We start from the raw sequence: 115,343 nt of genomic DNA on the forward strand, positions 1-115,343 counted from the left end.
ATCCTGAATCCAAAGATGGAAAACATTTACTAGCACATGAACTTACACATACCATACAGCAAAAAGGTATGATACAAAAAAAAGTGATGAAAAAAGATTTGAAATCGCATCGCTTTAATGGAAACAAAACAATTGAAAAAGTTTTAAATGGAAAGTTATTAATAAAGAAAGGAAGTAAAGGATCACATGTACGTATTGTCCAACAAGCTTTATTAGACGCTGGTTTTAAACTTCCAAAACACGGTGTTGATGGAGTTTTTGGTAATGAAACAAAAAAAGCAGTAAAAGACTTTCAAACAGCAAGTAAACTTCCAAAAAAAGAACAAGATGGTATTGTTGGAAAAATAACAATGTCAAAACTAGATAGTAAATACACTGGATATAAAACAGAACACGATCAATTTGCAGGAGTTTCTGATACTGATGTACTAAAAAACGCAAGAGCGATTACTAAAGGCGAAAAGAAAGATGTTGAAGAAGCCATGTCTACAGAAGTAAAAGCAAACCCTAAAACAGGTAAGCTCCCCGTGTTTGATCCTAAAAATGAAGCCGCTTATAAAAAGGAGCTCAAAGCTAAAACAGAAAAAATTGCACTAAAACAATATGATGCCCTCGGAAAAGGGAAAAAAGCAAAAAGAAAAGACAAGAAAAACCTACATAGCCCAAGTAGTATTAATGATCTCGCTAAAGTTTCAAAAACAGAAACAGATAAAGTATTTGGTAATATAAAAAAGGGGAATCCTTTAAAATTTGGGAAAAACATTTTTGATGGCTGGAGTAAAAAAGAAAATAGCCTTAAAGGAAAATCTAAAGTAGATCAAGCCGCTATTCAAACTGCATGGGCAGAGTGGAGAATTCAAAAAATTGTTGAAGGTCCAAGAATGACATCAATAAATGAAAAATGGGATGCCGTACAAAGTAGAACTCTTGAAAAAAAGGTTGTAAATGAAATTATAAAAGAACTATCTACAACATATAGAAAAGAAATGATACTAACACATTTAGGATGGCCTGGATTTGCTTCTGATGGAAAAATTTTCTTACAACGTTTTAAGACAAAAGGGAATGAAGGAAACCGTCAATATATGTGGGAAAATTTTGGAACGATCATTCATGAGTATATACATACCCTAGAAGCAAAAAGATCAAAAACCTACAGCAATAGTTTAGGAGAAAAACAAGGTGGTAAAGTATTAAGAGAAGGTGTTGCAGATTACTTTACTAAGATCGTTTATGAAAATATTAATTTTAAAGATCTCGCTTTACGTAAAAAGATTGAAGGAGATTTTTATAATAGTAAAAAAACCGATGAACCATCTAATAGTTACTATGCAGAAGCTAAGAATGCAGAACGCATTGCAGGGATCATTGGTATTAATAATTTAATGGCGTCATTTTTTCTAGGAAAAATAGAATATCTTAAAGGGACATGAAAAATACAATAATATACATCTTCTTATTAACTGTTAGTTGTAATAACACTCAAAACACCATGAAACATATCATAGATTGTAAAGATTTTATAACAATAGAACATGATTATTTTTTAAATGATTTAAACATTGAAAAGTGTCAAGAAATGTTACTAAAACAAATAGCTATAGATAATAAAGAACAAATAGACGGAACTCTTGGCATATCATTAATAGACTCATATTACTATAGGTATACCATAAATGATGATCAAGGCATATATACCACTATCTGGTTACAAAAAAATCAAATAGCCAAAATTGAGGTTCATAAATCTTGGACAATAAATCCTCAAATAAAACAAACAATAGATTCCTTGGGAGAGCCCTCTCTAAAACTAGATTATTATATAGATGTCGTCGAAATGAAAAATAAAGTTTGGGTATATCCCCAAAAAGGGATAGCTCTCTTTTTAGGGTTTAATGAAAACTCAATATATAGAGTAGAGTATTATAACCCTACTACACCTGAAGAATACAAATCCTCCCTTTACAATTTAGGGCGTCCAAGAGAATTTTAGATCTAAGAAATATCACACTATACTATAAAAACCATATTACTCATGAGAACACTAAAAATTTACTTCATCGTATTATGCGCTGTCACAACGATCACAAGTTGTACAAGCACAAGCTCTTTGTATGATCATTACACCTATACAGAAACCATAGAGATTAAACTACAGACTTTAAGTCTTATGGATAAATCTGATGATGCTTTCTCGTCACATGAAAATGAGGTGATTGATTTAAAAAATCAGTTAGAAAAAATGCTCACGTATGAAAGAGGAAAAAATCAAAATGTAATCACCACAAAAATGTGGGAAGTCCTGAATAATGACAACAAACTTGTAAAAAGCTATCTAACATTATGGGAACAAAAAGGGACTCTTAATAGCGCATTTATAGAAGAGGCAAAACCGCAAATTGAAAAAGCATTTAATATCCTAATTCAATATGAAGAAAAAAAGGACACAACCAGTGAAAATGCAGTCACAAGCTTTATAAGTAACCTATAAAAAATAACATTATGAATTTTGAAGAACTATTTAACGATCTAAAAGAAGAGATCATTACAGAGGCCAAAGAAAAATTTGGAGAGCAAGGAAAAGATATCATTGCAGATATGGAAGAATATTTAGCCCACTCTAAAGAAAAACTTAAGAAATGGACCATCTTATTTACTGAAGGTAACATAGATAAAGAAGAACTCGCCTGGTTATTACAAAGTCAAAAAGACCTATTAATTCTTAAAACACTTCAAGATGCAGGGATAAGTAAGATCAGCATAGGGCACTTCAAAAACAAAATTATAGATAGTGTATTCTCAAAAGTTTTGACATTAGCTCTCTCATAAAATTAACATATAGTATCCATGAATAATACTTGTATTCTGGATACTATATACGCTTTCGCGAAAGCGTATACAATCATAACAAATGCTTTAAAGACACATTAAATAATACATGTTTGTTGCAAAAAATAATTCATCTGCTTCTACTCTATCTTCGTCTATAACGAATAAAAACACTGATACCTTTATTCAACCTAAGTTAGACAATGGAAAATCAAGAGATAACCAAGAAGTAGAAACAGATAAAACAGCAGACCAAGCAACAGCAAAAACAGAGAAATCATCATCTTCATTTTTTCAAGCCTCTCCAGCATCTCAAAAACAATCTGAAGAAGAAGTTCAAACACAAGAAAATCAAGATCAAGAAACGCAGCAAACTGTAACTCCAGAGGTAGAAACTAGTGATCCTTCTTCAAAAAATACGACATCAAAAAATACTAGAGAAAACAATACTTCTCTTAAAGAAGAAGGAGAAGGCAAGCAGGATCAACAAAAAAGTGAAGGAAATGAATCAGTTTCTGATACTAAGGATACATCCTCAAAACCCGCTGGTGAGGGGCAAGCAAATACAACCACTGCCGATGCAACTGCAACGCAAACTACAGCATCACAATCGGCTTCTAATTCGGTAGAAAAAACAGAGGAATCTAAAGAAGAAGAAAAAGAAGATGTTGAACAGGAAAAGGTCAAAGAAGCCGCTATCCCAAAAGCCCCTACCCGTCCAGAAGATGATCCTGCCTTTAAAACTCAGATTAAAAAAACAGAAGATGCAAAAACAGAAAAATCGCAGCATCCAGATCCTACAAACAAAGTAGGAGAACAAAAAGCAGCAGGTCATGCTTCACCCGCTTCACAAACTAAGAAAGGCAATCAAGAAGCACATGCCGAATCATTAAATGCAGTTTCAGAAAAGAAAAGAGAACCTTTTACTCCTAAAGGATTTAAAGATATGCTTAAATCAAATCTTAATGATTTAGAGAATAAGCTACCTAAAAACTCAGATGAAGCTAAGGAGTTTAGAGATGACAAACCTATTGATGGAATAAAAGAAAACATCTCAGGACAAGTAACTGGTGAAAGTGATAAGCTTGCTGGGCCTATGAAGCAAGAAGCAAAAAAACCAGCTCCTGACGTTGGTTCGCCTGTTGTAGAAGCAACTCCCTTACCTCCTGCTGATCCAGGGACAACTCCTAAGCCTTTAGATGCCAAAGCATCTGTACCAAAGCCTAAAACATCTCAGGAAATCTCTATGGAAAAAGAGAGTCAGTCTTTGGATAGTTATATGGCTGATAATGAAATTAAGGATGAGCAACTAGCAAAATCCAATGAACCAAAATTTACAGGGGCTCTTGAGGAAAAGAATACGGCGCAAAAAGAAGCTAAGCTTGCTCCTATTAAATATCGCAAAAAAGAAAAAGCACAATTATCCAAAGCGCAAAAAACTGCAACCGCAGATAGTACACAAGGTCTAGATCAAATGCAAGCAGCCAAAGTATTATCTGAAGGTAATGTATTACAAAATCAAACAACAAATAAAGACAGCGATAAAACGGAGAAAGAAAAGATCTATGGAGAATTTGAAAAGATCTATAACGATACCAAGAAAACAGTAACAGATAGTCTTGAGAAACTATCTGATGATGTAGATAAGAAATTTAGTTCTGAAGCAGAGAGTGCTCAAAAATCTTTTGAAAAAAATGTAGAAGACGGACTTGGAGATATCTATGGGTGGACTGTTGTAGATGATTGGTTATTTGGAGAAGATACAGAAGCAATAGAACGATTATTCAGAAAAGAAAAGAGCAAATTTATTTCTAAAATGGATACCGTTCTTGATGATATTTCTGTCATTATTTCTGATGGTTTAAATGCAGCATTGGACGCAATAGCAGAAGGAAAAAGGTTGTCCAAAGAAAAATTTGATAGCCTAGATGAATCTCAAAAGAAATTGGCTGAAGATGCTTTTACCGACTTTAACGATCAATATTCAGATCTGGAAGATACCGTTTATGAAAAACAAGAAGAGTTAGCAAAGGGATTAGCTAAATCCTATAAAGAAAATGTTGATTCACTTCGTGGGAAGTTTGATGAAATAAAAGAAAAAGTAAGTGCAGGTTGGATCGGAGGGGCTTTAAAAGCCTTAGAAGCGGTAGTGAAGGCCATTATGAAGATAAAAGACCTATTACTAGGACTATTATCTGCAGTTGTTAGTGCTATTGGGGCCATCATTTCAGACCCAATAGGATTCTTGAGTAATTTAATTAGTGGCGTTAAGCAAGGATTTGAAAACTTTGGTAAAAACATCAAGAAGAACATCATTCAAGGATTAATAGAATGGTTAACAGGTTCTTTAGGAAATGTAGGAATTCAAATTCCAGATAACCTGTTTAGTCTTTCAGGTATTTTTAGTTTGGTGACACAAATGCTAGGACTGACTTGGGATTATTTTAGAAGTTTAGCCGTTAAAATGTTGGGAGAAACAGTGGTGGCTGGTATGGAAAAAGCTGTTGAGATTTTCACCATTGTTAAAGATAAGGGAGTTGAAGGGCTATGGGATTACATTAAAGAACAATTCTCTAACCTGAAAGAAATGGTCATGGATGCCATTCGGGATATGGTCATTACCAAAGTGATTGAAGCTGGGATCAAATGGGTTCTTGGACTCATGAGCCCTGCAGGTGCTTTTGTAAAAGCAGCGATGATGATTATTGATATTGTGAAGTTCTTTGTGGAGAGAGCTGCCCAAATATTTGAACTAGTCCAAGCCTTTATGGATAGTATTAAAGCCTTGGCTGCTGGAAATGTTTCTGCAGTTGCTAAAGGTATTGAAAAAGCCTTGACCAAAGCCATTCCTGTCTTAATAGGATTCTTAGCATCATTGGTAGGAATTACGGGTCTTACTGGTAAAGTTCAGAAGATCATCAAAAAAGTTCGTAAGAAGATCGATAAGGCGATGAAGAAGATTATTCTGAAGGCGAAGAAACTTTTCAAGAGAAAAGGAGGAAAGAAAGTCACTAAAAAAGATGTAAAGGATAAGAAAAACACAAAAGAACACGATAAAAAAGTAGAAAAGGGACTAAAATATTTGGATAAAATTTCCAAAGTTAAAGACGCAGATAAGAATAAAAAGATAACGAAAGAAGATGCTAAAGAAATTGCAGCAGATACGAAAAAGAAACATCCTATTTTCAAATCAATTACTCCTAAAAAGAAAGGAAAAAAATGGATATATGATTGGAGAGCTAGTAAAGGCACACATGTAACTACTTATGAAGTAGATGAGACTGATCCTATTCAAGTACGAGTTCAAGAAGCGCATAGTAAAGCTGTATTTCAATCTAATTTTGATACACAGGATTGGAAAAAGAGTTTTGGTATAAGTGTACGTGTTGCAAGAGATGATATCCAATGGGGTAGAAAAAATGGAAGAATATTCCCCAATATGTCAGTCAACTTGGTTGGTCAAAAAGGGAAGCTATATTCTCTTAAAACACTTAGCCCTGCACAGATTGTAGTACTTGCGGTCAAAGAAGTATCCAGTAAAGGGCATAATCATTCAGCATTGAAGGATGACATAACTTGGACAGATATAAGAGACTTTAATGCGAGTGCAAAAGCTAGTAAAATTCCTAATGATCCTACTATTTATACTCAAGATATCTGTAATCAAATAATGGGTAAATTAAAAGAAGATGGGGTTTTTGAACAGGACACTCGTAATCCAAGTATTTATCGTTTTACAGCACTACCACCTCATCCTGATAATGATGTAGAGGTTGTAGGGGGGCAGTATAAATTGAAAGCAGCTATAATTAAAAAGCATGAGGATAGAAGCAGAGCATTAAGAAAGCGATATTATGGTACTAGTTATAATTCTGATATTCAGGAAAGGCTTAGACAAATGCTTTCAACTCCAAAAGGCAAACCAACAAAAAAAGGAAATATTGGACTAATGAACCCAAAAAATCCAAATAAATATTGGTATAAAAATAAATACTGGGATAAAAATGTAAAAAACCAAGAACCTACTATGGAGCATGATCCGAAAGTCTCTGCACATTGGAATTCCGATGGAGTGAAAGGAGTCAAACAAGATAGAAAAGGGTTTTACAATTTTGCAGGTAAAGAAAATGACTTAATCGTAATGCCTGCCAAGGTAAATAAAGGAGAAGGAAATAAAGACAAAGCAAAATATACTTATTTTGTTAAAATAACTTTTAAAAGTACATAAAATTATGGCCATTTATCTAGCAAGTCCCTTAGTAGATATAGAAAACAGAACAACTTTAGACATCTTATTTTTTTCAGAATGGGAAAGGGATTATAAAGGTACTCCTGCTTTTTTTAAAACTATTTTAAAGGATATTGATTGTCCCGTTCGAGCAAAAGAAGGTAACATAAGGTTCTGTAGGTCAGATTACTTTTGTGAATATCCAGAAGATGAAGATTTTAGAGGTACCTGGCGTGCTTTGTGGGATATTAAATTACAATTAAAGAAACCATTAAAAGAGTCTGTTTTATTAGAAGATGTATTTATTGAGAGTGAGGCTTTTGATGAAAGTTCGAAATTCATGGGAACAACACCTGATGACCTAACTTTTTGCGTAACAATTGCGGATTTTTCAAATATGGAAGATCTTCTTGAAGCACAAAAGCAAATAGATCTCAAAAATAATTTGGATATGAATCTATCTATCGAAATGCGAACTACAGTGATATTTGAAGGAATATTTCAATTGATTATAAACATAGGAATTGTAGAAAAATCATTTTATGAAGAAGGAGCTTTAGAGGCGCGAATTATTCAAAAAATCTGTAAAGAACATGGAGGAACTTGTCATTATACAGATAGGTTTTAAAAATTAAACTTATTAAAACAATCACTTATAATAATCATTTAAAAAAAATATAATGAATATTAAAACTAAGCATTAGATATACGCTTTCGCGAAAGCGCAAAAAAATTAACAACTAAGCATTTATATATTGACAACCTCCCCTGTATTTCAACATAAAGTGATAGAACCATGTTCTCAGCTGCACATAAAAATAGTACACCATCTCAAAATTCAAGCTTATTTAGCTCTGGATCGAGTCCTGCTTTTATCCAGCCAAAACTGGATGTAGGAAAACCCGGAGACAAATATGAAGTAGAAGCAGATAAAGCTGCCGACCAAATCGTAGCAAAAAGTAACGACTCCACTACTCCATTCTTTCCAGCAGTACCTTCTATTCAAAAAAACTCAGAAGAAGAAGTACAAAAACAAGAATCTCAAGAAACAGAAATACAACAACAACCTGTCGTAGATACTATTGTTCCTGGAGTACAACTTAAAGAAATTCCTCCTTTACAAAAAGTAGAGGACGAAGAGGTTCAAAAAACTGAAGAGAGCGCACCTAAAGAAAGTGAACTTCAAATGAGCGTTGACCAAGAGCAATCTCAAGAATCATCCACCGAGAATACAGTACAAACTAAAGAAGCTTCTCCTGACATAACCCCTACTCTTTCTATTGTACAACACATGTCTAACGAAGATGTGCAAGCTAAAGAGGAAGAGGAAGTTCAAGAAAAAGAGGATGAGGAAGTTCAGACGTTACAAAAACAAGCTTCTGGAGACGATGGCACTGTAAGTCCTTCTATAGAAAGTACATTACAAAGTTCAAAAGGTGGGGGAAGTCCACTAGATAACAACACTAAAGGAGAAATGGAATCTGGCTTTGGAGCAGATTTTAGTAATGTACGTGTGCATAATGATAGTGCTGCCGTGCAAATGAATCAGCAATTAGGATCGCAAGCTTTTGCCAATGGAAGCGATATTTACTTTAATGAAGGAAACTACAATCCTGGAAGTGATTCTGGGAAGCATTTACTAGCACACGAGTTAACACACACGGTACAACAAGGAGGTGCCGATATTCAACAGAAACCATTACAAATATCATCTGTCCCAGAGATGGTTCAAGGTTTTGCTATTAGTGATTTACCCAGCATTGCTGTAAATGAGATTAGAGACATTGCTAGACGTATTCCTGGATATACCTTATTTACGGTTATTATAGAGTACAATCCAATTACAAGCCAAAGAGTAGATAGAACTGCCATTAATCTTGTACAAGGACTCTTAGAGTTAATTCCTGTGGCTGGACCTGCCATTTTTGATAAACTTCAAGAATATGGCATTTTAGAAAGAGCCTTTGACTGGGTGCGCGGACAACTCAATGAGCTTGGTTTAAGTTCGACAGCAATACTCGATTTGATAGGAGAAGCATGGGAAAGATTAGAATTTCCATATACAAATGCGCTTGATGTTCTAACAGATAAATTTGACACCTTATTAAATAGAGTCATACGATTTATCTCTTCCCTTACTGACCAATTACTCACATGGATAAAAGAAGCACTTATTGATGTTGCAGAGCCTTATCTAGAAGAAAATCAAGCATGGTCACTTCTTAAGAAAGTAATTAGTTATGACCCTTTACGTGATGAAGAAGTAGATGCAGAAACAGTAGAAATATTAGCAGATTTCCTCATCCTGATCGGGAAAGAAACCGAGTTGGAGCAGATGAGAGAAAGAGGAACGCTTCAAGAAACTGCAGACTGGTTAGATACTCAAATGGGAGCATTTACGTCTTTATTAGGGCAGTTAACGAGCCTAATTGATGCTGCTTGGGATGCTATTCAACCAGAGAATTTACCTAATATTCTAGACAGTCTTACATCACTAGCGACACAAGCAGGTACATTTTTAGAAGGATTATGGGACTTTGCTTCTACCGTTGCTATAGAGGTTCTTAAACTTATAAAAGATGCTTTATTAGGATGGCTTAGTACGGTTGCCGCAGAGATTCCTGGATTCACACTTCTTACCGTGATTATCCAAGAAAACCCACTCACTGGCGAAGTAGTTCTCAGGTCTGTTCAAAACATCATTCGAGGTTTTATGGGACTAGTTCCTGGTGGTGAAGCAAAGTATCAAGAATTAAGTGAATCGGGTGTAATTCCTAGAGCTGCGGGACAAATAGAAGCATTAATTGCTCAGTTAGGCATGACACCAGCCTATATCATCCAACTCTTTACAGATGTATGGAACTCATTTACCATAGATGATCTAGTAGATCCTCTCCCCGCTTTTGAACGAATCACAGCACAATTTGGAGAACCTATAGTCAAACTATTCACTTTTATAGTAAAAGTCGTTAAAATTCTGATTGAGTTGATTCTAGAAATCATGGGGATTCCACCCGATATGATTGCAAATATCATCGCAAATGCCATGTCTGCTTTTGAAGACATCAAAAATGATCCGGTCGCTTTCTTAATGAACTTGATGGATGCACTTAAAAATGGTTTCATCCAATTCCTTACTAATATAGGCACACACTTATTAAGTGGACTACAAACTTGGTTATTTGGGACACTCGCCGATGCAGGTGTAGAGATTCCATCTGATTTAAGTATTCGATCCTTACTCGGCATGGCGATGGATGTACTCGGAATTACATTGGACAATATACTAGAACGCTTAGCCATAAGAATTGGACCAGAACGTGTAGAGCAAATACGATCAGTACTAGATACACTTACAGGCATATGGACATTTGTACGAGATGTGATAGAACGTGGACCTATTGCTATTTGGGAATATATACAAGGACAGATAAGCAATTTATGGAATGTCATAAAAGAGGGCATTATGGGCTTCATCCAAGAAAGAGTAATTCAACAAGCTATGGGATGGCTTCTATCATTCTTAGATGTTACAGGAATTATGCCTGTAATCAGAGGAGTACAAACAGCATTTAATGCTATTGTATCTTTTATAGAAAAAATAAGAGAAATCTTAGAGATTGTCAACTCGTTTGTAGCGGGTATTGCCGATATAGCACGCGGAAACATACAATCGGCTGCCAATTTCTTAGAGACCGCTCTTTCCGATGGAATCCCTGTAGCTATATCCTTCTTAGCAAAACAACTAGGATTAGGGGATATCAGTGAGAAAATTGCTGAGATGATTGAAAGTACTCGGGCAATGATTAATGAAGGTATTGATTGGTTAATAGATCGAGCCATGGCAGCTGGGACAGCATTTTTAAGTGCACTTGGACTAGGTGGAAATGGAGATCCTGTTGAAGGAGAAAACGAAAATAGTTTAGAACTAAATTCTATAGAATCTACATTTAGAGATGAAGATGAGGAAGATCATCGATTGTATATTACTATGCAGGGTAATAATGCCACCATTATGATGGCTAGTAATAATCCTGATGATGTACATAACAAAATTGAAAACGAGCAAGCAAATGATGATACTGATACTCCTGAGCAAGAATCACAGCTTTCACGTGCAGATCAACTCAGAGCTCAACTTGTTATATTTATTGAATCTCACTTATCAAGTAGTGACGAACAGGGTGTAGAAAGTATACAATCAGAAATACAAACAAAACTAGATGAAATAAGGAATGCTGTAGTTGCTGGAGGCATTGATAGTGGTAATGAACTTCCTGAGACAGAAGTAACCCATGGTGCGCAAGGAGGAAAAGCAAAATTTGTTAAAGCTTACCCGTTAACAAATGTGCCTGGAAATACCACAGGTTCAGATCCAAGCCAAGATCCAATGGGGTGGGCACATGTGAGATCTTTTGATCTTGGTATTGACAGGAGTGGAACAATTAGAGTAATGAATTGGGTTAGATTTCATTTATTACATAATTTAAGTATGCATGGACCTGGAGTTACTTGGAATTTAGTCCCCGCTGATGGCTCAGATAATGGAAGATTTTATAGCGCTATTGAAAGTAGAATGGTAAGTGAATTAACAACGAATGAAAATGGAATTTATGCATTTGAAGTAACTGTAAATAAATATAGAGACGAGGAACCTGGAACAGATTATATGGGAGATTTTCCAGAGTCATTAACAATACAGGCAGAAGAACTTCAAAAAGAAGCAGATAATAGTTATACGACAAAAAGAGCCATTTTTAATAATGTCAATTTTGATTTTAATATAAAGCCAAAACCTTCAAGAGCTCCTGGTGATGCTCCTTCAGTAATTATTTCTGAAACAGGAAGAGAAAACCTAACTCGATTTACTTCACTTGGAGAAGGAGGAGCAAGATTACTTGCAGCTATTAGTGCTTCTTCTGCAACATCGTTAGCAGAACAAATTATTGAGCCTGCATCAGACAGGGCTAATTATTTGATTAGAATAGGGTATTTAAGTAGTATTAGAGAGAGTATCGGTAATTTTACTAATAGTGATGGAGACGTTGAAGCAAGAGTATTCTTATTTTCTGAAAATGATTCTGCATCTGTAAAATCTGCATTAACAAGAAAAATAAACCAGTATCAAAGTATAGCCGATAGTAATAATGCAGCTACTTTAAGTGTAGAGTATAATAGAGTTAAACAAACACAATCGGCAAGAGAAATTAAAGAAGATGTAACTGCCCGATTTGGTATTTCAACAAGAACTTTTGAAAGATATGTAAGTGGAAACATTCAGCCTAACCCTATACTAATAAAGGATATAATCAACCATTTAAAAACACTCTAGATATATAAATATGAACGATATAGATAAATTTTGGATTGAGAATAGTGACAAAAAAATACAATTAACTATTCATCAGTATTTTTTTACAACCTATAAATACGAAATTCCTGAAGTACATAAAATAACTTCAAATTTCTTAAGGTATTTGTATTATGCTACAATTGGCATAGAAGAGTTAATAGATAATACTTGGGAGCAATTTAAAAATACTCCTTTTAATACTATTGATTTCTTTGAAGCTATTGATTTTTTTAATTCAAAATTCTCTTCTGAAATAAAAAAAAGAATAGAAAACGCTGCGATTTACGATGAGAACGACCAGATAACAGAATATGCTATTGAACATAAAGAGCTATTAAACGAAGACATTGCAGAAGCATTGAGATATAGAAGAAAAGAAATAGAACATATTGTACCTGATATGGTTAAGTCTGCTAAAAAAAACAGAGAAAAAATGGAGAAAATTAAAATGGAGAAATGGAGAAAAATTGATACGTAATAAGATGTTTAAACAACTAATGTTTTCTTCTTAAAACGATCATATTTTTTTAAAACGCATTATCAAAATCAACACACCATGAAAAAAACAGATTATAAAAAAGAATTGATCATCAAAGGAACACAGAAAAGAAAAGGTTCTAATAACCGAAATGATGTACGCAAAATACAATCTTGGCTGTCTCTATATGCAATTAATCATCCTAATGCTGGTACAGCAACGGGCATAGATGGTGATTATGGCCCTGCAACAGAACGCGCCGTAAAGAACTATCAAAAAGCAATAGATATTATCCCTTCTGGTATGGTAACACAAGCACTCTTTGATCAATTATGTCGCCCTATGAGAGATGCTTTTGAAAAACCATTACAGAGTTCAGATCTTCGGAGTTTAGTTCTTGAAGTTGCAGAAAATCATGTCAAATCTCACCCACGAGAACTCATCATAAAAGGACAATCTAATAGTGGTCCTTGGGTGCGTAGTTATATGGATGGTCATGATGGTTCTATTTGGTTTTGGTGTATGGGCTTTGTACAAATGATTATAGATCAAGCCGCCTCTGCACAAGGTAAAAAATTTACATCCTTAATGCCGCAAACAGTAAGCTGCGATATCGTAGGGAATGCTGGCCTTGAAAAAAGAATTTTGCATCGTAATAGCCAGATAAATAATAACCCTTCCCTTGTTAAGCCTGGAGATATCTTTTTAATTAAAAAATCAAGATTAGACTGGACACATACAGGAATTGTAATAGATATAGATGGAACAACGATAGAAACCATCGAAGGAAATACCAATCATGAAGGATCTAGAAATGGGATTGCTGCGATGAAACGCACACGTAATTTCAAAAAATCAAACATAGATATTTTCTCTATAGATCCATTAATTTAAAATAGTAAAACGTATAGTGATATGGCTTTTTACGCTTTCGCGAAAGCGTACTAAAAAACATAACAACATAAAATAATAATAGATGATACATAACGCATTAACCATAGAAAACGTTCACTCTTTAAGACCTATAGTATTATATCTAGAAAAATATATTACTTATAGACTCTCTTTAGAGTTAAAACAAGAAATACTAGACATTCCAGAACTTGATATCACACATAGTGAATCACATTTGGCTGTATTCTTAAAAGAAGAAGAACTTTCCTTTGACGAAATTATATGCTTAAGTCTCGCATTGATCCCTCATATAGCACCTGATTTTCTAAGTGCTATAATTTCTAATTTTTTACCTAATGGAGGTGAGTTTCCAGAATTTGGAGGGATTAAAGGTAAAAACCATAGAGGCATATTACCTACGGTAGAGACAGCTGTATATATTCTAGCAGGAAATGATATTGACAAGCGTTTAAAAGTCATTACCTCCATACAATCTAATAATAAACTACTTCAAGATAAGATACTCTATATAGAATCAGTTCCAAGAGGAGAACCTACATTAAGCGGAAAACTTATTATTAATGATGAGTACCTCATAAAGCTTACAACGGGTCTAGAGATAAAACCTCAATTAAGTCAAGAATTCCCAGCGAGTTTAGTAACAACAGATCTTACTTGGGATGACTTAATTCTTAATGACAAAACCATTACCGAAGTTCAGGAGATACAAACTTGGTTACAATACAATGAGATTTTACTCAACGATTGGAACATGAAAAATAAAATCAAACCTGGATATCGTGTGATGTTTTATGGTCCTCCAGGAACTGGAAAAACATTAACCGCAGGATTACTTGGGAAATACACAAATAAAGATGTGTATAGGATTGATCTCTCTATGGTTGTATCAAAATATATTGGAGAAACAGAAAAAAATCTATCGAGCTTATTTGATCGAGCCATAAATAAAGATTGGATTTTATTTTTTGATGAGGCCGATGCCATTTTTGGAAAAAGAACCAATGTAAGAGATGCGCATGACAAATATGCAAACCAAGAAGTATCTTATTTATTACAACGCATAGAAGCACATCCAGGCTTGGTCATTCTCGCATCCAATTTTAAAAATAATATTGATACTGCTTTTACACGCCGTTTTCAATCCATAATAGAGTTTGAAACCCCTACACATAAAGAACGTTTGCGATTATGGGACAATAATTTACCAGAAGGAATTACGCTAGAAGAGAATATCTCATTAGAAGAAATCTCTAGACAATTTGCTATTACAGGTGCAAATATTGTAAACATTGTACAATATGCCTGTTTAAAAACAATTGCGGGAGGTACTACAACCATTACCTATAATGCCATTCTTGAGGGAGTCAAAAAAGAATATCTAAAAGAAGGAAAAACATTAAATATATAGTAGTGCAAATCAAACATTTCAATAAAAATTAGAGTGATATTTTTCAAAACCCAATAATTTATAACATATTTGTAGTGTAAATGATACGAAGAATACAACATACAGCACCGAAATCACTGTTAAGTCAGTGGTGCGATTACCGTGGGATAAATGAATTTATCGTCATGGATAAGGACGCTTGTATGTATTTTAAAGATTTTACACAATGATAGTATAATTAAGAAAAATCAAACATATATAAAGCAAGCGTCCGAGAAATTGGGCGCTTTTTTTATGCCTAAAACCGAAAATTATAAACCATTTGAAAATTAAACAACATTTTTATAAAAATAAATTTCATCTATTGAAAAAATTATAACCACATAACAAAAGATCCATTTGGAAGCTAAGCAACAGAGAGACAGTCTACTGCAAAAAAGTCCAATATCTGTCATCAGACGGACAAGGAGATCTATGCTTAATTTTAAATGTAACTACTTGATTATCAATAAAATAAATTTAATTTTTAGTTGGATAATTCAAAAATAGTTCGATCTTTGCATCGCAATCAGAAACAATGATATGTTGTTTCTAAATAGAATTAAAACGTAACACATGAAAACACAAAATATGATACCGAGTTTTAGACTACATCGAGGATGTCGCGTCGAACAAAGAGCGCTCGGCTTATATATTGACTCAGATAGACATGTCTTTTTTATAGAACAAAAACAGAAACGCATATAGGCATATATCGATTTCTCACACTATAAAAAAGACGCCCAGACAAGGCGTCTTTTTTTATGCACAACGATCATTGACATATTGAAAAACCAACGTATATGTGTTAGAAAGTAATGGCCCATTAAATAATTATAAGTCATTATTATATAACAAATATACACACTGACACGTAGCTCAACTGGTAGAGCCCCCGGTTTTTAACCGGGAGGTTATGAGTTCAATCCTCATCGTGTCAACTTATGGAAGGGCAAGCCAACTGGCGGTGGTCGCTGTCTTGAAAACAGTTAGGAGTTAACGACTCGTGTGGGTTCGACTCCCACTCCTTCCGCTATGGAGAATAGACAAATACTGGTTTGTTGCGCTCGACTGCTAATCGAGTCTGTGTTACAGCAGTGAAGGTTCGATCCCTTTGTTCTCCGCATACGATACTGTAGCTTAACTGGTAGAGCTGGGAGCTGTTAACTCTCAAAGTATAGGTTCAAATCCTATCAGTATCGCAAAAGACAAGATGGCTGAATGGTTAAGGCAGCGGATTGCAAACCCGTTATTTATGAGTTCGAATCTCGTTCTTGTCTCTATAATACCAATTCAATTTTAAAATGATATAATTTGGAAGTATTGAGCAATTGGTTGGCTCGCCTGACTGTAAATCAGGTCTTTTTGAAGCTTGTAGGTTCGAGTCCTACTACTTCCACCAAAATGATTATCAAGTTTATGATAAAATATCCGTCTCGTTAATAAAATATATTATAAAGACGAGAAGTTTATCCTGAGCTTGTCGAAGGAAGTCCTACTACTTCCACACAAGCAGTTATGGTGTTAATGGCAGCATAATAGACTTCCACTCTTTGGGTCTGAGTTCGAATCTCAGTAACTGCTCAACATGGTCTTATTCATAGACCAATATATATCTATGGTGTAACGGAAGCACAAGGGATTTCTAATCCCTAAGTCTAAGTTCGAATCTTAGTAGGTATTCATATAGTATCGTAGCACAACGGCTAGTGCGCCCGACTGTCTCTCGGAAGGTTGTGGGTTCGAATCCCATCGGTACTGCTCAATACCAAATAAAGTCTAGAAGGGACTTTCATCTAGAGTTTGTGATCGCAATATGCAAGCTCTAGATATCTAAAAGAGGCTGTCTAAAAAGGTATAATTTCCGTCAAACTGAACTTGTTTCAGTTTCTCATTACATTGATAACTAATGCGGTAAGATTCTGAAACAAGTTCAGAATGACGTATTAAGTTACTTTTTAGACAGTCTTAATTTCTGGGAGGATAACGACGGATAGTTTACCCGCCTTGGACGCGGGAGGTTGCAGGTTCGAATCCTGCCTCTCAGACGAAAGAATCATATCAAGATTACTTGAATTTGATTCTCAATGAGTAGCAGCAGGAAAGACAACGTCAATCCTGTCTCTCAGACAATAATGCTCCATTAGCATAGTGGTTAGTGCACTCGGCTTTAACTCTTGATACATATTTGAGAAATAAGTTTTGTTGAATTCACAAGCTCATTTCTACCGGACGACAAGGGTTCGATTCCCTTATGGAGTACAATATTGAGGTATAGCGCAATGGGTTAGCGCACCGAGCTGATGCCTCGGCGGTTTTAGAGCCTGTGCTGAACTTGTTTCAGTATTCGAATCCTAATACCTCAACAAATGTATAGTTCTAAAAGCACGCTCAAGTCTGAGCGCTACCCTTATATGGTAGAAGGTTCAGACTCGTGTTTTATGTTGCATACTACACTAATGCATACAATATCAACTTGGGGTATGACGCAATTGGCTAGCGTGCCGGTCTCATTAACCGGAGGTTTTAGAGCCTGTGCTGAACTTGTTTCAGTATTCGAGTCCTAATGCCCCAACACATTAATTTGGAGTATAACTCAGCGGTAGAGTGCTACCCTTACATGGTAGAGGTCTCAGGTTCGAATCCTGATACTCCAACATATTATTCCGTTGGTCAAATGGTGAAGACGCCACACTTTCTATGTGGAATTAGGGGTTCGATTCCCCTACGGAATACTACAAATTGCAGGAATGGCGGAATGGTATACGCGCTTGATTTAGAATCAAGATCTTGAGAGTTCGAGTCTCTCTTCCTGTACTACTAGGTATTTATAATAAATACATAATGCTCCGCTGGCCAAACTGGAAAAGGCATCAGGTTTAAGCCCTGCGATCTCTTGGTTCGAATCCAAGGTGGAGCACAATAACGATTACCTATCACTATGTGGTAGATAAGGGCGGCTTATCGTCCTTAGATAAACTTGGTAACAAGGATAAATCTTTTTGCTGACACAGCAAATGGAGACTTTTTATTTTTAAAAAAGAGTACACGTAAGCAAGCAATAAACATATTTCTATGAAAATTCAGGGGCGACCGCTGAGAAGATTTAGGGAGATATAGCCGACTTAAAAATAGGCTTGAGATGGAGACATCAATAGGAAAAGTTGTAATTATCGGTGACATACTAACTATCCATTAGGGTGGCGCTGATAGTAGTATTGAGAGTTACCAAGCAGGAAACTGCCCGGCGACTTTATATACCGTAAGCTGAGAAGCTTACAAGGAGAAGGTTGGTATTTTGTGGGCAAAAATCCATGAAGCCATCTCTGAAGCCCTTCTTCTAGGTCAACCTATGCCTGGGTTCAAGTCCCAGAGAGACATACCCTGTCTTTTAGCTCAGTTGGTAGAGCACTAGATTTTTAATCTGGAGGAAAGCAGTTCAATCTGCACCAATCGCAAAAGACTTCAGGCGTTGTAACAGTTAGTAGTTGCCTAAACCCATTGCAATATATGGGATGGTGAAGGTCGCAAGCCTTTATCATGTGGTAAACATTCTTTCAAGCCGCCCTAGGAAGGGACGCTTGTTAAAGGTGGGGGAGCCAACCCCTGTAGTTGCAAAGTGCGGACAATATAGAACCGCTATGCAAGCCTAGTCTAAGTTGCCGAACGGTTACAATGTATACAGGCATCAGATATGTACGTACTTCCCAATGCGAAAAGGAAAAGCGTGGAAAACGAGAGAAAGCTTTGGCTATAATCCTCGGAAAGCATGTCTAAAACGACGGTATTCTCAAATCGTTTTTATTAAAATTTACAAGACGTCATATATGATTTTTGATGAGTACGCTTTCGCGAAAGCGTATTTAAGAATCATTGTAACGCATATAATAAGCCTAACAAAAACTTTAGTTGGAGGTACGCTGCTAGCCTCATTTGGAATATACTGAGCGCATAGCTCTTTTAACTTCTTATTTCCAATGCTATGTAGCGTACAATATAGATCTATGGTGTAATGGATAGCACACAAGGCTACGAACCTTGGAGTAAGGGTTCAAATCCTTTTAGATCTGCAATATTAACCTGTGATGTAACGGCAGCATACTAGACTTTGACTCTGGCAGTATAGGTTCAAATCCTATCAGGTTATCTTAAAAAGCTCATTTCTATGAGCACAAATGGTGTTTTTAACTTATGTGGTAAAGTACTAGACTGTGAATCTAGATAACAGGGTTCGACTCCCGAAAACACCCCTACTACGATCTTATGAGTATATAAACAAGAAGAAGATCATCATTGACTTGCAATGACATATTGCATTATTTCTATTGTTTAACATTTAAAAAAATACTCATGTTTAAAAAATATAACACGATTGAAAACACCTATCGAGAAAAGGTGATTGAACAAATACACCTTCACGGATATGGAAAAGATACTTTTGTAGTACAAGAAAAAGTACATGGCGCAAATTTCTCATTTATCTGTGATGGGAAAAACATATACGTTGCTAAGAGAACTACTATCATCGAAGAAGGTGAACAATTTTGCAATTACTTATTTGTGGTAGACACCTATAAAGAACGTATTCTTAGATTATTTTCTTTACTTAAAAATGATATCCCCGAAGTACAAACTATTCATGTATACGGAGAACTATTTGGAGGTTCTTATGAGCATCCAGAAGTAAAAAAAAATCCTATTATGGTAAAAGTGCAAAAAGGAATTAGTTATTCCCCAAAGAATGACTTTTATGCTTTTGACATATGTATAAACCAAGAATATTATCTTGATGTGCATCAGGCCAACACTTATTTTGAGACATTAAATATATTTTATGCAAAAACACTTTTTGAAGGAAACCTTCAGGACTGTCTAGAATATCCTAATGTCTTTAATACTCATATCCCGTTATGGTTAGGTTTCCCAGAAATGGAAAACAATTTTTGTGAAGGTGTGGTGATACGTCCTACTAAAAATAGAATCTTCCGTAATGGATCTCGTGTTATTTTAAAAAATAAAAATGAGAAATGGTCTGAAAAATCTAAAGTAAAAAAAGTAGTAAAACCTATTGAATTTACAGAAGAAGAAACCACCTTATGGAATATTTTAAACAGTTATCTCACAGACAATCGTCTTGTAAATGTACAAAGCAAGTTAGGTGATTTTCAAATAAAGACCATTGGAAAAACCATTGGTTTATTTGCAAAAGATGCTTTAATAGATTTTACAAAAGAGCATAATGATTTATGGGATATTATAGAAAAAGATAGACGCAAAGTAATCACTAAGCGGCTTAATATAGCAGCTGCTACATTAGTAAAAGCTATGTATCTATAAACACTAATTGTATAAATCAATAAGACCTCCATAAAAATGGAGGTCTTATTTTAAGTAACGTTTAGTTATAGCCTACCTATACATAAACTTACTGCTTTATAAATCTTCTTGTAATAATTGTATCACCAGAAGTAATTCTGACAAAATAGGTTCCTGTTTTATAGTTTGACACATCAATACTACGGACTCCTGAATCATCAGTCTCACTTACTAACATACCTAACATAGAGAATACTTTGATATTATCTACTCTATGATCTTGTACATCAATATGAAGTATCGTTTTGGCTGGATTAGGATATATTTTAAACATATCATTATCCTGTCCTGCAAGTGGTTGTGTTCTCAATGCAGGAGACTTAGTATCATCTACACAAAAAGCAGTGACATCAGAAGCTCCAAAATCACCTCCAGATGCAATAACGCCTTCAGAACTTTCTAGTGTATATGATCCATTTCCAAATCCACAGCAAATACCATCACCAAAAGCATCTGTGATTGTAAATGTATAATCTCCTGAACTTAGACCGTTTATATTTTCTACTACTGTAGAACCATCAGGATTTGCTGTAGAGTAACTATTACTAGCTACTGTCGCGCCTCCAGAGTTTTGTAATGTCCAAGCTGTTTCTTCTGGATAATTATCAAGATTGATCGTAAGTGTTAATGCATCGGCAGCACAATTATTACCAGTTCCTCCATCTGTAGTAAGAGATAGGTCATCTATAGCAACATCTGCTTGCCAAGTACCACCTGTAACTCTATTAAATCGTAACTGAAGACCTCCACCAACATATGCAGCAAGATCAAGTGTTACTGTATTCCATTGATTTCCTTGATTTCCTGTTTGACTCCAAATAGACGTCCAAGTATTACCATCATCGTTACTAGCTTCTAAATCAATACTTCCTGCATCTGTAGATCCAAACATATGGTATTGGAAAGAGAAGGTCGCTTGAGAAGCACTATTTAAATCAAAACAAGGTGAATTTAAAATGGCTTGTTTATTTGGGAAACCTGTTCCGTTACCAGAAGCTTCAACATAAATATAAAATGTTCCATCTGCTCCGCTAGCAGGACCTGTATTATTAGAAGGTGTTCCTCCTGAATCACGTGACCAATTTAGATCATCTCCAGTTGCTTGTGACCAAGCTCCGAACGAACTTTCAAAACTCTCAGAATATGGGAATGAAGAAACTCCTCCAGTACATCCAGAACCTCCTGCACCATTTGTTGTCACTGAAGCTGTATTACTAGCTCCTGATTGATTCCCTGCTGCATCATTTGCAACTACTGTAAAATCATAGGTTGTAGAAGCTGTTAATCCTGTAACATTAAAAGAGGTATTTGCAGTATTTCCAATCACTGCTCCATCTTGTAAAACATCATAACTAGTTACTCCTACATTATCTGTAGATGCGTTCCAATTTAAATCTGTCGTCGTCATTGTCGTATTTGAAGCTGTTAAGCTTGTAGGATTACTTGGAGCTTCTGTATCTGCACCTCCTGAAGTAGAAAGTCCTAAATCATCTATAGCAACATCTGACTGCCAGGTTCCTCCTGTCACTCTGTTAAAACGTAATTGAACGCCGCTTCCTACATAAGCTGCAAGATCTATATCAATAGTATTCCATTGATTACCTTGGTTTCCTGTTTGACTCCAGATAGATGTCCATGAGTTTCCATCATCATTACTCGCTTCTAAATCAAAAGTTCCTCCATCTGTAGATCCAAACATATGATATTGGAAAGAGAACGTTGCTTGCGTAGCTCCACTTAAATTAAAACATGGAGAATTTAAAATTGCACTTTTATTTGGGAAACCTGTTCCGTTACCAGAAGCTTCAACATATAAATACCATGTTCCGTCAGCACCGCTAGAAGGTCCTGTATTATTAGACGGTGTTCCTCCAGAATCACGTGTCCAATCTAGATCATCTCCAGTTGCCTGTGTCCAATCACCTATAGAGCTTTCAAAACTCTCCGAATATGGAGCAGAAATACCACCACTACAAGCTGTCACATCAGTTGTCGTTACATTTACAGTATTACTCTGACCAGATTGATTTCCAGCACCATCTTTTGCAATAACAAAAAAGGCATAACTCGTTGATGGAGTTAATCCTGTTACTGTAAAAGAATTGCTTGAAGCCGTTCCTACGACAACACCATCTTGATATACATCGTACCCAGTTACTGCTATATTATCTGTAGAAGCATTCCATGATAGATCAGTGCTCGTTGCACCTGTATTTGATGCTACTAAGCTTGTAGGTGTTGATGGAGGGTCCGAATCTGGTACTGCAGAACCAATTTGGAATGCAGCCACATGACTTTTTCTAACGGTAGATGCTCCACCATTCATATACTCACCGATATGCCAGAAAGTTAAATCATCTGTTGGATCTACAGTAAGTTGTGCATAATCTCCATAACGTCCATCAGATCGATTGTTTTGTGCATTTCCATTTACAATAGTTTGCTCTGCCACAGTCATTGTTCCTAAAGGATCTGATGCTAATCTTCCTGTATAACGCAGCGAAGTAAATACAGAACTACTTACTATCGTATATGCTAGACCTATATTTCCTTGAAAATCCATTCCTATACTTGCACAAAATGTACTATGATTAGGTTGCGAGTAGGTTCCTTCTTGGTGAATTGTCCAAGGTTGGTTATCTCCACTTTGGCGTAATTCATACCATCGTATTCCAGCTTTAGTATCGTTTCCGCTTACATCAACTACAAAGTTCATCACGGCAGAATTATGAGTTCCAAAACGTCTATAATTTGTCATATACATCATGGTTGCTTGGATGGCATCAATATTAGGGCCATTTCCAGGCTCATCTAGGTTATTAAATGATCCACCATTAAACACGGCATCAAAAGCAGCTGTATTAATTTGTTGTGGTGCAGAGATAGAAGAACTTGTTGGGTTATTCCAATTTACACTCACATTCCAAATATCTAAGTGATCTTGTGATACGCCACTCCATCCATCATCTTGCATATATACAATAGGGTGTGGTACTCCTACTGGTGGTAATGTAGGTCCTGTAGCATTAAATCCTCCAGGGCTATAAAAGCCATTGTTAGATGCTCCTGGTAATGGGAATCCTATTAATTGTGCATTAGGATTTCCTACTAGCATTTCATCTCTCTCAACAGCAAATACTACTTCACTAGAAGTAATAGATCCTTGATCTTTATTTGCTGTGATGTAATATCCATCAGCCCAGATAGATAATTTTTCATAATCTGGAAAACTACCTGTATTAAAACGATATGTAAACCATCCGTCATTTACTGGATCTGGTCCTTGTCCTACAGCAATTAAGAATCCATTTGGAGTATCACTAAATTCCATGATAATAAAACGATCTGCATAACGGTCATAAACAACCACTGGATCTCCAAGATCTTCTCCAGGAAATAATGTTGCTAAGGATGCTTCTGGAACCAATACGTTTCCAGAACGATCTAAAATTCCAAATCCAGAATTAAAAGCATATACATAATGATTAGGGCCAATGGCTCCAGTAGGATCATTAAGCACGGTACCTTGATGTGCTCCAAAAGAAGTTATAGGAGCTCTTCCAGGAACTGCCTGTGTATTTATTTGTTTTTGTATTAACGGATCAGGTCCTGCAGGTAACCCTTTACCTGGTACATACGTATTTGAGCCTCTTCTTTTGGGAGGTGCTACATGTTCAAGCCCTTTGGCGGCAATGATATTATCCATAGAAGATAATGCAGGTATTTCTCGCATATATGCAGCAGTATCAAACGAGGTTGCTTGCATCGAGTTGTCTTGCGCATAAAATGTAAATGCACAAAATAGACACAGAAAAATTGTAGTAATTCTTTTCATTTTGATTGGTATAAGGTGTTAAAAAACTGTTAGTTGTTTGTTAAATTAAGAAAAATATAAGCACTATCAGGAGCTATTATTCACAAAAAGCTACGGAACCTTAAAATCTGCGGATAACCCATAAAACACCACTGGGAAACATACATGAAAAAGAAGATTTTTTTATAAAAAACAAGAAAATAAGTACTGCGCAAAAACACTGCGCAATAACGTTTCATATTTGCAGTGTTATTATAACAATATGAATCTAATCGTTTGGAATCAGTTAGGTTATTAAGTAAGAAGTGTCCCGTCATAACAAAGGGGTATGACGGGATTATATTTTCCAAACGATTTTATTATTAAAAAACAAAGGAGCGCTCTCTGAATAAAGTGGGTTAGAGCAGCACATAACAGCATTGCTATGTGTTGAGTAAACGTGTTAACTAGTATAGGAGTTAGCACATTACGGCGCTCTCAATAATATACTGCCAATGTTATCGGTAGTAGAGTGTCTGTAGTGTAATGGCTAGCACAGCGGGTATATCCTGTAAGTCCGAAGTTCGATTCTCGGGAGGCACGTACATCAATGTCATGTATTGATGTACATATGAAACAGTAGCTTATGTGGTATAAGCGTCAGATTGAAGCTCTGAAGATATATGTTCGACTCATATCTGTTTCACACTATGCAAGTCTTGTTGGGTGTTTCTATATAGCACTATTGTATACAGTATTACAGTTTTTGTATGATGTCTGTATATCCAACTTGACATAGAGGTTTGATTGTTGACCAAATAATAATCACACACTGTAGGTCGTGGGTTCAACTCCCACTCTCGAAAGAGGTAGTTCAGCGGTTAGAACAACAGTAGGACGTAGATGTTATGGGTTCGAGTCCCATCAATTCTAAAAGAGGATTGTAACTCAATAGGCAGAGTACTACAATGGACTGAAAATCCATTTCTAGGGAAGTTTTGGGAAGGACTTCTATAAAAAACCCTCCCACCACCAAGCCGATCATCTTATAAAACTGATCAACAGACTGTTAATCTGTAGTATTTTGAACAATGCAACGTCTATCGGTTAGACTTCTACACAGGAGTACTGACAGGTCTTGTATATGCTTTGAATCATTGCTATTATATAACACAAAACAGTTCCTTTTTTAGGCTATCTGTTTCGGCAAAGAATTGTTTTTATATATGATTCTTTCTCGTTCAAGATCTTTAAAAAACCGATTGCAGGTTGTTATGTAACATCACTTATTCCGCGTGTAAAAGATGATAGGTTTTGTATTGTTTTTTGTAAGAGTGCGCTTTCGCGAAAGCTATTTTAAGACGAATAGAAGTAGCGAAATCAATATAAAAAACAAGATTTCTGTGTATACCGGTCATAGAAGTTTTGCTAGGGTAATATGCCCGAAACCGAAGTTTAATTACATCCAAGTTATGTATTTGGATAAAACAAAAGACCCAATATGGGCATTTACAACATGAAAAAAATACGTATCAATGCCGGTAAAGTCGGCTTAGTATTCAAGAATGGGGATTACAAACGTGTATTAATAGAAGGAGTACACTGGGTAGGCTTTCGCGAAAGCGTAAACATACACAATACCGCCTTATCTTTTTCATCAAACACCGTAAGCTTAGAAGTATTTCTAAGAGATGAAGCACTTGCCAGATTATGGGATGTGATTGATGTATCAGATACCGAGATTGTGATTGTTTATAAAAACGGAAAATACAACCAAACCCTTACTTCAGGACGTTATGTCTTCTGGAAAGGTCTTGTAGAATACAACTTTACACGTGCCGATCTGAGCAAGATTTATATTACTGAAAACATAGACAAAACAGCATTTTCGCAATATGATTTGAATAAACATATTCGTGTTTTTGAAGTGGCAGCTTATGAAAAAGCGGTGATGCTTGTAAATGATCTGTATGTAAAAACTCTAACAGGAGGCACATACCGTTTCTGGCGTAATGACACAACAATAAAAATTGCAAAAGCAGATATGCGTCAATTGCAATTAGAAATCGCTGGGCAAGAATTATTGACCAAGGATAAAGCTACTGTTCGTTTGAACTTTTATGCACAATACAAGGTCTCCAATATTGAAAAAGCATTGCTGGAAACAAAAGATTTTGAAAAGCAATTATATATCGCTTTGCAACTTGCTTTACGTGCATATGTAGGTACATATACACTAGATGAATTATTAGAGAGCAAAGAAGCGCTTGCACAAACGGTTTTTGAAAACAGTAAAAAGGCAACTCAAAATCTAGGAGTTACTGTTTCTAGTTGTGGTGTACGTGATGTGATTCTTACGGGGGAAATGAAAGAAATCATGAACCGTGTATTGGTCGCACAAAAAACAGCGCAAGCAAATGTGATTACGCGTCGTGAAGAAACGGCAAGTACGCGTAGTTTACTTAATACGGCAAAGCTTATGGAAGATAATGAGATGCTTTACAAACTCAAAGAGATGGAGTATGTAGAAAAAATCGCTGATAAAGTAGGCGAGATTACTCTCTCTGGAAATAGTGGGATGGTAAAGCAACTTAAGGAACTATTTACAACAAAGTAAATACCCTATACACATAGACGTCAAGAGAAACCTCTTGGCGTTTTTTTGTTTTATATAGTACTCAATATCTACATATTACCATTAAATACGAGTTCGTTGTTAAAAAAAATAATTTTTTTATTGGTTACAAATCAATTCATTAGCTATAATTCATACATTTACAATAACTATCAAAAGTGAAGTATTGACTATTTTATAGCATTTCTTTATTTTAAAAAACCAACATCTATGCGTATACTATTACTTTTCTTATTTATTTGTCTAAGTACTTTACAAATAAATGCACAACAATCTATAGCTCGAGAATGGAATGAAGAACTCTTAGAAGCTGTTCGTAATGACTTTGCTCGTCCCACAGTACATGCTCGTAATCTTTTTCATACGTCGGTGGTTATGTATGATGCTTGGTCTATTTTTGATGACACATCAGTTCCTTTATTTTTAGGAAAATCTTTTGGAGGTTTCCAAGTTCCTTTTGACGGAATTACCATTCCTGATGATCAAAACGATCTCGAAGAGGCAAGAGATGAAGTTATAAGTTATGCTGTTTATAGATTATTAACGCATCGTTTTGCAGAATCTCCCGGCATGGATGAAACCATCCCTGCTTTAGAAACAAAATTTTCAGACTTAGGGTATGATGACGCTTTTACGAGTATCGATTATTCATCAGATTCTTATGCCGCATTAGGGAATTATATAGCAGCACAAATGATTGCTTTTGGTTTACAAGATGGATCTAATGAAGCCAATGAGTATGCAAATACATTCTATGTTCCTTCTAATACACCTATGATTTTAGAAGTGTATGAAGAGACTAATGATATCAATCCAGACAGATGGCAACCTTTGGCATTTGAATTTTTTATAGATCAAGGGGGAAATCCTATTCCAGAAAATGTACCTGCTTTTTTAAGTCCAGAATGGGGACAAGTAACTCCATTTGCATTAAGTGAGGATGATCTAGAGATTTACCCGATAAATGGTTTTGATTACTATGTATATAATGATCCAGGAGACCCATCGTATATTCAGAATTCTGATGGAGATGCCTTAGACGATCCCTATAAATGGGGATTTTCATTAGTTACTTCTTGGTCACAACATCTAGACCCATCAGACGGAGTGATGATTGACATCTCGCCAGCGAGTATTGGAAATATCCAGAGTTACCCAACAACATTTGAAGAGTATAAAGACTTTTATGATTTTGAAAACGGAGGAGATGCGAGTATCGGTCATGATGTAAATCCAGTGACGGGACAGCCCTACCCTACTCAGATGGTTCCTAGAGCAGATTATGCACGTGTACTTGCAGAGTTTTGGGCAGATGGCCCAGATTCTGAGACACCACCAGGACACTGGTTTACGATTCTTAATTATGTAAATGACAACCCACTTACTGTAAAAAAATTAGGCGGAGAAGGTGAGACATTAAGTGATCTTGAATGGGATATAAAACTATATTTCTTACTCGGTGCTGCCATGCATGATAGTGCGGTAAACACATGGGGATTAAAAGGATATTATGATTATGTACGCCCTATCTCTGCATTGCGATATATGGCAGGAAAAGGGCAAAGTAGTGATAACACATTAGGCAGTTATGACCCGCACGGGCTTCCGCTTATAGATGGGCTTATTGAGGTGATTGAAGCAGGAGATCCGCTCGCAGGTGATGCTGATGAATTTGTTGGAAAAATTAAAGTAAATGCTTGGAAAGGTCCTGATTATATCAATGATCCAGAAACAGATGTTGCTGGTGTAGATTGGATTTATGCAAACAGATGGTGGCCGTACCAACGACCTACCTTTGTAACCCCTCCATTTGCTGGATATATTTCTGGACACTCTACATTTTCTAGTGCAGCTGCAGAAATTCTTACACAAGCTACGGGAGATCCATTCTTTCCTGGTGGGGTTGGTGTTTTTGATATTACTCAAAATGATTTTCTTGTTTTTGAACAAGGACCTTCGGTAGATATGACATTACAATGGGCAACCTATAAAGATGCTTCAGATCAAACGAGTTTATCTAGAATTTGGGGAGGGATACATCCTCCTATAGATGATATACCAGGACGTATTCTTGGGGAGCAAATTGGAGGAGATGTATATGATAGAGGGCTTGCTTATTTTTCTGGAGCTGCCTTAAGCACAGATTCATTTTCTGAAATAACGCCAGTTACCTTATTTCCAAATCCCGTAAATGCAACGCTTAACATCTCTATGGCATATCAAGGAGATATTACATGTACAGTCTATAGTATAGATGGTAAAAAAGTGCTTTTTGAAACCAAAACAGTTGTTGGTAATACCACAAGTTTAGATTTAGAAAGACTCAACACTGGGATTTACTTTTTATCTATTGTAGATAACCAGAACACATCACAAACCTTAAAAATAATCAAGCAGTAAAGTACATCCTGCTTTTAAAATACACCCTTTATTCTGCTTATGCTAGAGCAGAATAAAGGGTTTTACATTAGGTTTTCTTCTTCCCTTTTTCCTTCTTTTTCTTTTTTGTAGTGTCTTCAGAAAGAGTTTCTAGTGTATCTTTTAAAAAAGAATTCCTTAAAAGATTAGTGAGTGCTCTAAAAGGGTTTACACCGTAAATCTTATTAAAGTTTTCCAGTATCGATTTAATCTCTGCAATAGCTATAAAGCCTGCAATAATTTTTAAAAAGGGGATTTCATCTAGAATGTGTATTTCTAGAAAGTAGGCAGCTAGAATCACTAGATTATAAATAAAGAATTTAGATACGGTTTGCATGATACGGTAGGTACGTATCGGAATTCCATTTTTACAGGCCGCGTATACTCCGGTAATAAAGTCGACGATGATTAAGAATACCATGGTCACCATCATTCCTTGTAAAGGGGCAAGAATGGCTGTAGCCCAAAAAATGAATTTTGTCCATTTATCTATTTCCATAAGCGTTTGATTTTTTAAAGTTCAACATATGTTTTGGGGCATTCCTAGCGCATATATATCTTCTTGATACCACGTACATATGCGAGTTATACAGGTTCTTTTTATGTAGGTTTTATACCCAGACGATGATTCAGAAAATCTATTACGTTTTGAAACTACTGCAAGCCCTAACGCTTTGCTTTGCCTTTTTATTTAACCATAGCGATACTATGCTTAAATCAAGAAAACAATAGGGTTTATTCTAGTTTCAATCCTCATTACGAAGTTCTGAGTCATCATCTGAGTGAAAGACACCTATATAGCCTTTTGCTATCGTATGAAATACCAAATCAACCATAGAATTACACTAATAATCAGCTTATTTTTCTACTATTTTTACGTTGTAAAATTTAAAAATAGTAGAACCTATTCTGAAATTTTACGCCTCAAACTAGCGAAAACTAATTCAAATTATTTTAGCATAATTCTATAGTCGATTTGGTATGTTAGTCGGAAAATCTTTTACAAATATACACATATTACAAATAATATACAAACATATGTGTGTTTTATTAATGAAGTCATTGTAATTTGTTTGATTTTTTATGTAGGTATATAAGAGTTCGCTTTCGCGAAAGCAAAAAAAAGACCGTCATTGCTAACGATCTTTTTTATCATCATATATAAAATGACTTATTACTCATCTGTAAAACCATACTCCTCTATAGCTTCCATACCTGTTTCTCTCGCTACAGAATTATAGAATTCTTTTGGATACACCCATCCTTCTTCTAATAATTCTCCTTCTTCAGTATACTCTCTATATACAACAGATGTAGCGCCATACATTAAGGTTTCTATTTCTATTTTACCATTTTCATAATACAACACTTCCCAACCCATAGTCTGTCCATCTACATATTCCTGTTCTGATTGTATATTCCCATTATCATGATAATCTATAACCACAAAACCTGCAAATGGTTTTCCTTCATACCAATACTCTTCAGCTATATATTTACCAGTACCTATATAGGTCAAATCATCCTCTGCAACTCGTATAAGTTCTGGTCTTTTAAATTCGTTATTCATCTTTTTATATTTCACAAACTCAAAAATACGCTTTCGCGAAAAAACAAAAAGCTATGATATTAGGTCATAGCTTTTCTTTATTGTTTTGATTCTCTTACCACCGGGATTAAAGCTTAATAAGAATTAATCTTTATTAATCCAAATTATATGTTTTCACATAATGTTCGTAACGTTCTGATGATACCAAAGGCCTACTTGGATTAGTAATATTACCTTCATCATCATACTTAATACAATCAATAGGGGTAGCTCCTACCATTAACGTTTCAGAATTCAATTGTCCATTTTCATAATAGAGGTTATCCCATCCTACATGTTCTCCTTCTTTATACTCTTCTTCAAACATAACAAATCCATTAGGGTGATAATCCATTACCATATACCCAGAAAAAGGTTTACCATTATATTCATAAAAATCATACCCTCCGTGGGATTGTTGTATATTCTCAAGGTCATCTTCTGCAACCCTCATTTTATTTGATTGTTTTAATATCTGTTCCATTATTTCTTTTAATTTTAATTTAAGCTTATCATTTTTATATCATTCAAAATACAAAAAGCTATGACGTATGATCATAGCTTTTATACATTGTTATTGTACTGACCACTCTTATCGTCACCAGTTACAAACTGGCGGGAGCGGGGGAGTCAGGGGTATTTTTATTTTTGAAATTTATATTCGATTATTTTACAGTTCTCTAGATGGTCGGTTATCTGAAAGCAATCCATATTCACTTTTTTCCATAAAATTTTTAAAATCCATAAGAAATTGATAAATCTCTGAATTAGAATAATCTAATTTACGTGAAGTAGGAGCATTATCCATAATACCATTATAATCATATTCAGTTTTTGACTCAGCCCACTCTAAAACTTTATATATTAATTTTCTTGAATCTAAATCATACCCGTCTTTTAGAGTCTCACTAAGAACTTCATCGTACGTTATATCTTCTAAAGACTCCGTATTGTACAATAACCAAATAGGTATCATTAATAAATTGTTATTTTCCATATCATTGATCTTTTATTATTCCCCCCCCCCGCTAGCGCTCGTCTGTGACGAGTGTTTTTACAATTATTTTATAGAATCAATCTCAAATACACTATCAGAATCTTCAGTATTATTTCTAACGTTAATGTTTTGGAATATATATCCTATTCATTAGTATTTAAAAATACAAAAAGCCATACAAAAACATGTATGGCTTTTTATTCTAATATAACAACCCTCACCCAATATGGCACTCGTCACAGACGAGCGCTAGCGGGGAGAAATATTCTTAGATAGAATTATCTTTCTTTTAGTTTTACAGAAAAGAATAATCTATATTCATAGAATAATTTGGTTCATACCACTCATCATTTAACATTAAAATAAGAGCTTCTACTATTTTAATAACTTCTGATGTTTTTATGGGCTTAGGCCATTTAGAAGCCATTTCCTTTTTCTTCACTTCATATTTATTTAATTCTTCTACTAAAATATATTCCCCCTTGTCTAATAATAGGTTTTTTGCATTATTCAAAACTAAATCTATTTCGTTTAATTGTTCTTCATTTTTTAAAAAACTATACCATGTTAGTGTCAGCATTCCTCTAGCCAAACCATTAATGTTAAACTCAATATCTTCTATTAATTCTTCTCTTATACTCAAATCGTCTTCTATACTATTTAAAGCTTGAAGTACATATTCATATGTTAATTCCATATATATTTCTGCTACCCAGAAGCCTATATCCTCTCTATAATCTATAAATGTTTTTGCCATAAATTTTCACTTGTTAATTCTAAAATACAAAAAGCTATGACGTATCATCATAGCTTTTTGCACATTGTTGTTTTCTGATCACTCTTACCGCCACCAGTTACAAACTGGCGGGAGCGGGGAGCACTCTAATATTCTTGAACCCATATCTTTTTTTCTGGATGCCACTCAAAAGTATTAGAATAATCTTCCATAATTACTTTTTCAATACCTTCCTTAAAATCATTGGAAACTAAGCACGGATAATCACCTGACATATATATATTACCCTCTAAATCACATTCTAAAGTTGTAACGTCTAAATGATAATCTGCGATAGGAAATGTTATCATATTTCCATAATACCTAGGATTATCAAGGTAATTATTTATTTTATAAATACCCGTGTTTATAGCTTTTAGGTTTAAATGTGCAGTTACATCTTCTTCAGAATATTTATACGTTTCGACTTCTAGGTTGCCATATTCGTATAAAAACTCTTTTAGAAATTCAGGAAACTCATTAAATCTAGGAATACTATCGAAAACAGATTTTACATTTCTATCTTCATGCCAACCAGCTTTTTCAAAAAGCTCTTGTACTTCTTGTCTAAATTTCATTACTCTTATTTATATTTAAATACATAAGAAGCAAAATCCACTTCTTTTCCTTTTATATCAAACCATTTTCCATTAGTAGTATCTGGTTGATCTGTGCTTAATTGAGATCCAAAATCAATTCTTATTATTGCCTCTACTCCTTGATAAATATTACTACTAATACAATAACAATATTCACCTAAAAAATAAACAGCACCATTTTCATCTACTGCAATGTCAAAGTTTTCAGGAGAGTATAATCCTATAACATATAACTCTCTATCTAAGTCTGATGCCCAATCTTTAGCTACAGAATCTGCATTCATACCATCCGAATCTAAAGGGTTTAATGATATTTTATTAATAACGTTTTGTTTATATTTTTCATCTATTAACTCTGTTATTAATAAACCTCCATATTCTCTTATGAATTCTCTTATAGATTCAGGATAATTGTGTTGTTCCATAAAGGCATCAAACTGTTCCTTTTTTCTACCTTTTTCCCATCCCATTTCTTTTAAATGGTTTTGTAATTCTTCTGTAAACATCTTTGTTGTTTTTTTAATTCTGTTAAATCTTGTATAATTTCAAAATGTCTTAACATAGGATTACAACTTTTGCATGCCTCTTTAGATCCCCCGCTAGCGCTCGTCTGTGACGAGTGAAGTATTGAGTACTCATCCATTTAACATCACAAAAAAAATCTTCTATATATCTTAAAATACAAAAAGCCACACATCTCTATGTATGGCTTTTTATTCTAATATGACAACCCTCACTCAGTATGGCACTTGTCACAGACGAGCGCTAGCGGGGAGTAAATAGTTAATCTTTGATTTTATCTTGTGTTATATAAACACTATCTACTTTAAGTTCTGTAATATCTGTAATGTATTGTTTAATCTCTTGTACCTGTTCTTCTGACAACTCTTCTTTATAATAAAGAAATTCTCCTTTAATTTCAAAAACCTGCCTAAAAGGAGCACAATTTTCTACAAATAGAACCATCTTCTTCATAAAGGTTTTTTTAGGATCTATTCCTTCTGTTGTCAATGGTAATTTTTTAGGATCTTCTTTTAAAACAGATTGAATCTTAAGGTTATTCCAATTTAGTATACCAAATATTAATGTTACTAAATTAGAGTACCCTTTTAAAACCTTTTCTGCTTGTTGTAAATGATGTACTGTTATGTCTTTTTGATCAGCATACGCATTCATTTCATCTAATAATTCTTTAATAATTGGCTCCATCTCAATATCTATCTTTTATAAATTCAATTAATTCTTTTATAGTTTTATATTCTGGTTCTAATCCTGCTGCTAATTCAAACTCACGTTCAAATATCCTTGCTCTAAATTCAAATACTTGATCTGCATTAAGGCTTTTAATAAACTTAGACATTTTCTCGCCCTCATGAATAATTTCCCCTGTCTCGTCAACTAATTTAGTTATATTATCTCTTAATTTTATTTTATTATCCAATATATGTGTTCCTTCATGAACTATCTCTTTTAAAAAAGTTTCTACAGAACTTGACTCTCTAATATAAAGGGTTTTCTGAAAAGCAAAAGCAGACACACTGGTAACATCAACTTTCCCACCCAATACTTCAACATAATAGGATTGAAAAATTGGCGACTCGAACACTCTTTTTATAATATCATTATTTTGTAAACCATCTGCCACTTTAGAACTTTGATTTGTAACACCTCGTAAAACAGTTATAATTTCTGATGTAAAAATAAGTCTTAATGAATCTTTTGAACGTTTAAACTTTCTAATAAAAGAATTCATCTTAACATTTACTCCTATAATGTCATTTAAATGATCAATCACTTGATCTAATTCTTCTACTTCTTTAGCGTTTTTTGCTTTTCCTGCTGCAGCTTCTACCACTCCTACAGTTTCTCTTGCTTTCTTTTTTAATAAACGATTAATTACAACATCACCACTTAAACTTAAAAGGTCTAGTATAAACAAATACTCATGCATATGCTGGCATAGTGATTTATCTTCTCCTGCTTTTGCCGGGGCGCAGCCATCTGTTAAATTTAACATAGCACTTAAAGTACCAGAAGTAATTTCAATTGCAGAGATACCAATTTTAATAATAGCAAGCTTACTAATTGCTTTCCCTCCTTTTACAGCAAGGTTTAATAAACGTCTAAACTTTAAAATATTTCCTACCCCTGTTGCAATAGTCAAAATATCAACAGCAAGCCAAACACCTTTTTCAAAATTTTCCCAAGCACCTTTATCATCAAAAGCTTTGAGATAAAAAGCAGGAATAAGGGTATTTTCTATTACAAACCCTTTCTTTCCTTCTTCTGGAATCTCAGACATACGTAACGGCTGGAAAGGGTGGTAACTTGTACTCGTTACATGAAAACCTCCTACACCATCTTTTATAGACCCCCCTACACGTTGCTTTCTTGTTGCTTTTACAGCTAGAAGATTATTTATATCTTCTTCTAATCGTTCAAACTCAAAATTGTACTCATTATTATTAAACCCTAATACCCGTGTGTTTGTATACGCAATACTCTCAGGTCCTGTAGTATCATCATTAGCATGTCTACTTTGTTTTGCCCAACTACTACGCAGCCATAGTTTGTACAAAAACTGCATGAGTTTGGTAAAGTTATTTTCTCCAAAACCAGTATCATTCATTTTTTCATACATACGCTCAAACAGCGTAATGCCTTTTACTTTCCTTCTAATTAACATATTGAGTAAAACGTCCGTTTCCTTCGTTAGAAAATCATCAGGTTCTCCTTCTAATAAATAAAGTATAAAAAGCCCTTCTAGAATACGCATCACTACCCGCTCTTCATCAACTCCTATCTGGTCTACAAGTCCTTCAAGAATCAATGTAAGGTCAGTAATTAATTGTTTCTTTCCTCTTTCTTGTATGATAAAATTAGGGGCTGCTGCGTAGAGCCAATCCAGTTGATTCCTATCATTTCCTGCCTTTTGAAATGCATCTGCAAACGTGCTTTTTATTTTTTCAGAGAGGTCAATGCTTACTCCATTAGTAATAATTCCTGTTGCCTCAAGATCAACCCCTACTTCTCTTAAAATAGTTTCAAAATGTTCATAATGAAATGTAGTAAACACAACAGCATAATTACGTAATGGAATCTTTTTTCTCCCATCTTTATTATAGGCAAATGCAATTATTAAACGTATTGTTTCTGATTTAAAGTCCGCTACGATTGCAATATCTGGCACTGTATTTATGGTATCAATACATTTATTAAGAGTTCTTTTAGGACGCAGGCTTACATCTTCTCCTGTTTCAGTTTGTGTTTCATAAGGAATTGTATAAGCCACCACCCTATCTGGAGAAGACACTCCAACCCCAATAGATGTAAATGTACTTCCGCCTTTTACTACTCTAGTTTCAATAAAGTTTTTATAATCAAATGGCTCTGTAATTCCATTTTTTGCAACACCTTGTTTTAAGAATGTAAATAGCTTTTTAAAGTTTATCGCTCCTGTATAATGACCACTTCTTTTCACATCTCCCTCAAACTCAATTGGCGGACTAAATCCTAATCTTTCTGCAAATTTAAATCTGCTCATTGTTTTTATTTTTTTTTAATTATACATAGCACTCGTGATACGAGTACGTATTATATCTTTATCCTCACCCACACACGATCTGTAGTGCGTGGGCGGCTATTTACTTTCGCGCCTTCCATTCGGCAGGCAAGTAAGCGTTACCACTAAAGCTTACATGAAAAGGATAAAGTCTTTTTTAAAAACGAGTTCTTAAAAAGTAGCTGGCGGTATAATCTCACCCCCTTCTGTTGCTTGCTGTGCTTGTCCTATGAGCTTTGCATCACTACGCGTAATGGTACTATCCTCTTCTTTGTCTTCACAAAAACAAGGAAGTCCGCCTTCTATTAGGGATGCAGATTCTGCTTGTAAAATAGTAAGAGAGGTAGGTACACGGGTTTCCCATTCTCTTTCTACTTCCCCATCTACGGTTTGCATCTCTTCTGAGATAGAAACATATAGATCACTATCCTCTGCAATGACAAGACCTTGTCCTTCCCATAATTCTCCTGTCTCCATATACCAGTTTACCGCGTCTTCAAATCCTGGACGTACTGGAACTACCGCACGTGCCATTCCTGACTGTAAAAAGGCCTGGAAAATAGGATCTGCAGCTTCTGTTTCCTGGAATAAGGATTTCCAATTCTCCTCCTCTGCATAAAAATAAGGGTAGAATAAATACGCCATAATCTCCCAGTCAAAGGCTTGTTCAAAGAACTTCACCGTGTTTACATGAGTATTAAAAGTGCTGTTTTTTGTTACTGTAGAAACTCCTGTAAGGTCATTTTTAGAACCATAATTATTCTGAGCCGTGGTTTGACCTAACTGTTCTGCTAATAACTCAATAGCGATACGCTTGATCTCCTTTTTCTCAATGCTACGGTTAAACAATGGATTAAACGACACCTTTTTTGGATCTACTTCTACTGGTGTTATAATAGCTGCTAATGCATCCCTATACGCTTGAAGTTGTTCTTCATAAGCATCCATAATCGCATTAAATGTCTCTAATTGCCATTGTTGCAGTGCTTGTGTAGTAGGCACACAGTTTACCGATGCTGAGATATCTCCACTTACATGATTTCCTAAGGTATAGGATACAGGAATTTCTCCCTCATAAGGATTTACAGATCCTGTAAGTGTTAATGTTCTATTATGAAACCCTGCTGTATATTTTACCGTTTTATTCCCTATCGTAAGAGATAAAATATTTCCTTGACTATCATTATCACTGGAAGCATTAAACACACCGTAAACAGAAACTGCCTTATACCCTTCTGGAATATTTATTTTACCATTCCCAGAATTTGATTCTGTATGGTCTAATACAGCACCTCCTGTAATATTAATATTAAAAGATTCTCCTACTGAAATATTTGAATTAGGGACTGCATTAACTTCTGCATTGTATGGTGCTGCCCATCCTCTATAATTCCCTGCGCTAATGACAGTTGCTGCAGTCATTCCATGATCTCTAGGGTGTTGTGGCTCTTCTGGTAAAACAGCCGTATCTGTGTTTACATCCCCAGAATTTAATCTATCAAAAATTGCTTCTTTAAAGAATTTTGAAGGTTCAGGAATCGCAAATTCATACATCAATCGTTTTCCGTAATTAATTAACTGATTGTTATAAATCTTATCTACCCAACGATATATACCTGTCACATGTTCGCCACCTTGAGTATTATCAAATCCGTGCTTGTTGTTTTCTTCATATTCCTTAAGGATACGAGATGTACGCTTACGTGTTACTTTCTCAACCACTCGCTCTAAAGCTCTTTCTGTCACTTCTTCTGCATAGGTTTGTGCTTCAGAATTTGAGTTTGAACTAGAACTAGACGACGATGTATTAAAGAAAGCACTTGCACTATAATTACCTCCTGGATAACTACCATTTACGCCTGCATTTGCACCAGCATCTTGTGCACTATCTTCATTAATGATAGAAGATGTTTCACTTTGAAGTTCAAAACGTTCTGTTGTCGAGGTATCTTTTAAGTTTTCTACTTCTCGTTCTGTGGTTTCTTCTGTCGTGGTCTCAACACTTGTTAAGCTACGTGTCGCTCGCTCTTTATATTCTCTTGCAAGAATATTCTCAATATGAGAGACTTCTCCTGCTACATAGCAACACACTTCTTGTTCTACACGTCTAAAATCTGCAATCCCAAGTTTTGTAACTCCGTATACTTGCTTATCTGACGTATCTACAGTCCCATTTCCTGTTGCCTCTTCAAAATCTCCTAGATTTAAACGTGTACCTACTACTTCTTGTTCAAAATTTAGTACTCGACTATCGTCTAGTGTAATTTCTCCTGTAAGCGTATATGTAGCTGATGGGAAAACAACAAGATTAGGAAACAATTTTAACAAGGTTCCAGATGATGTCTCTGTAACAGTAAAATCTGTTCCGTCTAATGAAGTTCCATTACTAAACTCAGCTTCATAGGATGTCGATACAATTTGCGCCCCATTGATCTGACGATATATTTGCATATTGATATCTCGCTCTCCAGATGGGTTTATTTCATGTAATGGAGATACATTATAATCGGCTGTAGGAACATTTATTCTATTAGCAAGTCTAACGATAGACCCTCCTATCTTTACTCGCTTTGCTTTTTGAGAATACGTTGTTACCAAAAATCCATTTTCTCTAGCAATAGTCTCTACCAACGTCTGTTTTACTTGCGCAATAGAATTATGTATTAACAGTCCTTCGGCTCTTAGTAAGTCAAAAGCGTTTTTAGAAATCTCTTTTGATAGAATCGTCTCATCTGTCTCCGTTTTTGCTTCAAAAGAGAATTCTGGAATAACTAAGTCTGGATATGTCGTTCTAGATTCTGTTTTTCCTGTTACTGGGTTTACTTCTTCTACAACGACTGCTTTTGCATTTTTAATAAGTGAATCTACATGTGCGTTATATGAATCTAAAGCAGTATCGTAGGCTTCTTGATTTTCTTTCTGGACAACGATTTCTGCGGTATTAAGTTCTTTCATCAGTTCTTCATAAGACGTAATACGCTCTTTTGCTAAAATCACTTTCATCTCATTTTCTACTGCATCTCGAACACGTTTTGAAACATATTTGTTTTTGTTAGCTGTTTTCCCTTCTGTATTAAACATACTTTTAGAGATCACCACACTCGCATGTGCTCTACGTATAAATTCTTTTTCCTGATCTTCTGTAAACACAAGATCATCTGGCATATCTTTAGAAAATTCTACAAAGGCTTTTACAAACTTATTTGTAATCAGCATTTGAATTAGCGCTTCTCTTACATATACTGATGTACGTTCAATGGTTTGATATACTAGATTATCCCAGAGTTTCAACTCTTTTTCGTCAGTCAAAGCAGCAACTCCTGCAATATTATTTTTTATCTCAACATACGTAAGTGCATTCTTGTTACGCATTAGCCAAGAAGAAAAACGATAGAGGTTTACGTTTTGATTGCGAACAGCTCTCTTTGTTAATAGCGGAGGATTACTTGCAACCTCTGCTTGGACTATTGTTTTTTGATCTTCATTACTAGCTCCGTCAAGGTCATCTATAAACTTACTATTGATCGTAGTTGGAAAAAAGACAAAGCCATGGTCTCTACTCTCTTCTGCAATTAATTGCGGATTTCTTAAGGTTACAAATCTGAATAAATTTGCTTTTGAAGGTTTCTTCTTCATGTTCTAAATATTTATTTATTGTTAAAATTTGGACATAGGTGTCCTCTTTGAGATTAGAATCTCATTTTTATAGTGGTGCTTGGAAAAGTGATCAATATTCTTAGGTATAAGAATATCGTAAGGTCAAGTGGCTTTTAAGAAAAAAGCCTTCGGTACATAAACTAGTATGACGTATTAAAATCGTTATGACAGTCTAACATAGTCTTCCTATGTATCGTGTTTTTACACCTACATGTGGGCATAGGAATCCCATGCCAACATGTACAACATGTCATTTTTATACATTCATAAACTTCATAACGAAGTTTTAATACATCACTAGATTTTCTATTTTTCTACAAGATCGTTTCTTAAAAAGCATAGGTATAACATATGTTATAAACACATATAATAGTGGTCTTTTAAAAAAGATTTTAGAAAAAGGTGCAGTCCTTATTAGGGTAGACTGTTACGGTTTAAGTTATTACAACGCGCCTTGCGTGTTGTCCCCAAAATGATCTAAAAAAATATAATTGGATTTTTCAAACTTTAAAAATTAAAAAATTAATATTCATCCTTATTAAAAGGACATTTACTACTCTTTTCTTAAAGTGGTGCATGAAAAGATGATTGATATTCTCAAAATTGTAAGAATATGACGCTACAACTTTTACGTTATTGTTGTAGTCTATTTATTGTAAAATGCCAAATATATTGTACAAATGTTTAATTATTCAGCAATTTTTTGTAAGTTAGCGCTTAACTACAGTACAAATATAAAACATTTTGCAGCTAAAACCAAACATTTGAGTTAATTTTATCACAAAAAGCAAGATAAAAAACATCCTTCCCTATGGAAACTATAAATGATAAGATAAAAAACATTATCAGGCATTTTGGATTCAATAATTTTTCGTTTTCAAAACAAATTGGAGTTACAGGCACCACGATAGACAGTATTATTAACGGAAGGCCACAGCCAGACGGAACTCGAAAGAAAACCAAACCCGGTTATGATGTCTTAAAATCTATCATAGAAACCTTCAAAATTAACCCCGATTATCTCTTTGGACAGAGCGATGTCATGCTTAAAACGGATGTTCCACAGAGTCAAACATATTCTGGAATGCCACAAGTGGTTGCTGTAAATCAAACCGGAGAAGAAAATGTAATATATGTCCCTATAAAAGCAAGAGCAGGATATCTCGATGGGTATGGAGATACAGAATATATAGAAACGCTTCCTTCGTTTCATATGCCACATCTTACCAATGGGACGTATCGTTGTTTTGAGGTACACGGCAATTCTATGGTACGTACTTTTTTTGATGGTGATTTGGTCTTTGGTAAATATGTAGAAGACCTAGGCGATATAAAAGATGGACGTGTGTATATTATTGTGAGTAAAAATGATGGGATCGTATTAAAGCGTACTATTAATAGAATTTCAGAACGCGGAAAACTTATTTTAAAGAGTGATAATACAGACGGAAATTATCCAACTTATACAATGAATGTAGAAGACATTATGGAAGTATGGTATGTGACGATGTATGCATCAAAACAAATGCCTGAACCTGTAGATATTTATCATCGTTTACACGAATTGGAAAGTAAAGTGGTAGATCTAGAAGAAAATTTACAACACAAGCTTTTAAATTAAGTTTCTATGTAACTATTGGCTTCTGACCATTAAAAATAAAAAAGCCCATTTTCTAAGAAAATGGGCTTTTTTATTTTTAATATTTAATCTATTTCTAGCTATTCTTTCCTGCTAGTTTTGCTTCTTCATTACGTTCTATCGTATAATTTGGTCGTGACCATTTTGGTTTTTCACCAAGTGATTCATATTGCGAATCTGCCGCTTCTACCGTTTCTGGTTGTGCCTTTTTTACAAATGGTTTCTGAGGGTTTAATCCTAGTAATTCAAACATTTTCATGTCTTCTCCTACATCTGGATTAGGTGTCGTTAATAGCTTATCTCCTGCAAAAATAGAATTGGCTCCCGCAAAGAAACACATGGCTTGTCCTTCTCTACTCATCTCTGTTCTTCCTGCCGAAAGTCTCACTTGGGTCTGTGGCATGATGATACGCGTAGTCGCGACCATTCGGATCATTTCCCATATAGAAATAGGTTCTATATCTTCCATAGGAGTTCCTGGTACAGCAACAAGTGCATTAATAGGAACAGACTCTGGTTGTGGATCTAGTGTTGCTAGTGCAACAAGCATACTTGCACGATCTTCTACCGCTTCTCCCATTCCTATAATTCCTCCGCTACATACAGTAACATTGGTTTTACGCACATTTGAAATCGTATCCAGACGGTCTTCAAACGCACGTGTAGAAATGACATCTTTATAATAATCTTCTGACGTATCAAGGTTGTGATTATATGCATACAATCCAGCTTCTGCAAGGCGTTGTGCTTGGTTTTCTGTTACCATTCCTAGCGTACAACACACTTCCATATCTAGTTTATTAATCGTACGTACCATTTCTAGCACGTCGTCAAATTCTGGTCCATCTTTTACATTACGCCAAGCAGCTCCCATACAAACTCTAGAACTTCCAGAAGCTTTTGCACGTAAAGCTTGCGCTTTTACGTGTTGCACAGACATTAAGTCATTCCCTTCTATATCGGTATGATATCGTGCTGCTTGCGGACAATACCCACAATCTTCTGGACAGCCTCCTGTCTTAATAGAAAGCAGTGTAGATACTTGTACCGTATTAGGGTCATGATGTAAACGATGTACTGTTGCTGCATCATACAGTAATTCCATCATTGGTTTATTGTAAATAGAAAGTATTTCTTCTTTGGTCCAGTTGTGTCTTATACTACTCACTTGGTCTTTATATTTTTAATTTTTAATCTCAAAAAATTCATTAAATATCTTAAAGAATTTTTCTGGTTCTTCAAGATACGGATTATGTGCACTGTTTTCAAACATTTCAAAACGTGCTTTTGGCATAAATGTTTTATACTGCACTGCAAATTCTGGAGTAGAAACTCCATCATATCTTCCTGCTATAATTAATGTTTGTGCAGGAACATCTTTTAATTTTCTTCTATAATCTTGTTTAATCATACTCCCACTTACATCAAAATCTCCATCGGGTCCTATGATCTGAGCATAGACATCGCCAGCCCATCCTCTATAGTTTCCAGAGGGTGCATTCTGCTTTAAACTCGTGTTATGATAATAAATATATTTTGTAGGAAAATCTCCGTACACTTCTTGCAAAGGTGTATCTGTAGAGAGATATCCTAATGCTCGTAAAGAGTCTACTTTTTTCCAACGTTCTGGAAAATGTGTTTTTGCATAATGATTATAACTATCGCAGTTTGCTTGCCACATTGCACCACTATGAAAACCATTTATAAGTACCATACGCTGTACACGATCTGGATAGGCTATTGCATATCCTTGTGCTGGAACAGTACCGTATGAATGCCCAACTACCGATATTTTTTCTAATCCTAAATGCTTCCGTATTTTCTCTATCATCTCGACATCTGCTTCGACAGAGTATTCAGAAACGTCTTTTGCATCGTCTGATTTTCCTCTTCCTAGCCAATCAAAAAACACCACTTTATGTGTCTTATAATACTGCCCAAAATTACCTTGCATATAATCATGAGAATTCCCAGGACCTCCAGGTAAGAAAAAAATGGCATCGCCTTCTCCCTTTACTTCTAGATGTATATTATACCCATCTATCTCGATAGTTTGCTCTGTAAATTTTCCATAAATATTTGGGTCTACTTGTGCCTGAGTGCATCCAGAAAAAAAGATTACAACAAAAAAATATAGTATGTTTTTCATGGGCTTTGTGGGTGTTGTTGTATACGCTTTCGCGAAAGCGTAAAAAGGCTACACTAGCATTCATTTACATATGGTTCAAAAGTAAAAAAAAATCCGCTGTATCAGCGGATTTTATTCTTAAACTCTATTTGAATCTATAGACTATTCTTCATCTTCTTTTACTTCTTCGGCATCTTCTATAGCATCGGTCGTTTTTGAGATATCTTTTCCTTTTAAATATTCAGGAAGATCCATCCCAGCCATATTGAACATTTCTTGTAATGGTGGCACGGCACCGTACATTCCAGAAATAAAGTTTGAGGTCGATGTTTTTCCATCTTTTCCTCCTCCTCCGTTTTCCCAAACGGTTACTTTATCAATCTTAATATTCTTAATCGCTTCTGCTTGTGTAGCAACTAACTCAGGAAGTTTATCTGCAATTAATAATAATACTGCATCCTTAGAGTTATTACCCGCTGCTTTTACGATCTGATCAAGACCTGCTGCTTGTTTGGTTAATACTTCATAGAGTCCTTGTGCTTCGGCTTGTGCTTTAAAAAGGATCGCATCTGCCTCTCCTTTTGCACGACGTCTTATTCTTTCTGCTTCGGCCTCGGCATCTATTTCTACTTTACGTTTATCAATTTCGGCAGGGACAATGATATCTGCTTCTTGAGAAGAACGTTCTCTCTCTGCACGGGCAAGCTCGGCATCTTTCTCTGCTGCATATGATTCTTCCAATGCTTTTGCACTTTGTACTTTCTCTGATGCGATTGCCACACGTTCTGCTTCTGCTTCACGCTGACGACGTAAGGAATCTGAATTTGCTACAGCGATTTTTGCTTCATTTTCTCCCTCTACGGCTTGTGCATTTGCGGCAGCTACTTGTGAACGTTCATCTTGTACTGCATTTGCTTCTCCAATAGATCCATCACGTGTTTTTTCTGCTACAGATTTACGTGCCGCATTAATAGCATGTGCTGCTGCTTCTTTTCCTAATGCTTCTATATATCCAGATTCATCAACAATATCTGTAATATTTACGTTGATTAATTTAAGTCCTACTTTCTTTAATTCCCCTTCTACACTCTGTGAGATATTTGTCAAGAATTTATCACGATCTGAGTTAATCTCTTCGATATCCATAGAAGCAACTACAAGACGTAACTGCCCAAAAATGATCTCCATTGCAAGTTCTTTTACATCTTCCATACGTAATCCTAACAAACGCTCTGCAGCGTTTTGCATCACACCTGGCTCTGTAGAGATTCCTATTGTAAATCGAGAAGGAACATTCACACGAATATTTTGTTTACTTAAGGCATTGATAAGATTTACCTCAATAGACATGGGAGTTAAGTCAAGAAATTGATAATCTTGAATTACTGGGTAAATAAAGGCTGCTCCTCCATGAATACACTTGGCAGACTTCCCACCTCCTACTTTCCCATACACCACAAGGATGCGATCTGAAGGACATCTTTTATATCGTTTTATAATAAAAATAAGGATGATAAAGACGAATAGAATGGCTGCTCCAATAGCTGCAACTCCTGCTATACCATCTGTTTGTAATAGCAATAACTTTGACATAGGTTTTTAATTATTTAGTTTGTGATACGATTAGAATTCCGTTTGATGTAATTTCTTTTACTGTAATAACTGTATGGGTAGACAGATCTGCATCTTCATCTGTAAGTGCATCGAGTTCTCGTAAAGTTCCTTGTACTGTAATTTGCACTTTCCCCATACGAGATCGATTTGCACCTATAGTAAGGTATACTTCTCCTATTTGTCCTATTGCATTTTTCATTTTGAGTGTTCCGCTACTTGTCATTTTATGCATTTGGTACACTAAAAATGCCATCACAAACATCATCGCTAGACCACAGACTGCAGCAAGAAGCACCACAATTCCTTTTGACATGCCCGCCTCTAGAAATGATATTCCGCTCCATCCAAAAATGGTAAAAAAGGCTACAATATTTTTAAAACTAAAAAATTGAAAACCGATTCCTGTATCCCCTTCAACATCTGCGTCTACATCTCCATCTATACCATCTGTATCACCTCCTATAAGGGTGGTTACCAGAACAAAGACAAAAAACACAGAAGCGATCAAAGCGATACTCCAAAAGACTTGCTCAAAACTAGAGAGCGCACTATACCATTCTTGCATAAGAAACATTTAAAAGATTACTAAAAATTACTTTGAGAAGATAACGACTTTATTTGCGACAGCAAAGCACTATTTTGAGACCAAAACGCTTACTGCATTACCGCCAAAACCAACGGCATTTACGAGAATATTATGGAGCTTTTGGGGTCTTGTTTTCTCTTCCAGATATGGAATGCCTACGTATGTTTGATGTTGTAACATTTGTACAGCAAGTTTGAGACTTAACAGCCCACTAGCACCAAAAGTGTGACCTATCTTCCACTTGTTTGTAGTCAATAAAGGTGTTTTGTTACAAAAAATCGTATTAATCGCTTCGATTTCTGATTGATCTCCCTTTACTGTTCCCGGTGCATGCATCACAATAGCATCAATTTCTGAAGGATCCAGATCTCCTATTGCCATACGCATGGATTTCTGAAAACAAGTCCCATTTGCCGAAAGTGATACGGCATGTGTAAGCCGTTCTGTTGCATATCCTACTCCTGAGATATAGGCCAATGCATGTTCTTTTCTTCCTAATTCTAGACAGGCGACTCCTGATCCTTCTCCAAGGACCATGCTATTTGATCTCTTGCTAAGATCTAACGCCTTACAGAAGTATGGGTTTTCTTTTGAGTGGATTCCCACTTTCGTGGGAACAAGTTTCATCGCTTTCATTTGCGCAATTGTAAAAGGAGTAAGCGCTGCCTCACTACCTCCTACCAAAAACTTGGTTGTCATTCCCGATTGTAACCAAGCAACTCCATTAAGCAATGCATGTAATGCTGTACTACAGGTAATAGAGTGTGATATTTCAGGTCCTGTACTTTGTATATCTTGTGCTACCCAAGAGGCTATATTTCCTAATGTTGTAGATGGAGATGCATGGGTTGATGTTGTTTTTGTTTTCGCGAAAGCGTCATAATACGATTCAAATAATTGAGTAGCTCCTCTTGATGAACCAATATTAATTCCAAAATCACCATCCTTCCATCCTGATTGTATAATAGCTTCCCTCGCTGCTGCAATAGCATATAACACCGAATTATCCAGTTTTTTATAATGTGAATTTTCTGCTCGTAATGTATCTATAATTGCAGATGCTTCTTTTGTTATTCTAGATACAGGTGCTTGTAATGTATCATCCCAAGACATTGCTGTAGAAGATTGCATATACGCATCCCATTGCTCTTTATGAGTAACTCCTAATGGAGATAGTGACGCAAGTCCTGTGATGGCGATGGGTGTTTTCAACAACGGTTATTTTATTGCAAAAATAGCACTTCAAAAAGGCAGGTAAAACTAAAATCTCAAGTTTGTTTACTTAAAATCGTAACATAATGACGTTTTCATCTACCTATTAAAGAATCATACAAAATCATCCATGGAACAAGAGATACAACAAAGTTGGTGGAAACGTAACTGGAAATGGGCATTACCTACTGGTGGGTGCCTTACAATTCTTATTGTTGTTTTTAGTATTATAGGGTTTGGTGCTTATAAAGTATTTAATGAGCTTTCCAATGATACTTCTGCACTTGCTTTTGTAAAAGTGGTGATGGAGGTTCAAAAAAACAAAGAGGTTGCAAACGCCTTAGGAAAGCCTATAGATATACGAGATGGAGATTTTGATCCAGAAATGGCAGATCTTCTGGACTTAGAGATGCAACTTGAAGGTAAAAAGTCGGATGGTATTCTTACCGTAAAAGCAGTTAGAATAGATGACACTTGGGTATATTCTGTCTTTACCGTAACCGTAGAAGATACTGGGGAAGTTATTGATCTTATAAGAACCGTCAATAATTAAACTTACATTACATCCAATTAAACTAAAATTATGACTGATCAAAACGAGCTTATTGAAGAAAGATCTTGGTGGAAACGCAACTGGAAATGGGTAGTACCAACTGGAGGTTGCCTTACGCTTATTCTTCTTCTTGTCTTTTTTGTAGGAGCTGCCATTTTTGGAGCTACAAAAATGATGAGTGGTTCAGAACCTTATCAAGAAGGGCTTACAAAAGCTCAAAGTAATGAACAGGTGATAGAGTTACTTGGAGAACCTATAGAGAACAATGGGATTATGCAAGGCAGTATTAATTTTAGCAATAATAGTGGCGATGCAGACATTAGGGTCCCAATTAAAGGCCCAAAAGGTGAAGGTACCGTTTATATCGTAGGAGAAAAACATAATGGTGTCTGGACCTATAGTGAACTAGAGGTACGCATCGATCAGAATAGTGAGGTCATCAACTTATTAAATGAAGGGCTTGACAAAGAGGAGAATGATTTTTAAAGCCTCATATATTTAAAAAAAGGGAGTTATTTATAAAAAATAACTCCCTTTTTTTAATGTCACATATACGATTTAAAATACATCCAACGCTTCTTCAATAGCTGTATATATTGCATCTAGTTGTGCATCACTTGTTACAAATGGAGGCAAAATATAAATGGTATTTCCTAGAGGTCGCAAGGCAATACCCCTGCTCATAAAGTGAGTATATAACTGGTTACGGAGGCTTCCGTAGCGTTCCATTTTTGTATCGAGCTCGAGGGCAAAAATTACTCCTTTTACACGCACATTTAAAGCTTTGGAATGGGTTTTTATTGCTTTCGCGAAAGCGGTATGTTTTTTATAGATACGGTCTATGTTGTCTTGCATTTCTGAGCTAGTCAACAATTCTATCCCAGCTATCGCTGCTGCACAAGCGATTGGATTTGCACTATACGTATGGGCATGAAAGAAGCCTTTGGAAATAGTATCGTCTAGAAATGCGTCAAAAATTTCTTGTGTACAGGTCGTCAAACTCATAGGAACTAGACCTGCTGTAAGTGACTTGCTTAAGCATATAATATCTGGGTAGGTCTCAAGATACAAAGAGGCAAAGTGTTTTCCTGTCTTCCCAAAACCTGTCATGACCTCATCGGCTATTGTTATCACATCATGCTCCTTGCAACGTTTTAAAATTTCTTCTAATCCTAATGCACTGTGCATTTTCATCCCTGCTGCTCCTTGCACTAAAGGCTCGTATATAAAACCTGCACACGCATGTGTCTCAACAATGGTCTCCAATTTCTGAAGTACTTCTTCTAGATTATCTTCTTGAGGAACAGGAATGCGCTCTACGTGCAAGAAAAAGTCTTCAAAAGCGCCATTATATACCGATAGACCGCTCACAGACATCGCCCCAAAGGTATCTCCGTGAAATCCTTCTTCAAAAGCAATTAAGGTATTGCGCTTAGCTCCTTTATTATGGTGGTATTGCAATGCCATTTTAATCCCAGCCTCTACTGCTGTAGAACCATTATCATTAAAGAATAATTTTTGCTGATTATCGGGAAGAATTGTTATTAATTTTTGAGCAAGTATTGTGGCGGCTTGGTGTGTAAATCCAGTAAATGTTATTTGATCCAGCGTTTTCATTTGCGCTGTTACTTTCTCGATGATATAGGGATTACAATGTCCATACATAGCCGTATACCAAGAAGCAATACCATCTATATACTCCTCGCCATTTTCTCCATAAAGCACTGCTCCTTCTGCCCTTACAATAGGAAGGGGTGTGCTACTTGTTTTATGCTGTGTTAATGGGTGCCAAATATGGGCTTGATCTGTTACCGAAATGCTCATGCGTTACTCTAAATTTATATCACTACAAATGTAACAAACATCCTTCTAGCTCTACTTAAAAACAACCCTTTTCTATCTTTATAAGGACTCCAATTTTTCTTTAAATAATGCCGCATACTCACTGACGACTCTATTATCAAAATAAGGTTCTTCATCTATACGTCCTATGACGGGCACTTGTGTTTTCTTTTCTATAATTGCTTCTGTTGTAGGGTGCTTTGCTCCTGAAAAAATAATGCCTGCAATGGTGAGGTTTCTCTGTTTAAGGGCATCTATTGTTAATAATGTATGATTGATACTTCCTAGGTAATGTCTTGAGACCACAATCACTTTATCTTCTGGTTGTATTAAGTCTGCGATAGTGTCTGTATCATTAAGTGGTACAAGCAATCCTCCTGCTCCTTCTATAACAAGATTGTTTTTTGTTGCGGGACGTTTTATTTTTGAAGTTTTAATCTCAATACTGTCTATCTCTGCCGCCGCATGTGGGCTCATTGGAGTTTCTAAAGAGTAACTATTATCGTGATATTGCGATATATCATTTGTTATTAATTCTTTAATTTTATGTGTATCACTATACTCAAGTTCTCCTGCTTGAATTGGTTTCCAATAATCGGCTTCTAAAGCTTCTGTTACAATGGCAGATGCTATTGTTTTTCCTACTTCTGTAGAGATTCCTGTGATAAAATAGGTATTCATGTTTTTCAAAACTTATGTTTACAATCTTCGCAACGATGATCGTATTTTGTGTAAAATGGCAATACTCCGAATATAAAACTTACAATAAAAGATGCGAGTGATTTAAAATCGGTCACATGTGTCATAAAATGGATTTTGGTGCTTTGGCAGTTTGGACACACCATGGGTTCTCCTTCATCATCCATAGAATATGCTGCTATACTGGCTAGGATTTCTTTTGCCATGACTTCATTTTCTGCATGAACTTTAAGCTTCACTCCGCCTATAGCATTGCTTACTAATGGATCTGTATCTATCGTATAATTATCTACAATAAAAACCTCAATCCCATCTGCTTCTAACCTTCCTTTTATAATTTGCGCTTCACTAGAGTATTGAAATGTAGCGACTGTTTTAAAAGATTCTTTCATTAGGTAAACTTAGGTATCATTTCTTTTAAAACACAAAGAACTTCTACAATTTCTTCTTGTGTATTAAAACTATGTAGACAAAATCGTAATCGTTCTTGCCCTTCTGCAACTGTGGGAGATAGGATAGGTTTTACATCGTATCCATGTTGTTTTAGTTTTCGCGAAAGCGATTTTACCTTATCATTACCAGGAATTATAGCACAATGTATTGCAGAATCACTTGAAATAAAATGAGCGTTTAAATCACAAGATTCAAGTTGGCGATTAAAGTATTCTATTATCGTTTGCAGTTTTTCTATCGTTGCTGTATTTAAAGCAATAAACTCATATGCCGCTATAATTGTTGCAATACTATGCGGAGGTAATGCAGTAGTATAAATAAATGACCGCGCAAAATTAATAAGATAATCACGCAATTCCTGATCACATAAAATAGCAGCTCCGTGTGCTCCTAATGCTTTTCCAAAAGTTATGATACGAGCAAATATTTTTTTGTCTAATTCTAATGCTTGTACAAGTCCTTGCCCTTTGTTTCCTATTACTCCAGTTGCGTGGGCTTCATCTATAATAAATTTTGCTTTATACTTATGACATACATCACACATGGATGCAAGATCAGGACTATCTCCATCCATAGAAAAAACAGACTCGGTAATGACATATATTTCCTGCTCGTTTTGTCCTTCGGACATCTCCGTGTATTTTAAGAGTAATTGTTCTAAATGAATTACATTATTATGTTTAAACTTATACCCTTTTGCATGACTCATGGTCATACCATCTCTAATACTCGCATGAATAAACTCATCATACAAAATGATATCTCCTCGTTGGGGTACACTTTGAAAGAAGCCTATATTAGCATCATATCCTGAATTGCATATAAGGGCTGTTTCACTTTCGTGAAAATCTGCGATGGTACTTTCGGCTATCGTATATAGTGTATGATTTCCTGATAATAATCGACTACCCGTAGCGCCATTTGCAACCACGTCATGTTCATTAAGAATCGTTGTGGTTGTGGTTGATATCGCTTTCGCGAAAGCGAACCCTAGATAATCATTGGACGAAAAATCAATAAGAGATTCTGATGACCCTAATGATCGCAACGTATTATTCTTTATACGTTCTTCTAGTTTTTTATGGAGTTTCTTAGGTAGCACGGCTCAAAGATACAGTATCAATATTGCTTCTGAAATTAGTAATCACACTGTGTATATACTTATGTAAAATAAAAATATTATCAAAAAAGAACAATTTATTATTGTTTTTCAATAATTTTTGTATATTTGTTATTGTAAAACGATAATAAAATGAAAAACATTTCTACTTTAAAAACAATTATCAACGTCTTTTATTGGCTTTTGGTGCTATCATTTGGAGGCACAATACTAGCTTTATTAGGAATTAACTTTGCTGGGTTTTTTACTTCTGGTGAAGGACTAAGTATTTTTTCGATTTTTAACTCATGGCAATTTTTATTAATCTTTATTCCTCTACTTGTGTTATACTTCTTATTCATAAAAGGTGTACATCATTTAAGAGCCACTATGCCACTTTTAAGTACAGGAGATTTATTTGCAGAAAAGGTAAGTGGGCATTTTTCAAAAGCTGGAAAATTATTCTCTATCGTAGGAGTTCTGGGAATTTTATTCCAATTAATAGTTCCATTAATAGCTAGTTCAAAAATGAAAGTATCTCTAGATTTTACAACAATAAGTTGTGTATTTCTCATGATCATAGGCTTGTTCTTTTTGTTCTTTGGAGAGGTATTTCAGAAAGCAAAAATGATACAAGAAGAAAACGACTTAACCATATAAAAACATCATTATGAAAAAAATTAAAATTTTGCTCGGTATTACCACTTTATTAATACTCCTTTATCTTCTACATTTTTCATCATACTTTTTCCTTGCAGATCATTATGCAGAAATTGCAAGACTAGCAGAAAATGATATCATTTTTGGGAGTTATAATTTTGTCGCTGGACATATACAATCTATTTTTATCTTCCTTGGGCTTGTGATAAGTTTTAAATGTATTTATGAGATTATAAAAAAGGGATTCTTTACAAAAACATCTAAAAAGCTAATGTATTTTGCTGGTCTCATTTTCTTCGTTTTAGGAATAGTTAATACATCACTTGATATTATCCGGCTTTTTAATGGTATAAATGAAGAAATCTTTATTGGAATTCTTTTTGTGGATTTACTACTCGCGTTACTTGGTTTTATTATTCTCATAATCTCAGATATGTCTCATATAGGTTTTGAGATTAAATCTGAAAATGAGTTAACAATATAAGCTATGCCTATTATCATCAACTTAGACGTTATGCTTGCCAAGCGCAAGATGAAAAGCAAAGAACTTGCAGAGATTGTAGGTATTACTACCGCAAATCTTTCCATCCTTAAATCTGGAAAGGCTAAAGCGGTTCGTTTTTCTACACTGGAAGCTATCTGTAAGGCATTAGATTGTCAGCCAGGAGATCTTTTAGAATTTACAGAAGATTAATATTCATCAAAAAAATCTTCCAAAAAGGAATTAAATTGCAAACAGAAAATAAATTGACTGTATAACAATGATTACCTACAAAAGAGCTACTTCGGATAAAGAACTACATGAAATCCTAGCGATTCAAAAACGTAATCTCAAAGCACACGTATCACTTCAAGAGCGAGAAGAACAAGGATATATTACCGTACCACATACTTTTGAAATTTTAAAAAAAATGAATGATGCCAGTCCTCATATCCTTGCTATGGATGGAGATCGTGTTGCTGGGTATGCACTGGTTATGCTCCGAAGTTTTAAATATGAAATGCCCATTCTTATTCCTATGTTTGAAACCGCCGATATACTTTTAAAAGGCAAGAACTATGTTACTATGGGGCAAGTATGCATAGATAAACCCTATAGAGGGCAAGGTATTTTTAAGGGTATGTATACTTTTTATAAAGAAGAGTTAAGTGATACGTATGATTGCCTTTTTACAGAAGTCGCTTCCTCAAACATACGCTCCATTGAAGCTCATAAAAATATAGGATTTAAAATTCTAGAGACACAAGTTACCGATGGCACTTCATGGGATATGGTGAATTGGGATTGGAATGAGTAATTACCCTTTTTTGTTTTAGAGTATACGCTTTCGCGAAAGCGTACTATTGCATAAAAACACTTCTTTAATCTCACCAAAACGAAAGGTTTCTTGTTCGTACATATTCCATTATATTTGGATTATGAATAAAACACACCTTGGATATCAGAAAACTATCGATTTTTATGGTTGTGATCCTGAAAAAATAAACTCCAAAGATTTTATTGAACAAGCTTTGCTTAAAGCTGCTAGTATTATGAATCTCACAGTGATTAATACGACGATACATGAGTTTTCCCCTATAGGAATAAGTGGTGTTATTGTTATTCAAGAAAGTCATATTGCCATACACACTTGGCCAGAACACAGCTACGTAGCCTTAGATGTTTTTACTTGTAATCAATCATACTCTTTAGAATCTGGCATGGAATGGCTTAAAAATGCTTTTAAAGCAACGCATTATATAGAAGAAGATATTAAAAGAGGAGCTTTGGAAAGAATAAATGCGCTTAATGCTATAAAAAATGAAAATTAGACAGAAAATATTCAATTTAATTGATGAGGATCAAAGTAATAGTAAAGCAGATGTTTTTGTACACTATTTTATTTCTGCTCTTATTATTATTAATGTTATTGCATTATTTTTAGAATCGTATGAGAACATTAATGCAGATTATAAAACTTTATTTTGGTATATAGAGATATTTTCTATCATTGTCTTTTCTATTGAATATCTCATACGTATCTGGACAGCAGATTTAGAGTACAAAGATGTAAAGCCTTATAAAGCGAGATTAAAGTACATATTCTCTTTTATGGGAATCATTGACCTTATTTCGGTACTTCCATTCTACCTACCGTATTTTATAAAGATAGACTTACGTGTGGTTCGGGTACTTAGACTTTTCCGTCTTTTACGCTTATTAAAATTAAATAGACATTCTAATTCTTTAAAGTTAATTATAAACGTATTTAAACGCACCAAAAGCGATATTTTAATTACTGTATTTATTGTTTCATTATTGCTTATTCTATCTGCCACTTTAATGTACAACATAGAAAACGAAGCACAACCTGAAGCTTTTGCAAATATTGGAGAAGCATTATGGTGGGCTGTCGCTACGCTAACAACTGTTGGTTATGGAGATATTTATCCTGTTACGGGAATAGGAAAAATCTTAAGTGGTGTTATTGCACTTTTAGGGATAGGAATTGTAGCATTACCTACAGGAATTATAAGCTCAGCGTATATCGAAGAAATACAGTACAATAGGAAGAAAAAGAATTCTGTTGAACTATGCCCGCATTGCGGAAAAAACATAAAAGATCATTAGCATGTTTGGAAAAAGAGAAGGGATAAACCTAGTTGGACTTAGAACAGGAACTACGTTTAAATACAATAATACACTCTGGGAAATTATAGAGATATCGGATTATGATTGGGGTGTCGATGGTAAAAGTATAGAATATAAAATACGTTCAAAAAATAACATTGAAGCTTTCTTAGAAGTAGAGCGTCATCAAGGTGATTATGAGTTGTATTATAGTGAAGGAATACACCTATCAGAAGAGGTTGTTGCAGATGGCGTTTCAAGTAAATTTATTATACACGATGGGAAGGAGTTTGAACTTGAAGAGCAATACAGAGGTAGTTGTAAAAATCAAACGCTTGGAGGTAGCTGGGAAAAAACAGAGACCTATATGTTTTATGCTCATGATAAAACCATCTTAACAATTGAAAAAATAAACAATACAGATCTCTCTGCCTATTATGGTTCTGAGGTAAAAGAAAAAGCTTTAAAAAACATAAAGCCAAATTAATATAGAATCTTCTAAAAATCCATCATCTGTAACATAAAGGATTATGATGAGACTAGTCATTTTATAAAACCTTTAAAAAAGCAGTACATTAGTACTCCGTATATCATACACATTAATCAATATACATTTATGAAGTCTACTTTTTATTTTGCCAGTATCATACTGTTTTCAGTATTCATTACTTCTTGTGGGGATTCGACTAAAGAAAGTGTAAAGGTCACTACAGAACCTTCTGAAAATATTATCCGACAATTGCGAGGGAGTGATTTTTCTATTGTATTAAACGATATGAATATATCTGAAAAGGGAGACAAGCTACTTTTTGAACATAAATATCATGTATTAAAGCTAGTTAATGATTCTCTTATCGTAGACTCTTTATCTTGGAAACCTGTAAATCAATCTTTTTTCAAAAAACATGAGGAAGATTTAGGAATGGAAATCGTTTCTAATCACAGTGGTAAACTATCTAGAGTAGCACAGCCTGTAGGTTTTGGGTGGGCTATTGGAAATCCTAAGTATGGGGAATGGGAAGAAGTTTCAAAAAGTCAAGATAGTACGAGTACTGCAAGTACTACTAATCCTAGATCAGAAAGAAGATGGCGTTCTCACGGTCCTAGTTTATTATTCTGGTACTGGATGTTAAGACGTCCTGCGTACCAAAAAGATTATAGAGGGTATAGTGCAGCTAGTGCCGCAGGAAGATCTTACTATGGAACCCAAACCAATGGGACTTCTCGTTATGGAACTAATAGTACATATCAAAAAACAAAACGCACATCATTCTATAACAGAAGAAGATCTAGCAACTCTTGGAAGTCATATTCTTCTTCAAGAAATAGTCGTAGTAGTTCTCGTTACAATAGCTCTTCTAGCACTCGTTCTAGATCTGGAGGTATCGGAAAATAAAGACATTCTGTATTGAGCATATCAAATAAAAAGAAATCTCTTGTATTAAAAATAGCATTATTTGCAACTGGCTTTAGTGGCATTGTTGCAGAATATGTCTTGTCTACACTAGCAAGTTACTTTATAGGAAATGCAATCTTACAGTTTACGCTTATTGTTTCTATCATGCTATTTTCTATGGGACTGGGAAGTAGGATAAGCAAAGCTTTTAATTCTAAAATAGTTTTCTATTTTGTGATTTCTGAATTGCTATTATCATTACTGGTTTCTTTTTCGGCAATAGCCTCCTATATTGTGTATGGGTATAGCAATAATTCTTGGATTATTATATACCTGCTTTCTATCGCTATAGGATTGCTTATAGGGTTAGAAATTCCTTTTGCAACACGTATTAATAATGAATACGAAGAACTTAGATTAAACATTTCAAACATTCTAGAAAAAGATTATTATGGTAGTCTTATAGGAGGGCTTTTCTTTGCTTTTATAGGTCTCCCCTATCTAGGATTAACCTATACTCCGTTTGTTCTTGGGCTTGTAAACCTAGTTGTTTCTTTTTGGTTGTTTTATACACTTAAAGATCATATTTCTAAAAAGCTACAACGTGTTTTATGGATCTCGTATGTTGGTGTCTTTGCTATAGTACTAACAGGTTTGGTATATGCAAAACCTCTTGTAATGTTTGGCGAACAGGCAAAATATAAAGACAAGATTGTATTTAGCGAACAAACCAAGTATCAAAAAATAGTCATTACAAAATGGAGTGATTGGTACTCATTATATATTAATGGTAATCAGCAACTATCTACATTTGACGAATATCTTTATCACGAACCCATGGTGCATAGTGCTTTAGGACTTACAGAATCAAAAAAAAATGTACTTATCCTAGGCGGTGGAGATGGATGTATTGCTAGGGAATTATTACAATATGATGATGCTATTACAAAAATCACATTGGTAGATTTAGATAATCGTATGATTACCATAGGGAAAACACATCCTATTTTTTCTAGCATAAACAATGACGCTTTAAATAATACTAAGGTAACTACCATCTCTGATGATGCTTTTACATTTTTAGAACAGACGCAAGAAAAATATGATGTGATATTGGTAGATTTACCAGATCCAAACAGTGTGGATCTCAATAAATTATACACTAAAGAGTTTTATACACTTTGTTATAATCATCTTAATAAAGAGGGCACTTTTATCACACAATCAGGTAGTCCTTATTATGCAACTAAAGCTTTTTATTGCATAGACAAGACACTTAAAAAATCTGGATTTTACACCTTACCTATCCACAATCAAGTGCTGACTTTAGGAGAATGGAGTTGGATTATAGGTAAGAAATCCCCTGTTGATAAAGAAGATTTAAAAGACATTGATTTACGAGATCTTACACTTAAGTGGCTTACCAATGAGTCATTGTATAGCATCAGTTCTTTTGGTAAACCCCTCGTAGATACCACAGGAATAAAAATAAATACCATTTTTGAACCCACCCTTTACATCTATTACAAACAAGGAAACTGGGATTTATATTAACATACGCTTTCGCGAAAGCGTCATTTAAAATCCTACTTTAGTGACTTTAAATAAAATTATCATGAAGCAAATCATTCTAGCTTGTATTATCTTTTTATGTACAACAATACAAGGTAACGCACAAACAACAGAGTATACTATATCATTTGAAAATGCAGTCCATCACGAAGCAGAAGTCAAAGCGGTCTTCTCAGGTCTTAAGAAAAAAGAGGTTACGTTTAGAATGAGTAGAACTTCCCCAGGAAGATATGCTATTCATGAGTTTGCAAAAAATGTTTACAATGTACGAGTTACAGATAGCAAAGGAAATGTACTTAACACAACACGTCCTGATCCTTATTCTTGGAGTGTAAAAGGGCATGATGGAACACTACTTGTATCATATACCTTGTTTGCAAATAGAGGAGGTGGCACGTATGCTCAAATAGATGAAACACATGCACATCTTAATATTCCAGCAACTTTTATGTATGCTCCTAGTCTTGCCAAAAATGAAGTGAAAGTGACTTTTAATACCCGAGAGGATTTACAATGGAAGGTGGCTACACAGCTTAAATACATAGAAGGAAATACGTATTATGCAAAGGATTTACAATACTTTATGGATAGTCCTACAGAAATCAGTAATCATAGTGTGCGTTCTTTTGATGTAAAGAAACAAACCGTCCATTTTGTATTGCATCACAATGGGACTGAAGCAGAACTTGACACCTATTTTGAAAAAGTAAAGAAACTAGTCATACAACAAAAAAAGGTTTTTGGAGAGCTTCCTTCATATGATTACGACAATTATTACTTTTTAGCTTGTTATATTCCTAATGCATCAGGTGATGGAATGGAGCACAGAAATTCAACCATTTTAACTAGTACAAGAAGCTTAGCCAATGGTGGTTTAGAGCGTAATGTCGGAACCGTTTCTCATGAGTTTTTTCATGGATGGAATGTAGAACGTATCAGACCACAAAGCTTAGAGCCTTTTGATTTTGAAGCTGCAAATATGAGCGGAGAACTTTGGTTTGCCGAAGGTTTTACAAGTTATTATACAAGTTTAATGATGCGTAGAGCAGAACTTATATCCAAAGAAGAGTACATAAAAGGACTTACTGGCACTTTTAATTATGTATGGAATTCTCCTGGGCGTTCGTTTTTCAATCCTATAGAGATGAGTTACCAAGCTCCTTTTGTAGATGCAGCTACCTCTGTAGATCCAGTAAACAGAAACAATACTTTTATCTCTTACTATTCATACGGGAGTGCTCTTGGACTTGCCTTAGATTTATCACTTAGAGAAAAAGACTTGAATCTTGACGACTACATGAAGCTAGTTTGGAAAAAACACGGTAAAAAGGAAAAACCATATACTATAGAAGATTTACATACATTATTAAATAAGTATGCTGGAGATTCTTTTGGCAATCATTTTTTCCAGAATTACATTTATAAAAGTGATATGCCGGCAATGAAACGTCTTTTTGAAAGCGTAGGGGTCACTTTATCACAAGATCCTAATAAGGTTTCTTTTGGAGTTGCAGTTACAAATGGAGCTATCACTCAAAATACATCTATAGGAACTGCTGCTTACAAAGCAGGGTTAGAAAAAGGAGACAAAATAATCAAAGTCAACAATGAACTTATAACAGAGGGTATTTCTTTTAAGGATATGATAGCATTACTTTCTCCTAATGATGTGCTCAACATCGTCTATGAGCGTTATGGAGTTTCTAAAGAAACAACAGCAACACTCCAACAAGATCCTTCATATACAATAGAAATAAATACATCTCAAAAAGATAGATTAATTGTTAAGAGACGTAATTTATGGTTAGACCCTAAGTAAAAATTTGTAATAATAGGAAGTATCAATTATTAATAAGTTGGTTAAATTTTGAAATATAGGTAGGTTCATAATCATATAATGCTCTTATATGTCTAGAATCCACTTGCCAGAACTCTGTGTGTTCTTTATTTGAGGCATTATATAGCTTCTCCCCTAGTTTATAAGGTACTGTTTCATCATTTGTACTATGAATGATGACTGTCGGTTTATACAATTCTTGGATTGCTTCTTCTGATGGAAAGTCATTATTCATAATCAAAGGAATCAACCACGTAAAATTCTTTAAATGTACGGCCCCTGCAAACTCTTTACCAATATCTGGAAAAGAAGAAAAGGTTCCTTCTAGTATAAGTCCTTTAATTTTATCTTGATGCATCTTTGCTACAGATATAGCATATGGACCTCCCATAGACTGCCCCCATAAAACGACAGGTGTGTTCTTTACTTGTGGCTGTTGTAATACCTGATCAAAAACATATAATGCATCTTTTAGCAATACTTTTGAATTATTTGCAATACCAGTAGATTGCCCTAGATTTCTGCGTTCATAATTAAATATTTGAAATCCTTTTTCTAAAAGTGATTTATACAAAAGCTCCGAATTAGGGATATGCATTCCCCCTCCAGGAAAATGAAATATTGTCCCAATAGGCGGTATTGAATCAGGTTTAAAAAGCACTCCATGAAGTGTTACTGTAGTATCTACTTTATAAAAAAACTCTTCACAATTGTAAACGGTTGTATATCTATCGTATACAAGACCATTTGTTTGATACATCATCTGATCTGTTAATCGGGCACATCTTATATAAACAACCACCCCTATACATATAAGTATTAAAAAAAGAAATATCCATTTTATAAATTTCAAAAAGCGTTTCATATCTATTGCATTTAAAAGCAAATAAATATGTTCTGATGTTCTTTTTAAAAAAAATGATGCTACACACTAGAGTTTGTGGTCAGTAGATACTTTTTGGGGTCAATAAATAACGTATTGTTATGAAGACAATTCTTTCTTTATACTCTCAAAATACGTTTTAGAAACTGTAATAGGATTTTCTACTCCTTTCAAGTATATCTTTGCATTTTGAGCATTTCCTCTAAGCTCTTTTACATGTATAGGATGTATAATAAATGATCTATGTATTCTTATTAAATCAGGTAGTTGAGCATGAATATTTTTTAATGTACTACGTAGCATTTTTTCTTTAATACCATCTGGTGTCAAGTGAGAGATAAATACATAATTATCTTCTGATCTTACAAAAAGTATATCTGTAAGTACACACTCAAAAACATCTTTTTTTAGCGCTCCCTTAACTGTTACCTCTTTAACATTAGATATTTTACTAGAAGTTATTTCTTCTTTAGATAAAGGTTTTAAGCCATAATAACGTCTTAATACAATCATTAAAATACTGACTAAAATTCCAAAACCTAAAAACATATTTTGATACCACCATAAAAACCAATCTAGTTGTAATCGCTCTGTGCTTTTATTAATACACAATTCTGTATATAAAAAAGTAATTACAATAACTATTGAAATAAACAGGAACGAAAACAATATCTCTTCTAGCCATTTCCATACTTTAAGAAAATGCATATAAACGTTAGAAAGAGAAACAAAAAGTAAATAACTTAAGAAGACAATACCTCCGTATCCTGCAAAATATAGATTTTTATAGGGATCAGAATAATTATTTGCTCCCATAGGTTCTAGAAAAATAACAAGAAATCCAATGAAGAAACCTAGAGAGACACCAATTAAAAAATGGTATCTAAATGATTTTATAAAAGGGAAAGGCGCGTTTAAAAACATAAAAAAATCCCTGCTTACAATAAGCAGGGATTAAATATACCAATTTAGATTATATAGCGTAAATTAATCTGCCAATACAATCACTTTATTATTATTCATTTCCAGAGTTCCGCTTGTAATAGCTAATGACCATTTACCATCACTTTCTTTTACAAATTTCTCTTCAAAACCTTCAGTAATTTCTGGATTTCCTTCAAACTTCACTTTTCCTTCTAGAAGAAGTGATACCACAGCAGCGTGATTGTTTAACATTTGGAATTCTCCATTTACTCCAGGTACAATAACAGACGTTACTTCCCCTTTTACTAAAGATGCTTCTGGTGTAACAATTTCTAAGTGCATAGTTAAACTTGTTTAACTACTCTGAATTTATTTTCAGAGTCTTAATTATTTAAAAAAGAGGTTCATTTAATATTCCTCTCTGCTCTTCGAGCATCTCTCCCAAAGGGAGAGAAATAGTATCCAATACTTCTAAGTTTTACTCTATGCCTCAGCAAGCATTTTTTCTCCAGCTTCGATAGCTTCTTCAATTGTTCCTTTAAGGTTAAAAGCTGCTTCTGGAAGATGATCTAACTCACCATCCATAATCATATTAAATCCTTTGATTGTTTCTTTAATATCTACAAGCACACCTTTTAATCCTGTAAACTGCTCTGCTACGTGGAAAGGTTGTGATAAGAAACGTTGTACACGACGTGCACGGTATACAGATTGCTTATCTTCTTCAGAAAGTTCTTCCATACCAAGAATTGCAATAATATCTTGAAGCTCTTTATAACGCTGTAATAACTCTTTTACTCGTTGTGCACAATCATAATGCTCATTACCTAAGATATCTGCAGTAAGGATACGAGATGTAGAATCTAGTGGATCTACCGCTGGGTAAATACCTAGCTCTGCAATCTTACGTGAAAGTACTGTTGTTGCATCAAGGTGAGCAAACGTTGTTGCTGGTGCTGGATCGGTAAGGTCATCTGCAGGTACGTATACCGCTTGTACAGATGTAATAGATCCTCTTTTTGTTGAAGTAATACGCTCTTGCATCGCTCCCATCTCTGTTGCAAGTGTAGGTTGGTACCCTACTGCAGATGGCATACGTCCAAGAAGTGCAGATACCTCAGAACCTGCTTGTGTAAAACGGAATATATTATCTACGAAGAAAAGTACATCTTTTCCTTGTCCTTCTCCTGCTCCATCACGGAAATACTCAGCAATGGTAAGTCCTGAAAGTGCCACACGAGCACGAGCTCCAGGAGGCTCATTCATTTGTCCGAATACGAAAGTAGCTTTAGAACCTTTCATAGCTTCTTTATCTACCTTAGAAAGATCCCATCCTCCTTCTTCCATAGAGTGCATAAAATCATCTCCGTATTTGATAATACCAGATTCAAGCATCTCTCTCAAAAGGTCATTTCCTTCACGTGTACGTTCTCCTACTCCTGCAAATACAGAAAGTCCTCCGTGTCCTTTTGCAATATTGTTAATCAACTCTTGAATAAGTACAGTCTTACCTACTCCTGCTCCTCCAAATAATCCAATCTTACCTCCTTTTGCATAAGGCTCAATAAGATCGATTACTTTAATACCAGTAAAAAGTACTTCTGTAGATGTTGATAAATCTTCAAATTTTGGTGCATCACGGTGAATAGGAAGTCCTTCTTCACCTGCTTTTGGCAAGTTACCGATACCATCTATGGCATCTCCGATTACGTTAAAAAGACGTCCATATATATCATCTCCTATAGGCATCTGGATTGGTGCTCCAGTAGCTCTAGCATCTACACCACGGCTTAATCCGTCTGTAGAATCCATTGAGATTGTACGTACTGTGTTTTCACCAATATGTGACTGTACTTCAAGAACTAATAGAGTTCCGTTTGAGTTTGTCACCTCTAGTGAATCGTAAATTTTCGGTAATTCAGCTCCGTTTGCAAACTCTACGTCTACTACTGGGCCAATAATTTGTGCAACTTTACCTGTAACTTTTGACATTATTAACTATTTAATGTTTAGCAAAATATATGATGAAAAATACTTCGTTTTTCACCGCGCAAAGATACTGTTTTCTTCTTTATATAAAAGCCTATTAGATTTAATTTTTATGAAGCTGTTTTTGCTTTCGCGAAAGCGCACTCAAACCCAACGCTCAAACTGTTATTTTTTCTTAAAAAGAATATAGTATTCCTTCCTTAGTTTTCTAGCGAATACACGGAAAAATGACAAAAATTTAGTTCTTTTGGACAAATAAATTTACATTCGCTTAATTAAAACTTTACATATACTTCATGGACAAATTTTTAGACCAGTTTTCTTTAAACTTTGAAGATTCTTTTTCTCTTACAAATTATGTGGCATACATCTTATTATGTGCCACTTTACTATATATACTGTCTCTAATCTATAACAGATACGGACAATCCATATCAAATAGAACACAGCTTTCTAAAGTATTAATGATTGTAGGACTTACCACCTTTATTATTATATCTATTGTAAAATCATCACTTGCATTATCGCTTGGACTTGTAGGAGCATTATCTATTGTACGTTTTAGAACAGCGATTAAAGAACCCGAAGAGTTAGGATACTTTTTTATGGCCATCGCTATAGGTTTAGGAATGGGAGCAAATCAATTACCCGCTACACTTATTGGATTTATCATCTTAATGCTTATTGTTGTATTACAACACAAAAGCGGAAAATCTTCTATCACTCAAAACCTACTAGTTAATCTGGAATGTGATATTGACCAGAAAACAGCTACTATAGAAAAAATAAGCGATGCAATAAGTGCAAATACAACACAACTAGAAGTAAAAAGAATAAAGCACGAAGAACGAGCGGTTGCGATTAACTTTCTGGTTAAAGTAACTTCTCTAGAAGATTTGAATAAAATCAATTCAAAACTGATCGCAATAGATCCTAAAGTACAAGTGACTTTTATAGACAATACTCTTTAAGTTGAGCTATACCCATGAAAATTAAAAACAATACCTCTACAAAAGTAAAAGCTTCTACTATAGTTGCTATTATAGGCGTATTACTTTTAAGTCTTTTTGTACTTACTAGAAGCAATTCGGGTGCTACAAAAGGAATTTCTACAACAGAAAGCGAAGAATCTGCAGATATAGAAAATCCAACGGTATTAAAAACAATAACATATACTGAGTTATTTGAGACTACCGATCATGAAATATACAACGATGCTACTTTAAATATATATATAGCAAATATATCTAATAATAATACCCCTAAATTAATTTACAAATACAAGAAAAAACCTGAAGGACGAGAGCTGTCAGATAATTTCTTTATGCATGTATATGTAAAGGACAGTTCTAAACTTAAAGGAAAATCTACATTTGCAAATGTAGATTTTAGACAAAAACCTGAGGTTATTAAAACCGACGAAACCACATATTATATTTTTCAAAAAGATCTCGTAAGTAGTAGTTATAAAGAGAGCTATATTCCTGTTGAAAACATAGCTTATATAAATACAGGACGTTTTCAACCCAAAGTAGGCAGATCTCTAGACATTAAAAAATTAACTATTGGAGATATCCCAGAAGATCAATTACATAATAAACTAGACAAAATAAATTTTACTATTAACCAAAAAGCCTTTACCAAAATCAAAGCAAAAAGAGATGATGCTTTAAGTAAAGGAATTCTTATATCTCAAGATGACGATATTGTAAATGGCCATGTTTCTTTAAACGGTAAAGAACCTCAAAAAGTAGAACTTCGACTCAAAGGAGATTGGACTGATCATTTAAAACATGAGAACAAGTGGTCGTATCGCTTTATCATGAAAGGGGAAAATACCTTTAAAGGGATGCGTAAATTTTCTGTACAGCACCCTATTGTTCGTAATTATTTATGGGAGTGGCTATTTAACAAAGCTATAAAAGAGAATGGACTGATAGGGCTACGGTATGACTTTGCAGATGTACATCTTACTGTAAAAGGTGTTACTAATCTAGAGATTCCTATGGGGATTATGGCTATAGAAGAATCTTTTGATAAAATTCTTATAGAGAATAATAAAAAACGAGAAGGGATTATAGTAGGTTTTGACGAATCATTACTATGGAAAGATCGAGAAAAACAGCGTATTCTAGGTTTAGAAGATAAATCACAATCTAGAGAACTACACAGTTTACGTAATGCACAAATTAAAGTTTTCAATGAGAACAAAGTGTTATCAGATCCTAAACTTTTAAAACAGTTTGAAACAGCAAAAGATCTACTGGAAGGTTTACGACAAGGAGACTATAAAACATCAGAAGTTTTTGATGTAGATCGCTTAGCAACTTTTATAGCACTTTCTAATCTTTTTGGGGGATATCACGGCTTGATATGGCATAATTTACGCATTTACTACAATCCTATTACCAATAAATTAGAACCTATCTCTTTTGACTCAAACAGTGGTACTCGCTTAAATAAAATAATTGAATACCCTATGTCTAAAGGCGATACTATTCTTCAAGAAAAAGTACTCGAAAAACTCAAATTAGTAAGTAGTTCTAGTTTTATTAATGATCTTATAGTACGCAATAATACCGAACTCGAATCATTAAAAATAGACTTATATACTGAATACAACACTTCTTTTGATCTAGATATTCTTGCACACAACAGTAATTTTATAAAAAAGAAAATTAATCCTGCTGTCCTGATTACTGCAGATTTATTGTCTTATGACAAAAAACAGATGAAGGTTGAAATAAGCAATGTTTCTGGATATCCAGTTACCATAGAACACCTTGCAGATTATGAAGGCAGAGTTTTAGGTTTAAACAAAGATCAAATTATTATAAAAGAAAAATCAAGTACTGTTGTAGACTTTAAACTAAGTAATTATTTTGTGAATGCCTTTGTTTCAAAAAAGAACAAAAAAGGAGCTTTTCAATATCCTAAAGATGTTCAGAAATTAAGGATCTCTCATTATGTTACTGGAGTAGATTCTAAAAGAGATGCCTCTATAAAACCGTATGGTAAAAATCCTACGTTAGAAAAGAGTATTGCTTATTACAAGAAAACAAGTACTCAGAACTTTCAGGAGTTTTCATTTATAGAAGAGCAGTCTGAAAACGTACTTGTATTTAAGGAAGGAACACACTTACTTACAAAAGATCTTATAATTCCATCTGGATATACGATACAAATATCTCCTGGTTGCACATTAGATTTTAGAAACAATGCATCCTTGATATCTTATGCTACGTTTATAAGTAATGGGACTAAAGAGAAGCCTATTACATTTTCTTCTTCTGATGGTACTGGAGGTGGTATTTTTATTTCAAATGCGACAGAGTTATCTCAAGTAAGTTATAGTCATTTTGACAACCTTTCAAATCCTCATTCACCTATTTGGTCTGTTTCTGGAGCGGTAAATTTTCACGAAAGTGATGTCACCATTTCAAACACTTCTTTTACCAATAATCGTTGTGAAGATGGATTAAACATTATACGTTCTTCATTTACGATGGTAGATACTAAATTTGAAGGGACTCAATCTGATGCATTTGATGGTGATTTTGTCACAGGAACTTTAGAACGGTGTACTTTTATAAATTCAGGAAATGATGGTATTGATGTCTCTGGATCAAATTTGGTTTTAAAAGATATTATTATAAAAAACCCATCAGACAAGGCGATAAGCGCTGGAGAAAACAGCACTATTACTGGAGAAGGTATAAAAGTATCTGGAGGAGAAATAGGCGTTGTGAGTAAAGATCTTTCAAAAATAAACTTGACCAATCTTAGTATTATAGATACTCGATTAGGTATTTCTGCATTTCAAAAAAAATCAGAGTATGGAGTGGCCTCTATCCAAATTTCAAAACTAACATTACAAAATAACGAACTTGATTATCTTATAGAAAACAAATCTAGCCTCATCATAGATAATGTCGCTGTAGAAACTGTGTCTAATAATGTGATTGACCAAATGTATGGAAAGGAATATGGAAAAAGCAGTCGCTAAGACCCATCACATTTCTGTGTCTAACAACTATAGATATGAACGCAAGTTTATCTATCAGGGTTGCACACCAGAAGATCTTATAGAAACTGTTGTTCTTACTAATTCTTTTTGCTTTCGCGAAATTTTCCACCGACGCACTGTCAACAATATATATTTTGATGATCAAGCCATGAGCTTTTATCATCAAAATGTGTCTGGAGATGAATTACGAGATAAATACCGATTACGATGGTATGGAGATGCATTTGAAAGTATAAACAATCCTGTTCTTGAAATAAAGAAAAAACACGGTGCTGTAGGCGATAAGTTATCTTTCGCTTTAAGCGGATTTACACATAATTTACAACAAAGCTCGTTAATAGAGACTCAGGAAAAAATACATCAAGAGATCCTTGATAAACATACTCCAGAACTCGCCTTAAGATTGAGTCGTTTAACACCTTCTTTATACAATTCTTATGAGCGCAGGTACTTCCTATCTGATTGTGATACTTTTAGAATTACCATAGACTACAATATGGCTTTTTATAATCCTCATTTTAGTGATTATACCATTTCTAAAGCACAACTATCGGATATTGTATTAGAATTAAAATACAACGTGTCTGACGACAAAGAAAGTCGCAAACTTACACAAGCACTTAGATCTCGATTGTCCAAAAACTCAAAATACGTAAGAGGGGTTGACCTCATACATCACCAACAAAGCAGTTGATTATCTTTAATCATATTGAGTTATCATTCATATAGTTTCTTAGTACCTAATTTGTTTTTAACAAGCATTCGTTTATTTACCTAAGCAGTGTTTGGCATAAGTTCCTTTGTGTTTGTCGAAATTTGTTGCACAATGAGATAAGAAGTTTGAGTTTAGCACAACTTTTAAAATCAAACACTATGAAATCAAAAGCAATCATTTTATTAGCTTCCGTTTTACTTTTTAGTTCCTGTATTATAAAATCAATTCAGCCTTTTTACCTGAAAAATAGTTTGTCTTACAACAAAGCGCTTATTGGAAAGTGGGCAGATCAAAAAGGGGGACAATGGGAAGTCATCTCCATGAAAGAGGAATTTATAAAAGACAAAAAGGAAGGGCTGATCTTTTCTGACGATGACAAAAAAGCCTATGAGAATTATAAAGATGGTTATTTTATTAATTACATAAAAAAAGAAAAAGAGGTTTCCTTTATAGCCATGCCTTTTATAATAGATAACCAGTATTTTGTAGATTTCATCCCATTTGACATAAATACAGATGCTATTAACAGCTTAGCTTCAGAGCATTTACTAAAAACACATTCTGTAGCCAAACTTGATGTCAATTCAGATACAAATGTATCTTTTTCATGGCTTAGCGAAGAACGCATTAAAAATTTATTTAACGAGAGTACATTGCGATTAAAACATGAAACTGTCGGACCAGAAGAAGCCCTTTTATTAACCGCTTCGTCTCAAGAACTCACTGCATTCTTAAAAAAGTATCTCAAAGCAGATATTAAAGATAAATGGAAGTCATCAGATGCATTAATGCTAGTTAAAGAAATTATTTAATAGCTTAGAGCAAGAAAAATGAGATACATCGTTTATCTGACTTCTCAATACGTATAATGAATGCAACACCTTAGCTTTAATACACTCATAAAAAAGAGCGACTACCACAGACCACTTTTATTTAATAGTGTGCTGTGGTTATTAGCATTTGTGATTTTGCTTTTTATTTTCTCAAAAGGAAACACTCCCATAAAAGTTGATTATATATATACTGTTGCTTTCTTACTTTTTATGGCAATTCCTGTAAGTATTAATTTTTACATCTTAATTCCAAAATTTTTAAAACTCGAAAAATATATAGCATATGTTAGTCTCTTTATTTTAAACTTACTCTTATTTTCAATATTAAGTAGTTTATTCTTTCAAGCTTCATTAGATACTTTATTTCCTAATTTCTTCTTTATTTCATATCTATCAAAGACCAATAGCTACGTCATTTTTAGTATTTTTTTAGTGGCGACAACCCTCTTTAAATTAGCAGAAGACTGGTTTTATTTTAACACAAATGAAAACAAAAATCTAAAACTTAAGAACCAACATATAGAAACCCAACTGTCCTCATTACGTTCACAAATGAATCCACATTTTTTATTTAATTCATTAAATGTAATTTATGCATTAGCATTAGAACAAAAAGGAGAAATCACAAAGGCTATTGTAGAGCTTTCGGACATACTGCGATATGTGATTTATGATTCAGATACTAAACGCGTAACATTAAAGGATGAAATAAAACTATTGCAAAACTATATTGCTTTTCAAAAACATCGCGTTCAAGTTTCTAATCTTGTTGATTTTAAAATAGCTGTCAAAAATGAAAATTTCAAGATATATCCTATGTTATTATTACCACTATTAGAGAATAGCTATAAATATGGCATTACAAACACAGATTCTTCCGATCTTATACAAATCAGTCTTTCACAACATGAAAATCAATTTGAATTTATTATTAAAAACGCCAACATAGGGCTTAAGAATAATTTAGATAGTGACTATTCTGGAGTAGGATTAGAAAACTTAAAAAATAACTTACATTTAGTTTATCCCAAGAAACATCAATTCAGCATCAAAAACACTACCAAAACATTTACAGTAATTATTCAAATCACAGATGAGCAATATTAAAACCAACGCCATACGTTGCCTTATTATTGACGATGAAATATCTTCACAAAGAGTGTTACAGCATTTTATTAAAGATACAGAGGTATTAGAATTAAAGCATGTATGCGCTAATGCTTTTGAGGCTTTCAAGTATTTACAATTACACGAGGATATTGATTTATTATTTTTAGACATTAATATGCCTCAACAATCAGGATTAGATTTTTATAAAAGCCTACAACACCCTCCTGCTGTAATTTTTACTACAGCATACCCGCAATATGCTGTAGATGGATTTGAAGTAAATGCTATAGACTATTTACTAAAACCCATTGCTTACGAGCGCTTTTTATCAGCCATAAACAAGGTAATACAAACAATATCACATCATCAGGAAGTCGATGATTTTTTAATTTTAAAAGAAAACAAAGTCTTACACAAAGTGTTTTTTACAGATATACAATATGTAGAAGCATTTGGGGACTATGTGAAAGTGGTTTTAGAAAACAAAGTCATTGTAACACACAGTACATTTTCTCGGTTTATAGAGGGTTTACCTCCTTCTTTTATACGCACCCATAAATCATTTAGTATTAATTTACAAAAAATGAACCATCTCTCTGGTAATCAAATAACATTAGACTCACATACCATCCCTATTGGTCAAACGTATAAAGCTAGTGTTCTAAATGCTTTAAAACTGTAAAGTATTTCTTTTTTATTATATCGTTCCATTTTTACATATCATTTATCAAACCCTAAAACAATGTATCTTTAACACGTTTTTTATTCATCAAACAACTCATTTAATTTTACAAATCATATGCGCGTTTTTGGCATCCTACTTATATCATTATCTCTTATACATTGTACTTCTGTAAAAGACATTTATAATACACCCACATTTTCTGAAAATGGTGCTATACATTGTGTTATTGAAATTCCAGGAGGTACTAGCAAAAAAGTAGAATTTAACCCTAAGACAAAAACTTTTGAAATTGACCAAAGGAACGGGACTGACCGCATCATTTCTTTTCTTCCATATCCTGCAAATTACGGCTTTATTCCCTCAACGCTATCGGATCATGCATTAGGAGGAGATGGTGATGCTCTTGACATTTTATTAATCTCCGAATCTTTGCCTACAGGATCCATCGTAGAAATTATTCCTATAGGAATGCTTAAACTTCTAGATAACGGAGAATATGATTATAAAATTATTTGCGTCCCTAGCGATTCTAATATGCGTATTATAACTGCTACAAATTATGACGAGTTTATATCAAAATATAGTAAAGCAAAAGATATTATAGAATCTTGGTTTTTACATTATGACACTGGCGGCGATCCTCTAGTAAGTAAAGGATGGGGAGATGAAAAAGAAGCATTACAGGAGATTAACAAAAGTCTAAAATAAATAACATCCTCTTTCTTAGATAAACTATCATAAAAAAATCCCACTATTAAGCGGGATTTTTTTATGATAGTACGTCTGCGTAAAATTATAATTATTCTACTGTAACAGATTTAGCTAAATTTCTAGGTTGATCTACATTTTTATCAAGCATTACTGCTATATGATATGACAACAACTGTAATGGAATAGTTGCCAATAATGGTGTAAACGGCTCTAATGTTTCTGGTATTTCAATCACATGATCTGCCAGTTTCCTTACCTCTTCATCACCTTCGGTTACAATACCTATGATCTTACCGCTACGGGCTTTTATCTCTTCTACATTACTCACTACTTTTTCGTAATGCCCCTTTTTGGTTGCTATAACAACAACTGGCATTTGCTCATCTATCAATGCAATAGGTCCATGCTTCATCTCTGCCGCTGGATATCCTTCTGCATGTATATATGATATCTCTTTAAGTTTAAGAGCTCCTTCTAATGCTACAGGAAAATTATAACCACGTCCTAAGTATAATGCGTTAGAAGCATCTTTATATTGGGCAGCAACATGCTCTGCCTGATCATTACATTTTAAAGCTTTTGCAACTTTTCCAGGAATACGTTCTAGTTCTTGTAGATATGCTCTAAATTCTGAATTAGAAAGTTTTCCTTTATGTTTAGCAAGTTTTAGCGCTATTAATGTTAGAATTGTAATTTGAGTTGTAAATGCTTTTGTAGAAGCAACTCCGATTTCTGGTCCTGCATGCGTATAAGCTCCTGCATGAGTTTCTCTAGAAATAGATGACCCTACAACATTACATACTCCAAATACAAAGGCACCTTGTTCTTTTGCTAGTTTTATTGCCGCCATCGTATCTGCAGTCTCCCCACTTTGCGAGATTGCAATAACAACATCATCTTTATAAACTATTGGGTTTCTATACCTAAACTCAGATGCATACTCTACCTCTACCGGTATACGAGCAAATTCTTCAAATATATATTCTGCCACTAAACCTGCATGCCAAGAAGTACCACAAGCAACAACAATAATACGTCGTGCATTTAAGAACTTATCTAGGTTATCATCGATACCCGCCATTTTTATAATAGCTTGATCCACCAGCATACGTCCTCTAAAAGTATCTGTAATAGCATCAGGCTGCTCATAAATCTCTTTAAGCATAAAGTGATCGTAACCTCCTTTTTCTATTTGCTCAAGATTTAATTGAAGTTCTTGTATATATGGATCTACTAAAGAGTCATCCTTAATTTTACGTATTTTTAATTTTTTATGATTACGCACGACAGCCATTTCTCCATCTTCAAGATAGATCGCATTGTTTGTATACTCAATAAATGGAGTTGCATCAGAAGCAATAAAAAACTCATTTTCTCCTACTCCTATTGCTAGCGGGCTACCTAAACGAGCAACAACTATTTCATTAGGCTTTGTCTTATCAAATACCGCTACCGCATATGCACCTATAGTTTGATTAAGTGCTATCTGAACAGCCTTACCTAATTTTACACCTTCCTTAATCTTCACATCTTCGATCAGATTTACAAGAACTTCTGTATCTGTATCTGATGTAAAGGTATATCCTCTATTAATAAGTTCTTTACGTAATGGATCATAATTTTCTATAATTCCATTATGTATAATTACAAGATTCCCAGAATTAGAAATATGTGGATGAGAGTTTATATCGTTAGGAACTCCATGGGTAGCCCATCTTGTATGACCTATTCCAATAGAACCATTTGTAGAAATTTCACTTTCTAAACGATTTTTTAAATCTTCTACTTTCCCTTTTGTTTTAGAAACTTTAAGGTTTTTCCCGTCATAAAGTGCTATTCCTGCACTATCATACCCTCTATACTCAAGACGTTGTAATCCTTGTAATACAATAGGATACGCATCTCTATACCCTATATAACCGACAATTCCGCACATACTGCTATATGTTGTTATTGAATTATGTTAATTATCTAATCCTAAAATCTGACCACAAGGGCTATTAGGATCTATATCTCCAGTTAATGTATAGAATATTCTTAGCTTTAATCTTCTTGCATCATCTGTACTTAAATTTCCATGAAGGATTGTTCCTTCTGGAGAAATTACACTAGAAATAGGGGTTCTTTGCGCATCCTCAATATCACCAGTGCCACCTATTATCGCTGTATTATCTACATTTACATTCTGTGACACTGCTAAAGCTAAGCGCACATTTGTAGAGTCATTTTTAATAATATTATTTATATGCTGCGTCATTCGGATTCTATAGCTCTGCCCTAGACTCGACTCATCTCCTTCTACTTCTCTTACTAACCTTCCTAGGTGATTTGTACGTGTATTAATAGGACCATTAATTCCAGAGGTATTATCTATCACACTATCTACCAATAAGCTATTGTTATCAAAATCAACTACAAAAACTCTTTCTGGTTCTAATACTCCTCCACCCGCTCCGAGATCATCTTGATCTACAAAAAAGGTCAAATTAGCTTCATTTATAATGATATTCTCACAAGTACGTAATATCTCTAATTGATCCGAAACTCCATCATCATCACTATCTGGTCCAAAAAGCTCGACAACAGCAATACTACCATCTCCCCCTTTTAGATAAAGATTATCCTCTCCATTTACAGTATCTGAGTTCTCTATAGCAGAAACAACAGACGGATTAAAATCATTCTGGTAGTCTATAACACTTACACCTCTAAGACCTATTGTAATTTCTCCAAGTCCATCATTAGTAGGATCACCAGGCTCGGCCGAATCATCATCCCCATCAAAACTATAGTATAATGTAATTCCTGCTTGATTAAAATCAAATAAGAATAAGTTCCCATCAGCATCTTCGCTTTCTGCTTTTAAGTAAAGGCCTCTGAAATAATCATTAAATGTATTAATGTTTAGAAGTACATCTTCTCCTTCTCTTTCAATAATATTTTGAGTCCAATAATCGATATTTAATTCCAGTCTAAGTGCTGGAGCAATGCGTTCCGAAAACTCTTTTACGACTTCTCCTGCTGCATCCACAATAGGCTCTCCATCTTCATCAAAAGTAACTTCGGTTAAAATGATTTCATCCGGTTCTGGAGTAAAATCATTTATTTGAAATAATAAATCTCCATCTACTCCTTGAAAATTAGGAACATCATTAGAAAAATAAATTTCAGGATCTTCAAAATTAGAATCAGGATCAAGATCATTTAAGAAAAAGTTTGATCTAAAAAGAGATAACTTAATCCCTCCTGTATTTCTAAATACAGAATCCAACTCATATGTATTATTCCCATCTTCATCTACCTCAACTTGTCTAGAAAAGTATGGTAGTGTAATTATAACACTATCTAGTTCTGTATTATCTCCAAAATTTGGATTTACTCTAGACAATCCCGCTTGAGATAAATAAGATGCAGTTGTTCTACCATATACAGGATCGTTATAAACCCCTAGAACACCTACTGGAGTTCCATTGGTTTGAACGCCTTCTGGGTAATTCATACTATAAGCAACAACATCTATGTCATCTACCATATCAGTATTAAAGTTTACCTCGCCAACTATGCTGGTTCCAACTTCTCCTAAATCCTCTTCACATGCAATACATGCAAACACAAAGATTAAGGCAACTATGCCTTTTCTTATATAATTATAAATTTTCATCGTAGTTTTACTCTAGTACTCTTGTGGTGTAAAATTCTTCGTACGCTTGTGGAAATTCCTCTTTCTTCTTATAAGGCAAAACAGGAATTTTTGTTGTGTTAAGTATCTTTGCAAGATCTTCATGTAGTTCTGAAGAGCCTATTATTGCTGCATCAGAATTCTTTACAACAACCTTCATAAGGTTTTCATATGTAGGATCTTGAAGCTCTTCTATGCTTTCTGTATCTATACCATCAAAAGCAATCTTATTAATCATTTCTTTATTTAATGATCCTTCAAACCCTTGATTATATATAGAAGTCACTATTTTACTTTGACTAAATAAAGGCTCGCTAGCATAATATTGCTTGAGATATAATGGTAATAACGAAGCTAACCATCCATGTACATGGATTATATCCGGAGACCAGTTTAACTTCTTTACTGTTTCTACCACTCCTTTTGCAAAGAAAATGGCACGTTCATCATTATCAGGAAAAAGATTTCCATCTTCATCTGTAAATGTAGCTTTCCTCTTAAAGTACTCTTCGTTATCTATAAAGTATACTTGAATACGTTCTTTAGGAATAGAAGCTACTTTTATAATGAGTGGCATATCAAAATCATTGATCACTAGATTCATTCCTGATAGCCTTATTACTTCATGTAATTGGTGCCTGCGCTCATTGATATTGCCATAGCGAGGCATAAAAATGCGTATTTGACCCCCCTTGGAATTCACCATTTGAGGAGCTTCAAACGACATAGAGGCAATTTCGGTCTCAGGTAAGTAAGGAATAACTTCAGATGACACGTACAATATCCTCTTATCTTTCATATATAGTATTGTTGATTACTTTTATGTGTAAAAACACGCAAAAATACTAAATTTTATGCAATCTGCCTTTAATATAGTAAGTTTGCAGGCGTTAATTTTTTGATAAAGTGAACTTAATAAAAACAAAAACTGAAATAGAAAAATATGTTTCAGAAAAAAGGAAGCAAAAATTTTCTATTGGCTTTGTCCCTACAATGGGTGCTTTGCACGAAGGACATGCATCACTCATTGAGTATGCTTTAAAACATCATGATTACGTTATTGTTAGCATTTTTGTAAACCCTACACAATTTAACAACTCATCAGATTTAGAAAAATACCCTCGAACTCTTGACCAAGACACCTCATTTCTAAGCACATACGGAAAAAGCGTATCTATCTATGCTCCTACCCCACAAGAAGTGTACGGCAACCAAGTGGTATCCAAACAATATAATTTTAAAGGGATTGAACATGTGATGGAAGGCACACATCGTCCTGGTCATTTTGATGGTGTTGGGACCGTTCTCAATCATCTATTTAGACAGGTAAATCCTGATGAAGCTTTTTTTGGAGAAAAAGATTTTCAGCAATTACTCATTGTTAAAAAACTTGTAGAAATTGAAAAATTACCTCTTAAAATAACAGGATGTCCTATTCATAGGCAAAAAAATGGACTAGCAATGAGCAGTCGTAACGCTAGACTTACACCTCAACAACTAGAAGAAGCTACTTTTATTTATAAAATACTCAAGCAGGTAAAAGAAGACTTTGAAACAAAAAGTGCCAAAACACTTAGAGCGTGGGTCACGACTCAATTTAAAAACAATCCACATCTTACTTTAGAATATTTTGAAATTTCTAATAGCACCCATTTGAGGCCGCTTTCGCGAAAGCGTACCCATCAAAAATACCGTGCTTTTATTGCTGCTTTTGCAGGAGAAATACGCCTTATAGACAACATGGCAATCAACTAAAATAACTATCTTTGTCTTATGCTAGTAAATGTTGTAAAATCTAAAATTCACCGTGTTAAAGTAACAGGCGCTGAATTACATTATATCGGAAGTATTACTATAGATGAAGATCTTTTGGATGCTGCCAACATCATAGAGGGAGAGCGAGTTCAAATTGTAAATGTGACCAATGGTGAACGCCTAGAAACATATGCCATTCCTGGCCCTAGAAAAAGTGGTGAAATTACCTTAAATGGGGCTGCCGCAAGAAAAGTTTCCAAGGGAGATATTTTGATCTTAATTGTATATGCATTTATGGATTTTGATGAAGCAAAAAAATTCAAACCCACACTTTGTTTCCCAGACGAAAGTACAAACCTATTAAAATAAGCCTGTGGCTTATAAAAACAAATTAATAAAAGCACTTAAAATTATACTCCCACTCTCATTGGGAGTTTTTTTAATGTGGTTATGGCTAGGGAGAATGACCCCTCAAGAAAGAATCATCTTGTGGGACAACATAAAAAATGCAAATCCATTATGGATTGCTATCTCTTTTGTTTTCTCCATATTAAGTCATCTATCTAGAGCCTATCGATGGAAGTTTATCCTAGAACCTATGGGATACAAACCCAAGTTAGGAAATAGTTTTGCTGCTGTTATGACTGCTTATTTTGCAAATACATTCGTATTAAGATCTGGAGAAGTTTTACGTGGAGTTGCTATACAACGTACTGATAAAATTCCTTTTGAAAAAGCATTTGGAACGATTGTCTCTGAACGTATTGCAGACCTGCTTATGTTACTTCTTATTATGGTTGCAGCTATTATTCTACAATCTACCGCTCTTATTGATTATTTTAAAACAGCAGCAAACCCGATCCCATCAATCATAACACTCGCGGCTTTATTAATTATAGGGATCGTAGGATTACGCATACTTAAAAAGTCATCACATCCCTTTATAGTTAAAATTAGAAATTTTGGATTAGGGATTTTAGAAGGAGTTAAAAGCATTTTGAATATGAAAAAAAATGCTGCTTTTATCTTCCATACCTTTTTTATATGGGGCATGTATATCGCCATGTTTTGGATTGTAACCCTTGCTGTTCCTGGACTTCAAGGTGTTTCTTTTGGAATCATACTAACTGCTTTTGTCATCGGCGCCTTTTCTATGAGTGCAACAAATGCAGGAATGGGGCTTTACCCTCTAGCGATGGCTGCTGTTTTTTCTTTTTTTGGGTATTTAAAAACCGATGGTGATGCTTTTGGATCTATCATGTGGGGAACTCAAACTATCTTTAATATAATTATAGGAGGATTATCTGCTCTTTATGTATTTATAATACGTCACAGATAAAATTTTGTATTTTAGGCACTCATTAAAAATAGCCCTAATGAAATCAATTCTATTTTCTGCTTTATTCCTGTGTACTTCTTTTGTCCTTACTGCACAGACACAATATGAAGAAATCTCTTCTATAAAGCTAGACGGGAGTCGTCAACTCAAAGTACAATTACCTCGTAATTATGAATCTAATTTAGAAAAGACATATCCTGTCATTATTGTCCTAGATGGAGATTACCTATTTGAACCTGTAGCTGGTAATGTAGATTACTACAGCTATTGGGAGGAAATGCCAGAAGCTATTGTTGTTGGTCTTAATCAGGTAGACACAAGAGAAGAAGACACTTACTATGATGAAGTAAGTTATTTGCCTATAGAAGGAGGCGTTGCTTTCTTTGAATTTATAGGTTTAGAATTAATGCCTTGGCTAGATGAAAAATACCGAACCAATCAGTTTAGAATGGTGGTTGGCCATGATCTTACTGCAAACTTTATGAATTATTATCTTATGAAAAGCCCTGCGCTTTTCCAAGGATATGTATCGTTAAGTCCTGATTTAGCACCAGAAATGGAAACTCGTCTTGTTGCTAGACTTGGAGCTACACAACAAAAAATATTTTATTACTTAGCAACAGCAACAGAAGACATTAAAGTATTAAGAGAAAGTATAGAACCTTTAAATAGCCAAATAAAACTTGTTACAAACGACAACGTAAGATACTATTATGACAATTTTGAAGGAGCTACACATTATTCTCTTGTAGGTCGTGCTATTCCAAAAGCAATAGAAGAAATATTTTCTATCTATCGCCCTATTAGCAAAAAAGAATACAAAGAAGTACTTCTTAAGTTAGATGGTTCTGCATACGATTATCTTATCGATAAATATACTACCGTAGAACAACTATTCGGACTCAATGATGCCATGCGTGTAAATGACATTATCGCTACCGGAAAAGCTATAGAAAAAAAATCAGATTGGGTAAGTATGGAAAAACTTGGACAACTCGCCAGAAAACAATATCCAGAAACTATGTTAGGCAATTACTATATTGCTTTATCACTAGAAAAATCTGGAGAACCCAAAAAAGCAATGCGTACATATCAAAGTGCGTATTTACTTGAAGAGATCTCTTTTTTAACCAAGGATTTAATGCTAGATAAAGCAGATAAAATTAAGTCTGACTTCGGATATTAAAACGATTAACAAGCATAAATAAAAGGGACTTCTTTAATTATTAGAGAAGTCCCTTTTATTTATGCGACACCCCACTGTTACATACTTCATATTGGGTATTTCTCAAAAAAAAGAGTCATTGACATACAATGACTCTTTATATAATATTCAATCCCCCAATCAAATATTGATAAAATTTATTTTTGTTTTGATGTTACAAATATAGGATGTTCATATTCTTATAAAACACGTATTTCTACCTATTTTTATTAGTATTTTAGCTTAAAGCGAAAATCACCCATGGCCAAAACAAAAACCACCTTTTTCTGTCAAAATTGCGGCTCTCAACATGCCAAATGGCAAGGGCAATGTAATGCTTGTAAAGAATGGAATACGATCGTAGAAGAGATCATTCAAAAAGAGGATAAAAAAGATTGGAAGCAAGATACCGCTTTCGCGAAAGCGAATACACGCACATCAAAACCTCTTAAGATAAATGAGATTACAGCCTCTGCCGAAACAAGATTAGACACTAAGAATGGTGAACTTAATCGCGTACTAGGAGGTGGTCTTGTCCCAGGATCTTTAACCCTATTAGGTGGAGAGCCTGGTATTGGGAAAAGTACATTATGCCTCCAAATCTCACTAAATCTTCCATATAAAACATTGTATGTTTCTGGAGAAGAAAGCCAACAACAAATAAAAATGCGTGCAGAACGTATTCATCCAGATAGTGATCAATGCTATATTCTTGCCGAAACCAAAACACAACATATTTTTAGACATATCTCAGAGATACAACCAGATATCGTCATTATAGACTCTATCCAGACGCTCCACACCAATCATATAGAAAGTAGTCCAGGAAGTATCTCACAAATACGCGAGACAACCTCTGAGCTTATTAAATATGCCAAAGAAACTGCGACACCTGTTATTCTTATTGGTCATATTACTAAAGATGGAAATATTGCAGGCCCTAAAATTCTAGAACACATGGTTGATACCGTACTTCAATTTGAAGGAGATCGCAACCACGTCTATCGTATATTAAGAGCACATAAAAATCGTTTTGGAAGCACGAATGAATTAGGTATTTATGAAATGCAAGGAAGCGGTCTTAGAGAAGTATCTAATCCTAGCGAAATTTTAATTTCAAAAAATGACGAAGACCTTAGTGGTACAGCTATCGCTTCAACACTAGAAGGTCTACGACCACTTATGATTGAGATTCAAGCCCTTGTCAGTACGGCAGTATATGGTACACCTCAACGTAGTTCAACAGGATACAATGTAAAACGACTTAATATGCTACTTGCTGTTTTAGAAAAACGTGCTGGGTTTAAGTTAGGTGCAAAAGATGTTTTTCTTAATGTCACTGGAGGCATTTCGGTAGATGATCCTGCAATTGATCTTGCTGTTGTCGCTGCTGTATTATCTAGTAATGTAGATATTGCCATAGATAAATCTTTATGCTTTGCTGCCGAAATTGGCCTTGCTGGTGAAGTACGACCAGTTACTCGTGTAGAGCAACGCATTATCGAAGCAGAGAAATTAGGCTTTGGAAGTATTATTATTTCAAAATATTGCAAGATTCCAGATCATAATTACACCATCTCTATCATCAAAGTTGCCAAAGTTCATGATGTAGTAAGACACTTGTTTGGATAGCTTAATAAATTAAAAATAGTCGTTATAAACCTTCCTTAACTAAATACTCCGGAAGAAGTTTTGCCTTCTCATTAATTAATGTCCTATCAAAATCCAACTCTGCATTTTTATCTAAGTGATATCGTAAGTTTCCATATAAATAGAACATAAGTAATCTATTAAAATCATCAAGTTCTTGATCTTTTATAGCCTTTGTAATTATTGTTTCAAAAGTATCTAGATCTTTACTCTCTGCTATAGCTCTCCCCAATCTATTTATACTTCCATAATAATGATTTTTACTAGGATTACTCACTCTAAAACTCATTCCCAAAAGTAAATCTGGCACATTTATTTGAAGTACCTCTAGTTCTTTTATGTAGGTGTGACGTTGTTCCCAAGCATAGCTTCCATCAGAGGCTCTTTCAAAACGATCGTTCATAATGTTAAGATGTGCCCTTAGAAATACATCCCAATTATAACTCTCTGCAGATAGTTGAGAAATATTCATAGCATGAATTCTAGGACTAGTATCCATACTACAAGTTCCCATGACAACTCTACTTCTTTTTAACTCTAATGCTTTGGCTTTAGATAAATATTTGGCTACATACGTCTCTATTTCATTTGTTGAACTACCATTCTCCACAGACTCTTCATAGGTTTCATTTAACAACTTTAGAAACTGAGGTTCTTCATATAAATAGGATGTAATATGCGTTTCTTTTTTTTCTTCATATTTTACATATGCCTTACGATATTTCTTATAATTAATTTCTCCGTTTTTTAATTCATAGTCTTCAAAATCTGGTTCTTTCACACCTATTTGTTCTTCAATAAATTTGAAAAACTGCTTTTGCTTTTTTGCCTTAAGTGTATCATCTATACTATTTCTAAATCTATTTCTTGAAGCATTTTCTTTAAAAACAGTTGTCGTAGAATCTATTAAACATTCTGAATATTGCACCATTTTTTTATATGTATCTGGTAATTCTTGGGTTTCAAATTCATTAGTTACATATAAAACATCAATATCGCCCTGGTGAGAAAAGTTAACAATCCAAGAACCAAATCTTGAACTCTCCCATTCTTCTTCAGGAATTTGTAAAGAATTCTCATCTGGATACATATCAAATCGTATATATTTTTCCTCTTTATAGTTTGTGTACTTTGATTTTATAATTAAATAAAGAGAACCTTTATCTTCTTTATATTTTGACAAAAATGCATCTAAAGAAATATTACCTTCTACATCTTCTCTCAAAGTTTGCTTATAAGATTCATCAATCTCAAATACATACCCTTTTGTTTGTGGGGTAGATGCAAAACTCTTCGTCAAGTCACAGGTTCTAAACTCTTCATTCTTTTCACCGACAATTTCTGTGAGTTTAGAAATTGCATTTAAAGAATAAATGAGTCCATTTTCATATTCTTTAAATTCTGTTTGTCCATTTATTTGACTCAGTAAAAAGCAACAGAATAACACACATATATTTCTCATGATAGTTAGTTTTAAAGCAAATGTATTGTCTTGATTATCCATCACAAACAAGAATTGAGCCAACAACACATATCAATGAGTAAACCCAATCATGTAGTGAGTAAAAGAATATAATCCTCTTAACACAGAACGTTTTAAGTGTTTAAAATAGTATTATGTAAGTGATTACAGGTACTTGCGACTTATCTTAGAATAATCCTATCATAAAACTCGTCTTATGACAAAAAACTACACCTTACCTTATAGCCTTTTATTCCTAATTGCTTTTGCCTTTCTTCCCTTAAACAGTTATGCACAATGCACGTTTGGAAACGACGTAGGATCTTTTGACCCTCAAAACAACTTTGACTGGGCACAGTCTTTTACTGCTGAATGTGATGGATTCCTAGAATACGTCGAATTTATTACAGGAAGCGGAGGAACGCAACAAGCGCGAACTTTAGAAATTTTTGAAGGTGCTACTGTTTCTGGAGATCCTATATACACTCAAGCTTTTCCTGTGATGAATTTTGGAGCTGCAGGGGAAAGTTTACGCATTAATATAGCCGAAGAATTTCCTATTTCTAATGGTGATATTTTTACCTTTCAAATACCTGGAGTTACTGTAAATCTTCTAGTAGACACTAATAATCCATATCCAGGAGGCTTTGCTTTTGAGAATGGTGGAGAGTTTGGGCAAGTTGTAGATTTTGTTTTTAATGTAAGCATCTCAGATGAATTTCTTGCTACAGATGAATTTACTACGGCAAATATCTCTGTCTTTCCTAATCCTACAACAGATCGCCTTTCAATAGACTTAGGACAAAATTACCAAGAAGTGACTATGGCCACATATGATGTTTTAGGTGCTATTGTAAAAAGAACATCTGCACAAAACACATCTAATATAGAAGAAAATGTAAAAAACCTAAAAACAGGTGTTTATTTTTCTGTTATAAAGACAGAAGTTGGAGAGGTCACGGTAAAGTTTATTAAAAATTAATATCATATAAAAAAGGGGAAGCATAAAAATGCTCCCCCTTTTTTTCGAAATCTTTTTAATTAAGGAGCTGGATTAGGAATTGCTCCGTGCACTTCCTCTATAGCTTTTAAAACCTCTTCAGACAACTCAACATCTATACTGTCTATGTTTTCTGTAAGTTGCTCTATAGAAGTAGCTCCTATAATATTTGCTGTCACAAATGGTCTCGTATTTACAAAAGCAAGTGCCATCTGTGTAAGACTTAATCCGTGAGCGTCTGCAATTTCTTTATAACGTCTCGTCGCTGCAAATCCATTTTCCTTATGATATCTATCATAATTAGGAAATAAGGTAACTCTCGCATTAGGAGGGTAACCATCTAGATATTTTCCTGTTAATTGTCCAAAACCTAATGGAGAATACGGTAAATGCCCTACTCCTTCTCTATGCATAATTTCTATAAGACCAACTTCATCTTTTCTATTTAGTAAACTATATGGATTTTGCACTGTAATCATCTTAGGAGCTCCTTTACGAGCTTCTTCAATATATCTTGATAATCCATAAGGGGTTTCATTAGAAAGTCCGATCTGTCTAATTTTTCCTGCTTTGACAAAGCCATTCAAATCTTCTAGAATTTGTGCAAAGTTGTCTTTCCACTGTTCATCAGAATCATGTGTGTACCCGAGTTGACCAAAAAAATTAGTCGCTCGCTCTGGCCAATGCAATTGATATAAATCTATATAATCAGTCCCTAAACGCTCAAGGCTTTTATGAATTGCATCTTCTAGTTCATGTTTCGCAAATCCTCCTGTACGGATATGTTTTGTAAACTCAGCAGGTCCTGCAATTTTAGACGCGATGACAACATCATTACGCTTTCCTGTTTTCTTTAACCAACTTCCTATAATACGTTCGGTACTTCCATACGTCTCTGCTCTTGCATTAGGTACGCTGTATAGCTCTGCGGTATCAATAAAATTGACCCCCTGTTCTATAGCATAATCAAGTTGTGCATGACCTTCTGCTTCAGTATTTTGCTCTCCCCAAGTCATAGAACCTAGGCATATCTTTGAGACTTTAATATCTGTATTGGGTAATGTTGTGTATTTCATAGCTGTTACTCGTACACACGAGTGGTTTTTCTTTTTCTTTTTCTTTTTTAATCTATGTCCTTTAAAAGTGCTGTTACCTCATCTAGCTTTGGGGTAAGGATTACTTCTATACGTCTATTTTTAGCTTTATTTTCTGCAGTATCATTAGGCGCAACAGGGGCATATTCTCCTCTACCAGCTGCTGTAAGATTCTTAGGATCTATGTTTTTATTTTCTCTTAAAATGTTTACAATAGCTGTTGCTCTTTTGGCAGAAAGATCCCAGTTCCCTTTTAAATTTCCAGATCCTCCATAAGGCACATTATCGGTATGTCCTTCAATAAGCACAGCAATATCTGGATTATCACCTAAAACACTCCCTAATTGCTTTACAGCTGTTCTTCCATTTGCCCCTACAGTCCAACTACCACTATCAAATAATAACTTATTCTCTAGAGATACATATACTTTACCATCACGTTGTTCTACTGTAAGTCCTTTCCCTTCAAAATCTGTAAGTGCTTTTGATATTGCTTCTTTTAAATTACGCAGATTTGCATCTTTTGCTGCTATCAAAGCTTCTAACTCATCTATACGACTAGAACGATCTGCAAGATCTCTTTCTAATTGCTCTAATCGTTTGCGCTCAGCCTCTAGTGCCGCTTTGTTTTCTGTAAGTGCTGCTTGCTTTGCTTCTAGTTCTGCAAGTAACTCTCTATTCTTTTTTGAATTTTCAGCAATGCTAGCACTGCTATTTGCTTCTAGCGCATCATAAGACGCCTGTAAACTTTCTAAACTTGCTTGTGCGCTTTCATATTTACTTTTAAAATTAGCAAGCGAAGATTTTGCTGCTTGCAATTCTTCATATGCAATCTCATAATCACTGGTCATTTTACCTAGATCCTTTTTCGCGGAAGCGAGATCACTAGAAAGGTTTCTATTTTCCTTTCTAAGTTTTGCATACTTTGATTCTAGATCTTCAAATACTTTTTTTGATACGCAGGAGGTTAACAAAGTTCCTGCAAGGCATAGTAATAAGGCTTTTTTAATCATGGTACTAGTAGGTGATTGAGGTTTATTCTTTTATATATTTTAGGTGTTTTGAAAATTTACGGAAGAGCAAGCTCTACCATATGCGGACAGTGATCACTATGCATCGCATCTTTTAATATCACAGCTCGTGCTATTTTATCTTTTAGTGGAGCACTTACCATATTGTAATCGATACGCCATCCTTTATTATTCGCTCTTGAGTTTGCACGATAGCTCCACCAAGTATAATTATCTGGCTCTTTATTAAGATGCCTGAAAGAATCTATAAAACCGCTTTCCATAAAATTGCTTATCCAAGTTCTTTCTACAGGGAGAAAACCACTAGTGTTTTTATTACGTATTGGGTCGTGTATATCGATCGCTTCATGACAAATATTATAATCTCCTCCTATGACAAGATTAGGATACTCCTTCGTTAGATCATTAATATAGGATTGAAATAAATCCATATATTCTAGTTTGTGATCCAATCTTGCGCTATTTGTTCCTGAAGGCAAATACAGACTCATAACCGAAACATCATCAAAATCTACTCGGATATTACGTCCTTCAAAATCCATAGATTCTATACCTGTACCGTACTCGACATGATTGGGTTTTTCTTTGGTCAAAACGGCTACCCCGCTATATCCTTTTTTCTGAGCACTAAACCAATAATGGTGATATCCTAAGTTTTCAAAAACAGAGACATCTACTTGATCTGAGGTTGCTTTTGTTTCTTGAAGTAATACGACATCTGGATCTGTGGCTTGTAACCAAGAATCAAATCCTTTTCTGAGCGCTGCTCGGATGCCATTTACGTTATATGAAATGATTTTCATGAGCTATAAAGACTGTTAAAATGCTAATTTATAAAAGTAGTTCTCATAACAAGTTAAAAAGGCTATAAAGTTTACCTTTGATTCATTAAAATATTTTTAAGTCAAGCGAGTTCTAGTTATAATGCGCATCCTTTACATTCTCTTATTCTTTTTCTGTTCGGCTATCATAGTAGCCCAAGAAGTGCGTACAAAAAGAATTGCTATCCGAGATACGATACAGTTAGATTCTGTCAGTATAAATCCATCTGTTTTTAAAATTACCACACGAGAAGGCGTTGTACTAGATAGCAGCCGTTATACAATAGATTATGCACGTAGTTTGCTTTCGCTTAAAGCGAAAGAAGATATCCCTACAGACACGATTATTGTGACGTATCGTGTATATCCTGAGTTTCTTACACGCAAATATTTTCAGTTTGACCCAAAGCGTATTGTGACTAGTTCGGGAAATTTAGATCGCGTTATTCGTTTACGAGGCGATAAGAAACCTCGTGCCTTTACTCCTTTTAATGGTTTGAATACTAGCGGAAGCATTGTGCGAGGCGTCACGGTAGGAAGTAATCAAAATAGTACCGTAAATTCCGAATTAGATTTACAATTAAGCGGAAAGTTAAGTGATAAAGTAACGCTTCGAGCTTCTATTCAAGATGCAAATATCCCTAGTCAAGAAGGTGGGTTTTCTCAAAATCTAGATGAGTTTGATCAAATCTTTATAGAACTCTTTAGTGATAATTGGAATATTCGCGCAGGAGATATTAATCTTCAAGATACAGAATCCTACTATGGACAGTTTACAAAAAAGATTCAAGGATTGTCTTTACGCGCAGACATTAATCACTCAGAAGATAGTAAGACAAGTCTATTTGCCACAGGTGCACTTGTACGAGGAATTTTTAACACCAGTATGTTTACCGGGCAAGAAGGGAATCAAGGTCCTTATAAGCTTACAGGTCCCAATGGTGAACTTTTTGTTTTAGTTGTTTCTGGAAGTGAGGCTGTATATGCAAATGGAATTCTATTAGAACGTGGCGAGACAAAAGATTATGTGATAGATTACAATGCAGGAGAAATTCGTTTTAATGCTACCTTTCCTATTACGAGTGAAATGCGTATTGTAGTTGACTATCAATTTAGTGAGCGTAATTTTACACGTTTTGTAGCTTATGGCGGAGGTCGCTTTCGCGAAAGCAATACTTTAAAAATAGCCGCACATGTGTATTCTGAATCTGATGCAAAAAACCAGCCTTTACAGCAAACTCTTAGTGAAGATCAGGTTGCTGTTCTTGCAAATGCAGGAGATGACCCTAACCAAATGGTCGCCCAAAGTGCCATACCTGACACTTTTAGTGACAACAAAGTATTATATCGTCAAATTACCGTTGGTGGGGTTGAGGTATTTGAATTTAGTATAGATCCAGATGAAACCTTGTTTAACGTGCGATTTAGTAATGTAGGGATAAATCAAGGAGATTATATCCTAAGTACTACAAATACATTACGACGTACATTTGAATATGTTGCCCCTATTAATGGAGTAAAACAAGGTTCTTTCGAGCCTCAAATACGCCTTTTTGCACCAACGCTACTTCAACTTGCCATTGTTAATGGGAGTTATACTCCTTCAGAAAAAACGGCTATTGATTTTGAAGTTGCAGGAAGTAAAAATGATTTAAATCTTTTCTCAAATATAGATGATGAAAACAACGATGCATTTGCAACACATCTAAAAGGGAAGCAACAACTATTTAAAAAAGACAGTACGGCAACACTGGAAGCTTTTGGGAATTGGGATTATGTGCAAGAAGATTTTGTCAATGTAGAAGGTTTATATAATCCGGAATTTAATCGAGATTGGAATCTTGATCCAAATCTTCAAAATACAAATGGACTTCTTGTAGGTGATCAAAGCTTTTTAACTACAGGAATACGCTATCAAAATAGAAATCTAGGATCTATTTTATACAGTTTTGAAAATTTAGATTTCAATACTTTTTATTCTGGAACAAGGCATTCTATTATTAGTGCTATCAATTCTAAAAAAATTAAAGGAAACATAAATGCTAGTATCCTTAGTACAAACGATGTTAATGTCACCTCGGATTTCAGCAAATTATATAGCAGTGCAGTATACGATCTTAAAAAAGCTTGGGTTGGAGGTAAGTTTTACACAGAGGATAATATACGACGTGCCAAAGTAAATGACTCACTGACTCCAGACAGTCAGCGATTCCAACTATACGAAGGGTTTGTAGGTGTTGGAGATAGCACTAGTGTATATGTAGAAGCTGGTTATCGCTATCGAGTAAATGATAGTGTTAGGAATAACAGCATCAATCGTGTAAATACATCTAATACTTATTTTTTAAAATCACAATTACTTAAAAACAAGAAAACAAACCTCTCTCTTTTTATAAATTATAGATCTCTGTCTTTTGAAGATACTTCTATAGAAACACAAAATTCTTTAAATTCTCGATTGTTATACGATCAGCGTTTTGCAAAAGACATCGTTAGACTTAATACTGTTTTTGAGACTAATAGCGGAACACAACCGCAGCAAGAGTTTACATTTGTCGCTGTAGATGAAGGCCAAGGAACACATACTTGGAATGATTATAATAATGATGGCATACAACAGCTAGAAGAATTTGAGATTTCTCAATTCCAAGATGAAGCAGATTTTATACGGGTTTTACTTCCTAATCAGATATTTCTTCAAACTCATCAAAATAAATTGAGTAGTCAACTTACTTTAAACCCTCAGCAATGGAACAACTCAAAAGGCCTCAGGAAGCTTTTGTCGCACTTTTATAATCAAACTAGCTATAGCATAGACAGAAGAGCTCTACGGCAAGGACAAGACTTTACAATCAATCCTTTTAAAGAAGATGAAAATGAAATAGGGCTTGGTTTAAATCTTCGTAACTCACTCACATTTAATAGGGGAAAACAAAAATACACAACGACTTATAGTTACCTCTCTAATAAATCAACAAACTTATTATCTACAGGTCTTCAAGATAATGAGTTAGAAAGTCATCAATTTAACTTTTTACATAAGATAAAAGAAAGCTGGCTTTTCAACTTTAAAGGAGATGTAGGAACCACTATAAGTATTGCAGAAAATTTTCCTTCTCGTAATTTTAATATTAACAACTCAAGTATAAATCCAAAAGTTTCTTACCTCATAAGTAAGACTTCTAGAGTATCTTTTTTCTATACATTTCAAGATAAACAGAATACCGTTGGAGGACAAGAGGCATTACAACAAAATAACTTTGGCACTTCTTTTGCGATAGCAGATGGAGAGAAGCTATCTTTAATGGGAGAATTCAATTATATAGATAATCAATTTGATGGCAGTACATTTAGTCCTGTCTCATATCAAATATTAGAAGGGTTACAACCTGGAACCAATTTTACTTGGAATCTAATCGCCCAAAAAAGATTGACTAAATTTTTGGATCTAAATGTATCTTATTTTGGAAGAAAAAGTGAAAGTTCAAGGACAATACATACAGGGAGTATCCAATTAAAAGCTTTATTCTAAAAATTTTACGACCTTTAATTTCTAAAATCAAACCATTATTATGAAAACTACATTAATACTATTAGGAGCAGCAGCGTTATTATGCTTTGCTTCTTGCAAAAACACAAAAGAAGTGGCAAAAGACAACATAGACGAAAAAGTAGCCGAAGAAAAATTTGATCCTACTGGATACACAGCAGGAATCATTGTATATTCTAAAGATAAAGATGACTGTGAATATACTATCAAGTTAAAGGATGGATTATATTATGACCCGATTAACTTAGAAGATAGTTACAAAAAAGAAGGGATGGCTGTTTATTTTAAATTTAGAGGGTTGCGTATGATGAATCGTTGCAATAAAGCAAATCCTATATCGATAGAAGAAATACGTCTAGCTAAAGAATAACAATACCATATTCTCTTAAAAGAATCTAGTAAATATATTATATAAAAGGTTTAGTCTAATTTTTGGATTAAACCTTTTTTATATGATACCCTTTTATAAATGATTAAAACGAAATAGTGTTTTATTCTTTTTAGTATGCTTTCGCGAAAGCGTATAGAAAATGCTACGATCTATATTCTCAGATATCATTTAGTTAAAAATGATGTATAAAAAAAAAGGGTGAAAGTATATACTTTCACCCTTTTATAAAATGTAATGTAGAAACTAGATTAGTTACCTCCTACAATAATCCTTTGTACTTTATTGATATCATTATTCCCAACTTTTACAAAATATACTCCATCAGATACATAAGACATATCTATTGTTTTTGTATACCCAGCACCATTAGCCTCTACAGTGTAGTATGCTAATGTTTGCCCTAATGTATTATATACAGTAACAGGAAGCTTATCCGTAAAGCTAGTTGCATCGTTAAATACTACTTGAAATTGATCATTTCCTAAAGAATGAACTTGTAAGTCTGTCCCTGCAAATAACTCATCAGTAGTTCCTAATGTACCACTAATATTAGCCGTATAATCATTTGTTCTACCAAAAGCTAAATCATCACAAGGATCTAATAAATCTCCTGCTTGATCATCATCTTCTCCTCTAAGTCTCATTCTATGCATTCCAGGAGTTACAGTTGCTGTAACTGTTGTAAAGTCTACAGTAAATGCAAAATCAGCATTTGCTGCTGCAACAAAATCGGTTACAACTAATTCATCTGCTTCAAAAGAGTTGTTATCATTAAAGTCAATCCAGATTGCAAACGTAGAAGCCGCAAATCCAACTTGTAATACACCATCAAAAGCATTATCATTTAACACAAAGTTAAATACGATATCTGTATCATCACTATATCCTGCTGGAGATGTTCCACAGTTTGTAGTAAGATCTTGATCTGCTAGTTGAAATTGTGTAACTCCATCATCAAACCCACCACAATTAGAAGTAGGCTCACAAACAGCATTTGTTACTGTTGCTGTAGTGTCATCGTTTGTATCATCAGAATCTCCTGCAAGTTCTGTTCCAGCTACAAATACGTAATCTCCTAATGCAGAAAGATCTTCAGTAGCTGTAAATGTATAGGTGTCTGTTGCTCCAAAAGCAATAGATCCTGTATATGTTTCTTGTACCGCTGGATCTCCATTTAATGAATAGAATACAGGAATAGATGTTTGTGTTGCTGTACCAAAGTTTTCAATTTCAATAGTAACTTGTGATGCATCAGAAATAGGTGCCGTAACACTTATTGCTCCTACATCATCAGGATTAAGGTGTGTTACATTTCTTGTTGTAGCGTCATTATCTGCAAATTCATCTGCACCAAAAACGGTAGCTGCTGTAATTTCGTACGTTTGACCTACTGTAGAAAAATCTCCTTGGGTAGCAAATGTAAATTGCTCACTAGTTGCACTCGCTATTGTTCCTGGGAATGCTTCTGTAGCTATTGTTGTACCATCTATAGAATATGTTACATCAAATCCAGTTATATCGTTAAGACCAAAATTAAATATAGTTACAGTCACATCCTGAGGAGCAGATAAATCTCCATTTACTGGAGCATCAATACTTACAACCCCTATATCATTATCAAAGTCTGATTGTATTTGAAATTTTGCTACGTGGTTCGTATTTTGGTATTCTGTAATGAACCAAAATTCCTTATCGTTATTCGGATCAACATCTAACTTGGCATAATCTCCAAATCTAAGTCCTGCAATGTTTCCTGCTCTCCCAATAAATTCTTCTGCCACACTCATTGTTCCTGGAGCATCACTAGAAAAACGTCCTGTATAGAAAGCTCCTACTCTATTTTCTAGAGGGTTTGGTGTTGTAGGTCCAGCCATAGAAGTATATCCCATACCTATATTACCTTGGTTATCCATAGCCATACTACCCATCCAAGCATGTCTTCCATCTGGTGCATTATATGTACCTTCTTGAAAAAGTGACCAAGGCATTCCATCTCCAGACTGACGCATTTCAACCCAACGAATACCTGCAAGCTCTCCTGCTCCAGCATCTGTATCTACTACAAAATTAAATATCATAGAATTATGTCCAGCAAATTTTCTGAATTGCATTTGGTTCATAATTGTAGATTGAAGTGCATCGATAGCTACTCCTCCACCTGGTTGTGTTAGATTACTAAAACCTCCACCATCAAAAACATTAATAAATGGTTCTGCTGGAAATTCTTCTGGTGCAGATACTGCTGAATTTGCAGGTGTTGTAAAATCAACATCAATAGTCCACACCCAGTACTCATCTTCAGTCACTCCTTGAAAACCATCATCTCTCATATATACAAGAGGTGCTCCACCAGTAGTAGGTAGGTTATCATCTGTAATATTTGCTACTTGAGAACTTGTAAAACCTCCTCCTGGAGAAGAAATTCCATTCACAACAAAACCTTGAATACTTGCAGCTGGATCAGCAGCTAGCACTGCATCTCTATCTATAGCCCAAACATCATTTGGACCATTATCTGTAATATAATATCCATCGCGCCATACTGATAATTTGTTATAATCAGAAACTTGTGGGAATGAATATAACGTCCAGTTTGCCGTTGTTGGATCTGGACCATCTGAAACAGCTAGTTCCATACCTGCTCCTACAAATAAATACGTAAGTATCCATCTGTCTGCAGCATTATCATAAGAAGCAGTTAAATCACAACATCCACCAGCTGTAAATATGTTATTTACATTTAAAGGACCTGTAAGATCATTTCCATCTTTATCATAAATAATATACCCTGTATTATATACAATAACTACATGGTTAGGTCCTACAGCTAGTGCAGGATCTGATGGAGAACCAACATTATTGTTTACTACAAAGTCTAATTCTAAAGATCTGTTTAAGTCGATTGCCTTATCTAATCTCCCTGGATTAGCTGCAAGTCGGTCATTTTCAGTTTGAGGATCTTTTCCTGGCACTACGTTAGCTTTTACTCCTCTAACATATCTCCCATCTTGAGGTTCTTGACCGTTCCAATCTGGAGCACGTTCTAATTGTCCTGCCCTAGAGGCCATTGAAGGGACTACACGCATAGATGCCGCTTGTCCGACATAGTTTAAGCTACCACCTTGGGTATCTTGTTGAGCTGTTGCCTGAAAGCCAAAGGCTAGTAGGGCAATAGCTGCCAATTTTAATTTTTTAATCATGTTATATAGTTTTAATAGGATTTATAAAAGATAAAATTACCGAAAAAAAGTCGTATTCCTTCACAAAAAAGAAAATTATGTTAGAGAATCGTTAAATTTTTGAAAAAATATCTGTAATACATTGAATTAATCTAAAACTGATTAAATAAAAAAGGCCCCATCTATCAATATAGATGAGGCCTTAAAATATTTTAAATGAAGTCTTACTTTACAATAATCTTCTTAGATAATGTTTTACCATTATTAATACCGCTAAATTGAACGATATAAACTCCTTTTGCTGCAAAAGACATATCTAAGTCATAGTTAAAACTATCACCTTCTTTAGAAAGGTTATTATAAGTAACCGTCTGTCCTAATATGTTAAATACACTAATTGCAGTTTTTCCATCAAAATCAGTTCTTAAGCTGATTTCAAATTGTTGGTTATCAACAGTAGAAATTTGAAAATCTGAACCTTCAAATGCTTCTTCCCCTACACTTAATTCAGGATCAAAGAATGCTGTATAATCATTTGTTCTACCAAAAGCTAAATCTCCACAAGGATCTAATACATCTCCTGCAGTACTTTCATCTTCTCCACGTACACGCATTCTATGCTCTCCTAATAAATCATTTTGATCTAAAGCAGATGTGTCAAGCGTAAATGCAAAATCTGAATCAGCTGCAGCTACTTGCTCAGATGCAACAAGCTCACTTGCTTCAAAAGTACCACTATCATCTACATCAATCCAAATTGCAAAAATAGAATCTGCAAACCCCATTTGTAATACTCCATCAAAACTAGTAAAGTCTGGATCAAAAGTAAATATAGTATCTGTATCATCTGAGTACCCAGCTGGATCACCACCACAATTTACTGCGATATCTTGATCTGCTAGTTGTAACATTGTTACACCATCGTTAAATCCTGCACAGTTTGAAGTAGGTGTACATACCTCAACAGCATTTGTTACCATTACTGTACTAGAATCATTACCTGTATTAGAATCTCCAGCAAGTAATGTTGTTGCTACAATTGTATATGTTTGACCATCTGTTCCTAAATCTGCTTGAGTGGCAAATGTATGAGACACTGTTGTTCCAGCTGCTATAGTTCCAGAAAACATCTCTGCAGGTGCATCTACTCCATCAAGAGAGTACTGAACCATCGGGTCAGTAATATCATTATTACCAAAGTTTCTTATGGTTACTATAATATCTTCAGCATTTGTAAGAACACCATTTGATGGACTGTCAATACTTACAACACCAATATCATCTGGCATTGGCTCTAATAATTCAAAGTTTGCAACTACATCACGACGACTAGGCTCAAAATATTCTGCAATATGCCAGAAAGAATCATCTACTGGATCTATTGTAAGTTGTACATAATCTGCAAATCTATTTGAAGGGTTTGCTGCAGTACTCTGTGCGATAAGCTCTTCTACAGATGTCATTACATTAAGTGGATCATCACTCTGACGACCTGTATAACGTATAGAAATCATATCTGTAGCAGATGAAGAAGAATATGCCATAGCGATATCTCCTTCAGAGTTCATTACCATACTCGCTGAGTATGCATCTCTTCCATCAGGAGCTACATATGTTCCTTCTTGGTATATTTCCCAATCCTCATTATCATCTCCAGTTGGTTGTCTTAATTCATACCAACGTACAGCTGCTAATTCTGGTGGACCCGCATCTACAACAAAGTTAAGTACAACAGAGTTATGAGTTCCGAATCTTCTATACTGTACTTGATTCATTACAGTCGCTTGTAATACATCAAGATCTGGTCCTCCTGGTTGTGGTCTGTTTGAGAAACTTCCTCCATCAAACACACTAGTAAATGGTGTTAAACCTTCAGCAGTTCCTATTTCTTGTGCAGAAACAATAGAGTGATTTGCTGGGTTTGCCCAATCTACAGTCATTTCCCAAATTTGTAAGTGATCATCTCCTGCGGCAACTCCTGCCCATGCATCATCTTGCATATAGATAATTGGTGCTGGAGTACCTGCTGGTGCGTGTTGGTTATCAGTAACGTGAAATCCTTGTGGACTATAAAAACCATTTGTAGCGATTCCAGGTAATGGGAAAGATGCAAATTGTGCAGCGTTACCTAATATCATTTCGTTACGCTCTACAGCAAAAACTCTATCAGTAGCTCCAATATTTGCAGTTACTACATACGCATCACCCCATACAGAGAATTTTGTATAATCAGGAAAAGCTCCTGTTCCAAAACCTGTAGTGTATACATTCCAAGCTGCTGTCATCGCATCTGGACCTGTAGATACTGCTACATTAAATCCATTAGGATTACTATCAAACTCTGTAATTACAAAACGTCCTTGAGGATTTCCAGCTCCATTATCTGCCTCAGCATCAAAAAAGATAATTGGATCTCCAATATTATTTCCTGGGAAGATAGTTCCTAAAGCAAGCTCTGCCGACTCTGGGTTACCATTCTTATCAAAAATTCTAAATGCACTATTCCAAGCTGCCATATATTGGTTTACCCCAGCCGCTCCAGTTGGATCAGAAGGTGTTGCTTGTGAAATATCTGCAGTAAATATAAGATTAGGCGCTCTCATTTGAGTTTGCACAGCATTACGTTGTTGCTCTACTAAAGCATCTTGTCCCTTTGGAAATCCTTTTCCAGGAACAACAGTACTACTCATCTTACTCTTGGCATGTCCTAATTGTGGTGTATTATCCGCATACTTTACAGTACCATTTTTAATCTGGTCTGCAATACTAGGAACATGTATTGGCGCTGCCATTGTTCCCTGTCTTGAAGCAGGATGTTTTTCTTGAGCGGTAACATTAAAGCTAAAAGCTAATAACGCTACTACCACTAATTTCATGAATTTACTCATCGTGTAGTTTTTTTGTATAATTAGTATATTTATTTGTTAAAAAGTTGCTAAATTTACTAAAAATCTTTCTAAATTAACAGAAAACAACACGGAAATAAGGCTTTTAACTATGTGTGCATAGTATTTTACGCCTTTATGAGATCCAATTCTTAAAGCTTACCTGTGCATCTATAATTTCTTTTACATCTTTTATTGCCACTCTTTCTTGCTTCATAGAGTCACGATGGCGTATGGTTACAGATTGATCATTAATAGTATCATGATCCACAGTAATACAAAACGGTGTTCCAGCTGCATCCTGACGACGATAGCGACGTCCTATGGCGTCCTTCTCATCATAAATCACATTAAAATCAAATTTTAAATCGTCTACTATTTGTTGTGCTATTTCTGGTAGTCCATCTTTTTTAACCAATGGTAAAATGGCTGCTTTTACTGGAGCCAGTATGGAAGGTAATTTAAGCACTACTCTAGAAGTCCCATCTTCTAATACCTCATCTTCTAATGATGTAGACAGCACAGCCAAGAACATACGATCAAGACCTATAGAGGTTTCTACTACATAAGGCACATAGCTTTCATTAAGCTCTGGATCAAAAAATTGTAATTTCTTTCCTGAGTGTTTTTCATGAGCACTTAAATCATGATTAGTTCTTGAATGTATTCCTTCTAATTCTTTAAACCCAAACGGAAAGTTAAACTCTATATCTGTTGCCGCATTAGCATAAAAAGCCAATTTCTCATGATCATGAAAGCGATAATTTTCTTCGCCAAGTCCTAATGATTTATGCCATTCTAGACGTGTTTCTTTCCAATACTCATACCACTTCATTTCTTCCCCTGGACGCACAAAAAATTGCATTTCCATTTGTTCAAATTCTCTCATACGGAAAATAAACTGACGCGCAACAATTTCATTCCTAAACGCTTTTCCAGTTTGAGCAATACCAAAAGGAATTTTCATCCTTCCTGATTTTTGCACATTTAAGAAGTTTACAAAAATACCTTGTGCTGTTTCTGGACGTAAGAACAAATCGGTAGCTGTCTCTGCAGAGGCGCCTAGTTTTGTTCCAAACATCAAATTAAACTGTCGTACATCTGTCCAATTTTTTGAACCAGACTCTGGACATCCAATTTCCAATTCTTCGATAAGAGATTTTACACCTGCTAGATCTTCTGCTTCTAGCAATCTCGCAAGTCTTGCTGTTGCATCTTTCTGTTTCTGGCGATATCCCATCACACGAGGGTTAGTCGCCTCATATTGATCTCTATCAAAACTATCTCCAAAACGCTTTGCTGCTTTTGTGATTTCTTTTTCTGCTTTGATATGTAGTTTTTCTGCATAATCTTCTACAAGAACATCTGCTCTATATCTCTTTTTTGAATCTTTATTATCTATAAGAGGATCACTAAAAGCATCTACGTGTCCAGAAGCTTTCCAGGTCTTAGGGTGCATCAGTATAGCGGCATCTAATCCTACAATGTTTTGATGCATTTGTACCATGCTCTTCCACCAGTATTCCCGTATGTTTTTTTTAAGCTCGACTCCATTTTGACCATAATCATATACCGCACTTAATCCATCGTAAATCTCGCTACTCCCAAAAATATATCCATACTCCTTTGCATGTGAGATTACTTTTTTGAATTGATCTTCTTGCTTAGCCATATCCTGTTATTTCGTTTTTTATATTCTTATCTATTATATTGCTTTTATACGCTTTCGCGAAAGCGTACCATACAAACATCTATAATTAATACTACAAGTTGTTAATTATAAGATCGCAAAAATAGGAATACCGCTTAATTTGAAGAAATTGCAGAAGTGTTATTTTAATTGAAGTATCGATGTGAGTAAAAGCGCATCATCATGAAAGACATTAACCGTGTAATCCCCTTTTTCAAATTCTTGCACTGGCAAGACTAATTCACACACGTTAAAAACCTTGTTAGTATAGGGTATTGTTGTACGAGAATTGAACCGAATACTCTTCCCATTAGAAAGTTTTTCTTCTCTTGGAATACCTATCATATTTCCTTTACTATTTAATACCTGTACAAAAAAGTGCAGATCTTCTGCCTTTGCTAATTTGTTTTCATTTATCGTATAACAAACACGAATCATCTTTGCTCTTCCTGCTCTAGTCGTATTTATAAATTTACCACTGTTGCGCTGTATCACTCCACGAGTTAATAAATTACTTGCTGTAATTTGAGCGCCTAAGTTTAGCCTTTGAGCCAGTGCTTGATTATCATCTTCGAGTATAGCTCGTGCTTTTGTTTCTTTATCTAATGCGTCTTGTGTCTCTGCCTGAAGTTGCGCAAGTCGTTCTGTTTCTTTTTGTAAACTATCATTTTGTTTAAACAGCTGTTCTCTTTCTTTACGAACTCTATTGAGCTCTATTCTATATCTCTGAACGACATTGCGTGATATTGCATTGCTATCTAAGCTTTTTTGTAGACTCTCTATACGTGTTTTTGCTTGAGATAGCTCGCTTGTAAGAACACTTTCTTCTGCAAGAATATCATTATACCTCTTAATTTCATCTTCCAATTCTCCAGAAATAAGTGCCTTCTCTTCTTTGAGCTGAATCTCATTTTCCTGAGCTTTATTATAAAACTTTAGAGTATATGCACCTAATCCTATAACAACTATGCAGAGTAGTATAGTAAGGAAGAGAAGTGTGTTTTTAGTACTTTTAGTACCCATGGACGTTATCTATTCTTAGAAAAGTGGTTAAATTAGAAAAAAAATAACACATGCATGTTGCAATCACTACGCTATTTTTTATTCCCAAAAACTTGTAAAGCCTGTTCTGAGGATTTACAAGCTTCAGAACATATGATTTGTACACGTTGTAGGCATCATCTACCACTTACTCAGTTTCACGTATATAACGACAGTGCTATTCAAAAAGTATTTTACGGCCGTATTATGTTAGAACAAGCGACAGCCTTGCTTTATTTTGAAAAAAAAGGACCTGTACAACAGCTTTTACATAATTTAAAATATCGAGGCGAAGAGGATATAAGTGCTTTTCTAGGAGATTGGTTAGGCTATGAACTATCAAAAATCTCTTCATATCTAGATATAGAAGTTGTTATTCCTGTTCCTATTCATCCTAAAAAAAGAAAAAAACGAGGATATAATCAAGTGAGTGGATTTGCACAATCTCTATCAAAACATTTACACGCGACTCACGTAGACACCGTATTATTAAAATCTAAGAACACAAAAACTCAAGTTTTTAAAGGTCGTTTTTCTCGTAGTGATGAAGTATTAGGTGCATTTTCTATAACAGAAACCAACAGTTTACAAGGCAAACATATTTTACTGGTAGACGATATTCTTACTACAGGGGCAACACTAGAAGCGTGTGCACTACAATTACTTAAAATTCCTAAAATAAAGTTAAGTATCGCAACTATGGCAATAGCGCAATAAGTATTTCGTTTGGCTAAAAATTAGTTGTTTCTTTGTCTTGTCAATGAATACTACATTATTATATATTTTGAAAGCAAAAAAGTGTCTGTATTATATAGGTGTGATGGCATGTATGTCCCTCACTTTGGTTAATTGTGCAAAAAGAGGATCTCCCACAGGAGGACCTGAAGATAGTATCCCACCTGTTTTTATAAAATCAGAGCCTCCCAATTTTAATACAAATTTTGAAGGAGACGAGATACGTATTTATTTTGATGAGTACATAAAACTCAAAGATTATCAAAAACAATTAATTATATCTCCTCCTCTTAAGAATGCTATTGTTTCCCCTCAAGGATCTGCTTCTAAGTATGTCAATATAGATATAAGAGATACCTTAGACCCTAACACGACATATGTATTTAACTTTGGACAAAGTATTGTAGACAATAATGAGAGCAATCCTTTTTCTTATTTTAAATACGTGTTTTCTACTGGAGATTACATAGATAGTCTTACCTTAAAAGGAGAAATCATAGATGAAATAAAAAGTACTCCTGACAATTTTGTGTCTGTTATGTTATATGCAGTAGATAGTACATTTACGGATTCTATCATTTATAATGAACGCCCTAGATATGTTACAAATACATTGGATAGCCTTACTTCATTTGAAATAGGAAATCTAAAAGAAGGTACTTATATGCTTATTGCGATGAAAGATGAAGATGCCAACTTTACCTTCCAACCTAACAAAGACAAAGTCGCTTTCTTAAAGGAGCTTATCACCATTCCTACGGATAGTAGTTATACGCTTAAACTTTTTCAAGAGACACCAGCTACAAAATCATCACGTCCTAGACATGCGGGATCAAATAGAATTACGTTTGGTGTATCTGGTCCTGTAGATAGCCTTACAATAAAATTACTCACAGAAGATATCTCTCAAGATTTTACCTCTAGGATTACAAAAAAAGGAAATGCAGACACTTTATACTATTGGTTTAAGCCAAAGCCTGACTTAGATTCCTTACTATTTGAGGTAAGTGGCCCAAATTATAGAGATACCCTAATTACAAAATTACGATCACCTCAAGTAGATTCTTTAAGAATTACTTCAAAAACAGGACGCACGATGACCATAGGTCGTCCTTATGATATCATAAGTAATATTCCCATAGAAAGCATTCAAGATAGTCTTATTCGTGTTGTTCAAGACTCTATCCCCATAGATTTTAAAGCGACGCTTTCAGAAAGAAATACAAAATTGACATTAGATTTTGAAACAAAAGAAAAAAAGAAATATGCAATTCAGGCATTGCCAGGGGCCGTCACCGATTTTTTTGGAAATGTAAATGATACCATTACGTATATTACGAGCACTAAAGAGCTTTCTGACTATGGTAACATTAAATTTACTATAACAAACGCAAAAAACTTCCCATATATCATACAACTCACCAATCAAAGTGGGGAAGTTGTACAAGAAAGATACACTACAGAAGAAACCATTTTTGACTTTACAACACTACCTCCTGCTACCTATCTTATCCGATTAATAGAAGATGCCAATGGGAATAAAATATATGACACAGGAAACTATCTTGAAAAGAGACAACCAGAAAAGGTCATTAATTATGGAGTCCCTATAGAAGTAGGAGCTAGTTGGTTTAAACAAGAAACATTTACATTAAAAAATTAAATGATCTTAAACTCATCCTTATCTTCAAGGAAAGGAAGACGTTGACGCGTTTCTTTAATATGATTTTTTGATAATGTTGCAGTGATGATTTTTTCTTCCGCTTTCGCGAAAGCGATCTCATCACCAAGAACATTGTATACCGCCGAGTGACCTACATATTCTAATCCATTGCCATCTAAACCTATACGATTTACCCCTATGCAATAACTCATATTTTCTATGGCTCTCGCTTTAAGAAGTGCATCCCAAGCACCTACGCGAGGTTTTGGCCAATTTGCAACATATATTAACACATCATACTCTACCGTATTACGTGCAAATACCGGAAATCGTAAATCGTAACATATTTGCGGAAAAATTTTCCACCCTTTGTATTCTATAAGCATCGTTTCTTGTCCTGCTGTATATAACCCTCCTTCTCCAGCCATCATAAATCGATGACGTTTATCATAGCTCTGTATCTTACCCTCCGGAGTGGCAAATAAAAATCGATTATAATATTTGTTATCATCAGTGATAATGATACTTCCACAAACAGCAGCATTCTTTTTCTGTGACCATTTTTTAAGCCATTGTACCGTTTTACCATCCATAGATTCTGCATGAGTTACAGGATCCATACTAAACCCAGTTGTAAACATTTCTGGAAGAATAATAAGTTGAGTACTATCTGACACATCTTCTAGTAAAGCGTCAAAATTTACTAGATTTGCCGTCGGATTCTCCCATAAAAGATGGCTTTGAATTAATGCTACTTGTAATGTCTCTTCCATCTATTTTAAAGGTTTTATTTTGTATAAAATGAATCATCGTAAGTTACGAAGCAAAAGTAAATTTTACTTCCGTCTAGTGTATACAATCAAAGATACAGCATGTTTTAAATTATTAATAACATATGTATTATATATGTAATATTGCAATATATCATTTTATGTTAAAATAAGGATCAAATTCTCATACATTCCTGGGAATTTTCTATGTAACTTTGGAAAGGACTCTTATGCAATTAAGCGAGGTTTCTAATTCTTAGAAGGTTCAAAAAAATATGTACACAATGACTTCAAAAAACCTCTACATTTTTGACATCGACGGAACACTTACTGATAGTGTCCCTACTTATTTAAAAGTAATCACTAAAGTCCTTGTAGATATTGGTTTAAAAAATATTGATACCGATTATGACAAGTATCTACATCATACAGACCGATACGCTTTAGAATATAATTATGAACGTAATTTTGGAAAGAAATCACCTGATAATTTGAAATATGAATTGGACGATCTCCTAGCAAAAGAGCTTGGCAAGCACACTCCTGTAATTGAAATTCCTGGCGCTAGGGCATCACTTTTGCATCTTCAAGAACAAGGAATTCCTTTTGCATATGGCACAGGTGCTTTCCCTAAAGCAACAGTTATTAAAATGACAGATGCAAACATTCCTTTTATTCCAGAAGTCCTAGCGACTTCTATCACTAGTGTCTCTAGAGCAGGTTTTGTAAAAGAGGCTATTGAGAAATCAAAAGCATATTATAATACAACCTCTTTTGAAAAAATCATTGCTGTAGGTGATGGATTATGGGATCTTAAAGCAGCTCAAGAATTAGATATTGATTTTCTTGGTGTAGGCATTAAAAACAAAGATGTCTTATTTGCAAATGGTTGTACAGATTGGATTGAAGACTTTACAGAATTCGACATTTAGCAACTATTAATATAATCTGATTATTCCTAGCCTTGGGTATGTTATGAAAGTATTTCCATAAGCTTTTTTACACCTTGCATTTTTGCATGATCATATGCAGTATTTCCTCTATCATCTTTATAACTAGTATCTGCTCCATGATCCATAAGAAGCTTTGCTATTTCGGCTTGTGCAAATGTTGCTGCATAAATGAGAGCTGTAGCATTATTAAAATTTACAGCATTTACATCTGCTCCAGCATGTATAAGAAGTTTTGCGATCTCTGGATATCCCTTAAAACAAACTCCCATCAAAGGTGTATTCCCAGATCCATCTTTTGCATTTACATCAGGCTTATATTCTAGAATAACCTCAGAAACTTCTTTATGTCCATAATATGTAGCAAGTAATAAAGGTGTAGAACCACGAGGATCTTTTATATCTACCAATTCTGGATGTGCCTTTAAAATCTTTGAGACGGTATCTAAATCGGCTGAGCGTATAGCATCAAATAGTGAATTATTCATGGTATTAAGATATAAAAAAAGGAGGAAATTACCGCTTCTTTTTTGTTTAACAAAAACTGTTTTCTTACTATGACAAACTACAAAACCTTCAACATATGACATAACATAAGATTATTTTGCAAAATACAACATAGCAACTTTATAAAATCGCTAAGTTATAGCATACGCGTTTCTATTATAAACAGATAAATAGTACATTTATAATCTATGAAAAAGCTTAGTATCCTATTTATCTGTGCAACGTTCTTTCAGTTGTCTGCACAAGAATATTATTTTCCAGAACGCAATACGCAATGGCAAGAAACCGCTGCAAAAGAGGCCGGAATCAATCCCAATATATTAAATGAGGTGATCGCTTTCGCGAAAGCGAACGAATATTCAGGATCTCGTGACTTAAGAATTGCTATTCTAGAAGGGTTTAAACGAGAACCATTTCATGAAATTCTTGGACCTACAAAAAAACGTGGAGGCCCTGCAGGAATGATCTTAAAAAATGGAAAACTTGTAGCACAATGGGGAGATACCAAGCGAGTAGATATGACATTTTCTGTGACCAAAAGTTTCTTATCTACAGTAGCTGGTCTTGCTATTGACAAAAAATTAATTGCCACTGTAGATGATACAGTAGGTCGTTATGTTTGGGATGGAACCTTTAATGGGCAACATAATTCTCAAATTACTTGGCGTCACTTATTACAACAAAATAGTGCTTGGCAAGGAATATTATGGGGAGGAAAAGATTGGGCAGATCGTCCTCCGCGAGAGGGAGGCTTAGATGACTGGCAATATGCGTCGCCTAAAACACCCGGCACAGTTATGGAGTATAATGACGTACGCGTAAATGTATTATCGTATAGTTTATTACAGGTATGGCGCAAACCATTACCACAAGTTTTAAAAGAAGAACTTATGGATAAAATAGGTGCTTCTACTACATGGAGATGGCATGGATATAAAGATGCTTGGGCAGAAGTAGATGGTATCAAAATGAAATCTGTTACTGGGGGAGGTCATAGCGGAGCTGGTATTTTTATAAGTGCCGAAGACATGGCTCGTTTTGGACTCTTGTTTTTAAATGATGGCGTTTGGAATAATGAACGACTATTATCATCACAATGGATACAAGATGCTATTGAGCCTTCTACTCCTAATGTAAATTATGGTTTTATGTGGTGGCTTAATAAGCAGGGTCCAAGACACTGGAAAGGTGTAGGTGAAGATGTGTATTATGCAGCTGGTTTTGGAGGTAATTTTATTATTATAGATCGCACACATGATCTTGTTGTCGTTACCCGTTGGTTAGAGCCTAGTAAAGTAGGAGAATTTATGGAAAAACTCAGCAAAGCTCTATAATATGATTCAGCGTTTTATCATGTTAATTATTTTCTTCTTGATGTACAATTCCTACGCTCAAAAATTAAAGGCAACTATTCATTTTAGGGATGGGACTTCATTAGAAGGATACGGTTATACTCAAAAAAATAAAATTAAATTTAGATTAGAAAGTGAAGAAGAATATGATACTTGGACTGATTTAATGGTTAAAGAAATTGACTTTTTTTGGTATAAAAATCAACAAACGTTCAGATATGTAGATATTAAAAATAGACTTAAATACACCTTATTAAAAGTAATTATAGAAGGAGAATATACGCTCTATGGAAAACTGGTTCCTGAAGTTATTTATTCTGATACTCCATTTGGATTTTCACAAGCTGTAAGAAGTCCTGACAATAAAAATCTACGGAAATACTACTTACATAAAAAAGGAGAAAAAAAATACTTAGAGATTCCTAAAATACGTTCTAAAAAATATATGCGTAAACTCTTTAATGACTGCGAGTATTTTTCAGAACGATTTGATGATGGGGAATTCAAAAACAATACGCTTGCAGAAATTGTAGATTATTACAACTACTTCTGCATAGATTAGTTTTTTTTAAATAGATGTATCTCTATGATATATAGAACAATTTTAAAACGATTTTTAAAGATTCTAGGATACGTTCTATTAATTCCTGTGACGTATATTATTATTTCTTTGATTTTGACATATATCCCCGTTTCAGAAAAAACAGAAGGTAACTCAAAAGAGCATATCATATACCTCACAAGTAACGGTGTACATAGTGATATTGTTCTTCCCAAAAAGCTCATTACTCCTGAATTACTTAAAGGTCAAAAATACCACCCTAAGGAACAATATTTTGCCTTTGGCTGGGGAGAAGAAAACTTTTATATCAATACCCCTACCTGGGGAGATCTTACATTCTCAACAGCGTTTAGAGCGGCCTTTTTAAAAAGTAATACGCTCGTCCATGTTACTAGGTATAGACGCAAAAGAGAAAAATGGATCGCTGTCCCAGTAACTAGTTCTCAACTTCAAAAGCTCAACACGTATATCTTAGCTTCCTTTGATGAAGATACTTCTGAAAAACAAATCATAGAAGGTGCATCATATACAGCAGATCGAGATAACTTTTACAAAGCTCACGGAAATTACATGTTTTATAAAACTTGTAATACTTGGGTGAATACAGCACTTAAAGAAAGCGATATGAAAGCTAGTCTTTGGACACCTTTTGATTTTGGGATTCTAAGGTGGTATGAGGAGTAATCTTAGTATAAAGTGTCCTATTTTTTTTATTAGAAGTTTCTAAAAATACCTTCTCCATAAACTCAACAATCATAGGCTTTAATAAATCTGGTCGCCCCCAGGCAATTTCATGACCTGTATTAGGCGTTGTAATAATCTCTATATTAGGAAAAATATCTTTAGTATAGTTTACATTTTCATAAGGAACAATATCATCTATATCTCCATGAATATGTAGTACTGGAATTCTTACTTGATTCCAATCATCTGCTATAAGAGCAAGCTCCTGAGCATGAACTGTTTTTTCATCACCAGCTACACGATATCCTGTAGGACATAACCATCTGGTAATCCACCATTGTGTAAATCGAGATTGCCAAATTTTCTTCTCATTATTTGGATCTATTGCTGGAGAGATCATCACCACTCCTTTTACACGATCATTTTCATAAGCAAGCCTTGCTGCAAGTGGTCCTCCGTATGAAGAGCCTATCGCAATCACATTTTTAAGATTATAATGATCTAAAAGAGTGCTCATTATTTTTGCTTGTGTATCTATAGATGTAATGGCGTCGCCAAAATTAGAGTATCCATATCCAGGTCTATCTACTGCATGAATAGATGCTTCTTTTATAAATGTAGTGTCGTTAAGATATCCATTCCAAGCAGACAAAGAACTAGGAGAGCCGTGAAAAAACACTATATTAATATCAGTGTCAGATTCTTTAATATGCTGTACACGTATTTTTAAATCTAAACTATCAATCTCAAAATAACTTATCTCAGTAGATATCTTTTTTCCTGCAAAATATTCTTGAATTTCTTGATCACTAGATCGCCATTGCAATACACTACAGGAAGTAAATCCAATTAAGATAATAAGTAAGAGAAAATATCTTTTCATTTCTCAAATTGCATTAAGAACAGCTGCAGCTTGTTCTAATGTTTCATCAGTTTTTGCAAAACAAAATCGCAATGTTTTAAAATCTTCTTGATTAAGATTAAAAACCGATGTTGGTATAGAAGCAATGCCTTTTTCTTTAATAAGTCTTTCTGCAAAAAGAACATCATTTTCTTCTGTAATATTGCTATAGTCTAATAATTGGAAATATGTTCCTGCCGATGGCGTCATTTTAAATCGAGAATCTTTAATAAGATCTAAAAACAAATCTCTTTTACGTTGGTAAAAACTACTTAATTCTAAATAATGACTTGGTGTTTTTAAATACTGTGCAAATGCTTTTTGAGAAGGATGATGTGCAGAAAAAACAGTAAACTGATGTACTTTTTGAAACTCTTCCATGAGTGCTTTGGGCGCAACAGCATATCCCATTTTCCATCCTGTATTATGAAATGTTTTCCCAAAAGAAGCTGTAATAAAAGAACGCTCGACTAGTTTTGGGTATTTTGCTACACTTTCATGTGTAGCTCCATCAAAAATAATATGTTCATACACCTCATCACTAAGGATTATAATATCAGTGCCCTCTATGATACGTTGTAATTCTAACATATCTGTTGTTGTTAAAATAGTTCCTGTAGGGTTATGTGGCGTATTAATAACAATCATTTTTGTAGCAGGAGATATCGCTGCTTCTACTATACTCCAATCAACTTTATAATCTGGTGCTTTAAGTTGTATAGGCACTACTTTTCCTCCATGTATCTCAATAGAAGGATCGTACGAATCATATGCTGGTTTTAAAACAATAACTTCATCACCTGTATTTACAAATGCTGACATAATGGTATAAATAGCTTGGGTGGCTCCTATGGTAACAGCTACCTCTGTCTCTGGATGATAATCGCTTCCATATAATGTATTCAATTTTAAAGCGATTTGCTCTCTTAAACTATATGTTCCTAGCATAGGAGCATATTGATTATACCCAGAAGCCATTGCTTCAGTCACCAAATTATGTAAGACAGGATCGGTATTAAAACCTGGAAATCCTTGCGAAAGATTAATTGCATTATATTGTTGAGCCATTTGACCCATAACACTAAAAATAGATGCAGTAACCTCAGGAAGTTTAGAAGTGATCTTCATATTATAATTTTCTTACTATTATGTAATGGCTAGTGCAGTGTGTCTATAAAAAAGCAAGATCATTTCATAAATCTTTACTTATTTAATTTATGATCGTATCTCAATAGCAGCTTTTTCAAGCTCTTGATACCATGCTTCGCCAAATTTTCGCGTAAGCGCTTCTTTTACAAATTTATATACAGGAACCTGTAGTTCTTTACCTAATGTACACGCATCATCACAAATAGGCCATTTATGATAATTAACTGCAGAAAAAGAACTATATTTTTGTACCCTAACAGGGTATAGGTGACAGGAAATGGGTTTTCTAAAATCTACTTTTCCTGCATTATATGCATCTTCAATGCCACAACTTGCAAATCCTTTATCATTAAAAGCCACATATGCGCACTCTGCTCCATGTACTAGTGTGGTTTCTAATTCTCCGAGATCTGTTTTTATAGATGTACCTTGCTCTTCTATAGCTGCGATACCTTCTGGGCGTAAAAAAGGTTTTACATCCTCATAAATTCTTTCTATAATTTGAACCTCCTCTTCTTCTAATGGAGCCCCTGCTTCTCCAGCAACGCAACACTCTCCTTTACAAGCATTGAGATTACAGACAAAATCTTTTTCGATGATTTGTTCTGAGACAATAGTATTTTTAAGCTGAAACATACGACAAAGATACCTCGAAAGTATGAGCTACGAAATATGAAAGCTAAGATTTCAGAATAAGAATGATTCTTTTGAGTATTGGTATCTCGATATCTTTAGAATACTATTTTTTATATTTTAATATGCTTTCGCGAAAGCTTACTAAGACACTATTTTCTTACATAGTTTTTACAATAATTTGATATTGATTATATAAGTAAGATGAAATAAATTATGGTAATTTTGCACTGACTTTGAAACCATATTATCATGCACTTCGACATAAAAGAAATAATAGCAGCTACAATGATTTTATTTGCGGTTATTGACATTATAGGGAACATTCCTATAGTGATTAAACTGCGTAAAAAGGCCGGACATATACAAAGTGCAAAAGCATCTCTTGTTGCTCTTGTGATTATGATTGCCTTTGTATTTGTAGGAGAGAGTATTCTTAGTGTTATAGGAGTTAATGTAAATGAGTTTGCTGTTGCTGGTTCTTTTATATTATTCTTTCTTGCTTTAGAAATGATTTTAGGTGTGAGTTTATTTAAAGATGATGATGGTGTGAGTGCAAAAACAGTATCTGTTTTTCCCCTTGCGTTTCCTTTGCTTGCAGGTCCTGGTAGTTTAACATCTCTTGTTGCTCTTCGTGCTGAATATCATATAGAGAATATTCTTATTGCAATTATTGTTAACATAGGGCTTATCTATATTGTACTTCAAACATCTTCTCGTATTGAAAAGTTTGTAGGTAAAAACGGAATTGCTGTGATTCAAAAAGTTTTTGGTGTAATTTTGCTAGCTATTGCTGTAAAGTTATTTACAGCAAACATTCAAGAATTGTTTAAATAAGAAGTATGCGTATCCTCATTTACATATTTATTGCTATTGCACTTGCATTATTAATATACAATGTTACACAAGTTAATTTTGAAGCTCCATTTCAAGGAACTAGTAGTGTTGCTCTTATAGGTGTTGTAGGAAGTGCTTGTGCTATTGTATTGCTTCTTATTTTACAGATTTCTAAAAAAATTGCAAAAAAGCAAAAAGGGCATTAAAACTAAAAGAGATAAATAAGCTCTGGGTTATTAATCTCTAATACAATGCCAGCAATAAGGGTTAAAATAGCTAGAATTGTAAAGACTTTATGAAGTTTTTGGAAAAATAAGTTTCGCCTTAATTTTTGCTTTAATTTATCATCATCTAGTTTATTCATCTCTTCAATGACGGTCTCTGCAGATAAATAAAACGGACTCACAGAGATACCATTTGATATAAATAGCTTAGCGCTGTTATCTAGCAATCTAAAAATAACAGCAATAATAAATACAAATACTGATGCAATTATAACCATAATAGTGTCTCCCCTAATTAGTACTTAGACTTATGACTTTCTGGATAATCATATCATCTTGATTAACCATTTGTTCAAAAGCGTTATCTCCAAAGAGCTGTTTTGCCATAGTAGCTTTAAGGTAACTTTTATAAATGTTCCTATAGTTTTGAGCTCTCAAACTAATTCCCCTTAGTTGCGTGTAAGATATAAAATCTTCTACAATTGTGTCTGATATCGTAATTTCATTTTTAAATTCTTCTAAAGAAAGAGAATTATAATAGATTCTATCCTTTTCTAATTCTTGAAAAATAAACATCCGCATATAACCAGATCGCAACACATAATTGAGATGTTCTATTTCAGAATCTATATTTTTAGGAACAAATACATCAGGGATAATACCTCCTCCTCCATAAACTACTTTTCCTAAAGGAGTTTTAAATTTGAGAGAATCTGCAACTTTAATACTATCAGCACTTCGTAATTCTCCATTTTCATAACGTTCTAAATAATCTTCAAAATAATCTTTGTTTCCAAGTTCATATGGTTTTTGGATAGATCTTCCTGTTGGTGTATAATATCTAGCAATAGTAAGTCGTACTGCACTGCCATCTCCTAGTGCCATTTCTCTTTGGACAAGTCCTTTTCCAAAAGAACGACGACCTACAATGAGGCCTTTATCATTATCTTGTAATGCGCCTGCAACAATCTCGCTGGCAGATGCAGAGTTTTCATTAATAAGGATAAAGACTTCTCCATCTTCAAAAAGTCCACCGCTATTAGCGTAGCTTTTATTAATTTTTCCTGTCTTATTTTTTGTAAATAAAATAAGTTTATTTTTTTCTAAAAACTCATCGGCTATCCCTTCTGCACTAGAAACATATCCTCCAGGATTATTCCTCAAATCTAACGCTAGTTGTGTTGCTCCTTTTGATTTAAGTTCTTTTAGTGCTTTTCTAAACTCGTCATAGGTAGACTCTGCAAATCTATTAATCTTAATATACCCCAATTGTCTTGTAAGCATATAACTTGCAACTACACTAGAGATAGGAACAACACTTCTTTTTACACGATATGATATAAGATCACCTACACCTTCTCTTTTAATTTTTAAATCTACAGGAGTGTTTACTCTTCCTTTTAAAATGCTAGACAATGAGTCATCACTCATGGCTTGCCCAGATAATGGAATTCCATCTGCAGATACGATACGATCTCCTCCTTGTATTCCTACTCGATGACTAGGGCCTCCAACAATAGCTTGTATTACTGCGACAGAGTCTTTATATGGATAAAACCGTATGCCTATCCCCACAAAGTCCCCTTTCATGTTCTCTTCTATTTTTTGTAATTCTTCTTTTGGAATATAGGTAGAATGAGGATCAAGATTATCTAAAATCCCATTTACCGTAACATCAACAATGCTGTCTGTGTTTACTGTATCTACATACTCATAATCTATATAATCTATGAGTTTGTTAAGTTTCTCTTTTTTGCTATTTGTGCTAAAAAAAGCGGTATCTGAAGATCCAAAGTCCAGAAAAGTGCCCAAAAATATGCCTAACACAATTCCTAAACTAAAAAGTAATGGTACGTATCTTTTTTTTAATTTCATTTAATCCCCTAAGTTTGATAGGTGTACTATCTCAACGCCTGCCTTTTCTAAAAATTTTACGCCACTCTGATCTTTATACCCCTCTTTAAAAACAACGCGTTTTATTCCTGCTTGATGAATAAGTTTACTACACTCTTTACAAGGGCTTAATGTAATATATAAAGTAGCTCCCTTACAAGACTGTGTAGACGATGCTACTTTTAATATAGCATTTGCTTCGGCATGTAAGACATACCATTTTGTATATCCTTCATCGTCTTCGCAAAAATTTTCAAATCCAGTAGGAGTTCCATTATATCCATCTGATATAATCATCTTATCCTTAACAATAATTGCGCCAACCTGCTTGCGTTCACAATAAGAAAGCCGCCCCCATTCTCTAGCCATTCTTAAATAAGCGATATCATATTTATCTTGCTTTGAAGCCATACATCTTAACGTAGGTGATACGCTTTCGCGAAAGCGTATATATTTAAATAATTTATAACTACTAAAGTAAGTCCCTCTTACGGGATACACAACCTGATTATTATATATTTAACGCAATTAATGCATTTCTAAGGATTGGTATGGCAACACCAATAACAATTGCCGATATAACCATGATCCAATCTCTTATTGAAAAACGGAATACAAACTGTCCTATAAAGCTTACAATTAATACCAAAAAAACAATAATAATCTGAGACACTTCTATTCCTAATGTATATTCTACAAGTGGTAAAAGCTTACTCTCTGCACTAGCAGTCATCATTTTAAAATAGGTAGAAAATCCAAATCCATGGATAAGCCCAAAAAACAAAGTTATAAAGAGATACACTCCCATTTGTTCTTTACGTCCTTTCTTACCTGAGGTAAAAATATTATATAATGCTGTAAGTAAGATAGTAACAGGGATTAAAAACTCTATAAGGGTTGTATTTATTTTTACAACTTCGTATGCTGATAGGCTAAGAGATATGGTATGACCTATCGTAAATACAGTAATAAGTGATAATAATCTTTTCCAGTTAGAAAATGTATATGGAATTGCTAAAACGACAATAAAAAGTATATGGTCATAAGCGTTCCAATCGAGTACATGAAAGAGTCCTTCTTTAAAATAAAACCAAAATGTATCCATCAAAAAAATATTAGGGGGTTTTCCAAATGTACAAATTAAAAATGATGGAAGAATAGCTATATTTGCCACTTAATTATAAAGATAAAACTATGTCTATTTCAGATCTATATGATAGCGGTTTCCGTAAGCGTAATGAAGATCATTTTGCAGCAATGGTACGCATTGCAATGAGCGATACTGTAATTACAGAAGATGAAAAAAAATTCCTAGATAGAACAGCTCGTAACCTCGACATTTCGGAAAGTGATTATAAAGAAATATTAAAAGATTACCAATCTCATAAAATCAATCCTCCTAGTACGTATGAAAATCGTCTAGAACGTCTTTTTGATCTTGCACGTATGGTATATGCAGATCATGAATTAGGAGATATGCAAGTCGTAATGCTAGAACGTCTTGCTGTTGGATTAGGATTTACAGTAGCTAATGTAAAATATGTTGTAGATAAAGCATTATCTCTAGTAAGTGAACGCGTAGATATTGATACTTTTAAAGAGGAAGTACGGTTAATGAACAGATAATTATATAATTATTCAATAAAAAAAGCGACCTAAGGTCGCTTTTTTTATTGTTTTATCTCTGTGGTTTTCCGATTCTTGTATCGGTGTAATAAACGATCAATCGTTTTAAATAATAAATCGGCATTTATTGGTTTTGTAAGATACGCATTCATTCCTACCTCTTTTGCCGCATCTCTTTCTTCTTCTGATGTACGAGCTGTTAAGGCAATTATAGGCAATTTCTTTATCTTCTTGTTTGTATGACCTCGGATCCTCATGGCTGCATCATACCCATCCATCACTGGCATTGTAAGGTCCATTAAGACAAGGTCATAATCGTATTTTTCTAAAAAAAGAACAACTTGTTCTCCATTTTTTGCAATATCTAAGCTATAAGAACCTTCATCTGCAAAAAGACGCATCATAAGAAGTTGGTTTACCTCTATATCTTCTCCTAATAGGATACGATGCTTTTTCTTTTTATTAAGCCCTCCACTACTTCTCTTATCTGTCTTTCTCAGTGTTTGAAGTGTATTCTTTTCTTCTTTCTGGTCGTGAGATACTCCCATAGAAATTGTAAATTTAAATGTAGAGCCCTCATTCTCTATACTCTCAACTTCTAGATCACTATCCATAAGTTGCGTAAGTTGTTTTACAATACTAAGACCTAATCCTGACCCTCCAAATAAACCTCGCTTTT

General features: G+C 34.5%; 95 protein-coding genes and 20 tRNA genes (2 of these 115 cut by a window edge). 70 read left to right on the forward strand and 45 right to left on the reverse strand.

Features of this window, described 5'->3' with window-relative positions; genetic code table 11:
• From ABJD27_RS20215 to ABJD27_RS20355, 29 genes are all read left to right on the forward strand, one after another.
• On the forward strand, nt 1-1,433 hold the 3' portion of the coding sequence (locus ABJD27_RS20215; RefSeq protein WP_348163751.1) for a DUF4157 domain-containing protein. 664 nt of this gene lie to the left of the window's left edge; only the last 1,433 of its 2,097 coding nucleotides appear in the window; its start codon lies beyond the left edge, outside the window; its stop codon occupies nt 1,431-1,433.
• Between the two features lie 59 nt (nt 1,434-1,492).
• Entirely contained in the window at nt 1,493-1,993 is a 501-nt protein-coding gene (locus tag ABJD27_RS20220) for a hypothetical protein (RefSeq protein WP_348163754.1), read from the forward strand.
• 42 nt (nt 1,994-2,035) lie between these two features.
• Complete coding sequence (locus ABJD27_RS20225) at nt 2,036-2,491, forward strand: hypothetical protein (protein ID WP_348163757.1); 456 nt, start codon at nt 2,036-2,038, stop codon at nt 2,489-2,491.
• Between the two features lie 11 nt (nt 2,492-2,502).
• Nucleotides 2,503-2,829, forward strand: a complete 327-nt coding sequence (locus ABJD27_RS20230) for a hypothetical protein (RefSeq protein WP_348163760.1) — start codon at nt 2,503-2,505, stop codon at nt 2,827-2,829.
• A gap of 109 nt (nt 2,830-2,938) precedes the next feature.
• Nucleotides 2,939-7,057 carry a hypothetical protein gene (locus ABJD27_RS20235; RefSeq protein ID WP_348163763.1) on the forward strand — a complete coding sequence of 1,373 codons (4,119 nt, stop codon included), beginning with the start codon at nt 2,939-2,941 and terminating at the stop codon, nt 7,055-7,057.
• 4 nt (nt 7,058-7,061) lie between these two features.
• A complete protein-coding gene (locus ABJD27_RS20240; protein ID WP_348163766.1) occupies nt 7,062-7,685 on the forward strand; it encodes a hypothetical protein in 624 nt (207 codons plus the stop codon).
• 168 nt (nt 7,686-7,853) lie between these two features.
• Entirely contained in the window at nt 7,854-12,389 is a 4,536-nt protein-coding gene (locus tag ABJD27_RS20245) for a DUF4157 domain-containing protein (protein ID WP_348163769.1), read from the forward strand.
• A gap of 10 nt (nt 12,390-12,399) precedes the next feature.
• Nucleotides 12,400-12,888 carry a hypothetical protein gene (locus ABJD27_RS20250; protein ID WP_348163772.1) on the forward strand — a complete coding sequence of 163 codons (489 nt, stop codon included), beginning with the start codon at nt 12,400-12,402 and terminating at the stop codon, nt 12,886-12,888.
• Nucleotides 12,889-12,966: 78 nt separating this feature from the next.
• Complete coding sequence (locus ABJD27_RS20255; RefSeq protein WP_348163775.1) at nt 12,967-13,782, forward strand: peptidoglycan-binding protein; 816 nt, start codon at nt 12,967-12,969, stop codon at nt 13,780-13,782.
• A gap of 82 nt (nt 13,783-13,864) precedes the next feature.
• A complete protein-coding gene (locus ABJD27_RS20260; RefSeq protein WP_348163778.1) occupies nt 13,865-15,211 on the forward strand; it encodes an ATP-binding protein in 1,347 nt (448 codons plus the stop codon).
• 886 nt (nt 15,212-16,097) lie between these two features.
• Nucleotides 16,098-16,170: transfer RNA gene (locus ABJD27_RS20265), tRNA-Lys, on the forward strand.
• A gap of 5 nt (nt 16,171-16,175) precedes the next feature.
• A tRNA-Ser gene (locus ABJD27_RS20270) sits at nt 16,176-16,262 on the forward strand.
• A gap of 4 nt (nt 16,263-16,266) precedes the next feature.
• A tRNA-Ser gene (locus ABJD27_RS20275) sits at nt 16,267-16,353 on the forward strand.
• Between the two features lie 5 nt (nt 16,354-16,358).
• Nucleotides 16,359-16,431 (forward strand) — tRNA-Asn (locus ABJD27_RS20280).
• Between the two features lie 5 nt (nt 16,432-16,436).
• Nucleotides 16,437-16,509, forward strand: a tRNA-Cys gene (locus tag ABJD27_RS20285).
• Nucleotides 16,510-16,545: 36 nt separating this feature from the next.
• Nucleotides 16,546-16,631: transfer RNA gene (locus tag ABJD27_RS20290), tRNA-Tyr, on the forward strand.
• Between the two features lie 110 nt (nt 16,632-16,741).
• Nucleotides 16,742-16,813: transfer RNA gene (locus ABJD27_RS20295), tRNA-Gly, on the forward strand.
• A gap of 104 nt (nt 16,814-16,917) precedes the next feature.
• A tRNA-Asp gene (locus ABJD27_RS20300) sits at nt 16,918-16,990 on the forward strand.
• Between the two features lie 214 nt (nt 16,991-17,204).
• Nucleotides 17,205-17,277 (forward strand) — tRNA-Pro (locus ABJD27_RS20305).
• Nucleotides 17,278-17,366: 89 nt separating this feature from the next.
• Nucleotides 17,367-17,491 (forward strand) — tRNA-OTHER (locus ABJD27_RS20310).
• Nucleotides 17,492-17,706: 215 nt separating this feature from the next.
• Nucleotides 17,707-17,804 (forward strand) — tRNA-Met (locus ABJD27_RS20315).
• A gap of 10 nt (nt 17,805-17,814) precedes the next feature.
• A tRNA-Val gene (locus ABJD27_RS20320) sits at nt 17,815-17,886 on the forward strand.
• Nucleotides 17,887-17,892: 6 nt separating this feature from the next.
• A tRNA-Glu gene (locus tag ABJD27_RS20325) sits at nt 17,893-17,964 on the forward strand.
• Nucleotides 17,965-17,973: 9 nt separating this feature from the next.
• Nucleotides 17,974-18,046, forward strand: a tRNA-Leu gene (locus ABJD27_RS20330).
• A 29-nt stretch (nt 18,047-18,075) separates the two neighbouring features.
• Nucleotides 18,076-18,149, forward strand: a tRNA-Leu gene (locus tag ABJD27_RS20335).
• Nucleotides 18,150-19,227: 1,078 nt separating this feature from the next.
• Nucleotides 19,228-19,299, forward strand: a tRNA-Arg gene (locus ABJD27_RS20340).
• Between the two features lie 6 nt (nt 19,300-19,305).
• Nucleotides 19,306-19,376, forward strand: a tRNA-Gln gene (locus tag ABJD27_RS20345).
• 31 nt (nt 19,377-19,407) lie between these two features.
• Nucleotides 19,408-19,478: transfer RNA gene (locus ABJD27_RS20350), tRNA-His, on the forward strand.
• Nucleotides 19,479-19,579: 101 nt separating this feature from the next.
• A complete protein-coding gene (locus tag ABJD27_RS20355) occupies nt 19,580-20,566 on the forward strand; it encodes an RNA ligase, Rnl2 family (protein ID WP_348163781.1) in 987 nt (328 codons plus the stop codon).
• Between the two features lie 88 nt (nt 20,567-20,654).
• Here the strand turns inward: ABJD27_RS20355 and ABJD27_RS20360 are convergent, their stop codons facing one another.
• Nucleotides 20,655-24,440: a T9SS type A sorting domain-containing protein gene (locus ABJD27_RS20360; RefSeq protein ID WP_348163784.1), complete on the reverse strand. Its 3,786-nt coding sequence runs from the start codon at nt 24,438-24,440 to the stop codon at nt 20,655-20,657.
• A gap of 490 nt (nt 24,441-24,930) precedes the next feature.
• On the opposite strand from ABJD27_RS20360, the gene ABJD27_RS20365 reads away from it, so the two are divergent.
• From ABJD27_RS20365 to ABJD27_RS20380, 4 genes are all read left to right on the forward strand, one after another.
• Nucleotides 24,931-25,001: transfer RNA gene (locus tag ABJD27_RS20365), tRNA-Tyr, on the forward strand.
• 30 nt (nt 25,002-25,031) lie between these two features.
• A tRNA-Phe gene (locus tag ABJD27_RS20370) sits at nt 25,032-25,104 on the forward strand.
• An 810-nt stretch (nt 25,105-25,914) separates the two neighbouring features.
• Nucleotides 25,915-27,015, forward strand: coding sequence for a slipin family protein (locus tag ABJD27_RS20375; protein ID WP_348163787.1), 1,101 nt, complete (start codon nt 25,915-25,917; stop codon nt 27,013-27,015).
• Nucleotides 27,016-27,243: 228 nt separating this feature from the next.
• The gene (locus ABJD27_RS20380; protein ID WP_348163790.1) at nt 27,244-29,433 is read left to right on the forward strand and encodes a T9SS type A sorting domain-containing protein; all 2,190 of its coding nucleotides are present in this window, start codon (nt 27,244-27,246) and stop codon (nt 29,431-29,433) included.
• A gap of 67 nt (nt 29,434-29,500) precedes the next feature.
• On the opposite strand, the gene ABJD27_RS20385 is transcribed toward ABJD27_RS20380, so the two are convergent.
• The 10 genes from ABJD27_RS20385 to ABJD27_RS20430 all read right to left on the reverse strand — a co-directional run bounded on the left by ABJD27_RS20385 (nt 29,501) and on the right by ABJD27_RS20430 (nt 40,608).
• Nucleotides 29,501-29,950: a phage holin family protein gene (locus tag ABJD27_RS20385; protein ID WP_348163793.1), complete on the reverse strand. Its 450-nt coding sequence runs from the start codon at nt 29,948-29,950 to the stop codon at nt 29,501-29,503.
• Between the two features lie 675 nt (nt 29,951-30,625).
• Entirely contained in the window at nt 30,626-31,021 is a 396-nt protein-coding gene (locus ABJD27_RS20390; protein ID WP_348163796.1) for a hypothetical protein, read from the reverse strand.
• Nucleotides 31,022-31,154: 133 nt separating this feature from the next.
• On the reverse strand, nt 31,155-31,523 hold the full coding sequence (locus ABJD27_RS20395) for a hypothetical protein (protein ID WP_348163799.1): 369 nt from the start codon (nt 31,521-31,523) through the stop codon (nt 31,155-31,157).
• A gap of 186 nt (nt 31,524-31,709) precedes the next feature.
• Nucleotides 31,710-32,015, reverse strand: coding sequence for a hypothetical protein (locus tag ABJD27_RS20400; protein ID WP_348163801.1), 306 nt, complete (start codon nt 32,013-32,015; stop codon nt 31,710-31,712).
• Between the two features lie 316 nt (nt 32,016-32,331).
• Nucleotides 32,332-32,793: a hypothetical protein gene (locus ABJD27_RS20405; protein ID WP_348163803.1), complete on the reverse strand. Its 462-nt coding sequence runs from the start codon at nt 32,791-32,793 to the stop codon at nt 32,332-32,334.
• A 125-nt stretch (nt 32,794-32,918) separates the two neighbouring features.
• The gene (locus ABJD27_RS20410; RefSeq protein WP_348163806.1) at nt 32,919-33,389 is read right to left on the reverse strand and encodes an SUKH-3 domain-containing protein; all 471 of its coding nucleotides are present in this window, start codon (nt 33,387-33,389) and stop codon (nt 32,919-32,921) included.
• A 5-nt stretch (nt 33,390-33,394) separates the two neighbouring features.
• The gene (locus ABJD27_RS20415; protein ID WP_348163809.1) at nt 33,395-33,916 is read right to left on the reverse strand and encodes an SUKH-3 domain-containing protein; all 522 of its coding nucleotides are present in this window, start codon (nt 33,914-33,916) and stop codon (nt 33,395-33,397) included.
• A gap of 277 nt (nt 33,917-34,193) precedes the next feature.
• Nucleotides 34,194-34,619 (reverse strand): hypothetical protein, encoded by a 426-nt coding sequence (locus tag ABJD27_RS20420; RefSeq protein WP_348163812.1) that lies wholly within the window; start codon nt 34,617-34,619, stop codon nt 34,194-34,196.
• Nucleotide 34,620: 1 nt separating this feature from the next.
• A complete protein-coding gene (locus ABJD27_RS20425) occupies nt 34,621-36,954 on the reverse strand; it encodes a hypothetical protein (RefSeq protein ID WP_348163815.1) in 2,334 nt (777 codons plus the stop codon).
• Between the two features lie 189 nt (nt 36,955-37,143).
• Nucleotides 37,144-40,608, reverse strand: a complete 3,465-nt coding sequence (locus tag ABJD27_RS20430) for a hypothetical protein (RefSeq protein ID WP_348163818.1) — start codon at nt 40,606-40,608, stop codon at nt 37,144-37,146.
• Between the two features lie 832 nt (nt 40,609-41,440).
• Here ABJD27_RS20430 and ABJD27_RS20435 point away from each other — a divergent pair.
• Nucleotides 41,441-42,250 carry a S24 family peptidase gene (locus ABJD27_RS20435; RefSeq protein WP_348163821.1) on the forward strand — a complete coding sequence of 270 codons (810 nt, stop codon included), beginning with the start codon at nt 41,441-41,443 and terminating at the stop codon, nt 42,248-42,250.
• Between the two features lie 94 nt (nt 42,251-42,344).
• Here the strand turns inward: ABJD27_RS20435 and bioB are convergent, their stop codons facing one another.
• The 5 genes from bioB to ABJD27_RS20460 all read right to left on the reverse strand — a co-directional run bounded on the left by bioB (nt 42,345) and on the right by ABJD27_RS20460 (nt 47,808).
• Entirely contained in the window at nt 42,345-43,436 is a 1,092-nt protein-coding gene (gene bioB, locus ABJD27_RS20440) for a biotin synthase BioB (RefSeq protein ID WP_348163824.1), read from the reverse strand.
• Nucleotides 43,437-43,451: 15 nt separating this feature from the next.
• Complete coding sequence (locus tag ABJD27_RS20445; RefSeq protein ID WP_348163827.1) at nt 43,452-44,417, reverse strand: alpha/beta hydrolase; 966 nt, start codon at nt 44,415-44,417, stop codon at nt 43,452-43,454.
• A 141-nt stretch (nt 44,418-44,558) separates the two neighbouring features.
• Nucleotides 44,559-45,989, reverse strand: a complete 1,431-nt coding sequence (locus ABJD27_RS20450) for an SPFH domain-containing protein (RefSeq protein ID WP_348163830.1) — start codon at nt 45,987-45,989, stop codon at nt 44,559-44,561.
• A 10-nt stretch (nt 45,990-45,999) separates the two neighbouring features.
• Nucleotides 46,000-46,575 carry a hypothetical protein gene (locus ABJD27_RS20455; protein ID WP_348163833.1) on the reverse strand — a complete coding sequence of 192 codons (576 nt, stop codon included), beginning with the start codon at nt 46,573-46,575 and terminating at the stop codon, nt 46,000-46,002.
• A 69-nt stretch (nt 46,576-46,644) separates the two neighbouring features.
• Entirely contained in the window at nt 46,645-47,808 is a 1,164-nt protein-coding gene (locus ABJD27_RS20460) for a beta-ketoacyl synthase N-terminal-like domain-containing protein (protein ID WP_348163836.1), read from the reverse strand.
• 130 nt (nt 47,809-47,938) lie between these two features.
• On the opposite strand from ABJD27_RS20460, the gene ABJD27_RS20465 reads away from it, so the two are divergent.
• Both ABJD27_RS20465 and ABJD27_RS20470 read left to right on the forward strand, forming a co-directional pair.
• The gene (locus ABJD27_RS20465) at nt 47,939-48,361 is read left to right on the forward strand and encodes a cytochrome c oxidase assembly factor Coa1 family protein (protein ID WP_348163839.1); all 423 of its coding nucleotides are present in this window, start codon (nt 47,939-47,941) and stop codon (nt 48,359-48,361) included.
• Between the two features lie 30 nt (nt 48,362-48,391).
• The gene (locus tag ABJD27_RS20470; protein ID WP_348163842.1) at nt 48,392-48,847 is read left to right on the forward strand and encodes a cytochrome c oxidase assembly factor 1 family protein; all 456 of its coding nucleotides are present in this window, start codon (nt 48,392-48,394) and stop codon (nt 48,845-48,847) included.
• 72 nt (nt 48,848-48,919) lie between these two features.
• Here ABJD27_RS20470 and bioA read toward each other — a convergent pair whose 3' ends face one another.
• The 4 genes from bioA to ABJD27_RS20490 form a co-directional block, all read right to left on the reverse strand.
• Nucleotides 48,920-50,185 carry an adenosylmethionine--8-amino-7-oxononanoate transaminase gene (bioA, locus tag ABJD27_RS20475; protein ID WP_348163845.1) on the reverse strand — a complete coding sequence of 422 codons (1,266 nt, stop codon included), beginning with the start codon at nt 50,183-50,185 and terminating at the stop codon, nt 48,920-48,922.
• Nucleotides 50,186-50,263: 78 nt separating this feature from the next.
• The gene (gene bioD / locus ABJD27_RS20480; protein WP_348163848.1) at nt 50,264-50,884 is read right to left on the reverse strand and encodes a dethiobiotin synthase; all 621 of its coding nucleotides are present in this window, start codon (nt 50,882-50,884) and stop codon (nt 50,264-50,266) included.
• Nucleotides 50,885-50,889: 5 nt separating this feature from the next.
• The gene (locus tag ABJD27_RS20485) at nt 50,890-51,294 is read right to left on the reverse strand and encodes a DUF2007 domain-containing protein (protein ID WP_348163851.1); all 405 of its coding nucleotides are present in this window, start codon (nt 51,292-51,294) and stop codon (nt 50,890-50,892) included.
• Entirely contained in the window at nt 51,294-52,457 is a 1,164-nt protein-coding gene (locus tag ABJD27_RS20490) for a pyridoxal phosphate-dependent aminotransferase family protein (protein ID WP_348163854.1), read from the reverse strand. The genes ABJD27_RS20485 and ABJD27_RS20490 overlap by 1 nt, the downstream gene beginning before the upstream one ends.
• Before the next feature lie 150 nt (nt 52,458-52,607).
• Between ABJD27_RS20490 and ABJD27_RS20495 the strand changes: the two genes are divergently transcribed.
• From ABJD27_RS20495 to ABJD27_RS20540, 10 genes are all read left to right on the forward strand, one after another.
• Nucleotides 52,608-53,114 carry a DUF2975 domain-containing protein gene (locus ABJD27_RS20495; RefSeq protein ID WP_348163857.1) on the forward strand — a complete coding sequence of 169 codons (507 nt, stop codon included), beginning with the start codon at nt 52,608-52,610 and terminating at the stop codon, nt 53,112-53,114.
• Between the two features lie 10 nt (nt 53,115-53,124).
• A complete protein-coding gene (locus ABJD27_RS20500) occupies nt 53,125-53,598 on the forward strand; it encodes a DUF2975 domain-containing protein (protein ID WP_348163860.1) in 474 nt (157 codons plus the stop codon).
• Between the two features lie 3 nt (nt 53,599-53,601).
• A complete protein-coding gene (locus ABJD27_RS20505; protein ID WP_348163863.1) occupies nt 53,602-53,808 on the forward strand; it encodes a helix-turn-helix transcriptional regulator in 207 nt (68 codons plus the stop codon).
• A 67-nt stretch (nt 53,809-53,875) separates the two neighbouring features.
• A complete protein-coding gene (locus ABJD27_RS20510; protein ID WP_348163866.1) occupies nt 53,876-54,412 on the forward strand; it encodes a GNAT family N-acetyltransferase in 537 nt (178 codons plus the stop codon).
• A 121-nt stretch (nt 54,413-54,533) separates the two neighbouring features.
• Complete coding sequence (gene speD / locus ABJD27_RS20515) at nt 54,534-54,926, forward strand: adenosylmethionine decarboxylase (protein ID WP_348163869.1); 393 nt, start codon at nt 54,534-54,536, stop codon at nt 54,924-54,926.
• Nucleotides 54,916-55,725, forward strand: a complete 810-nt coding sequence (locus ABJD27_RS20520) for an ion transporter (RefSeq protein ID WP_348163872.1) — start codon at nt 54,916-54,918, stop codon at nt 55,723-55,725. Before speD ends, ABJD27_RS20520 begins: the two co-directional genes overlap by 11 nt.
• A gap of 1 nt (nt 55,726) precedes the next feature.
• A complete protein-coding gene (locus ABJD27_RS20525; RefSeq protein ID WP_348163875.1) occupies nt 55,727-56,212 on the forward strand; it encodes a DUF4178 domain-containing protein in 486 nt (161 codons plus the stop codon).
• A 129-nt stretch (nt 56,213-56,341) separates the two neighbouring features.
• A complete protein-coding gene (locus ABJD27_RS20530; protein ID WP_348163878.1) occupies nt 56,342-57,121 on the forward strand; it encodes a hypothetical protein in 780 nt (259 codons plus the stop codon).
• A 12-nt stretch (nt 57,122-57,133) separates the two neighbouring features.
• Entirely contained in the window at nt 57,134-58,675 is a 1,542-nt protein-coding gene (locus ABJD27_RS20535) for a polyamine aminopropyltransferase (protein ID WP_348163881.1), read from the forward strand.
• A 61-nt stretch (nt 58,676-58,736) separates the two neighbouring features.
• Complete coding sequence (locus ABJD27_RS20540; protein ID WP_348163884.1) at nt 58,737-60,512, forward strand: PDZ domain-containing protein; 1,776 nt, start codon at nt 58,737-58,739, stop codon at nt 60,510-60,512.
• Nucleotides 60,513-60,534: 22 nt separating this feature from the next.
• On the opposite strand, the gene ABJD27_RS20545 is transcribed toward ABJD27_RS20540, so the two are convergent.
• From ABJD27_RS20545 to atpD, 4 genes are all read right to left on the reverse strand, one after another.
• Nucleotides 60,535-61,293, reverse strand: coding sequence for an alpha/beta fold hydrolase (locus ABJD27_RS20545; protein WP_348163887.1), 759 nt, complete (start codon nt 61,291-61,293; stop codon nt 60,535-60,537).
• Nucleotides 61,294-61,512: 219 nt separating this feature from the next.
• On the reverse strand, nt 61,513-62,337 hold the full coding sequence (locus ABJD27_RS20550) for a LytTR family DNA-binding domain-containing protein (RefSeq protein WP_348163890.1): 825 nt from the start codon (nt 62,335-62,337) through the stop codon (nt 61,513-61,515).
• 63 nt (nt 62,338-62,400) lie between these two features.
• Complete coding sequence (locus ABJD27_RS20555; protein WP_348163893.1) at nt 62,401-62,679, reverse strand: F0F1 ATP synthase subunit epsilon; 279 nt, start codon at nt 62,677-62,679, stop codon at nt 62,401-62,403.
• Between the two features lie 141 nt (nt 62,680-62,820).
• Nucleotides 62,821-64,329, reverse strand: a complete 1,509-nt coding sequence (atpD, locus tag ABJD27_RS20560) for a F0F1 ATP synthase subunit beta (protein WP_348163896.1) — start codon at nt 64,327-64,329, stop codon at nt 62,821-62,823.
• 293 nt (nt 64,330-64,622) lie between these two features.
• Here atpD and ABJD27_RS20565 point away from each other — a divergent pair, with 293 nt between their 5' ends.
• The 7 genes from ABJD27_RS20565 to ABJD27_RS20595 all read left to right on the forward strand — a co-directional run bounded on the left by ABJD27_RS20565 (nt 64,623) and on the right by ABJD27_RS20595 (nt 72,404).
• Nucleotides 64,623-65,297, forward strand: coding sequence for a DUF4956 domain-containing protein (locus ABJD27_RS20565; protein ID WP_348163899.1), 675 nt, complete (start codon nt 64,623-64,625; stop codon nt 65,295-65,297).
• A gap of 14 nt (nt 65,298-65,311) precedes the next feature.
• On the forward strand, nt 65,312-68,332 hold the full coding sequence (locus tag ABJD27_RS20570; RefSeq protein ID WP_348163902.1) for a hypothetical protein: 3,021 nt from the start codon (nt 65,312-65,314) through the stop codon (nt 68,330-68,332).
• Entirely contained in the window at nt 68,313-69,047 is a 735-nt protein-coding gene (locus ABJD27_RS20575; RefSeq protein WP_348163905.1) for a VTC domain-containing protein, read from the forward strand. Before ABJD27_RS20570 ends, ABJD27_RS20575 begins: the two co-directional genes overlap by 20 nt.
• Nucleotides 69,048-69,226: 179 nt before the next feature.
• Nucleotides 69,227-69,880, forward strand: a complete 654-nt coding sequence (locus tag ABJD27_RS20580) for a hypothetical protein (protein WP_348163908.1) — start codon at nt 69,227-69,229, stop codon at nt 69,878-69,880.
• A 60-nt stretch (nt 69,881-69,940) separates the two neighbouring features.
• On the forward strand, nt 69,941-71,008 hold the full coding sequence (locus ABJD27_RS20585) for a sensor histidine kinase (protein WP_348163911.1): 1,068 nt from the start codon (nt 69,941-69,943) through the stop codon (nt 71,006-71,008).
• Entirely contained in the window at nt 70,995-71,693 is a 699-nt protein-coding gene (locus tag ABJD27_RS20590; protein ID WP_348163913.1) for a LytTR family DNA-binding domain-containing protein, read from the forward strand. The genes ABJD27_RS20585 and ABJD27_RS20590 overlap by 14 nt, the downstream gene beginning before the upstream one ends.
• A gap of 117 nt (nt 71,694-71,810) precedes the next feature.
• Complete coding sequence (locus tag ABJD27_RS20595) at nt 71,811-72,404, forward strand: inorganic diphosphatase (protein WP_348163916.1); 594 nt, start codon at nt 71,811-71,813, stop codon at nt 72,402-72,404.
• A 91-nt stretch (nt 72,405-72,495) separates the two neighbouring features.
• On the opposite strand, the gene glmS is transcribed toward ABJD27_RS20595, so the two are convergent.
• The 3 genes from glmS to ABJD27_RS20610 are packed head-to-tail and all read right to left on the reverse strand — an operon-like array spanning nt 72,496 to nt 76,885.
• Nucleotides 72,496-74,343: a glutamine--fructose-6-phosphate transaminase (isomerizing) gene (glmS, locus tag ABJD27_RS20600; RefSeq protein ID WP_348163919.1), complete on the reverse strand. Its 1,848-nt coding sequence runs from the start codon at nt 74,341-74,343 to the stop codon at nt 72,496-72,498.
• Between the two features lie 27 nt (nt 74,344-74,370).
• A complete protein-coding gene (locus ABJD27_RS20605; protein ID WP_348163922.1) occupies nt 74,371-76,068 on the reverse strand; it encodes a DUF4270 domain-containing protein in 1,698 nt (565 codons plus the stop codon).
• Between the two features lie 7 nt (nt 76,069-76,075).
• Nucleotides 76,076-76,885, reverse strand: a complete 810-nt coding sequence (locus ABJD27_RS20610; protein ID WP_348163925.1) for a glycogen/starch synthase — start codon at nt 76,883-76,885, stop codon at nt 76,076-76,078.
• Between the two features lie 107 nt (nt 76,886-76,992).
• Here ABJD27_RS20610 and panC point away from each other — a divergent pair, with 107 nt between their 5' ends.
• From panC to radA, 5 genes are all read left to right on the forward strand, one after another.
• The gene (gene panC / locus ABJD27_RS20615; protein WP_348163928.1) at nt 76,993-77,841 is read left to right on the forward strand and encodes a pantoate--beta-alanine ligase; all 849 of its coding nucleotides are present in this window, start codon (nt 76,993-76,995) and stop codon (nt 77,839-77,841) included.
• An 18-nt stretch (nt 77,842-77,859) separates the two neighbouring features.
• Complete coding sequence (gene panD / locus ABJD27_RS20620; protein ID WP_299761104.1) at nt 77,860-78,210, forward strand: aspartate 1-decarboxylase; 351 nt, start codon at nt 77,860-77,862, stop codon at nt 78,208-78,210.
• Nucleotides 78,211-78,214: 4 nt separating this feature from the next.
• Nucleotides 78,215-79,180, forward strand: coding sequence for a lysylphosphatidylglycerol synthase transmembrane domain-containing protein (locus ABJD27_RS20625; protein WP_348163931.1), 966 nt, complete (start codon nt 78,215-78,217; stop codon nt 79,178-79,180).
• A gap of 37 nt (nt 79,181-79,217) precedes the next feature.
• Nucleotides 79,218-80,366 (forward strand): alpha/beta hydrolase-fold protein, encoded by a 1,149-nt coding sequence (locus ABJD27_RS20630; RefSeq protein WP_348163934.1) that lies wholly within the window; start codon nt 79,218-79,220, stop codon nt 80,364-80,366.
• 279 nt (nt 80,367-80,645) lie between these two features.
• Nucleotides 80,646-82,016: a DNA repair protein RadA gene (gene radA / locus ABJD27_RS20635; protein WP_348163937.1), complete on the forward strand. Its 1,371-nt coding sequence runs from the start codon at nt 80,646-80,648 to the stop codon at nt 82,014-82,016.
• 22 nt (nt 82,017-82,038) lie between these two features.
• Here the strand turns inward: radA and ABJD27_RS20640 are convergent, their stop codons facing one another.
• Nucleotides 82,039-83,496, reverse strand: a complete 1,458-nt coding sequence (locus tag ABJD27_RS20640) for a hypothetical protein (RefSeq protein WP_348163940.1) — start codon at nt 83,494-83,496, stop codon at nt 82,039-82,041.
• Nucleotides 83,497-83,713: 217 nt separating this feature from the next.
• Between ABJD27_RS20640 and ABJD27_RS20645 the strand changes: the two genes are divergently transcribed.
• A complete protein-coding gene (locus tag ABJD27_RS20645; protein WP_348163943.1) occupies nt 83,714-84,478 on the forward strand; it encodes a T9SS type A sorting domain-containing protein in 765 nt (254 codons plus the stop codon).
• 59 nt (nt 84,479-84,537) lie between these two features.
• On the opposite strand, the gene ABJD27_RS20650 is transcribed toward ABJD27_RS20645, so the two are convergent.
• From ABJD27_RS20650 to ABJD27_RS20660, 3 genes are read right to left on the reverse strand one after another with little or no spacing between them, the layout of a single operon-like run.
• On the reverse strand, nt 84,538-85,572 hold the full coding sequence (locus ABJD27_RS20650) for an aldo/keto reductase (protein WP_348163946.1): 1,035 nt from the start codon (nt 85,570-85,572) through the stop codon (nt 84,538-84,540).
• A gap of 47 nt (nt 85,573-85,619) precedes the next feature.
• Nucleotides 85,620-86,603, reverse strand: coding sequence for a flagellar motor protein MotB (locus ABJD27_RS20655; protein ID WP_348163949.1), 984 nt, complete (start codon nt 86,601-86,603; stop codon nt 85,620-85,622).
• Nucleotides 86,604-86,659: 56 nt separating this feature from the next.
• Entirely contained in the window at nt 86,660-87,424 is a 765-nt protein-coding gene (locus ABJD27_RS20660; protein WP_348163952.1) for an exodeoxyribonuclease III, read from the reverse strand.
• Between the two features lie 121 nt (nt 87,425-87,545).
• Between ABJD27_RS20660 and ABJD27_RS20665 the strand changes: the two genes are divergently transcribed.
• Nucleotides 87,546-90,974: a hypothetical protein gene (locus tag ABJD27_RS20665; RefSeq protein WP_348163955.1), complete on the forward strand. Its 3,429-nt coding sequence runs from the start codon at nt 87,546-87,548 to the stop codon at nt 90,972-90,974.
• A gap of 40 nt (nt 90,975-91,014) precedes the next feature.
• Complete coding sequence (locus ABJD27_RS20670) at nt 91,015-91,362, forward strand: hypothetical protein (protein ID WP_348163958.1); 348 nt, start codon at nt 91,015-91,017, stop codon at nt 91,360-91,362.
• Nucleotides 91,363-91,631: 269 nt separating this feature from the next.
• On the opposite strand, the gene ABJD27_RS20675 is transcribed toward ABJD27_RS20670, so the two are convergent.
• From ABJD27_RS20675 to ABJD27_RS20690, 4 genes are all read right to left on the reverse strand, one after another.
• Nucleotides 91,632-94,583: a GEVED domain-containing protein gene (locus ABJD27_RS20675; protein WP_348163961.1), complete on the reverse strand. Its 2,952-nt coding sequence runs from the start codon at nt 94,581-94,583 to the stop codon at nt 91,632-91,634.
• Between the two features lie 203 nt (nt 94,584-94,786).
• Nucleotides 94,787-97,450: a GEVED domain-containing protein gene (locus tag ABJD27_RS20680; RefSeq protein ID WP_348163964.1), complete on the reverse strand. Its 2,664-nt coding sequence runs from the start codon at nt 97,448-97,450 to the stop codon at nt 94,787-94,789.
• 133 nt (nt 97,451-97,583) lie between these two features.
• The gene (locus ABJD27_RS20685) at nt 97,584-99,119 is read right to left on the reverse strand and encodes a glycine--tRNA ligase (RefSeq protein WP_348163967.1); all 1,536 of its coding nucleotides are present in this window, start codon (nt 99,117-99,119) and stop codon (nt 97,584-97,586) included.
• A gap of 159 nt (nt 99,120-99,278) precedes the next feature.
• Complete coding sequence (locus tag ABJD27_RS20690) at nt 99,279-100,160, reverse strand: hypothetical protein (protein ID WP_348163970.1); 882 nt, start codon at nt 100,158-100,160, stop codon at nt 99,279-99,281.
• Nucleotides 100,161-100,214: 54 nt separating this feature from the next.
• Here ABJD27_RS20690 and ABJD27_RS20695 point away from each other — a divergent pair, with 54 nt between their 5' ends.
• Complete coding sequence (locus ABJD27_RS20695) at nt 100,215-100,895, forward strand: phosphoribosyltransferase family protein (RefSeq protein ID WP_348163973.1); 681 nt, start codon at nt 100,215-100,217, stop codon at nt 100,893-100,895.
• Between the two features lie 67 nt (nt 100,896-100,962).
• Entirely contained in the window at nt 100,963-102,576 is a 1,614-nt protein-coding gene (locus tag ABJD27_RS20700; protein ID WP_348163976.1) for an Ig-like domain-containing protein, read from the forward strand.
• On the opposite strand, the gene ABJD27_RS20705 is transcribed toward ABJD27_RS20700, so the two are convergent.
• Nucleotides 102,573-103,349: an amidohydrolase gene (locus ABJD27_RS20705; RefSeq protein WP_348163979.1), complete on the reverse strand. Its 777-nt coding sequence runs from the start codon at nt 103,347-103,349 to the stop codon at nt 102,573-102,575. The two genes, ABJD27_RS20700 and ABJD27_RS20705, sit on opposite strands and share 4 nt — an antisense overlap.
• 281 nt (nt 103,350-103,630) lie before the next feature.
• On the opposite strand from ABJD27_RS20705, the gene ABJD27_RS20710 reads away from it, so the two are divergent.
• Nucleotides 103,631-104,278 (forward strand): HAD family hydrolase, encoded by a 648-nt coding sequence (locus tag ABJD27_RS20710; protein ID WP_348163982.1) that lies wholly within the window; start codon nt 103,631-103,633, stop codon nt 104,276-104,278.
• 41 nt (nt 104,279-104,319) lie between these two features.
• On the opposite strand, the gene ABJD27_RS20715 is transcribed toward ABJD27_RS20710, so the two are convergent.
• Complete coding sequence (locus tag ABJD27_RS20715) at nt 104,320-104,784, reverse strand: ankyrin repeat domain-containing protein (protein ID WP_348163985.1); 465 nt, start codon at nt 104,782-104,784, stop codon at nt 104,320-104,322.
• A gap of 207 nt (nt 104,785-104,991) precedes the next feature.
• Here ABJD27_RS20715 and ABJD27_RS20720 point away from each other — a divergent pair, with 207 nt between their 5' ends.
• From ABJD27_RS20720 to ABJD27_RS20730, 3 genes are read left to right on the forward strand one after another with little or no spacing between them, the layout of a single operon-like run.
• Entirely contained in the window at nt 104,992-106,137 is a 1,146-nt protein-coding gene (locus ABJD27_RS20720) for a serine hydrolase (protein ID WP_348163988.1), read from the forward strand.
• A gap of 1 nt (nt 106,138) precedes the next feature.
• Complete coding sequence (locus ABJD27_RS20725) at nt 106,139-106,717, forward strand: hypothetical protein (RefSeq protein WP_348163991.1); 579 nt, start codon at nt 106,139-106,141, stop codon at nt 106,715-106,717.
• A 24-nt stretch (nt 106,718-106,741) separates the two neighbouring features.
• Nucleotides 106,742-107,401: a DUF2459 domain-containing protein gene (locus ABJD27_RS20730; protein WP_348163994.1), complete on the forward strand. Its 660-nt coding sequence runs from the start codon at nt 106,742-106,744 to the stop codon at nt 107,399-107,401.
• Here ABJD27_RS20730 and ABJD27_RS20735 read toward each other — a convergent pair.
• The 3 genes from ABJD27_RS20735 to ABJD27_RS20745 form a co-directional block, all read right to left on the reverse strand.
• Nucleotides 107,349-108,284, reverse strand: coding sequence for an alpha/beta hydrolase (locus tag ABJD27_RS20735; RefSeq protein WP_348163997.1), 936 nt, complete (start codon nt 108,282-108,284; stop codon nt 107,349-107,351). The two genes, ABJD27_RS20730 and ABJD27_RS20735, sit on opposite strands and share 53 nt — an antisense overlap.
• 3 nt (nt 108,285-108,287) lie before the next feature.
• Entirely contained in the window at nt 108,288-109,430 is a 1,143-nt protein-coding gene (locus ABJD27_RS20740; protein WP_348164000.1) for a methionine aminotransferase, read from the reverse strand.
• An 87-nt stretch (nt 109,431-109,517) separates the two neighbouring features.
• The gene (locus ABJD27_RS20745) at nt 109,518-110,087 is read right to left on the reverse strand and encodes a DUF3109 family protein (protein ID WP_348164003.1); all 570 of its coding nucleotides are present in this window, start codon (nt 110,085-110,087) and stop codon (nt 109,518-109,520) included.
• A 249-nt stretch (nt 110,088-110,336) separates the two neighbouring features.
• Here ABJD27_RS20745 and ABJD27_RS20750 point away from each other — a divergent pair, with 249 nt between their 5' ends.
• Together ABJD27_RS20750 and ABJD27_RS20755 are read left to right on the forward strand one after the other, a co-directional pair.
• A complete protein-coding gene (locus tag ABJD27_RS20750) occupies nt 110,337-110,921 on the forward strand; it encodes a MarC family protein (RefSeq protein ID WP_348164006.1) in 585 nt (194 codons plus the stop codon).
• A gap of 5 nt (nt 110,922-110,926) precedes the next feature.
• The gene (locus ABJD27_RS20755) at nt 110,927-111,127 is read left to right on the forward strand and encodes a hypothetical protein (RefSeq protein WP_348164009.1); all 201 of its coding nucleotides are present in this window, start codon (nt 110,927-110,929) and stop codon (nt 111,125-111,127) included.
• 2 nt (nt 111,128-111,129) lie between these two features.
• Here the strand turns inward: ABJD27_RS20755 and ABJD27_RS20760 are convergent, their stop codons facing one another.
• The 4 genes from ABJD27_RS20760 to ABJD27_RS20775 form a co-directional block, all read right to left on the reverse strand.
• Nucleotides 111,130-111,423, reverse strand: a complete 294-nt coding sequence (locus tag ABJD27_RS20760; RefSeq protein ID WP_348164012.1) for a hypothetical protein — start codon at nt 111,421-111,423, stop codon at nt 111,130-111,132.
• A gap of 13 nt (nt 111,424-111,436) precedes the next feature.
• Nucleotides 111,437-113,020, reverse strand: a complete 1,584-nt coding sequence (locus ABJD27_RS20765) for a S41 family peptidase (protein ID WP_348164015.1) — start codon at nt 113,018-113,020, stop codon at nt 111,437-111,439.
• Complete coding sequence (locus ABJD27_RS20770) at nt 113,021-113,449, reverse strand: dCMP deaminase family protein (protein ID WP_348164018.1); 429 nt, start codon at nt 113,447-113,449, stop codon at nt 113,021-113,023.
• A 100-nt stretch (nt 113,450-113,549) separates the two neighbouring features.
• Complete coding sequence (locus ABJD27_RS20775; protein ID WP_348164021.1) at nt 113,550-114,143, reverse strand: HupE/UreJ family protein; 594 nt, start codon at nt 114,141-114,143, stop codon at nt 113,550-113,552.
• 89 nt (nt 114,144-114,232) lie between these two features.
• On the opposite strand from ABJD27_RS20775, the gene ABJD27_RS20780 reads away from it, so the two are divergent.
• Nucleotides 114,233-114,664, forward strand: a complete 432-nt coding sequence (locus tag ABJD27_RS20780) for a TerB family tellurite resistance protein (RefSeq protein WP_348164024.1) — start codon at nt 114,233-114,235, stop codon at nt 114,662-114,664.
• 44 nt (nt 114,665-114,708) lie between these two features.
• Here the strand turns inward: ABJD27_RS20780 and ABJD27_RS20785 are convergent, their stop codons facing one another.
• A protein-coding gene (locus ABJD27_RS20785) for an ATP-binding protein (RefSeq protein WP_348164027.1) crosses the window boundary here: on the reverse strand, nt 114,709-115,343 show its 3' end. The gene runs 943 nt beyond the window's last position; 635 of the gene's 1,578 nt are visible here — the last part of the coding sequence; its start codon lies beyond the right edge, outside the window; the stop codon is at nt 114,709-114,711.

The organism is Dokdonia sp. (assembly GCF_039945015.1).
Taxonomy (GTDB): domain Bacteria; phylum Bacteroidota; class Bacteroidia; order Flavobacteriales; family Flavobacteriaceae; genus Dokdonia.

Coding starts and splice junctions, on each gene's coding strand:
- ABJD27_RS20220 (WP_348163754.1), top strand. CDS start 1,493: ATGAAACATATCATAGATTGTAAAGATTTTATAACAATAGAACATGAT.
- ABJD27_RS20225 (WP_348163757.1), top strand. CDS start 2,036: ATGAGAACACTAAAAATTTACTTCATCGTATTATGCGCTGTCACAACG.
- ABJD27_RS20230 (WP_348163760.1), top strand. CDS start 2,503: ATGAATTTTGAAGAACTATTTAACGATCTAAAAGAAGAGATCATTACA.
- ABJD27_RS20235 (WP_348163763.1), top strand. CDS start 2,939: ATGTTTGTTGCAAAAAATAATTCATCTGCTTCTACTCTATCTTCGTCT.
- ABJD27_RS20240 (WP_348163766.1), top strand. CDS start 7,062: ATGGCCATTTATCTAGCAAGTCCCTTAGTAGATATAGAAAACAGAACA.
- ABJD27_RS20245 (WP_348163769.1), top strand. CDS start 7,854: ATGTTCTCAGCTGCACATAAAAATAGTACACCATCTCAAAATTCAAGC.
- ABJD27_RS20250 (WP_348163772.1), top strand. CDS start 12,400: ATGAACGATATAGATAAATTTTGGATTGAGAATAGTGACAAAAAAATA.
- ABJD27_RS20255 (WP_348163775.1), top strand. CDS start 12,967: ATGAAAAAAACAGATTATAAAAAAGAATTGATCATCAAAGGAACACAG.
- ABJD27_RS20260 (WP_348163778.1), top strand. CDS start 13,865: ATGATACATAACGCATTAACCATAGAAAACGTTCACTCTTTAAGACCT.
- ABJD27_RS20355 (WP_348163781.1), top strand. CDS start 19,580: ATGTTTAAAAAATATAACACGATTGAAAACACCTATCGAGAAAAGGTG.
- ABJD27_RS20360 (WP_348163784.1), bottom strand. CDS start 24,440: ATGAAAAGAATTACTACAATTTTTCTGTGTCTATTTTGTGCATTTACA.
- ABJD27_RS20375 (WP_348163787.1), top strand. CDS start 25,915: ATGAAAAAAATACGTATCAATGCCGGTAAAGTCGGCTTAGTATTCAAG.
- ABJD27_RS20380 (WP_348163790.1), top strand. CDS start 27,244: ATGCGTATACTATTACTTTTCTTATTTATTTGTCTAAGTACTTTACAA.
- ABJD27_RS20385 (WP_348163793.1), bottom strand. CDS start 29,950: ATGGAAATAGATAAATGGACAAAATTCATTTTTTGGGCTACAGCCATT.
- ABJD27_RS20390 (WP_348163796.1), bottom strand. CDS start 31,021: ATGAATAACGAATTTAAAAGACCAGAACTTATACGAGTTGCAGAGGAT.
- ABJD27_RS20395 (WP_348163799.1), bottom strand. CDS start 31,523: ATGGAACAGATATTAAAACAATCAAATAAAATGAGGGTTGCAGAAGAT.
- ABJD27_RS20400 (WP_348163801.1), bottom strand. CDS start 32,015: ATGATACCTATTTGGTTATTGTACAATACGGAGTCTTTAGAAGATATA.
- ABJD27_RS20405 (WP_348163803.1), bottom strand. CDS start 32,793: ATGGCAAAAACATTTATAGATTATAGAGAGGATATAGGCTTCTGGGTA.
- ABJD27_RS20410 (WP_348163806.1), bottom strand. CDS start 33,389: ATGAAATTTAGACAAGAAGTACAAGAGCTTTTTGAAAAAGCTGGTTGG.
- ABJD27_RS20415 (WP_348163809.1), bottom strand. CDS start 33,916: ATGTTTACAGAAGAATTACAAAACCATTTAAAAGAAATGGGATGGGAA.
- ABJD27_RS20420 (WP_348163812.1), bottom strand. CDS start 34,619: ATGGAGCCAATTATTAAAGAATTATTAGATGAAATGAATGCGTATGCT.
- ABJD27_RS20425 (WP_348163815.1), bottom strand. CDS start 36,954: ATGAGCAGATTTAAATTTGCAGAAAGATTAGGATTTAGTCCGCCAATT.
- ABJD27_RS20430 (WP_348163818.1), bottom strand. CDS start 40,608: ATGAAGAAGAAACCTTCAAAAGCAAATTTATTCAGATTTGTAACCTTA.
- ABJD27_RS20435 (WP_348163821.1), top strand. CDS start 41,441: ATGGAAACTATAAATGATAAGATAAAAAACATTATCAGGCATTTTGGA.
- ABJD27_RS20445 (WP_348163827.1), bottom strand. CDS start 44,417: ATGAAAAACATACTATATTTTTTTGTTGTAATCTTTTTTTCTGGATGC.
- ABJD27_RS20450 (WP_348163830.1), bottom strand. CDS start 45,989: ATGTCAAAGTTATTGCTATTACAAACAGATGGTATAGCAGGAGTTGCA.
- ABJD27_RS20455 (WP_348163833.1), bottom strand. CDS start 46,575: ATGCAAGAATGGTATAGTGCGCTCTCTAGTTTTGAGCAAGTCTTTTGG.
- ABJD27_RS20465 (WP_348163839.1), top strand. CDS start 47,939: ATGGAACAAGAGATACAACAAAGTTGGTGGAAACGTAACTGGAAATGG.
- ABJD27_RS20470 (WP_348163842.1), top strand. CDS start 48,392: ATGACTGATCAAAACGAGCTTATTGAAGAAAGATCTTGGTGGAAACGC.
- bioA (WP_348163845.1), bottom strand. CDS start 50,185: ATGAGCATTTCGGTAACAGATCAAGCCCATATTTGGCACCCATTAACA.
- bioD (WP_348163848.1), bottom strand. CDS start 50,884: ATGAATACCTATTTTATCACAGGAATCTCTACAGAAGTAGGAAAAACA.
- ABJD27_RS20485 (WP_348163851.1), bottom strand. CDS start 51,294: ATGAAAGAATCTTTTAAAACAGTCGCTACATTTCAATACTCTAGTGAA.
- ABJD27_RS20495 (WP_348163857.1), top strand. CDS start 52,608: ATGAAAAACATTTCTACTTTAAAAACAATTATCAACGTCTTTTATTGG.
- ABJD27_RS20500 (WP_348163860.1), top strand. CDS start 53,125: ATGAAAAAAATTAAAATTTTGCTCGGTATTACCACTTTATTAATACTC.
- ABJD27_RS20505 (WP_348163863.1), top strand. CDS start 53,602: ATGCCTATTATCATCAACTTAGACGTTATGCTTGCCAAGCGCAAGATG.
- ABJD27_RS20510 (WP_348163866.1), top strand. CDS start 53,876: ATGATTACCTACAAAAGAGCTACTTCGGATAAAGAACTACATGAAATC.
- speD (WP_348163869.1), top strand. CDS start 54,534: ATGAATAAAACACACCTTGGATATCAGAAAACTATCGATTTTTATGGT.
- ABJD27_RS20520 (WP_348163872.1), top strand. CDS start 54,916: ATGAAAATTAGACAGAAAATATTCAATTTAATTGATGAGGATCAAAGT.
- ABJD27_RS20525 (WP_348163875.1), top strand. CDS start 55,727: ATGTTTGGAAAAAGAGAAGGGATAAACCTAGTTGGACTTAGAACAGGA.
- ABJD27_RS20530 (WP_348163878.1), top strand. CDS start 56,342: ATGAAGTCTACTTTTTATTTTGCCAGTATCATACTGTTTTCAGTATTC.
- ABJD27_RS20540 (WP_348163884.1), top strand. CDS start 58,737: ATGAAGCAAATCATTCTAGCTTGTATTATCTTTTTATGTACAACAATA.
- ABJD27_RS20545 (WP_348163887.1), bottom strand. CDS start 61,293: ATGATGTATCAAACAAATGGTCTTGTATACGATAGATATACAACCGTT.
- ABJD27_RS20550 (WP_348163890.1), bottom strand. CDS start 62,337: ATGTTTTTAAACGCGCCTTTCCCTTTTATAAAATCATTTAGATACCAT.
- ABJD27_RS20555 (WP_348163893.1), bottom strand. CDS start 62,679: ATGCACTTAGAAATTGTTACACCAGAAGCATCTTTAGTAAAAGGGGAA.
- atpD (WP_348163896.1), bottom strand. CDS start 64,329: ATGTCAAAAGTTACAGGTAAAGTTGCACAAATTATTGGCCCAGTAGTA.
- ABJD27_RS20565 (WP_348163899.1), top strand. CDS start 64,623: ATGGACAAATTTTTAGACCAGTTTTCTTTAAACTTTGAAGATTCTTTT.
- ABJD27_RS20570 (WP_348163902.1), top strand. CDS start 65,312: ATGAAAATTAAAAACAATACCTCTACAAAAGTAAAAGCTTCTACTATA.
- ABJD27_RS20575 (WP_348163905.1), top strand. CDS start 68,313: ATGGAAAAAGCAGTCGCTAAGACCCATCACATTTCTGTGTCTAACAAC.
- ABJD27_RS20580 (WP_348163908.1), top strand. CDS start 69,227: ATGAAATCAAAAGCAATCATTTTATTAGCTTCCGTTTTACTTTTTAGT.
- ABJD27_RS20585 (WP_348163911.1), top strand. CDS start 69,941: ATGCAACACCTTAGCTTTAATACACTCATAAAAAAGAGCGACTACCAC.
- ABJD27_RS20590 (WP_348163913.1), top strand. CDS start 70,995: ATGAGCAATATTAAAACCAACGCCATACGTTGCCTTATTATTGACGAT.
- ABJD27_RS20595 (WP_348163916.1), top strand. CDS start 71,811: ATGCGCGTTTTTGGCATCCTACTTATATCATTATCTCTTATACATTGT.
- glmS (WP_348163919.1), bottom strand. CDS start 74,343: ATGTGCGGAATTGTCGGTTATATAGGGTATAGAGATGCGTATCCTATT.
- ABJD27_RS20605 (WP_348163922.1), bottom strand. CDS start 76,068: ATGAAAATTTATAATTATATAAGAAAAGGCATAGTTGCCTTAATCTTT.
- ABJD27_RS20610 (WP_348163925.1), bottom strand. CDS start 76,885: ATGAAAGATAAGAGGATATTGTACGTGTCATCTGAAGTTATTCCTTAC.
- panD (WP_299761104.1), top strand. CDS start 77,860: ATGCTAGTAAATGTTGTAAAATCTAAAATTCACCGTGTTAAAGTAACA.
- ABJD27_RS20630 (WP_348163934.1), top strand. CDS start 79,218: ATGAAATCAATTCTATTTTCTGCTTTATTCCTGTGTACTTCTTTTGTC.
- radA (WP_348163937.1), top strand. CDS start 80,646: ATGGCCAAAACAAAAACCACCTTTTTCTGTCAAAATTGCGGCTCTCAA.
- ABJD27_RS20640 (WP_348163940.1), bottom strand. CDS start 83,496: ATGAGAAATATATGTGTGTTATTCTGTTGCTTTTTACTGAGTCAAATA.
- ABJD27_RS20645 (WP_348163943.1), top strand. CDS start 83,714: ATGACAAAAAACTACACCTTACCTTATAGCCTTTTATTCCTAATTGCT.
- ABJD27_RS20650 (WP_348163946.1), bottom strand. CDS start 85,572: ATGAAATACACAACATTACCCAATACAGATATTAAAGTCTCAAAGATA.
- ABJD27_RS20655 (WP_348163949.1), bottom strand. CDS start 86,603: ATGATTAAAAAAGCCTTATTACTATGCCTTGCAGGAACTTTGTTAACC.
- ABJD27_RS20660 (WP_348163952.1), bottom strand. CDS start 87,424: ATGAAAATCATTTCATATAACGTAAATGGCATCCGAGCAGCGCTCAGA.
- ABJD27_RS20665 (WP_348163955.1), top strand. CDS start 87,546: ATGCGCATCCTTTACATTCTCTTATTCTTTTTCTGTTCGGCTATCATA.
- ABJD27_RS20670 (WP_348163958.1), top strand. CDS start 91,015: ATGAAAACTACATTAATACTATTAGGAGCAGCAGCGTTATTATGCTTT.
- ABJD27_RS20675 (WP_348163961.1), bottom strand. CDS start 94,583: ATGATTAAAAAATTAAAATTGGCAGCTATTGCCCTACTAGCCTTTGGC.
- ABJD27_RS20680 (WP_348163964.1), bottom strand. CDS start 97,450: ATGAGTAAATTCATGAAATTAGTGGTAGTAGCGTTATTAGCTTTTAGC.
- ABJD27_RS20685 (WP_348163967.1), bottom strand. CDS start 99,119: ATGGCTAAGCAAGAAGATCAATTCAAAAAAGTAATCTCACATGCAAAG.
- ABJD27_RS20690 (WP_348163970.1), bottom strand. CDS start 100,160: ATGGGTACTAAAAGTACTAAAAACACACTTCTCTTCCTTACTATACTA.
- ABJD27_RS20695 (WP_348163973.1), top strand. CDS start 100,215: ATGTTGCAATCACTACGCTATTTTTTATTCCCAAAAACTTGTAAAGCC.
- ABJD27_RS20705 (WP_348163979.1), bottom strand. CDS start 103,349: ATGGAAGAGACATTACAAGTAGCATTAATTCAAAGCCATCTTTTATGG.
- ABJD27_RS20710 (WP_348163982.1), top strand. CDS start 103,631: ATGACTTCAAAAAACCTCTACATTTTTGACATCGACGGAACACTTACT.
- ABJD27_RS20715 (WP_348163985.1), bottom strand. CDS start 104,784: ATGAATAATTCACTATTTGATGCTATACGCTCAGCCGATTTAGATACC.
- ABJD27_RS20720 (WP_348163988.1), top strand. CDS start 104,992: ATGAAAAAGCTTAGTATCCTATTTATCTGTGCAACGTTCTTTCAGTTG.
- ABJD27_RS20725 (WP_348163991.1), top strand. CDS start 106,139: ATGATTCAGCGTTTTATCATGTTAATTATTTTCTTCTTGATGTACAAT.
- ABJD27_RS20730 (WP_348163994.1), top strand. CDS start 106,742: ATGATATATAGAACAATTTTAAAACGATTTTTAAAGATTCTAGGATAC.
- ABJD27_RS20735 (WP_348163997.1), bottom strand. CDS start 108,284: ATGAAAAGATATTTTCTCTTACTTATTATCTTAATTGGATTTACTTCC.
- ABJD27_RS20740 (WP_348164000.1), bottom strand. CDS start 109,430: ATGAAGATCACTTCTAAACTTCCTGAGGTTACTGCATCTATTTTTAGT.
- ABJD27_RS20745 (WP_348164003.1), bottom strand. CDS start 110,087: ATGTTTCAGCTTAAAAATACTATTGTCTCAGAACAAATCATCGAAAAA.
- ABJD27_RS20750 (WP_348164006.1), top strand. CDS start 110,337: ATGCACTTCGACATAAAAGAAATAATAGCAGCTACAATGATTTTATTT.
- ABJD27_RS20755 (WP_348164009.1), top strand. CDS start 110,927: ATGCGTATCCTCATTTACATATTTATTGCTATTGCACTTGCATTATTA.
- ABJD27_RS20760 (WP_348164012.1), bottom strand. CDS start 111,423: ATGGTTATAATTGCATCAGTATTTGTATTTATTATTGCTGTTATTTTT.
- ABJD27_RS20765 (WP_348164015.1), bottom strand. CDS start 113,020: ATGAAATTAAAAAAAAGATACGTACCATTACTTTTTAGTTTAGGAATT.
- ABJD27_RS20770 (WP_348164018.1), bottom strand. CDS start 113,449: ATGGCTTCAAAGCAAGATAAATATGATATCGCTTATTTAAGAATGGCT.
- ABJD27_RS20775 (WP_348164021.1), bottom strand. CDS start 114,143: ATGGATACATTTTGGTTTTATTTTAAAGAAGGACTCTTTCATGTACTC.
- ABJD27_RS20780 (WP_348164024.1), top strand. CDS start 114,233: ATGTCTATTTCAGATCTATATGATAGCGGTTTCCGTAAGCGTAATGAA.